Annotated in this window: 79 protein-coding genes, 1 tRNA gene and 4 pseudogenes (1 of these 84 cut by a window edge); 25 read left to right on the top strand and 59 right to left on the bottom strand. The window is 39.6% G+C overall.

All coding sequences use genetic code 11. From position 1 onward, the window contains the following. Positions 1-23: 23 nt before the first annotated feature. From babA to AYS37_RS01910, 4 genes and pseudogenes are all read left to right on the top strand, one after another. A pseudogene (gene babA / locus AYS37_RS08470) lies at positions 24-2,206 on the top strand (Hop family adhesin BabA). Positions 2,207-2,888: 682 nt separating this feature from the next. Next, positions 2,889-3,255, top strand: a pseudogene (locus AYS37_RS01920) (type II toxin-antitoxin system HP0895 family antitoxin). Next, positions 3,242-3,394 (top strand): annotated as a pseudogene (locus AYS37_RS08715) (HP0894 family type II toxin-antitoxin system mRNA interferase toxin); the annotation flags it as partial. The pseudogenes AYS37_RS01920 and AYS37_RS08715, both read left to right, overlap by 14 nt. Before the next feature lie 431 nt (positions 3,395-3,825). Beyond that, positions 3,826-4,971, top strand: coding sequence for a YbfB/YjiJ family MFS transporter (locus tag AYS37_RS01910; protein WP_001263561.1), 1,146 nt, complete (start codon positions 3,826-3,828; stop codon positions 4,969-4,971). Positions 4,972-4,976: 5 nt separating this feature from the next. Here AYS37_RS01910 and AYS37_RS01905 read toward each other — a convergent pair whose 3' ends face one another. Both AYS37_RS01905 and AYS37_RS01900 read right to left on the bottom strand, forming a co-directional pair. After that, positions 4,977-5,942, bottom strand: a complete 966-nt coding sequence (locus AYS37_RS01905; protein ID WP_001124322.1) for a CobW family GTP-binding protein — start codon at positions 5,940-5,942, stop codon at positions 4,977-4,979. Continuing rightward, positions 5,942-6,328: a hypothetical protein gene (locus AYS37_RS01900; RefSeq protein WP_000337898.1), complete on the bottom strand. Its 387-nt coding sequence runs from the start codon at positions 6,326-6,328 to the stop codon at positions 5,942-5,944. The genes AYS37_RS01905 and AYS37_RS01900 overlap by 1 nt, the downstream gene beginning before the upstream one ends. A gap of 94 nt (positions 6,329-6,422) precedes the next feature. Between AYS37_RS01900 and AYS37_RS01895 the strand changes: the two genes are divergently transcribed. Further along, positions 6,423-7,541 (top strand): DNA-methyltransferase, encoded by a 1,119-nt coding sequence (locus tag AYS37_RS01895; protein ID WP_001154487.1) that lies wholly within the window; start codon positions 6,423-6,425, stop codon positions 7,539-7,541. Position 7,542: 1 nt separating this feature from the next. Further along, positions 7,543-8,235 (top strand): hypothetical protein, encoded by a 693-nt coding sequence (locus AYS37_RS01890; RefSeq protein WP_000534807.1) that lies wholly within the window; start codon positions 7,543-7,545, stop codon positions 8,233-8,235. Positions 8,236-8,288: 53 nt separating this feature from the next. Here AYS37_RS01890 and AYS37_RS01885 read toward each other — a convergent pair whose 3' ends face one another. The 15 genes from AYS37_RS01885 to rplU form a co-directional block, all read right to left on the bottom strand. Continuing rightward, complete coding sequence (locus tag AYS37_RS01885) at positions 8,289-9,170, bottom strand: polysaccharide deacetylase family protein (RefSeq protein WP_001040401.1); 882 nt, start codon at positions 9,168-9,170, stop codon at positions 8,289-8,291. Between the two features lie 12 nt (positions 9,171-9,182). Next, complete coding sequence (locus AYS37_RS01880) at positions 9,183-10,061, bottom strand: carbon-nitrogen hydrolase family protein (RefSeq protein WP_000850720.1); 879 nt, start codon at positions 10,059-10,061, stop codon at positions 9,183-9,185. Between the two features lie 83 nt (positions 10,062-10,144). After that, a complete protein-coding gene (locus AYS37_RS01875; RefSeq protein WP_000336463.1) occupies positions 10,145-10,546 on the bottom strand; it encodes a hypothetical protein in 402 nt (133 codons plus the stop codon). Positions 10,547-10,561: 15 nt separating this feature from the next. Beyond that, positions 10,562-10,825: an AtpZ/AtpI family protein gene (locus AYS37_RS01870; RefSeq protein WP_000743087.1), complete on the bottom strand. Its 264-nt coding sequence runs from the start codon at positions 10,823-10,825 to the stop codon at positions 10,562-10,564. A gap of 4 nt (positions 10,826-10,829) precedes the next feature. Further along, positions 10,830-12,122 (bottom strand): glutamate-1-semialdehyde 2,1-aminomutase, encoded by a 1,293-nt coding sequence (gene hemL / locus AYS37_RS01865; RefSeq protein ID WP_000421506.1) that lies wholly within the window; start codon positions 12,120-12,122, stop codon positions 10,830-10,832. Positions 12,123-12,131: 9 nt separating this feature from the next. Next, positions 12,132-12,686, bottom strand: coding sequence for a YceI family protein (locus AYS37_RS01860; RefSeq protein WP_000738933.1), 555 nt, complete (start codon positions 12,684-12,686; stop codon positions 12,132-12,134). A 239-nt stretch (positions 12,687-12,925) separates the two neighbouring features. Continuing rightward, the gene (locus tag AYS37_RS01855; RefSeq protein WP_000819999.1) at positions 12,926-13,921 is read right to left on the bottom strand and encodes an alginate lyase family protein; all 996 of its coding nucleotides are present in this window, start codon (positions 13,919-13,921) and stop codon (positions 12,926-12,928) included. Positions 13,922-13,957: 36 nt separating this feature from the next. Next, entirely contained in the window at positions 13,958-15,040 is a 1,083-nt protein-coding gene (obgE, locus tag AYS37_RS01850; RefSeq protein WP_000497171.1) for a GTPase ObgE, read from the bottom strand. A gap of 18 nt (positions 15,041-15,058) precedes the next feature. After that, positions 15,059-15,865 carry an ABC transporter ATP-binding protein gene (locus AYS37_RS01845; protein ID WP_000770466.1) on the bottom strand — a complete coding sequence of 269 codons (807 nt, stop codon included), beginning with the start codon at positions 15,863-15,865 and terminating at the stop codon, positions 15,059-15,061. After that, entirely contained in the window at positions 15,862-16,725 is an 864-nt protein-coding gene (locus tag AYS37_RS01840) for an ABC transporter ATP-binding protein (RefSeq protein WP_000599847.1), read from the bottom strand. The genes AYS37_RS01845 and AYS37_RS01840 overlap by 4 nt, the downstream gene beginning before the upstream one ends. Positions 16,726-16,736: 11 nt before the next feature. Continuing rightward, complete coding sequence (locus AYS37_RS01835) at positions 16,737-17,594, bottom strand: ABC transporter permease (RefSeq protein WP_000443357.1); 858 nt, start codon at positions 17,592-17,594, stop codon at positions 16,737-16,739. After that, the gene (locus tag AYS37_RS01830) at positions 17,594-18,598 is read right to left on the bottom strand and encodes an ABC transporter permease (protein WP_000947969.1); all 1,005 of its coding nucleotides are present in this window, start codon (positions 18,596-18,598) and stop codon (positions 17,594-17,596) included. Before AYS37_RS01830 ends, AYS37_RS01835 begins: the two co-directional genes overlap by 1 nt. Positions 18,599-18,608: 10 nt before the next feature. Further along, positions 18,609-20,258: an ABC transporter substrate-binding protein gene (locus AYS37_RS01825; RefSeq protein WP_001066807.1), complete on the bottom strand. Its 1,650-nt coding sequence runs from the start codon at positions 20,256-20,258 to the stop codon at positions 18,609-18,611. Between the two features lie 116 nt (positions 20,259-20,374). Continuing rightward, positions 20,375-20,641 (bottom strand): 50S ribosomal protein L27, encoded by a 267-nt coding sequence (rpmA, locus tag AYS37_RS01820; RefSeq protein WP_000940618.1) that lies wholly within the window; start codon positions 20,639-20,641, stop codon positions 20,375-20,377. Between the two features lie 13 nt (positions 20,642-20,654). After that, a complete protein-coding gene (rplU, locus tag AYS37_RS01815; RefSeq protein ID WP_000119313.1) occupies positions 20,655-20,969 on the bottom strand; it encodes a 50S ribosomal protein L21 in 315 nt (104 codons plus the stop codon). A gap of 232 nt (positions 20,970-21,201) precedes the next feature. Here rplU and flgL point away from each other — a divergent pair, with 232 nt between their 5' ends. After that, positions 21,202-23,688 carry a flagellar hook-associated protein FlgL gene (gene flgL, locus AYS37_RS01810; RefSeq protein WP_001266635.1) on the top strand — a complete coding sequence of 829 codons (2,487 nt, stop codon included), beginning with the start codon at positions 21,202-21,204 and terminating at the stop codon, positions 23,686-23,688. 80 nt (positions 23,689-23,768) lie between these two features. On the opposite strand, the gene AYS37_RS01805 is transcribed toward flgL, so the two are convergent. The 13 genes from AYS37_RS01805 to AYS37_RS01745 form a co-directional block, all read right to left on the bottom strand. After that, on the bottom strand, positions 23,769-24,788 hold the full coding sequence (locus AYS37_RS01805) for an aliphatic amidase (RefSeq protein WP_001215706.1): 1,020 nt from the start codon (positions 24,786-24,788) through the stop codon (positions 23,769-23,771). A gap of 125 nt (positions 24,789-24,913) precedes the next feature. Continuing rightward, positions 24,914-26,617: a bifunctional chorismate-binding protein/class IV aminotransferase gene (locus AYS37_RS01800; RefSeq protein WP_000576033.1), complete on the bottom strand. Its 1,704-nt coding sequence runs from the start codon at positions 26,615-26,617 to the stop codon at positions 24,914-24,916. Next, on the bottom strand, positions 26,618-27,490 hold the full coding sequence (locus AYS37_RS01795) for a DUF2156 domain-containing protein (protein ID WP_000461313.1): 873 nt from the start codon (positions 27,488-27,490) through the stop codon (positions 26,618-26,620). It lies immediately after the preceding gene. Between the two features lie 12 nt (positions 27,491-27,502). Continuing rightward, a complete protein-coding gene (locus AYS37_RS01790) occupies positions 27,503-27,793 on the bottom strand; it encodes a chorismate mutase (protein WP_001171384.1) in 291 nt (96 codons plus the stop codon). Positions 27,794-27,797: 4 nt separating this feature from the next. Next, positions 27,798-29,015: a diaminopimelate decarboxylase gene (lysA, locus tag AYS37_RS01785; protein ID WP_000483601.1), complete on the bottom strand. Its 1,218-nt coding sequence runs from the start codon at positions 29,013-29,015 to the stop codon at positions 27,798-27,800. Positions 29,016-29,062: 47 nt separating this feature from the next. Beyond that, positions 29,063-37,756: an immunomodulatory autotransporter protein ImaA gene (gene imaA, locus AYS37_RS01780; protein WP_000808585.1), complete on the bottom strand. Its 8,694-nt coding sequence runs from the start codon at positions 37,754-37,756 to the stop codon at positions 29,063-29,065. A 67-nt stretch (positions 37,757-37,823) separates the two neighbouring features. Beyond that, on the bottom strand, positions 37,824-38,297 hold the full coding sequence (locus AYS37_RS01775; RefSeq protein WP_000713388.1) for a DUF4149 domain-containing protein: 474 nt from the start codon (positions 38,295-38,297) through the stop codon (positions 37,824-37,826). A 12-nt stretch (positions 38,298-38,309) separates the two neighbouring features. Further along, positions 38,310-38,828, bottom strand: coding sequence for a pimelyl-ACP methyl ester esterase BioV (bioV, locus tag AYS37_RS01770; protein ID WP_001210516.1), 519 nt, complete (start codon positions 38,826-38,828; stop codon positions 38,310-38,312). Between the two features lie 2 nt (positions 38,829-38,830). After that, entirely contained in the window at positions 38,831-40,483 is a 1,653-nt protein-coding gene (locus AYS37_RS01765) for an AAA family ATPase (RefSeq protein ID WP_001116670.1), read from the bottom strand. Further along, positions 40,470-41,726: a tRNA (N(6)-L-threonylcarbamoyladenosine(37)-C(2))-methylthiotransferase MtaB gene (mtaB, locus tag AYS37_RS01760; RefSeq protein WP_000758505.1), complete on the bottom strand. Its 1,257-nt coding sequence runs from the start codon at positions 41,724-41,726 to the stop codon at positions 40,470-40,472. The genes AYS37_RS01765 and mtaB overlap by 14 nt, the downstream gene beginning before the upstream one ends. Continuing rightward, on the bottom strand, positions 41,723-43,294 hold the full coding sequence (locus AYS37_RS01755) for a mechanosensitive ion channel family protein (protein WP_001218228.1): 1,572 nt from the start codon (positions 43,292-43,294) through the stop codon (positions 41,723-41,725). The genes mtaB and AYS37_RS01755 overlap by 4 nt, the downstream gene beginning before the upstream one ends. Beyond that, the gene (gene aroB / locus AYS37_RS01750) at positions 43,285-44,316 is read right to left on the bottom strand and encodes a 3-dehydroquinate synthase (RefSeq protein WP_001156365.1); all 1,032 of its coding nucleotides are present in this window, start codon (positions 44,314-44,316) and stop codon (positions 43,285-43,287) included. The genes AYS37_RS01755 and aroB overlap by 10 nt, the downstream gene beginning before the upstream one ends. 4 nt (positions 44,317-44,320) lie before the next feature. Continuing rightward, positions 44,321-45,757 carry a COG3400 family protein gene (locus AYS37_RS01745; protein WP_000717194.1) on the bottom strand — a complete coding sequence of 479 codons (1,437 nt, stop codon included), beginning with the start codon at positions 45,755-45,757 and terminating at the stop codon, positions 44,321-44,323. Positions 45,758-45,813: 56 nt separating this feature from the next. On the opposite strand from AYS37_RS01745, the gene tgt reads away from it, so the two are divergent. Next, positions 45,814-46,929, top strand: coding sequence for a tRNA guanosine(34) transglycosylase Tgt (gene tgt, locus AYS37_RS01740; protein WP_000347378.1), 1,116 nt, complete (start codon positions 45,814-45,816; stop codon positions 46,927-46,929). Positions 46,930-47,171: 242 nt separating this feature from the next. Here the strand turns inward: tgt and AYS37_RS01735 are convergent, their stop codons facing one another. From AYS37_RS01735 to AYS37_RS01645, 19 genes and pseudogenes are all read right to left on the bottom strand, one after another. Next, positions 47,172-48,158 carry a lipid A biosynthesis lauroyl acyltransferase gene (locus tag AYS37_RS01735; protein ID WP_000221225.1) on the bottom strand — a complete coding sequence of 329 codons (987 nt, stop codon included), beginning with the start codon at positions 48,156-48,158 and terminating at the stop codon, positions 47,172-47,174. Beyond that, entirely contained in the window at positions 48,155-49,177 is a 1,023-nt protein-coding gene (gene waaC / locus AYS37_RS01730; RefSeq protein WP_000684646.1) for a lipopolysaccharide heptosyltransferase I, read from the bottom strand. The genes AYS37_RS01735 and waaC overlap by 4 nt, the downstream gene beginning before the upstream one ends. Beyond that, on the bottom strand, positions 49,174-50,628 hold the full coding sequence (locus AYS37_RS01725; RefSeq protein WP_001074255.1) for a Ppx/GppA family phosphatase: 1,455 nt from the start codon (positions 50,626-50,628) through the stop codon (positions 49,174-49,176). Before AYS37_RS01725 ends, waaC begins: the two co-directional genes overlap by 4 nt. Before the next feature lie 9 nt (positions 50,629-50,637). Continuing rightward, positions 50,638-50,892, bottom strand: coding sequence for a YfhL family 4Fe-4S dicluster ferredoxin (locus AYS37_RS01720; protein WP_000055462.1), 255 nt, complete (start codon positions 50,890-50,892; stop codon positions 50,638-50,640). Between the two features lie 56 nt (positions 50,893-50,948). After that, positions 50,949-51,506: a beta/alpha barrel domain-containing protein gene (locus AYS37_RS01715; RefSeq protein ID WP_001155780.1), complete on the bottom strand. Its 558-nt coding sequence runs from the start codon at positions 51,504-51,506 to the stop codon at positions 50,949-50,951. Beyond that, on the bottom strand, positions 51,494-52,789 hold the full coding sequence (locus AYS37_RS01710; RefSeq protein ID WP_001025821.1) for a tetratricopeptide repeat protein: 1,296 nt from the start codon (positions 52,787-52,789) through the stop codon (positions 51,494-51,496). Before AYS37_RS01710 ends, AYS37_RS01715 begins: the two co-directional genes overlap by 13 nt. A gap of 36 nt (positions 52,790-52,825) precedes the next feature. Next, complete coding sequence (locus AYS37_RS01705; RefSeq protein ID WP_001150524.1) at positions 52,826-53,224, bottom strand: YkgJ family cysteine cluster protein; 399 nt, start codon at positions 53,222-53,224, stop codon at positions 52,826-52,828. Between the two features lie 15 nt (positions 53,225-53,239). Next, positions 53,240-53,777: pseudogene (locus AYS37_RS01700) on the bottom strand (hypothetical protein). Beyond that, a complete protein-coding gene (locus tag AYS37_RS01695) occupies positions 53,774-54,307 on the bottom strand; it encodes a hypothetical protein (protein ID WP_001874499.1) in 534 nt (177 codons plus the stop codon). Before AYS37_RS01695 ends, AYS37_RS01700 begins: the two are co-directional and overlap by 4 nt. Continuing rightward, the gene (locus AYS37_RS01690; RefSeq protein WP_000911863.1) at positions 54,297-55,280 is read right to left on the bottom strand and encodes a DUF8569 domain-containing protein; all 984 of its coding nucleotides are present in this window, start codon (positions 55,278-55,280) and stop codon (positions 54,297-54,299) included. Before AYS37_RS01690 ends, AYS37_RS01695 begins: the two co-directional genes overlap by 11 nt. Continuing rightward, positions 55,273-55,926, bottom strand: a complete 654-nt coding sequence (locus AYS37_RS01685) for a lysophospholipid acyltransferase family protein (protein WP_000053505.1) — start codon at positions 55,924-55,926, stop codon at positions 55,273-55,275. The genes AYS37_RS01690 and AYS37_RS01685 overlap by 8 nt, the downstream gene beginning before the upstream one ends. A 39-nt stretch (positions 55,927-55,965) precedes the next feature. Then, positions 55,966-57,279: a tRNA (N6-isopentenyl adenosine(37)-C2)-methylthiotransferase MiaB gene (gene miaB / locus AYS37_RS01680; RefSeq protein WP_000870152.1), complete on the bottom strand. Its 1,314-nt coding sequence runs from the start codon at positions 57,277-57,279 to the stop codon at positions 55,966-55,968. Between the two features lie 9 nt (positions 57,280-57,288). Then, positions 57,289-57,531: a nuclease gene (locus AYS37_RS01675; protein ID WP_000780061.1), complete on the bottom strand. Its 243-nt coding sequence runs from the start codon at positions 57,529-57,531 to the stop codon at positions 57,289-57,291. A gap of 60 nt (positions 57,532-57,591) precedes the next feature. Beyond that, positions 57,592-58,818 (bottom strand): adenosine deaminase, encoded by a 1,227-nt coding sequence (locus AYS37_RS01670; protein ID WP_001165703.1) that lies wholly within the window; start codon positions 58,816-58,818, stop codon positions 57,592-57,594. Beyond that, on the bottom strand, positions 58,806-59,939 hold the full coding sequence (locus tag AYS37_RS01665) for an amidohydrolase family protein (protein WP_000924875.1): 1,134 nt from the start codon (positions 59,937-59,939) through the stop codon (positions 58,806-58,808). The genes AYS37_RS01670 and AYS37_RS01665 overlap by 13 nt, the downstream gene beginning before the upstream one ends. 9 nt (positions 59,940-59,948) lie before the next feature. Further along, positions 59,949-60,668 (bottom strand): cytochrome c biogenesis protein CcdA, encoded by a 720-nt coding sequence (locus AYS37_RS01660; RefSeq protein WP_001874496.1) that lies wholly within the window; start codon positions 60,666-60,668, stop codon positions 59,949-59,951. Positions 60,669-60,723: 55 nt separating this feature from the next. Then, entirely contained in the window at positions 60,724-63,294 is a 2,571-nt protein-coding gene (locus AYS37_RS01655) for an ATP-dependent Clp protease ATP-binding subunit (RefSeq protein WP_001047993.1), read from the bottom strand. 72 nt (positions 63,295-63,366) lie between these two features. Further along, the gene (locus AYS37_RS01650) at positions 63,367-64,125 is read right to left on the bottom strand and encodes a DNA-methyltransferase (protein WP_000806046.1); all 759 of its coding nucleotides are present in this window, start codon (positions 64,123-64,125) and stop codon (positions 63,367-63,369) included. Further along, positions 64,122-64,811: a BsaWI family type II restriction enzyme gene (locus AYS37_RS01645; protein WP_000049996.1), complete on the bottom strand. Its 690-nt coding sequence runs from the start codon at positions 64,809-64,811 to the stop codon at positions 64,122-64,124. The genes AYS37_RS01650 and AYS37_RS01645 overlap by 4 nt, the downstream gene beginning before the upstream one ends. 189 nt (positions 64,812-65,000) lie before the next feature. Between AYS37_RS01645 and AYS37_RS01640 the strand changes: the two genes are divergently transcribed. Together AYS37_RS01640 and AYS37_RS01635 are read left to right on the top strand one after the other, a co-directional pair. Beyond that, entirely contained in the window at positions 65,001-65,615 is a 615-nt protein-coding gene (locus tag AYS37_RS01640) for a hypothetical protein (protein WP_001874495.1), read from the top strand. Then, positions 65,608-66,780 (top strand): DNA methyltransferase, encoded by a 1,173-nt coding sequence (locus AYS37_RS01635; RefSeq protein WP_080023632.1) that lies wholly within the window; start codon positions 65,608-65,610, stop codon positions 66,778-66,780. The genes AYS37_RS01640 and AYS37_RS01635 overlap by 8 nt, the downstream gene beginning before the upstream one ends. A gap of 18 nt (positions 66,781-66,798) precedes the next feature. On the opposite strand, the gene xseA is transcribed toward AYS37_RS01635, so the two are convergent. The 7 genes from xseA to hopF form a co-directional block, all read right to left on the bottom strand. Next, the gene (xseA, locus tag AYS37_RS01630; protein WP_000558321.1) at positions 66,799-68,061 is read right to left on the bottom strand and encodes an exodeoxyribonuclease VII large subunit; all 1,263 of its coding nucleotides are present in this window, start codon (positions 68,059-68,061) and stop codon (positions 66,799-66,801) included. A 12-nt stretch (positions 68,062-68,073) separates the two neighbouring features. Beyond that, positions 68,074-69,129 (bottom strand): RIP metalloprotease RseP, encoded by a 1,056-nt coding sequence (rseP, locus tag AYS37_RS01625; protein ID WP_000971221.1) that lies wholly within the window; start codon positions 69,127-69,129, stop codon positions 68,074-68,076. Continuing rightward, complete coding sequence (locus AYS37_RS01620; protein ID WP_001226710.1) at positions 69,126-69,794, bottom strand: magnesium transporter MgtE N-terminal domain-containing protein; 669 nt, start codon at positions 69,792-69,794, stop codon at positions 69,126-69,128. Before AYS37_RS01620 ends, rseP begins: the two co-directional genes overlap by 4 nt. Further along, positions 69,787-70,215 (bottom strand): flagellar export protein FliJ, encoded by a 429-nt coding sequence (locus AYS37_RS01615; protein WP_000712854.1) that lies wholly within the window; start codon positions 70,213-70,215, stop codon positions 69,787-69,789. The genes AYS37_RS01620 and AYS37_RS01615 overlap by 8 nt, the downstream gene beginning before the upstream one ends. Then, complete coding sequence (purA, locus tag AYS37_RS01610) at positions 70,212-71,447, bottom strand: adenylosuccinate synthase (RefSeq protein WP_000796142.1); 1,236 nt, start codon at positions 71,445-71,447, stop codon at positions 70,212-70,214. Before purA ends, AYS37_RS01615 begins: the two co-directional genes overlap by 4 nt. A 98-nt stretch (positions 71,448-71,545) precedes the next feature. Further along, the gene (hopG, locus tag AYS37_RS01605) at positions 71,546-72,955 is read right to left on the bottom strand and encodes a Hop family outer membrane protein HopG (RefSeq protein WP_001874493.1); all 1,410 of its coding nucleotides are present in this window, start codon (positions 72,953-72,955) and stop codon (positions 71,546-71,548) included. 12 nt (positions 72,956-72,967) lie between these two features. Then, the gene (gene hopF, locus AYS37_RS01600; protein WP_000788600.1) at positions 72,968-74,410 is read right to left on the bottom strand and encodes a Hop family outer membrane protein HopF; all 1,443 of its coding nucleotides are present in this window, start codon (positions 74,408-74,410) and stop codon (positions 72,968-72,970) included. A 158-nt stretch (positions 74,411-74,568) separates the two neighbouring features. Between hopF and AYS37_RS01595 the strand changes: the two genes are divergently transcribed. The 3 genes from AYS37_RS01595 to AYS37_RS01585 all read left to right on the top strand — a co-directional run bounded on the left by AYS37_RS01595 (position 74,569) and on the right by AYS37_RS01585 (position 77,329). Further along, positions 74,569-74,644 (top strand) — tRNA-Ala (locus AYS37_RS01595). A gap of 102 nt (positions 74,645-74,746) precedes the next feature. Beyond that, positions 74,747-75,769 carry an ABC transporter permease gene (locus AYS37_RS01590; protein WP_000116880.1) on the top strand — a complete coding sequence of 341 codons (1,023 nt, stop codon included), beginning with the start codon at positions 74,747-74,749 and terminating at the stop codon, positions 75,767-75,769. Positions 75,770-75,778: 9 nt separating this feature from the next. Next, the gene (locus AYS37_RS01585; protein ID WP_000889859.1) at positions 75,779-77,329 is read left to right on the top strand and encodes a dipeptide ABC transporter ATP-binding protein; all 1,551 of its coding nucleotides are present in this window, start codon (positions 75,779-75,781) and stop codon (positions 77,327-77,329) included. A gap of 65 nt (positions 77,330-77,394) precedes the next feature. On the opposite strand, the gene AYS37_RS01580 is transcribed toward AYS37_RS01585, so the two are convergent. Genes AYS37_RS01580 through AYS37_RS01570 form a run of 3 tightly spaced genes read right to left on the bottom strand, consistent with a single transcriptional unit; the run spans position 77,395 to position 80,528 of the window. Continuing rightward, the gene (locus AYS37_RS01580) at positions 77,395-77,934 is read right to left on the bottom strand and encodes a DUF2393 domain-containing protein (RefSeq protein ID WP_000157434.1); all 540 of its coding nucleotides are present in this window, start codon (positions 77,932-77,934) and stop codon (positions 77,395-77,397) included. Positions 77,935-77,940: 6 nt separating this feature from the next. Then, the gene (locus tag AYS37_RS01575; RefSeq protein WP_001121052.1) at positions 77,941-79,029 is read right to left on the bottom strand and encodes a prohibitin family protein; all 1,089 of its coding nucleotides are present in this window, start codon (positions 79,027-79,029) and stop codon (positions 77,941-77,943) included. Positions 79,030-79,049: 20 nt separating this feature from the next. Then, positions 79,050-80,528, bottom strand: a complete 1,479-nt coding sequence (locus AYS37_RS01570) for a DEAD/DEAH box helicase (RefSeq protein ID WP_000422526.1) — start codon at positions 80,526-80,528, stop codon at positions 79,050-79,052. A 190-nt stretch (positions 80,529-80,718) separates the two neighbouring features. On the opposite strand from AYS37_RS01570, the gene AYS37_RS01565 reads away from it, so the two are divergent. From AYS37_RS01565 to hcpE, 12 genes are all read left to right on the top strand, one after another. Continuing rightward, positions 80,719-81,747 carry a flagellar basal body P-ring protein FlgI gene (locus tag AYS37_RS01565; RefSeq protein ID WP_000832022.1) on the top strand — a complete coding sequence of 343 codons (1,029 nt, stop codon included), beginning with the start codon at positions 80,719-80,721 and terminating at the stop codon, positions 81,745-81,747. Then, positions 81,744-82,061 carry a hypothetical protein gene (locus tag AYS37_RS01560; RefSeq protein ID WP_000609435.1) on the top strand — a complete coding sequence of 106 codons (318 nt, stop codon included), beginning with the start codon at positions 81,744-81,746 and terminating at the stop codon, positions 82,059-82,061. Before AYS37_RS01565 ends, AYS37_RS01560 begins: the two co-directional genes overlap by 4 nt. Then, a complete protein-coding gene (gene flgS, locus AYS37_RS01555) occupies positions 82,058-83,203 on the top strand; it encodes an acid survival sensor histidine kinase (protein WP_000748575.1) in 1,146 nt (381 codons plus the stop codon). The genes AYS37_RS01560 and flgS overlap by 4 nt, the downstream gene beginning before the upstream one ends. A gap of 208 nt (positions 83,204-83,411) precedes the next feature. Then, positions 83,412-83,846 (top strand): DNA starvation/stationary phase protection protein, encoded by a 435-nt coding sequence (gene dps, locus AYS37_RS01550; RefSeq protein WP_000846455.1) that lies wholly within the window; start codon positions 83,412-83,414, stop codon positions 83,844-83,846. A gap of 20 nt (positions 83,847-83,866) precedes the next feature. Then, the gene (locus AYS37_RS01545; protein ID WP_001206063.1) at positions 83,867-84,151 is read left to right on the top strand and encodes a DUF2018 family protein; all 285 of its coding nucleotides are present in this window, start codon (positions 83,867-83,869) and stop codon (positions 84,149-84,151) included. Then, on the top strand, positions 84,144-84,539 hold the full coding sequence (locus AYS37_RS01540; RefSeq protein ID WP_001004135.1) for a hypothetical protein: 396 nt from the start codon (positions 84,144-84,146) through the stop codon (positions 84,537-84,539). The genes AYS37_RS01545 and AYS37_RS01540 overlap by 8 nt, the downstream gene beginning before the upstream one ends. A gap of 9 nt (positions 84,540-84,548) precedes the next feature. Further along, positions 84,549-85,472 carry a polyprenyl synthetase family protein gene (locus AYS37_RS01535; protein WP_001156735.1) on the top strand — a complete coding sequence of 308 codons (924 nt, stop codon included), beginning with the start codon at positions 84,549-84,551 and terminating at the stop codon, positions 85,470-85,472. Further along, positions 85,472-86,821, top strand: a complete 1,350-nt coding sequence (hemA, locus tag AYS37_RS01530; protein ID WP_000418352.1) for a glutamyl-tRNA reductase — start codon at positions 85,472-85,474, stop codon at positions 86,819-86,821. The genes AYS37_RS01535 and hemA overlap by 1 nt, the downstream gene beginning before the upstream one ends. 3 nt (positions 86,822-86,824) lie before the next feature. After that, a complete protein-coding gene (gene proS / locus AYS37_RS01525) occupies positions 86,825-88,558 on the top strand; it encodes a proline--tRNA ligase (RefSeq protein ID WP_000899248.1) in 1,734 nt (577 codons plus the stop codon). Positions 88,559-88,568: 10 nt separating this feature from the next. Beyond that, complete coding sequence (hemC, locus tag AYS37_RS01520) at positions 88,569-89,489, top strand: hydroxymethylbilane synthase (protein WP_000517505.1); 921 nt, start codon at positions 88,569-88,571, stop codon at positions 89,487-89,489. Then, complete coding sequence (locus AYS37_RS01515; protein ID WP_001237815.1) at positions 89,489-89,854, top strand: c-type cytochrome; 366 nt, start codon at positions 89,489-89,491, stop codon at positions 89,852-89,854. The genes hemC and AYS37_RS01515 overlap by 1 nt, the downstream gene beginning before the upstream one ends. Positions 89,855-89,946: 92 nt before the next feature. Further along, positions 89,947-90,675, top strand: partial view of a Sel1-like repeat protein HcpE gene (hcpE, locus tag AYS37_RS01510; protein WP_000111688.1) — the 5' portion only. The gene runs 333 nt beyond the window's last position; the window shows 729 of its 1,062 coding nt (coding positions 1-729); the start codon lies at positions 89,947-89,949; its stop codon lies beyond the right edge, outside the window.

The raw sequence follows: 90,675 nt of genomic DNA, 5'->3' as shown, positions 1-90,675 counted from the left end.
TTTTCTCTCTCTCTCTCTCGTTTTTGCTCCACGCTGAAGACGACGGCTTTTACATGAGCGCAGGCTATCAAATCGGTGAAGCCGCTCAAATGGTGTCAAACACCAAAGGCATCCAACAGCTTTCAGACAACTATGAAAACTTGAGCAAGCTTTTAACCAGATACAGCAAATTAAACACCTTCATCCAATTGGCCTCTGATCCGAGCGCGATCAATGCGGCGCGTGAAAATCTGGGCGCGAGCGCGAAGAATTTGATCGGCGATAAAACCAACTCCCCGGCGTATCAAGCCGTGCTTTTAGCGATCAATGCGGCGGTAGGGTTTTGGAATGTCTTAGGCTATGTGACGCAATGCGGGGGTAACGCCAATGGTCAAAAAGCACCTCTTCAACCACCATCTTCAACAACGAGCCAGGGTATCGATCCACTTCCATCACCTGTTCTTTGAACGGGTATACGCCTGGATACTACGGTCCTATGAGCATTGAGAATTTCAAAAAACTTAACGAAGCCTACCAAATCCTCCAAACGGCTTTAAAAAAAGGCTTGCCAGCGCTCAAAGAAACAACGGAAAGGTTGATGTAACCTATACTTACACATGCTCAGGGGAGGGGAATAACAACTGCAGTCCCGAAGCAACAGGAGCGAACCAACAAAATAACAGAACCGCGACTAAAACCCAAACCATAGACGGCAAAAGCGTAACCACCACGATCAGTTCAAAAGTGGTTGATAGCACAGCGAGTGGTAACACATCACATGTCTCCTACACCGAAATCACTAACAAATTAGAGGGTGTGCCTGATAGCGCTCAAGCGCTCTTAGCGCAAGCGAGCACGCTCATCAACACCATCAACGAAGCATGCCCGTATTTCCATGCTAATAATAGTAATGAGGCTAATGCCCCAAAATTCTCTACTACTACTGGGAAAATATGCGGTGCTTTTTCACAAGAGATCAGCGCGATCCAAAAGATGATCACGGACGCGCAAGAGCTTGTCAATCAAACGAGCGTTATTAACAGCAATGAACAATCCGCTCAAGTGGGTGGTAATAATGGCAAGCCTTTCAACCCTTTCACAGACGCTAGCTTTGCGCAAGGCATGCTCGCTAACGCTAGCGCGCAAGCCAAAATGCTTGATTTATCCCATCAAGTGGGGCAAGCCATTAACCCAGAAAATCTTAGCGGGAATTTTAAAAATTTTGTTACAGGCTTTTTAGCCACATGCAACAACCCCTCAACAGCTGGCACTAGTGGCACACAAGGTTCAGCTCCTGGCACAGTTACCACTCAAACTTTCGCTTCCGGTTGCGCCTATGTGGAACAAACCATAACGAATTTAACCAACAGCATCGCTCATTTTGGCACTCAAGAACAGCAGATACAGCAAGCCGAAAACATCGCTGACACTTTGGTGAATTTCAAATCCAGATACAGCGAATTGGGCAACACCTATAACAGCATCACTACTGCGCTCTCTAGCATCCCTAACGCGCAAAGCTTGCAAAATGCGGTGAGCAAAAAGAATAACCCCTATAGCCCGCAAGGCATAGAAACCAACTACTACTTGAATCAAAATTCTTACAACCAAATCCAAACCATCAACCAAGAGTTAGGGCGTAACCCCTTTAGGAAAGTGGGCATCGTCAGCTCTCAAACCAACAACGGCGCGATGAATGGGATCGGTATTCAAGTGGGCTACAAACAATTTTTTGGCCAAAAAAGAAAGTGGGGCGCAAGATACTACGGCTTTTTGATTACAACCATGCGTTTATTAAATCCAGCTTTTCAACTCAGCTTCTGATGTGTGGACTTATGGCTTTGGAGCGGACGCCCTCTATAACTTCATCAACGATAAAGCCACCAATTTCTTAGGCAAAAACAACAAGCTTTCTGTGGGGCTTTTTGGAGGCATTGCGTTAGCCGGCACTTCATGGCTTAATTCTGAGTATGTGAATTTAGCCACCGTGAATAATGTCTATAACGCTAAACTGAATGTGGCGAATTTCCAAATCTTATTCAACATGGGAGTGAGGATGAATTTAGCCAGATCTAAGAAAAAAGGCAGCGATCATGTGGCTCAGCATGGGATTGAGTTAGGGCTTAAAATCCCCACCATTAACACGAACTACTATTCCTTCATGGGGGCCGAACTCAAATACCGCAGACTCTATAGCGTGTATTTGAATTACGTGTTCGCTTACTAAAAGCTCGCATTAAACCCCTTTGTGAAACTCCCTTTTTTAAGGGGTTTCTTTTTTAAACCCTTTGTTTTGGAGGGGTTTAATTTTTTTGAAGCCTTTGTTTTTGAATTCTCTTTTTAATGGGTTTCTTTTTTAAATTCTCTTTTTTAAGGGATTTCTTTTTTTAAACTTTCTTTTTTTTGGGGGGGTTTGTATCTTTTTCTTTTTGCTGATCCCCACTGCTTTCGCTTTTTAATCTTTGAGTTTTTTTGGGGATTTTGATGAAAAATCCTTTTTAGCGTTTTTAGTGATTATTTAGTAGAAAACTTGACGCTAAGTTAAGGTTTTTAAAAAAGCGTTCTTTAGGGGGATTTAGTAGGGTTAAAAGGGGGAGAATGATTTCAAATGCTTCCTATCTCTTTAATAAAATAAAACTCAATAAAATGAGTTTATTATAAAATCAAATCTAAAACGATTATTTTTCACTCACAGAACTTTTATTCTTTTAAACTTTTTAAAATTTTTACTAAAAGATCTTTTAATCTTTTCACTGATTTTTCAATCCGCTTCTTTTTAATCTTTTGATCTTTAATTTTTTCATTAACTTCCCAATCCGCTTTTCAATCTTTAAGTTTTGATTTCTAGTTTATCCCACTCTATCGCTTGTGCTATAATGAACTGATCTTATATTTTAAAAGGAATAAATATGCCAAACACCACCAACAAAGATTACACCCAATACAGCGAAAAACAGCTTTTTAATTTAATCCATCAATTAGAGCAAAAATCAAAAAGATGCAAAATGATAGAGTTTCTTTTAAAGAAAAATGGCTAAAGAATTGGAAAAAAGGGATCAAAACTTTAAGGATAAAATAGACGCATTAAATGAACTCTTGCAAAAAATCAGCCAAGCTTTTGATGATAAAAGAGATTGTTGTTTGGGGCGCAAGATCCCAAACATTCAAACGCAACAAGCCATGAGAGATGTATATAACAAAGAGACAGATTTGATTGTTGAGGATTTTTCTAGTTACAGCGATGAAAGAAAAAGGGCTTTAGGTGTTGAAGCTTAATCTTAAAAAATCTTTTCAAAAAGATTTTGATAAATTACTTTTGAATGGGTTTGATGATAGCGTTTTGAACAAAGTCATTCTAACCTTAAGAAAAAAAGAACCGCTACCCCCACCATTTAAAGATCACGCTTTAAAAGGTTAGGCAGTCATAACGAGCTGTTTTATAAACTACCCATAACGCTTAAAAAGAACGCAACAATCGCATGCTAACTCTAAACCGCTATAAAAAATAACTTAAGCGTTCAACTCTACTTTTTCTCAGTGATGCCCTTCTCAAGCCTAGCCCATAGTTATTAATCTCTGTTTCAGCAATGAAAACCACCGCAAAGAAGCCTTATTCTAGTAGAAGCCTTATTTTTATGAAGTGCTTTTGAAACAAGCTCTATAACGCTAATAACCAACTCTTTTTCATTCAATCGTGGGGTCTCTTTAATAATACGGGTATTGATAAAAAGGACGCTCCTTAAAAATTTATTCCCATCTCGATCCCATTATGCACTATCAATTAACAAGTTTCAATATAATATAAGATCTTGTTTTTTTATAATTTGTCGTTTGTTAAGGATTAAAATGCGCGTGTTTGTTTGCTTTTTAGGGGTTTTTGTGTCTAACGGCTTGGCTCGTTTTGGCTATGTGGTTTTAATCCCCCTACTCATTTTATCAGGGAGTTTAACCCCACACCAAAGCTTCCAACTGGGTATTGCGGTGTTGATGGGCTATGTTTTTGGGAGTTTTTTAATCCAATTTTTAAGCCCGTTAATGTCATTAGAAAGCATCGCTAAAATCAGTTTTTTCTTGATCGCTTTGAGTTTTTTAGTCTGTTATTTTGATAGTATCCCTTTCTTTTGGCTTTGGATCTGGCGTTTTATCGCCGGTGTGGCTAGTAGCGCGTTAATGATTTTAGTCGCTCCTCTCTCTTTGCCCTATGTCAAAGAACATAAAAAAGCCTTAGTGGGAGGGCTTATTTTTAGCGCTGTAGGCATTGGATCTGTCTTTAGCGGGTTTGTTCTGCCTTGGATCAGCTCTTATAATATCAAATGGGCATGGATTTTTTTAGGGGGTAGTTGTTTGATAGCCTTTATCCTTTCCTTAGTGGGGTTAAAAACCCGTTCTTTAAGGAAAAGATCCGTTAAAAAAGAAGAAAGTGCGTTTAAAATCCCCTTTCATTTGTGGTTATTGCTCATTTCTTGCGCGCTCAATGCGATTGGTTTTTTACCGCACACGCTTTTTTGGGTGGATTATTTGATCCGTCATTTAAATATCTCCCCCACTATCGCTGGAACTTCATGGGCGTTTTTTGGTTTTGGTGCTACGCTTGGCTCTTTGATCAGTGGCCCCATGGCTCAAAAGCTAGGGGCTAAAAACGCCAATATCTTTATCCTCATTTTAAAATCTATCGCATGCTTTTTGCCCATTTTTTTCCACCAAATCTCTTTACTCAATTTGAGCATCTTTATAATGGGAGCGGCCACAACCGCCAATATCAATTTATTCAGCATGATGGCTTTAAAAATTGCAGGCGCAAAGCATTTCGCTAAAGCGTCTTCGTGGGTGGTGTTTTCTTTTGGCATTTTCCAAGCACTTTTCTCGTATCTTTTTACGATCTTTTTAGGGGATTTGGGCTATGTTTTGATTTTTGTCATTTGTGGGGTGTGTTTGGTTTTAAGCTTTATCGTTCTTTTCCCTATCAAAATGCAAACGGCTACCAATAAATAGAAAAATTATGGGGTTTCAAAACCCTTGATGCCGAGAAAATCCTTAAAACCCTTTAAGGAATTTAAGATTTTTTCACGCTCTAAATGGCGCATGATAAAAACAAGGTTAGAGCCGTTTTGATCCTTTAAAATATGTTTAGGCGGGTAAATGACATGCATCACGCCGTTAATACTCACCAAAAGATCGCTTCCAATGTCAATAATCCCCTTGATGCGTAAAATCTGTGTGCCGTATTGATGCAACAACAAACTCAGCCAAATCCCAAACGCGCTCCACTCCATCGCCCCTTCAAAACTAACGCTTAAAGTCTCAAAGCCTTGCGAGTGCGAATCTTTTGGTATTCTTGGCATAAAATTTCGCGCCCTATTGTTGCGTAAAAAAAAGCTTTCGTAATCTATATTTTTCTTGTCAAAAATTTCTGCGCTAGGGTTAAGGGATTGTATTCGCTCTTTTAGTTTTGTTAAAGCCGTGCTGTCGTTTTGCAAATCCGTTTTGGTCAATAAAACGCTATCAGCAAAAACGATTTGCTCTTTAGCTTCGTTGTTTGTTAAATGCGTTTTAGCGTTCAAAACATCCACGCAAGCCACCACGCTTTGAATTTCAAAATGCGCCCCTAAAAAAACATCGCTCAAAATCGTCCATAAAATCGGAGCCGGGTTGGCTAAACCGGTGGTTTCAATGATGATGCGCTTTAGAATTTCGCTGCGCCATTCATAGTTGTTGAGCGTGGCTTTTAGAGACTCCACTAAATCTAAGCGTTTGTTGCAACACACGCACCCTGCGTTAAGATAGAGCATTTTTTCACCGCAATATTGAACGCTTAAGATACGCTGATCCAAAGCGGCTTGACCGATTTCATTGATGATAAGAGCGACGCCTTGGTGATCTATTTGATTTAAATATTCGCTTAAAAAACTCGTTTTACCGCTGCCTAAAAAACCGGTGATGAGCGTGATAGGGATTTTGGGCATCAGTGAATGGCGTTTGCATTTTGATTTAAAAACGCTAACAGATGAGAATCTAGCGCGTCCATCTCTTTTTTGGCTAAGTTTTGCGCCTTATCCCACAAATCGCCTAAATTATTCACGATCACGCTCTGCCCTTTTTTATCGTGCAACACAAATTTCGCGCCTTGCCAATCATCAATTTTTAGCCCATAAAACGCCAGGATTTGATTGAGTAATCTTACTCGTTTGAGCCGTGCTCTTTTGCGTTCTCTGGCGTTTTCATTGGTGCTAATAAGTGCATTTGGCTTTCTCAAATTTTCATCAATCTCATAACTATCGCTCCCATTGGTCCCATAATTTTCATCACTCCAGTGAAAAGAACTGATAAGCTCCCCGCATAAAACGCACATCTTTCAACCTTTTAAACCTAAATCATGCTACAATTTTACTGAAAAAAACAAGAATAAATCTAGTGCTATTTAATTGTTTATTGTAGGAAATTTAATGCAGGATTATAGAACTCTTACGCTAGAAAATATTTATGCATCAGATGAGATAACAGATGCGCTTTCATTGTTACAATCTTGCGGTATTGAATCAATTGTTAATCCTTCAAATATCACGCTTAATTTTGACATTGTGGATTTAAAAACGCTTGAATCTACTACACAAAATACGCTGGTTCAAAAGACATTAGAGGAGTTGTATAAAATTCGCTCATTTTCTAGTCAAAATGGCAAAATCGTGTTTAAGAGCTTCAACAAAGCCAAAAAAGTCGCCAACAAAAAGCAAAACGCAAAGACAAGATTGGCTTACGAATCTTACAAAAAAGAGTTTAGCAAGGAGACAAATGAGATTCAAAGCTGTCTTAATCAAATTTACTGCGAAGATAGCTTGGAGTTTTTAAAAAAGCTCCCAAATAATTGCATAGATATAGTGCTAACTTCGCCACCTTACAACTTTGGCATCAATTACAACGCAACGCAGGATACAAATCTTTGGCAAGAGTATTTCAACACGCTTTTTGCCATTTTTAAAGAGTGTATTCGTGTATTAAAAAGCGGAGGACGAATCATTGTCAATATCCAACCTATGTTTAGCGATTATATCCCTACACACCATTTTATCAGCAAATTTTTCATTGATGAAGGGCTTATTTGGAAAGGCGAGATTTTATGGGAAAAGAATAACTACAACTGCAAATACTGCACTTGGGGAAGCTGGAAAAGCCCTGCTGCACCCTATTTAAAATATTCGTGGGAGTTTATTGAAATTTTTTGCAAAAATAACCTTAAAAAAGAGGGCGATAAAAACAGCATTGACATAACCGATGATGAGTTTAAAAAGTGGGTTTATGGAAAGTGGAACTTTGCTCCAGAACGCAACATGAAACAATACGGGCATGATGCAATGTTCCCAGAAGAATTAGTAAAGCGGTGTTTAAAGCTATTTTCCTATCAAAATGATATTGTGTTAGACCCATTTAATGGTGCAGGGACAACGACAAAAGTCGCCAAACAACTAGGACGCAGATTCATAGGCATAGACATTAGCGAAAAGTATTGTGAAGTGGCAAAAGAGAGATTAAAAGAGACAACAAATCTCTTTAACGCAGGGGTTTAATGTGGGTTCTATAAAAGATATTATACAAGCTTATAATAGCGTGGTTAAAGTGATTGATGAAGATGCTTCAAATCAAGATGACAGGGCATATGGCGGAGTTATAAGAAGCGCTAAAGGCAAATTACTAGAAAATATCAGCGAAGAGATTGTAAAAATAGCATGGCAAAATATTGGCGCTAAAGCTAATAGGCTTGAAATAAATTCTAATAAAATAAAAATTCCTATCAAAGATAGCTATATAGAAAGTATAGTTAACAAACAAGTAAGGGCATATATATTAGAGCGTAAGAAAGATTATTATTACGGATTGAGCGTTGATAAACATATATTTGTGGACAATCAATTGGTTATGGGGATAGAGTGTAAAGCCTATACGGAAAATGCTATGCTAAAGCGAATACTAGTAGATTTTCATCTCCTTAAAACTTTATATCCAAATATATCTTGTTATTTATTTCAGCTAGAAAGTCAATTAGGAGGGGATTATTCAGCTTTGCCAGAAACCCTATTGGGATCAAAACCCACGCATTCTATAATGAGCTACTTTGAAAGCGTGAATCTAAATATAGTAACCTTACTCAAAGGCGAAAGAGACATAAACCAACCCATACACAAAAATTTCAAACCTTTAGATGAACAAATTCTCAATAAAACAATCAAACTAATGGAGAATGAATTGAAAGTTTATTTGTAGCAGTTAGTGTGAATCCCACTAAATCCACACCAACTTAGATGCGATCTCAACCGCTATTTTTTTCTGGGGTTTCGTTTTAAGAAATCGTCAGCGATTTCATTGAATGTTACCCAACGCACGCCCTCGTGCTTGTTGATATGCTCAATGATTTTTTCATGCATGAGCAACACTTGCGGGCGGGCGCTCACATCAGGGTGGATTGTCATGCTAAACACCGCATAATCCATCTCACGATAAACCCAATCAAATTGATCGATCCACATTTGCCCTATATCGCGTGGGCTTACAAAACCAAAACTATTGGGGGATTTTTTGATAAACATCATCGGCGGTAAATCGTCCAAATACCAGTTCGCAGGGATTTCCACCAGATCGGTTTCCACCCCACGGATTAAAGGCTTCATCCAATCCTTGGCTTCCAAACTATAATCAATCTTGCTCCAACTATCCCCCACGCGCACATAATAGGGCGTGAAATCATTGTGCATGAGCGAGTGGTCGTATTTGAAGCCGTGTTTTAAAAGCAATTCATTAGTGATATTAGAAAACTCCCACCACGGTGCCACATAGCCTGTGGGGGCTTTGCCGGTGAGATCTTTAATCAACTCAACGCTTTTTAACAAAACATCTTCTTCTTGCTTGGCCGTCATAGCGATAGGGTTTTCATGCGAATACCCATGTGCACCCACTTCATGCCCTGCATCCACGATCATTTTCATTTGCTCTGGAAAAGTTTCAATAGAATGCCCCGGCGCAAACCAAGTCGCCGGGAGATGGTATTTTTTAAACAATTTCAAAAGCCGTGGGATCCCCACTTCCCCAGCAAAAAGCCCGCGCGAAATATCATCAGGCGAATCCTCCCCACCATAGCTCCCCAGCCAACCAGCCACCGCATCAATATCCACGCCATAAGCCACTAAAATTTCTTTTGCCATAATCGCTCCTTTTTAAGTGAGTTTTCCAAACCCCTTTTTGGTGAGTTTGGTGTCAAAATCTTGTAAATAGGGGATTTTTTGGCGTTGCAGTGCCACTTCGTTCAAATCCATTTCAGCGATAATGACTTCATTAAGCTTGGTGGCTTGCGCGATGATTTTCCCATTGGGCGCAATGATTCTTGAATCACCGGCAAATTCTAGCGTTTGTTTTAATTGGGCGTTAGTTTCTTCCCCACTATGATTGCACGCGCACACAAAACAGCCATTTTCTAACGCTCTAGCTTTGCTCAATAAATCCCAATTATAAGCCCTAGCTTTACCAAACGCGCTAGGATAGATTAAAACCTCTGCCCCTTGTAACGCTAACAGATTCGCGCCCACGCCAAAGCCGATTTCATAGCAAATTTGCAAACCCACTTTCGCGCTAAAATCCCCAAAATCCAGCGTAAAAACCTCGTATTTTTTACCCCTTTTGAAGCGCGATTTTTCATCGCCCCACAAATAGATTTTACGATGCTTGCCAACGATCCCGCCTTTTGGTGGAATGATATAAGCGCTGTCGTAAAGTTTTTTATTTGTTTTTTCAATGCTACACGCTACTAGATACACTTTATTAGACTTTGCAAAATCGCTTAACGCTCTCAAAGTCTCGCTTTTTAGCTCGCCATGCTCTATCGCTTTAAGATTTATCCCAAAATCCGCATCCTTATCATTCACGCAATAACCGCTATCAAACAATTCCGGTAAAACAATGAGATTCGCACCTTTATTGTGGGCTTCTTTGGCTAGGTTGAGCGCTAATTGCAGGTTTTCATTTAAGGCGTAGGGTTTGGATTGCATTTGAATCACAGCGGTTTTTAGGATTCTTTTGGCGGGATTTTTTGTTTTCAAGATCCACTCCCATTTTTGTTTTTATTGTATAGGATTAAAAATTAAAAGAGGATTAAATGGGTTAAAATCCATGTGAGTTTGTGTCAAAACTTACCATTATTATTCAAAAATCGTAATAACGCGCTAGAGAGCGAGCTCACAAACACGCCAATAAGAAAGATTAACCCGTTAAAAAGATGCAAGAATAAAAGCACTCCTAAAATGCCTAATAAAACCCCATACCCCCCTAAACGCCACACATTGAAAGACATTTCCAAACCCAGAGCAAATTTTTGGAATTTTTGCTTTTCTTCTTTTTCTCCATTTTGTTTCCTTAAATCCAAACGCTTTTTAACGCCATGATACGAAGACAACGCCACGATAAAAAACCCTAAAAACCCCCCTTCAAAATTCAAAACCCCTTGAAACGCTTGGAAAAAATAAACGATAATCGCGCTAACTATATTGATAAAAAGTAAAATAAGCAAGCATTGGATTTGGCACATGGGATTTGATTGGATTTATTTTGTTTTATTTTGTGTGTATTTGGGATCTTTGGCTAGTTCTTCATAGTCTTTTTGCATGTTTTTATAAGCCTTATAGACATTGAGAAAGCTCGCTAACACGCCCCAAATAACCCCAAGCCAAAAAAGCCACGAAATGTGAGTGAGCTTTTTAAGCCCATAGCCTATAGCCACGCCCATAAGGATCGCTACCACCATAGACAGCCCTAAGCTCAAATAATTCGCCCCCTCTATGAATTTATAATACTTTGGCTTTTTCAAAAATTCACACGCCCTTTATGATTTCATCAAAACTTTCATCGGCTTTTGCGATCGTAAAATCAATCATCTCTTCAGTCATAGGCTCACAAATAAAGCCGGTTTCAAAGCTTGAACATGCCAAATACACGCCCTTAAAAAGCATTTTTTGATGGAATTTTGCAAACATTTCTATATCGCTTTTTAAAGCGTCATCAAAATCACGCACCGCATTTTCGTTAAAGAAAAAGCCAAACATGCTCCCTCTGTTGAGCGTCTCTAAAGCGATATTATAGCTTTGAGCGCTCTTTTTTAAACCTTGAGTCAAACGAACGGCTAAAGCGTTCAAGCGGGTATAAAGGGTTTTGTCTCTTTTGATTTTATAAAGCGCACTCAACCCTGCGCACACCGCTAGGGGGTTACCGCTCAAAGTGCCTGCTTGATACACGCTTCCAATGGGCGAAAGCAAGTCCATAATTTCTGCACGCCCTCCAAAACACGCCAAAGGAAGCCCCGCACCTATCACCTTACCAAAGGTTACCAAATCCGGCACAACGCCATAAAATTCTTGCGAACCGCTCAAACTCGCTCTAAACCCGCTCATCACTTCATCTAAAATCAGCACCGCTTGGTATTTTTCACACAAAGCCTTTAAGCCCAATAAAAACTCTTTTTGAGCCGGCACTAACCCCATATTCCCGGCAATGGGTTCAATGATGACGCAACCCACATCGCCTTTTTTAAAACATTCTTCTGTGGAGTTTAAATCGTTATAACGGGCCACTAGAGTGTGTTTGCTAAAATCGTTCGGCACGCCTAAAGAAGAAGGAGATCCAAAAGTAGCGCACCCGCTACCCGCTTTCACCAATAAGGAGTCGCTATGCCCATGATAACACCCTTCAAACTTGATCAAATCGTCTTTTTGGCTATAAGCTCTAGCGAGTCGTATCGCGCTCATGGTCGCTTCTGTGCCGCTATTCACTAAACGCACCTTATCTAAGCCTTCATAACAAGAAATGATTTCCTTAGCTAAAGTGGTTTCTAATTCTGTGGGAGCGCCAAAAGAAGTGCCTTTTTTTAATGCATTAATAATATTTTTTTCAATCTCTTCATCAGCATGCCCAAAAATCAAAGGCCCCCAACTTTGCACAAAATCTATATAATGGTTGTTATCCACATCATAAAGATACGCCCCCTTACCCTTTAAAATAAAGGGGGGAGTGCCTTTAACGCTCTTAAACGCCCTCACAGGTGAATTGACCCCCCCAGCGATCACCTGCTTGGCTTCATTAAAATCATTAATGCTGTGCAACAACTCCATGATTTTACATTATCCCTTAATCATGCTTTCAAATTGGATTTCCACTTGCGACCAAGTCAAGCCCTCATGAAAACTTTCGCATCGTTTAGCCAAGCTCGCTAATTCGTTTTTCAAGCCAAAATTCAATAAATCCAAAACCCCTTTAACCACGAGCTTATCATCAGCAATCGTGTATTGCATAGGCACTTTCACCAGCTTTTCATTCATCCTCACATAAGCCGTAAGAGAACCTGCATGATCGCCTTCTATCACATTTCTAAAAGTTACTTTGATGTTAGTGTTTTTAAAAAGAGCGAAAAAAGCTTCTTTGACATTTTTATTTTTCAATTCATCGCCTAAATTGACTTTCAAGCTATCCATGCTCGCACTCGCTCCCTCTAAAAGGGTTTTTAAACTATCTTGAGATTTACCCAATTTATAGGTGATGCTTTCAAAACTCCCATTTACTGGTGTTTTAGCCTTAGATTTAAAGGCTGTCCATGTTAGCTTAGCCGAAGATAAATCCAAATTCACCGCTTGCAAAAACCCTGCTAGTAAAACCGATACCAAAACCATTTTTTTCATTCATTATCCTTTAATGTGGTCTTATCAATAACGCCTATTATTTTAGTGTAAACAAGCACGCTTACAACTAAAACGATTCATTTTGATAATCATTTGCACTCTAAATACGACTTAAAGATACAATTGCGTTTATTTTAAACTCTTTTTGTAAATAATGCTGACTGAAACAAACTTTCTGAACCATTCATAAAAAAGATTAAAGCGCATGGCTATCGCTATCATCTTGAATACAAAACAATTCATGGCGATCGGAGTTTCAGCCTGAAGCCATCTTCATGCAAATCGCCTTGCTCTAAAAGCTCATCCGCGCTAGGGCTGGAATAATGTTTGGCTAAAATAATGAAATAGGCGTTATTATGCACCCCAATGAGATTAGGCTGGAAATAGGGGAAAGTTTCAGGGTTTAGAATCCATGTTGCGGCTTTGTTATACGCCACAGAGAGCCTTTGCCCGGCTCCACTACCCCACAAATCATACCCGTTCTCAAAAAGCAATTCGCCTGATATGGTTAGCGCAAGAAGCGCGAAATTGGTATAAGCTATCCCCTTAATGCCCTTTGTAGGGCCGCCATGATAATCGCTCGTATCGCTCCTAGTGATCGCGCTAGCAATAACCCCATTCTCATCTATGGCTTTAAACACCCACTCCTGCCACCGATTAGCGCTATTTTGCAAAAGGGTATGATCGTCTAACGCTAGCGCAGAGCTCACATCAAAAAGAATGCCCCACGCCCCATGGTTAGTGTTAAGAGCCGATTGAGAATACTGACGCATCCGCTTAACGAAGTCTTCGTATTCTGGGCTAGGAAACGCCTTTTTGACAAACCAATAAGCCATGTTCATATAAGGCATGTAAAAATTGATATTGTCCTCGCTTTGATAAGTATCCACGCTTTGAAGCTCTTTAGCCCAAGCGTTTAAAATTTCTATAGCTTTTAAGCCGTATGGTTTGTTTTGGCTCACTAAATAGCCTAGCGCTAAGTCATAAGACATGAGAGCGGATTTTTTAAAACTCTTTGTGCAAGAATCAGGCTCTCTAACCCCGGTAGAAGTGTAGTGTTTTGATGCGTTAAGTTGCGCGCATGGCTGTATTGTTTGGGAGAGCTTTTTATCAAGATGGAGTTTTTGGGGCAAATCTCTAGATTTAAAATCCCTAAAAAAGTAATCTTGATCGGCGTAAGCTTGAACGCAAACACAAACACCCATGAGTGATAAAAACAAAACAAATCTTTTCATTCCACGCCTTTATTTTAATGGTTTAAAAATAGCGTTTTAGGGTAACGCTTTTAACAACACAAATTTAAGCGCATGCGTATTAAGAGCACTAATTGCTGAAAGGGGCAAGACAAAGAGCGCTGATTTTTCATTAGGGTTATTTTCAAAATCGCTGGTTAAATTGGGGTGCAAAAACCCTAAATACGGCTCTAAATCAAACGCCTCTAATTTTTGCGCTTCTAAGTTTAAAAAGGCGCAAAAATCCTTAGCCATCTTATCAATGTTTTCTACAACATCGCATTTATTGAGCAACACCCCAAAAGGCTTATTAGCCAAAGCGGGTGAAAATTTTTCCAACTCCAACCTCAAGCGTTGGTATTGCTCTTTAATACCCAAATCCAGCCTGGAAGCGTCTAAAACAAAGGCTAGAACTTTGGTGCGTTCAATATGCTTTAAAAAGCTAATCCCTAAGCCTTTTCCCTGACTAGCCCCTTCAATAATGCCAGGAATATCAGCCATTAGAAATCCGCTTTTCTCATCTACGCTCACAACCCCTAAATTAGGCACTAGAGTCGTAAATTCATAATTAGCGATTTTAGGCTTAGCGTTAGAGATGGTGGAAATGAGCGTGGATTTACCCGCATTAGGGAAGCCCACCAACCCTATATCAGCGATGAGCTTTAATTCCAAACGCACGCATTTTTCAACCCCCTCTAAGCCTTTTTGCGCATAAGTGGGTTGTTGTTTAGTCGCGCTTTTAAAATGTGCATTCCCTAACCCCCCCTTGCCTCCTTTTAAGGCTAACACCCTTTCTTTAGGCGTGATCAAATCAAGCCACAACTTGTCATCTGCAAAAACCTGCGTTCCTGGCGGCACGACAATAATTTTGTCTTCGCCCTTTTTGCCTGCACAATTCCGTGTGCCTCCTGGAGCCCCGTTTTTAGCCTTATGGTGTTTGGTGCCTCTAAAACCCGCTAAAGTATCGGTATTGTTATCCACTTCAAAATACACATCGCCTCCATCGCCTCCATCGCCTCCATCAGGGCCTCCCTTGATAACAAATTTTTCTCGCCTAAAACTCACCATTCCAGGCCCCCCCTTACCCGAAGCGATGATAATTTCCACGCTATCTACAAACACAGCTTAATACCCTTTCTTTTATTCAGCAAATCTTTGCATGGATTTTTCCAAATGCGGCACCGCATTGAGTAATTTCTGCGTATAAGGGTGCTTTGGAGCGCTTATCACGCTATCCACATCCCCCGTTTCTACGATTTGCCCCTGATTCATCACGATGATTTTATCGCTAATATGCTCCACCACCCCTAAATCATGGCTGATAAAAATATAAGTCAGCCCCATTTCTTTTTGCAAATCCAAGAGCAAATTCAACACTTGCGCTTGAATGGACACGTCTAGCGCAGACACAGGCTCATCGCAAATCACCACGCTAGGATGCAAAATGAGCGCCCTAGCAATGCCGATTCGCTGCCTTTGACCGCCTGAAAATTGGTGGGGGTAACGATCGATCCATTCTAATTTCAAGCCCACTTTTTGCATGATCTCTAGCACTTTGGCTTTGATTTCTTTTTTTGAAAAATGAGAATTTAACAGCAAGGGTTCAGCGATAATCTCGCCCACTTTCCACCTTGGATTCAGGCTAGAATAAGGGTCTTGAAAAATCATTTGCACCTTTTTGCGGTAATCAAACCAATCCTGTTTGCTAAAATGCAAATGGCGCTTACCATTGAAATAAATCGCCCCGCTATCTTGCCTTTCAATCCCGGCTAAAATTTTGGCTGTCGTGCTTTTCCCGCAACCGCTCTCCCCCACAATGCTTAAAACTTCATTTTGTTCCACTTCAAAACTGATCCCGTTGAGTGCATGAATCACTCTTTTAGGCTTGAATAACCCCCTGTCTATCGCATAGGATTTTTTCAATTCTTTAATTTCTAAGAGCTTCATCGTAACTCCTTTGGAAAACTCAAATAATCTATATTTTCATCCACGGTTTCTAAGCGTTTTTTGCGGTATTCTTTGCCCGGTTTAGGAATCGCGCTCAAAAGAGCTTTGGTATAAGGGTGTCTTGGATCAGCGAAAAGCTCTTTCGCGCTCGCTTGCTCCACCACATGCCCTTTATACATCACCACCACTTCATCAGCGATTTGCGCCACCACGCCTAAATCGTGGGTGATAAACAAAATAGAAGTGCCTTTTTTTTGTTGCAATTCCTTCATCAATTCTAAAATCTGCGCTTGAATGGTTACATCTAACGCTGTCGTCGGCTCATCAGCGATCAAGATTTCAGGCTCACACACCATAGCCATAGCGATCATCACCCTTTGGCGCTGCCCCCCGCTGAGATTGAAAGGGTATTCGTGGTATTTATCCCCAGCATGGGGAATGCCTACGCGCTCTAACTCATAGACCACCCTTTCTAAGCGTTCTTTTTTATTAAGGCTTGGGTGGTGGATTTTCAACACTTCATTGATTTGAAACCCCACCGTGTAGGAAGGGTTTAGGCTTGTCATAGGCTCTTGAAAGATCATGCCAATTTTTTTACCTCTGATTTCTTTTTGTATTTGCTTTTCTTTGAGCTGCAACAAATCCTGCCCTAAAAATTGAATGCTTCCCCCTACAATTTTCCCGGGCTTTTCAATCAACCCCAAAATAGAAAGCGAAGTGATGCTTTTCCCGCTCCCGCTCTCCCCTACAATACAGAGCGTTTGAGACTTTTTCAGGCCAAAACTCACGCCATCCACCGCTTTATTCACGCCCTTATCGGTGAAAAAATAAGTTTTTAAATCTTTAACTTCTAAAATCATGCAAGCTCCTTTTAAGAGGCGCGTTTAGGATCTAAAGCGTCCATGATGCCATCGCCTACCAGATTAAAACTCATAACCGTTAAAAAAATCATCACCCCAGGGAAAACAAGCATCCAAGGAGCGGTAGCGATGTATTGCATGGAGTTCATCAGCATCGCTCCCCATTCAGGTTTGGGAGGTTGGGCCCCAAGACCTAAGAAGCTCAGCGCGGCCGCTTCTAAAACCGTGGAAGCAAAACCCATTGTCGTTTGCACGATCAAAGGGATAATGCAATTAGGGAAGATCACCTTACACATTAAACGAAGATGCGAAGAGCCATTGATTTTAGAAGCGATCACGTATTCTTTTTCTTTTTCGCCTAGCACAGAACTGCGCACCAATCTTGCAAACCCAGGAATCCCCACAAACCCAATAGCAAGCATGGCGTTAGTGAGTGAAGGCCCTAACACAGCGACCACAATCACGATCAATAAAATAGAGGGCAAAGCGAACATGATGTCCATGATACGCATGATAATTGCATCTGTTTTCCCCCCAAAATACCCCGCTATCAGCCCTAGTATCGTGCCAAAAAAGACCGCAATCCCCATAGAAACAATCCCTATGGTTAAAGAAATCCTAGCCCCATAGATCAAGCGGCTCAAAATATCGCGCCCCAAATCATCGGTGCCTAAAAGGTATTTAGCATTCCCCCCATGCTCCCATATAGGCTTTAAAAGGCGATCTTGCGCGTTTTGGACATAAGGATCATGCGGGGCTAAAAGGGGTGCAAAAATCGCGCAAATTACCAATAAAAGCACAATCCATGCCCCAACGACCGCCGCCTTATTTTTTTTGAATTGTTGGATAAATTCTCTAAAAGACTCCATTATGACAACCTTATTCTAGGATCAATAAAAGCGTATAAAATATCCACTAAGAGATTAGCCCCAATATACATCATGGCAATAATCAAAGACATGGACTGGATAATCGGGAAATCGCGCTGGTTGAGCGCATTAACGATCCACTTACCAATCCCAGGCCATGAGAAAACCGTTTCAGTTATCATGCTTCCCCCTAAAAGCCCAGCCAGCATCAAGCCTGCGATAGTCGTTACAGGGATTAAAGCGTTACGCAAAGTGTGCACAAAAATCACCCTAAAGGAGCTGCACCCCTTAGCTTTAGCGGTGCGCACATAATCTTCTTTAGACACTTCTGCCATGCTCGCGCGAGTCATCCTGGCAATAACAGCGGTAGAAACCGTGGCTAACACAATGCTAGGCAAAATCAAGTGCTTGATCGTATCCACAAACGCCCCATAATCCCTTGCGATCAGGCTGTCTATCAAATAAAGACCTGTGGGGCCATCTAAATAATACACATCGCTCAAACGCCCAAAAACAGGCAACCACCCCAATTGCACGCTAAAAATATAAATCAGCATAAGCCCTAGCCAAAACACGGGCATAGAAATCCCGGCTAAAGCGAAAGTCATGCTAGAATAATCAAACACGCTATAGCGTTTGATTGCAGCTAACACGCCAACGCTAATACCCAAAACAAGAGCCATAAACAGAGCGATCAAAGCCAATTCCACCGTAGCCGGGAAGCGTTGCCAAAACTCATGCATCACAGGCTCACCAGTCATGATAGAAGTGCCAAAATTGCCATGCAACACATTATTGATAAAGAAAAAATACTGCTCTATCAAAGGCTTATTCAAACCAAATTGTTCCCTTAAAGCGTCAATAGCGGCTTGATTGGCCTTTTCGCCTAAAATCACTAACGCCGGATCTCCTGGCATTAAATGCACCATCATAAACACGATAATGCTCACTCCAAACAGCGTGGGGATCGCCCACAAAATACGCTTAATGATAAAACTCAGCATGCAACCCCTTTCATTTTTCTAAATACACCTTAAAGAAGCGATTCACGCTCACTCCGGTCGTCTTATAGCCTTTGACTTTAGACAAGTGCGGCACCACTGAATAAGGATAGGCTAAAGGCACATAGGGCGCATCTTTATGGATAATTTCTTGAGCCTTTAAATAAAGGGCTTCTCTCTCCTTTTGATCCGAAACCCGTTTAGCCTTTATGAGCAGATCGGAAAAGGCGTCGCTCTTATAAAAAGAACCATTTTGAGTGGGTATGGCTGAGGCGGCTTGCTTGCTCCATAAGGTGTATAAGAAATTATCCGGATCCGCAATGTCTGCCATCCAGCCTGCAAACGCCATTTCATGTTCGCCTAATCCCGTTCTTTTCAAATAAGCCCCCCACTCATACACTTCAATTTTCACATCAATTCCAATTTTAGCCAGGCTTGCTTGTATGAACACCGCTCCTTTTGGGTTACGAGTGGCAGTGGTAAAAATGGTGGTTTTAAAGCCGTTAGGATACCCCGCTTGTTTCAACAACTCCTTAGCCTTTTTCAAATCGTATTCATAGGGTTTGATGTTGTAGTTATAACCCCATATGGTGGGCGGGAAAGGATTGACCATTTTTTGGGCAAAGCCTTCATAAATCACCTTAATGTAATCATCCACATTAATCGCATGATTGATAGCCAAACGCACCAAAGGGTTGTTAAAATACTTTTTTTGCGTGTTCAATGAAAGCCAATTAGCGATCAACCCAGGGCTTTTATCCACCACGACATTAGGAAGTTTTTCTAACTGCTCCACTTCATTGAGATTAGGCCCGGTCATTAGCATGATTTCACCGGTTCTTAACGCTAAAGCACGAGTGGAAGAATTAGGAATGGTGCGCACCACCACCTTATCCAAATAAGCTTTAGGCCCCCAATAATCCTGATTTTTTAAAAGAATGATTTTCTCATCTTTATTCCATAAAAAGAATTTGAAAGGCCCTGTCCCAACAGGTTTTTTAGCCAACTCGTCTTTTTTATTATTTTGTTCTAAATAATCAGCATAATCCTTACTCAAAATGCTCAAAAAGTCCATGCCTAAATTCGCTAAGAAAGGGGCTTCTGGCCCATTAAGCGTGAATTTAATCGTGTAATCATCTAAAGCTTCAATGCTCTTGATAATATGAGACATGCCCATGCCTTCCCAATACTTATAGCTTTTAGCCCCCGGGCTATAGTATCGTTTAGCCTTATCCATTTGGCGCTCAAACGAAAACAGCACGTCTTTAGCGCTAAACTCCACTTTTTTATTCCAATACTTCGTCTGGTGGAAATAAACCCCTTTGCGTAAATGAAAGGTATATACAAGACCATCTGGGGATATGTCCCAGCTTGTCGCTAAGGCGGGTTCAATTTCTGTGGTGCCGTATTTGAATTGCACGAGTGTGTCATAAATATTGCCTGTTGCCACATAGCTTTCGCCATCAGTCACTAAGGCCGGATCCATGCTCGAGCCATCAGCACCTCTTGCAAAAACCAAAACGCCTCCAAAACGCTTTTGCTCTTCAACAGAAATATTTTCTTTAGATGGATTAAGAGTAGCGTTTGGGCTTTCTGAAGCTTTCAAAAAAGACCCAAACAATAAAAGAAAAAAAAACAAACCCTTAACAAAAACATTATTCATAAGCCAATCTCCACAACAAATTCTATAAAGGATAGAGATCTAAATTATAAATATTTTATTGCGTTTATAGGCGTTTAACGAACACCTAAAGGTTTAATTGACCTTTAAAGGTTACCCTACTCCCCAAAATTTTGACTAACCACAGAAACTTTTTTGCGGTTTCTGTCTTTATGCTCAAACTTCACAACGCCATCTATGAGCGCGTATAAGGTATGGTCTTTCCCCATGCCTACATTATTACCGGGGTGCATTTTAGTGCCTCTTTGGCGCACGATAATATTCCCTGCTCTCACAAATTCTGAGCCAAATTTTTTCACGCCTAAGCGTCTTCCTGCAGAATCTCTGTTATTCTGCGTGCTCCCTTGACCTTTCTTGTGTGCCATTGTTTAATACTCCTTATGCTACAATTTTAGTGATTCTCACACGAGTGAAATCTCTTCTAAAACCACGCTTGGTTTTGCTGTCTTTTCGGCGGCGTTTTTTGAAAGTGATGACTTTTTTGCCGCGCCCTTCATTGATCACTTCCGCTTCAATTTTAGCCCCATTCACAAAGGGTTTCCCGCAAGAGAGTTTGCCCTCTTTGGATACGGCTAACACTTCCACTAATTCCACTAAAGCCTTAGGCTCTTTATTTATTTTATCTAGTAAAACAATATCGCCTTCAACGACTTTATATTGCTTACCGCCATGCTTGAATATTGCGTATGACATTTCTATTCCTTAAAAATTGAACGCTCTTTTTAAAATAAACGCTTATTATAGTGAGTATTTGCTAAAATTTAACTTTAAATTTAGATTAAATTCACATTAAAAGAATTTTTTTACTCAAAAACACCCCATTTAACCCGCCATTATTACCCCGCATTGCCCCACTCACAATTGTTATTAACTTGTTTTGGAATACTTTTAGCTTGTTTGTTAAAAAACCAATAAGGATTTGATCATGCGCGTTACCTTTGGCTCAAAATACAACCAAATGAATAACTATCAAAACGCTTTACAAAATAAAATCAACGACGCTAACACGCAGATCGCTTCAGGGCTAAAAATCCGTTATGGTTATCAAAACAGCGACATTAACAACCAGAATTTAAAATTCCAATACGAAGAAAACACCTTGGATCAAGGCATTGATGTGGCTCAAAACGCTTACACTTCAACGCTCAATACCGACAAAGCCTTGCAAGAATTTTCTAAAACGATGGAGGCGTTTAAAACCAAACTCATCCAATCCGCTAACGATGTGCATTCAGAAACTTCTTGCGCCGCTATCGCTAACGATTTAGAACGCTTGAGGGAGCATATGATAAATGTTGCTAACACTTCTATAGGGGGGGAATTTTTATTTGGGGGCAGTAAGGTGGATAGACCTCCCATTGATAGCGAGGGGAAATACCATGGCAATGGCGAAGATTTAAACGCGCTTATTAGCTCTGATAACCTTGTGCCTTATAATATCAGCGGGCAAGATTTGTTTTTGGGCACCGATAAAGACAAACACAAACTCATTACCACCAACATTAAATTATTCAATCAAAACAAGCTCCACCCTGATGTGATGGACGCTTTAGAGCATTCTTCATTGCCTGAGGAAGTTTTTATTAAACCTAGCGATACCTTGCGAGAACTCATCGGCGATAACGACAAAGACCCCACTAATGACCCTAAAGAGTTTTTTTATTTGCAAGGCGTTAGGCCTGATGGCTCTAGTTTTAAAGAAAAATTCGCGCTCTCTAAAGCCTACCAAAACAAAGAGAGTGCCTCTAAAGTGAGCGATTTGTTGGATAAAATCGGTCATGCTTACGGGAACACTTCACAAAATAAAGTCGTGGATGTGAGTTTGAACAATTGGGGGCAAATTGAGATCAAAAACCTAACCCCCGGCAGTGAAAATTTGGATTTTCATTTGATTTCTAGCGATGGGGATTTTGATGATTTAGACGCCTTGCGTTCGAGCGGCAAAAGGGTTACTGAATACGTCAAAAGCGCGTTTGTAACGGATAGGAGTTTGAGCCAAGTTAAAGCGGTGCCTAACATGTATAATCCCAAGGTGCTTGAAATCCCTAGCGTGTTTGTCACTAAAGATAATGTTTTAGCCAACAAAAACACCAAATTGAGCGAGATTTTTGGCGATAAGGTGGAAACTTTAAAAATCAACGCCAGCCGTTTGGGCGATGAAAGCGCTCTTCAAATCCCAAACCTCCCTATTGATTTGGATATTCCCATTCTTTTAGATGTGAAAAACTCTACGATTAAAGATTTGAAAGACGCGATTAAAGAACGCTTCAATAATGAAGTGGATGTGGAAATTGAAACGAACGGGCGTTTGAGGATTATTGACAATTCTTCTAAAGAATCGCCTATTTCTTTGGCTTTAAGCACCCTGGATCAAAAAGGGCTAGAAGTGGCCGGTATCCCTACTAATAATGCGAGCGAATACCAAAAAACCTATTTCAATAAAGAAGGGGCGAAATTAGAAAGCAATGTCGCTCAAATCGCTCAAAATGGCGCAGCTAATGGCTCTACTAAACTGAGTGAAGTCTCTAAGGGGAGTTTGGAAAATAGCGTTTTTAACATGAAATTAAACGATGTGAATGGCTTATTTTTGGAAGCGCAAATAAATTTGGATAATAATGGGGCTTTTTTGAGTTTGCCTAATGGCGTTAAAATCCCGCTTTATGACCCCACAACCGCTAACATTCAAGCGTCTAAACCCAATGAAGTCACTTACAGGCAGCTCATGGATGCGATGAGTATCGCGCTCAATTACAGCAATACTGACCCTGCAATCTACCAACAAATCAGCGATAACCCCACTTCAAAAGAAAGCAAGGAGCGATTTATTGGATTGTTAAAACAAGCTAAAGACAACCTTTCTGTTAATTTGAATGAAGAGGGAAAAGTCATTATCCAAGACAACATGCATTCAAACACCAAAATGCAGTTCATGCTTTTTGATAAAGACGCGAATGATTTTTCTCAAAACGCCTTGCACAGCGACAAACCAAGCCTTAAATTAAACGCTAATAACGCTCTGATTATTGACAAGCCCAGCGTGAATTTTTTTGATCAATTAGAAAGTACCATCACTTCTGTGAGAAAAGGGATTTATCGCCCGGACGCTTTAGGGGATACTTATTCTAGCGACATGCGTAATTTAGGCATTCAAAACGGCATCACCCTTATAGATCACTTGAGCGATCACATAGAAAAAATGATCGCTAAAAACGGCTCTCATGGTAAGGCGTTTGAGAACATTATCAGGCGTAATGAAGTTTTAAAAACGCAAGTTCAAAGCATTCGTGGGGAAACGACCGGCACGGATATGGCAGAAACTTACAATAAATTTTCCAATCTCACTAACAACTATAACGCCGTTCTGGCTTCCACGAACAAAATCAATAATTTGTCTTTAACGAAATATTTGTAGTCTTTTGGTGGTTTTTAAGCGTTCTAAAAAGAGATATTAAAATGCTTTAAGCTTCTATGAAGCCCCCCTCCTTTCGCCCCTTATTTCGTGGGCAAATCGCCCACAGGACAAGCGGCCACACCCACGCTTGGGCGAGTGATTTTTTCTACATTTTCTTGAGCTTTTTTGGGGTCATTAACCCAAGTTTTATAGAACTCAAAAGGGCATTCCGCCACACCCTTATCCCCATCGCCACTAGCAAAAACCCCACTATAACCTCTGTGCAAGAGTTTGAAGAGTTGGTTTTGGCTTTGGTCGTATTTCCTCGCATCACGGATTTGTTGCACAGAAAGTTGAGCGTATTGAAGGCCATTTTCTTCTTCCCCGCATTCGCCCAAAGTATGCCCATCAAAACCAATAATGCTAGAATGCCCAAAATAGGAATACACCCCATCAAAGCCGGTCGCATTCGCTACCGCTACATAACATTGATTAGCCCACGCCATAGCTTTCACTATCGCAATTTGTTGCTCCTTAGCCGGATACATGTAACCTTGACAGCGTACAATGAGTTCTGCCCCACGCATCGCGCAATCGCGCCAAATTTCAGGGTAGTTCCCATCATCGCAAATGATCAAAGAAACTTTCAAGCCCTTAGGTCCATCAACCACATAGGTTTTATCCCCAGGATACCAACATTCAATAGGGCACCAAGGCAAGATTTTGCGGTATTTTTGCACGATCTCACCCTTATCATTGACAAGAATCAAAGTGTTATAGGGATTCTTTTTAGCTTGCTCGTGTTTTTCCCCAGTTAAAGAGAACACTCCCCAAACCTTGTTTTTCTTACAAGCCTCAGCAAGGATTGCGGTTTCTTCCCCAGGAATACTCGCAGCGGTGTCAAACATTTCTTGTCTATCATACATGATCCCATGCGTGCTGTATTCGGGGAAAATAATCAGATCCAATCCGGGCAGACCTTGTTTGACCCCACCAATCACCTTAGCGATATTGCGACAATTTTCCAACACCTGTTCTTTAGTGTGGAGTCTAGGCATCTTATAATTAACTACCGCTACACCCACAGTATCTGGGCTGCTACTAATATCTCCATGTCTCATGTTATGTTCCTTATTTTTTGATGAGAGTTCCTACAAACCCTCTATTTGGATTTATAAAATAATTGTGTAAATGGATCTATAATAAATATAAAAACTTTAATCATTATGATTATTGTGAGCGAGTTTTAACTTTTTTGCTCCATTGGGTAACCTATTATTCCCACTTCCACTAAGCCATATAGCGCATTAATGCAATAGATTTTAGCCGCTCTTTGCAAGTCTTGCAATTTTAAAGGGGCATGCTCAACAAGACCCTTTTTTAACAACCCCACAACACCCGTCCCGTTTAACGCGCCCGTGCTGAAATAAGGGGTTAAAAGCCTGTTGTGGATTTCTAAAATAAGATTACTCCTAGCGCCCTCAGTGAGTTCCAAATCCTGGTTATAAAAGATTTCATCAAAAATAACGCCTTTTTTAATGAGCGCTCGAGCCTTTTGATAAAAAGGGGCGTAAGTGGTCTTATGGTATAAAAAATCATTGTGTTTGTCAATGGGGGCTTCACTCAAACGGATTTCTAGGCTTTTTAAAGGCTCTAAAGTTTTGTATTCTTTAATGAGCTTGCCCTTTTTATTGAGTAAAACCCTTAAAACCCCTTCTTTTTCCAATTCAAAGTCCAAAAGATTTTCATCGTATTTGAAATTAAAGTATTGAGCGCTATTCATTAAGCGTTCTTTATGGGCGTTTTTATTGTTAATCTCTAATTTTTGATCCCTTTTGATAACTTTCATCGTCTCTATAATCTCAAATTCTATTTTAGGCATCACAAAAAAGGATTTTAAAAAGCTCTCTTCATATTCCTTTGAAGCTTTACTTTTATAAGTTACCCCACTCCCTACCCCCAAATGCAAAAAATCTTCGCGCGTTCTTTTTTCTAAAGTGCGGATAGGCACGCTAAAAAGGGCTTTTTTTTCTTCAACCATGCCTATCGCCCCGCAATACACCCCCCTAGGGCGTTTTTCTAAATATTCAATGATTTGCATGGTTTTTATTTTAGGGCACCCGGTCACAGAGCCGCAAGGGAACAACGCCTTAAAAATCTCAAACAAGCTGGTTTTTAGGGGCAATTGAGCTTCAATCTCGCTTATCATTTGATACACGCTCGGCAAACTGATGATTTCAAACAATTGATTGACTTTCACGCTATTTTTTAAGGCCAAGCGGCTCAAATCGTTACGCAGTAAATCCACAATCATCACATTTTCACTTCTGTTTTTGTCATCATTTTGCAAAAACAATCGGTTTTTTTCATCTATCAAGGGGTTATTTGAGCGAGCGATCGTGCCTTTCATGGGTTTTGTGATAATCTTAATCGCTGTGTCCAAAAACTCTAATTCAAAAAACAATTCCGGCGAAAAGCTTAAAACGCTCCCAAACTCATTTTCTATCAAAGCCTTAAAAGGCGTGTTTTGGTTGTGTACCACTTCCTTAAAAACGCACTTTGGTTTGGCTTTGGTGTTTAACAATAAATCCATTGTCAAATTCACCTGATAGGTATCGCCGTTTTTGAGATGTTCTTTAACGGCTTTAAACTGCTTGAAATAAGTTTCTTGATCTAAAGAGCTGTGGATTTTAGGGTAAAACGCATGCTCTTTTAAAGGCTCTAAAGAGTATTTTTTTCTTTCTAAGAATTGTTCAAAATACAAAAAAGGGGTTTGGCTTTGAAAAGTTTCATCTAAAAACGCTAAACGCGCTTCGTATAAAAGATACCCCACAAAATACCCATTACCCCTATTTTGAGAGATGAAATCCAGGGCGTTTTTAAGCTCATTAAGATTAGTAGCGGTGAGTTTTTTAACGCTTTTTTGATATTTAAAATCCCCAAAAATCATTTAATTTCTAGCAATCGCTTCGTATTTGTCTATCAAAAACACCGGGTTATAGCTCATTTTAGACCTTCTTAAGCCCTCTAATCCCAGATCTTCTTCTCTGTTAGCGTAAGTTAGATGGCTAAATTCATTCAAAAGCAATTGCTGGTTGATGATTTGATACGCGCCTGCAATATCTGCGCGGGCTTTTTCAATGTGAATGAGCGCGGTCTCTTCGTTTAAAACTTCCCCAAAACTAAACGAGGCTATTTCCCCATTAACCCTAATAAGCCCCCCTTTCACATCCAAGCTTTCATAATTTTCCAAAACGCTTTGAATGCCCTTATTTTCATTGATTAGCCCTATATCATCAGTCTGGCTTTCTAAAAACCACTCTTTGGAGGCTTCTAAAACTTCCTTTTTATTTTGAGGAGAAATTTTTTCATAAACAAAATTCGCGCAATTGGTTAAAAACTGGTTTAGGTGGTTTTTTTTCTTATGGTATTTTTTCCCTTTTAAAGCGATCAATTCTTCAATAGAATAAACATAATCGCTCCTGTCTCGGTTGTAAGTGAAATCAAACACCCCTACAAAATTGTCTTTTAAATCGTCTCTTTGCTCTAAAGTCAAAGAGTGGAATCTTAAATTTTTTTCTAATTTCAAAAGCTCTTTTACGCATTCATGCGGCCTCTTACCGATAGGATAGAAATAAAAGGGTTTTTGATTTTCATAAGTGGTTTGAATCACCAAGCAATCCCTAATCACCGCCACTTGAATGAGCCTTGCGTGCTGCCATAAGAAACAATTGGTAAAACTCACATCCGATAAAACGATTTTTTGAGTTTGTAAAAACCTTGAAAACAAGTCCTTATGCGCTAGGGTAATTTCTTCAAACATAACAACTCTCTTTTATTTTTTTAACTCTTTTAGGGCGTTTTCTTGAAATTTTCTAGAAATCTTAAAAACCTCTGCATAAAAACCCGTAAGAATTTCTTCATTCAAATGCTTGAAATCCCTTTGGCTGAGTCGTTTTAAAATTTCTCGCTCTCTTTTAGGGCAATAAATGGGGCTTTCTTGTTTGATGAGAGCGATTTTTAAAGCGATTTCTAAGCGTTTGTCTAAAAGATCGCTCAATTCATTATCCAACGCATCAATTTCAGCCCTTAAATTTTCTAAAAGACTATCCAAATTCTTTTGCATCTGATCAAACCCCTTTTAAGCTTTCTTCTTCTAACCGCCATAAATCTTCTAAAGCCTCTCTTTTTCTTATCACTCTGATTTTATGATCTTCTAGGGCTAATTCTAAGAGTTTGGGGCGCGAATTGTATTGACTGGCCATGCTAGAGCCATAAGCCCCAACCTTTTCTATGACTAATTTATCGCCTGGCTCTAATTCTGGCAAATGGGCGTCTTTTAAAAAAGTGTCGCTGCTCTCACACACAGGCCCTACCACATCGCAAGGCGAAATCTCACGCCCCTTAGAGGGCGTTATAACCCTTATGGCATGCTTAGCATGATACAAACTCGGGCGTAAAAAATCATTCATGCCCGCATCTACAATCACAAAGCGCTTGTTTTGAGCCTTTTTTTCATACAAAACCTGCGTGATCAATTCCCCACTCTCAGCCACGATGGATCGGCCCGGCTCACAAATAATCGTCAAATCCAAGCCTTGAAGCGTGTTTAAAATCCCTTGCGCGTAATCATAAAGCTTAATCGTTTCTTCATTTTCATAGCTCACGCCAATGCCTCCGCCCACATCAAAAAAACGCAAATCTATCCCTAGCGCGATCAAAGATTTAGCGATTTTGGCCACCTTTTGGCTCGCTTCTATAATCGGCTCTAAATCTAAGAGCTGTGAGCCGATATGAAAATGCACGCTAACAGGCTCTAAAAACGCGCTTTTTTTAGCCCAAAGAAACATTTCTAAAGCTTCTTTTTCTCCCACGCCAAACTTATTTTCTTTCAAACCGGTAGAAATATAGGGGTGCGTTTTAGCGTCAATGTTGGGGTTGATTCGAATGGAAATCCTAGCCTTTATCCCTAAAGATTGAGCGATTGTTTCAATCGTTTTTAATTCCATAAAACTTTCTACATTTAAAAATAAAATGTTGAGTTTTAGGGCTTGTTCTATTTCAAACGCGCTCTTACCCACCCCGCTAAACACGATCCTATAAGGCTTGATCCCAGCTTTTAAAGCCCTATATATCTCGCCTATGGAAACGCAATCCGCCCCACTCCCTAAATGCGCCAATAAAGAGAGAATACTCAAATTGGAATTCGCCTTTAAAGCGTAGCAAATCAAAGATTTACGCCCCTTAAACGCTTCTTTATAATTCAAAAAAGCCTGTTTGATTTTGTCAAAATCATAGAGGTAAAAAGGGGTTTTGTGAGTTTGAAACAGCTCTTCATAATTAAACATAGAAAAACCTAACCATAAAATTTGAACGAAGCATTATAGCAAAAAAGCTAAAACGCCACTCGCATGCCCACATTCCCAGTGATATTAAGATCTTGGTATTGCAAGCCCATCTTAAGCCCCACCCCCGCATTCACATACACCAAACGCCACAAATGCATTTCGCCTCCTGTGATCACGCTCGCAAAAGTGTTGAAAACTTCCCCCTTGCGATACAATAAAGTGTTTTCACCCACAAAACGCACCGTATTGTCGCCTTTAGATTTGATCAAAAGATCCCTACCCAGTCTCGCCGTTACAAAATAATAGGAATTTTGACCAAAATATTTACGGCTCTCTAGCCCCATGTTGAGCGTTAGAACCGATTCGTTAGAGGGGTTTGAATGCATGAGAAATTGTTTGTAAGCGGCATCATTTATTTTGCCTTCCATCCCGCTCAAGCCTATGAAATAATAGCTCACGCCCACTTGAGGTTTTAGCACCACGCTTTTTTGTTTGAACATGAAATCATAGCCGTAATTCCCATTCACGCTCGTTGTCCAGGTGTTGTAGTTGTAGCGTTGGTTCAACACAGAGAGCAAAGAATTAGAAGAATTGATATTATTTGCATTGCCTCCATAAGTTTCATTCGCGCTCAAAGTGAATTCGTTTCTTTTTAAAAAAGCCCTCGCATACATCCCCACATCCACATTATTGGCCAAAGAACGCATGATGTTCCCGTTAAAACCGCTATACCCATAAGCCACATAACCTCCGAGGATCACATTTTTAACCAACCGATCATAGCCCACATTCAAGCCATAAAGCGTGCCATTGCCCCCAGAAATAAAGCTCGCTCCCCCAATCCCTTGAACCCAAAGGTTATTGGGGTGTTTGCTAAGTTGTGAATATTTGACAAAAACCTCTCCAGGGTTAGGATCGCTAAAACGCTTGTTTTTAAGCTCTAACAAAGAAAAATCAGACTCTCCCTCTCTAGTCCTAAAATCAGAGAGTTTTGTCAAACGGCTGGTTTGTTGGGTGTAACTCGCCAATTCTAAAAGGTTGGTAGCGTTATCCCTAAAATTAGGGTTAGAAATCAAACTTGCGGTGTTTTGAAGATCTTTTGTTACGTCTAAGATTTCATTCAAAGAGTGGCTTTCTAAATAAATCGGCGCAAAAAGCGGGTTTTCTTTCGTTTCTATCATCAATGTTGAAAGCCACTTGATAGCGTTATTCCCCCCTATCGCTTCAATTTGATTGAGCGCGCTTTGCCCTTGAATGCCCGCAATGTAATCTTGTAAGGTAGGGGGGGTAAAATCCATCGCTTTATTGCCGTAAGACATTTTAACTTGGTTGTAGAGGACAGAAAGGCTTAAAATGTTGTTTTGATGGGCGTTGTTTGAGTTAGGCAACGCTACGCTTAATAATAACCCCTTATCTTGTAATAAAACCCGTTGGCCCAAATAAGTCAATACGCCGTTTTTTTCCTCTATGTGGTTTCCGTTGATATTGATTAAGGTATAGAGCTTCAAATACGATTGCAAGCTATTGGGGTTGATATTGTAATCAATGTAACGGCTGCTTTTCAATAAGGTGTAAGTCGTGTTATTGGCCATGCTGTTATTGACATTGATAAAAGGCGTTTGGGTGGTGTTGAGATTGATGATCCCCTCTGCTTGAATGAGTGGCGTTGGCGTTTGGATATTTTCTAAGTTAAAATGGATCGTTCCCAAATTATTCAAAGCCCCCCCTACTTCTAACCCATAAATCCCGGTGCTTAAAGAAGCGTTTGAAGCGATCACTAAATTTTGAAGCACCTCTATTTTTTGCGTGGCGTTGTTGTTAAACGCCCCTTGAATGTTTAAATTATTCGTTACAAAGCTGGCGTTTTTTTCTAACACCGCTTGGTTGGAAATCGTGAGGTTGTTGGCTTGGAATTGAGCGTTATTGTAAAGATACAGGTTTTTAACGTTTGCAGAGCCTTTAATCTTTGAAAAATCAACCACCCCGTTAGCGTAAATATTGCCTGAAAAATTGAAATCATTCGCCATAACCATCAAGCTTTCATCGTTATTGTTCAAGGCGATTGGCGCGTTATTTGACGCATTACTAGAAGAAGTGCCATTCGTGCTTTGGGCGCTAAGCGCACAAGGGTTTGCAGCGTTAGCTGCAGTTGGATCGCTTTGTTGTGTGCAACTGGCGTTGATAAACAGATTGCCTTGAGACACAGAAACATTGTTATTAGTGGCGTTAATCTTAAGGCCGTTGCTAGCGTTAAGCGTGGTGATGTTAATGTTAGAAACTTGATCGGACAATAATTGAAGCGTTCCAAAATGGTTAGTGAAAGCGATATGATTGTTTCCGGCAAAAATGAGCGAATTTCCTGCGTTAAAACTAAGCGTGCCTCCATTGGCGTTAGAGAAAGTGGAATTTTGCACAAAAACATTGCCTTGCGCGTTGAAACTAAAATCCCCTTTTTGCCACACTTGACTCAAGCCATAGGGAGCGAAAAGCCCCTTTTTACCAAGATTAGGGATCAAATCCCCCAAACCTTGTTCATAAACAGGCCCTAAACCTTTAGCCGCTAGGACTTTGTCTAAAACGCTTTTAATCTGTTGGTTTTGCAACAGGCTTTCTAAAGAATTGAGCGCATCTTGGCCTAAAAATTCGCCAATCATTTGCTTGCCTAAAGCCATTACATCGTTTTTTAAAGCGTTGCTCGGTTTGACAATATCTTGCAACATCACGCTTATCACTTGCCCTATATCGTTAGCGGAAATAAAGCCGGTGATCTGATTGAGCAGCCCTTTTTTACTCAATAAATCATTGATGGACATGCTGCCTATAAGCTTTTCAGGGTTTTGCAAATCAATGCCCCCCAACCCGGCTAATCCCCCCACTAGCCCGGTCCAAAAGCCTAATTTTTGTCTGATCAAATCCTTAATCGCCGTGTTCAAACCGCTATCGTTCATGAGATTATCAAAATTATTCTGTCCTAAAAGCTGGCTTAGGGTTTGATTTTTTTGTTCAGGCGTTAAATACCCCCCAATCACGCTACCACTCCCTAGCGTATTTACTATCAAATTCCCTAATCCCCCGGCTTTATTAATGGATTGCACCGCCACTTCGCCCAAAATATTAGCGAGCCCGGCTTGATTGAAAACCTTATTGATGCCCTCTTGGCCTAGCATGCTAAAAATCCCATCGGTTTGCGAGCTTACGATATTCGATTGGTTGAGAATGAGCGAAGTTTGGCTGTTAAAAGTTACGCTAGCGCTCCCCCCAGTCCCCCATGCGTTCCCACTCCCTAAAGTGCCGGTAAGATAAATTTCTTTAGCGTTAAAAGTCGTGTCAATATAGCCCAAATCAGCCGAGCTAGACTCCAAAAGCTGCCCTAAATAAGTGCCTCTAAATTTTTGGCACACAATATCAGTATAATCGCAAGGTGTTTGATAGCCCAAGCCCCCAAAAACCACCGCGCTATTGGTGTCTGTTTGCCCTATTTTAGTCGCTCCTATAATCAAAGCGCCGTTATTGAAATTTTGCACGACTGAATTGTTTGCGTTATCAATCAACTCGTTAATGTTTTTCCAATCGCTAGGCGTGATGAGTTTGGTAAGCTGGTTTAGCGCATCGCCTTTTAAATCGCTCAAACTTGAAAGCGAAAAATCATTCCCTAATATCTTTTTGATTTCAGGGTAGAGTTTGAGCACCATTTGCCCTAACGCTTTGATATTACTGAAATTATAGCCCTTGTTATAGATGTGCAACGCGCTAATAGGGTTGCCTTGCGCGTTATAGGTTTGCGAGATGACAGAAGATTCAGAGGTTAGATTGTTATTTTTCGTGGTGTTATTGCTGCCGTTAGCTTGATAGGATTGGTTGGGGTTGTAATAGCCTTTCACGCTGCTCGTGAGGTAAAACACGCCTTGTGCATCATCGCTATAAGAATACACGCCATTAGCGTTGTTATAAACTTTTTGGTAGTTAAAGATTTCAGAGCCAATGTTATAGAGCGTGTTTTTAATACCCGGGATTTGAGAGAGCGTAACGCTTAATTGGTTGTCTTTAAAGCTCTCGGTGATTTTTAGGGCGTTATTAAGGGGGTTAGTGAAACTATAAGTTTGGTTAGTAGCATCATAAATCCCGTCATTGATGCGCATGCCAAAGAAGCTGATACGCTCATACCAATTACTATTCATGTCCGCTTGAATGATGTTATACACACGATTTTTATTATCGTTTAGATCGCTTAGTAAATCAATGTTAGCGATATTCAAACTCCCTTGATCGCTAAAAACAAGCTGGCTGTTTTTCAAATTCAACACGCTACTGCTGTTAGGGTTTAAGAGGTTGCCTCCCAAACTCAAGGGCGCTTTAATGTCAAGAGTTTGATGGAAAGTGATGGGGCTTTGAGAAAAAGCGTTATCATAGAAATTAAACGCCGTGTTAGAGGTGATAGTGCTAGAGCCTTGAAAATCTAAAGAAGAGTTATTGCTTAAATTAAACTGCCCTCCTAAAGAGCTCGCTCCCTTAAACACGATAGAGGAATTATTCAAACTCGTAGTAATATTCGCTGAATTGAAATTAACCGCCCCGTTAAAATTAAGGTGAGAGCCATTACTTGCAATCAAGCTCGCATAATCGTTGATCGTGGCGTTATTGGAAACATTAATGGTACTTTGGTTGAGGTTGAGCGAGCTGGTGTCGTTTAAATTCAAACCGCCTTGAAGCTCCAAGGTTGAATGGTTGCTCGCATTGATAGAGGCGTTTTGAGAAAGATTGATCGCATTGGCTTTAATACTGCTTGTCCCCACTGAAACGCTTAAATTGGAATTGTCAAACGACACGCTATTAGCTGAAATTTGATACAAACCAGAGCTTAAATTCGTGCTGTTGGTGAAACTGATCGCATTCTTGGCGTTGAATTTAAAAACAGATTGCGTTTGCCCCACATAGCCCCTAAAAGAGCTGTTAGAAAAATCCAGATTCAAAGCGTTGAAACTAAAATTAGGGTTACCGCCATTTTGTGCGGTATCGTCTATAAAATAGGAGTTTTGAGCCTGAATGTTCGCGCTGTTAGAGACAAAATTCATAGAAGAGCTTTGCGTCCCAGCGGCGCGGTTATACAAAGTCGCGTTCGTTAAAAGAATGCCTTGAAGCCCATTAAAATTAAGGCTTGCGCCCCCACCGCTAGAAATGCGATTCCCGCTTTCAATGCTGCCGGTAATGTAAATCTTTTGCGCTTCATAATGCCCTGTAATAAAGCCTATGCATTGCAAATTCCAACAATGCCCGCTCGCATCATTACTCCCTGCTCCCTTATTGTCCCCAAAGCGAATGATTACATTAGACTGCGGCGCATCGCTTAAGCTCGTCCATATATTTTTAGCCCCAAAAACGATCGCGCTGTTTTGCCCGGTGAATGTTTGAGAAAATTCCGCCTTAGTGAATAGAGTTTTCCCGCTCGCATAAAAATCAATGCTGTTGTCGTAATAATAAATGGTGTTGTTTGCATTCCCTAAATTATTGTTATAGCTATTAGGCATGTAGGTCATAAAACCGAGAGCGTTTTGATAATACAAATGATCCGATTTTTCCATATCCACATAATCAAACACCATGCCAACGCCCAAGCGCCGGATAGAAATGCTGTTTTGTGAAAAAACCTCTTGGAAATTGTAGGTTTGGTTATTGAAAGAATACACCACATCATAGACGCCATTACCCGCGCTAGAAACGAGCTTTTCACTGCTAGCCCCATGCCCTTGGTAGTTGATGAGCTGCCATAGATTTTTACTGAAAGCGTTGTTGTAATCAATTTCTTTAGAAGAGCTTACAAGGGTGATAGGGTTGCCATTAGTGATAGCTTCACCAATATTAATCACCGAATGAGCGTTAAAAGTAATCGTCCCATCGCCAAAAGACAAAGGGGCGTTCAAGTTTTTTAAAGTGATGTTATTTAAAGTAACTTGCCCTTTCACGCTCGTGTTTGTTGGGCCATTAAAAGCCACGTTATCAAAAGTTGCATTCCCTGCAATATTAACAGAGCCGGTATTATTAAAATTAGCGGTATTTTGAGAGTCATTAGTAGAGTTCCCAAAAACAGCGTTCCCGGCGATTTGCAAATTTGAATTAGCGTTAGTGAAATCCCCTATAAACGAAGTGGTCGCGCTAGAATTATTGAAATTAAAAGAAGCACTATTGTTAAAGTTAGCGTTATTGAACGAAGCGTTTTTTGCGCTAATCTCAAACGAACCGCTGTTGAACTGGTTGTTATTTGAAAAATTCAAGCTATCGCCGCTGAATTGGTAACTCCCTCCATTAAAGTTGGTGTTTTCAAAAGTCGCTTGCCCTGCATTGAAAGTGAATTTCCCGTCTTTGGCTTGGTTAGTGAAAGTTGTGCCATACACTGAAAGTTTGCCGTTAGCGTTTAGACCATTCAAATTCTGCGAACTATCCATGTTTTGCGTGGAAAAAGTCATGGAGCTTGAATAAGCCCCGGCGTTATGCTGCGTGATAGTAGCGTTAGCGATATTGATACTATCTACCCCATTAAAAACCAGATTGGCTGCCCCACCCGTGCCTACACGATTGCCAGAACGCAGATTCGCTGTGATATAGACATGATAAGCGCTATAAGTGCCGTTAGTCGTGCCTGTGCATTGGTAATAGGGCCAAGGCCCACAATGCCCATTAAGAACGCTCCCTGAAGTGTCCCCAAAAGACACCGTGTCGCTAGAAGAAACGCTATTTCCAGTCCATGTTGAGTTATACCCAATCACCAGATTGCTATTACTCGCGCTAAAGGTCTGTTTAAACGAGTTAGTGTAGCTCCCCCATATTTGAACGCTCGGCAAGTAATAAGTCCCGTTCTCTGTAAAATTTTGAGATTTGGGGATGTAATATTTATGATCATACCAAGGCATGTCAGAATTGATATAATTTGAAGCGGATAAGTCAAATTGTGATCCGCTGATTGTAGGGGGTGGCGTGTAAGTCCCGCTCTCTAAAGCCTGGATAATGATGGAATTATGGCTGAAAGTTTCTTGCAGTTTGTAGATAGTATCCCCTATTTTATAGCCCACTTGATAGACTTGTGGGGAGTCTTTAGTGGGTGCAGAGGGCGAAGCATTAGCGAGTTTAGGTGTTGCAGCGTTTTCATTCAAAAGCTGTCCGGTAACCCCATTGTAAGTGATCATATCCCACAAACCTTGAGCGAAACTTTGCGGCTTTGAAGGGCTTTCGTTCGTTTTTAAAGCGTTTGTCAGGCTATTGAGTGCATGGTTTAAAAGATGATTATAAGTGATCCCACCGCTAGAATTTAAAATCGTTACGCTCTTCTCACTGCCTAAACTTGTAAGGTTAAAAGTCGTCCCTTGAGCGAGAGTGATTTTAGAACTCCCAAAATCAAGGGTTGAGCCATTTTCCAAATCATTCTTACCGCTTAAAGTAACGCTACCGGTAATAGTCATGTTGTTTGCATCAACAGAAGTACTGAATGTTGTGTTGTTAAAACTCGCATCTTTTTCTATAGTGATTTTACCGGTATTGTTGAAAGTAGCGTTATTAAAGGAAGCGTTTTGGATCGTTAGTTGGTGGTTTGAATTGTTAAAGGCTTGCTGGAAATTCACAAAGCCCTTAAGAGTGGTAGCGTTACCACTAAAAGAGCTGTTTTGAATTTGGGGGTGCTGAGCGCTGTTAGCTGGATTACTTTGGTTGTTAAAAGTAAAAGCCCCCCCATTAAAGAAGCTGTTTTGAAAAGTGGCTTGATTGTTAAAAGTGTATGTGGCGTTACTAAAAGTTGCACCATTAAAAGAACTTGTATCTTTGAAAGTGAAACTACCGCTATTAAAAGCGGTATTATTGGTAGCACTAAATCCCTTATTGAAAGTGAATGCCCCCCCATTCCATTTCGCCCCGCTAAAAGTGGCGTTCTCTTCAAAAGTGAAACTGCCGCTTGCGTTGCTAAAGGTCGTATTAGTAGCGTTAGTCGTGCCTTTAAAAGAATAGCTAGGCCCTGAAGTGGAGCAATTAGCCCCACTGCCAATTTTAGCTAAAGAACTGCAAGTATCCCCACTTAAAGAAACCGAACCAATGGTAATGGCGCTGTTAGCGTTGCCTATATTCACTTGCGAAGTTTTATACGCACTGATATTAGAATTGATAGTAACCTTATTAGCGTTCAAGTTTAAAGTGGCTGTGCCGGTGTGCGTGCCAGCTCCCGATCCCACACGATTGCCCACTTCTAAAGCGCCGTTTAAATTGATTGTGCCAACCGTAAATGTTACATCATCTTTACCTTGATTATAACCTTGATACGAAGTGAAACTATTAGAACCGCTTAAATCTAAAACAACGCTATTGCCTAGATTGATCGTGAGATTGCCCCCAACATAATTGGTAAAACCGCTTAAACTATAAGTCCCCGTTTCATTCCCACTACCCACAGAAATGGCTTGATAGTTTTGAGAAGACAAATAATTAGCGGCATTTCCAGCATCATAGCCTTTATGATTTGCCCCCCATACATTCTTTAAACACCCTGCAAATTCCCACCATGCGCAATACTGACTGCCCTTAACCCAATGCACATACTCACCCCCCACTTTTGGGTTTAACAAATCCCACAGATTATTCGCATACGCCCCACTAGCAAACCCGCTGATCAGTAAAGGTGCGAGCCATAAAGGACGCTTTAAGATTGTTTTTTGATTTTGATGCGATCGTTTTATCTTTTTTGGTTTCTTTTTAAATTGTTTCATTTAAACGCTACCTTCTCATTTTCTAGATGGTAGCCAAAAACTCTCTCATTTGATTAAATCAAAGGGACTAAAGTGCATTTTTCCCAAACAAACGCAAGAAAAACAAAGCGCACACCAGCACAAGCAATTCCTTAAACAGCCATTCGCTTTGAGCGTGCGAGCGGGCAAATTCAGCGCTTTGAATTGCGGCTTCGCCCACTTTTTGAGCGTTTAAAATATAAGGCGTGTAATAAAAAACAAAGAGCAAACACAACGCCCCTATCGCCACGCCAAGAATCAAATACACTAACGATCTTTTAGAGTAGATAAACGAAATGATTTCATAAAGTAACACCACAAAACCGATCGCGCCTAAAAGGAAATTGAAACGCACAATGATTTGCGACATGAGTTTCCCGCTCTCAAACAAAGTCAAATTAAATTCAGGCAAAATGCTTGGGGCTTTGAAAACAATGGGTGCGACCATCATCCCTAAAGTGATCAAAGAGCCGCCCAAAATGCCTAAAAGAAGCAAATACACCCCTAAACCAAATTTTTTCATCTTCCACCTTTTTTAAGATTTTTGCAACAAATGGTTACAATCCTTAAACTGCCACACTTGAACTAAGGGCATAAAAAATTCTAAAAGGGCTTGAATGTCAGTGATTCTATCTTTTAAACCGATAAACACTTCAATCTTCACGCCCTTTTCCAATAAAAATCTAATTATAGAATCACTATACTTGTAATCCAATAAAGATTCCAATTCTTCTAAAGAACCCATTTTTTTAAAACGCTCCAATTGGGCGTTCAAGCCCACGGCTTGATAAAAGTTATCCATGTAGCTTTGCGGATCTTTTTGAAACGAAGAAAGTTGCAAGCGTTTGAACGCCAAACTCTTATGCGCTAGCATGCACGGCGAAAACAATAACAAGGAATGGATGCGCCGCTGTTGTAAGACTTCATCATAGGCGTATTCTATCGCCTTAATCGCCCCCATAGAAAAGCCTGACACATCATAAGCCCCTTTTAAAAGCCACTCTTCAAACAAAACGCTTTCATTAATGAACCCAAAACCACTAAAAAAACGCATTTTCATCCGTTCAACAAATCATACAAATTAGAATGTTCTAAATATTCTTGCTCTAATAGTAGAGCGCTTAATCGCTTGCAAGCTGCAATTTGCGGCTTTAAAAACTCCAGTTGCTCTTCATAAAGAACGCTTAAAGACTCTTTTGTAGGGGTTAAAAGAAGCTCGCTAGCCATAAATTCATTCAAAAATTTCGCTTTTTGCAAGTCCTGTTTAGACAGACTATAACGCTCTTTATAGAGCAACTCTAAAATAATCGTCCCACTCAAATACACTTTAATGTAATTTTTAATCTCGCTCTCGCTATGGATTTTATTTTCATTAAAAGCGATAAATTCCCCCAATAAAGGCACTTTATCAAATTCAATTTCTAGCCAATACGCACTCAAGGCTTTCGCGCTTTGATACAAAGCGACTAATTCTTTTTGGTTTTCGTCTAAGGTTTGGGGTTTTTTCTTGCCGTAAGCGATCTTGTCTTTCACTTCTAAAATGTCGCTCTCAGCGATTTCGGTTCGTTGATGTTTGAGGGCGTTTAAAGCGCTTTCATTGATTAAAGTTGCCAACATCGCCCCGCTAAAACCCACGCAAATTTTAGCGATCTTAAGATAATCTAGCGCGTGTTTTTTGTTTTCTAAAAGCTTTTCTAAAATGCTTTGTCTTTCTAGTAAATCCGGTAAAGAAATGAAAATACGCCGATCAAATCGTTTGCTCCTTAATAGCGCTTCATCCATCACTTCCATTTGGTTAGTCGCTCCTATCACCACCACCTCATCGTTTTGTAAAAACCCATCCATTTCGGTTAAAAGCTGATTGAGCGTGGCCTCTCTCTCATCGCTCCTATGCCCTCCCCTAGCCTTACCCAAAGCATCAATTTCATCAATGAAAATAATAGAGGGGGCATGCCTTTTAGCATGCATGAAAAGTTCATGCACTTTTTTAGCCCCAGCCCCCACATAAATTTGAGAAAACGCGCTCCCGCTTTCATAAAAAAACGGCACTTTAGCTTCACTCGCTAAGGCTTTAGCGATCATGGTTTTGCCCACTCCAGGAGGCCCGATTAAAAGCACGCCTTTAGGGAGAAAAATCCCTAAATCCTGGTATTTTTTAGGGTTTTTTAAATAGTCTATCACTTCTAATAATTCTTCTTTAACTTCATCCACCCCTGCAATGTCTTCAAAACGCACCCCTAGCGCGTCGTATCGCTGGAATGCATTTTCTAATTCGTTTTTGTGTGCACTTTCTAAACTCATTTTAGTGTCCAATCGTTTGGGCAAGCGCCAAAAGATCCCAAAAAGCATGCTAGAAATGAAAAAAAGCAACGCTAAATTCATTTTAGAACCCTTGCTTAAATTTTCTCGTCTTTCTATGGGCATGCTTTCTGGGATTTTATAGGCTCTTAAAAAGGCTTCTTTGTTGGTTTTATAAAGTCCTTTATTGGCATAAAAATAATTTTCATCTTCAATTAGAGTTTGCTTAGGGTGGGATTGGATCACATAAAAAAAGTCCTTACCCGATATGAGCCTAGAAACATCGCTCAAAACTAAAAAAAGGAGCAAACAAAAAGTAAGGATCAAAAACCCTAACGCCAAAACAAGCGAGCGGTTTTTAATGCGTTTAAAGGGAGCGGTGAGATTTTCTAAAAATTTAGAAAACGGCATGATTTTCCCTCTCCTTAATTTCATACTCTTTGATTTCTAAAAAACTAGCCCTTAAAGGCTTATCGCTTTTGATTTTAATGGGGTTAAAGAATTGATCTAAGGCTTTAAATTCGCCGTCTTTTTGCGCTTCCACTAAGGCTTTTAGGGGCGTGTTGAGCTTGAGTTGCAATTGCCTAAACGCCTTATTTTTATGCAAAATCAAATCTTTAATCGCATTCAAACGCTTTTTAGAATCTTCCAAGCTCACGCTATCATGCATCAAGCTAGAGGGGGTGTCTTTTCGTTTGCTGTAAATAAAAGGGTGGATGTGCGTTAAAGGCAAGCTTTCTAAATTTTTAAACGCTTTTTCAAAAACGCTTCCGCTCTCGCCCGGATGCCCTACAATAAAATCCGTGCCAATAGCAAAATTTTTAGAAGCGATTACCTCTAATAATTCCCTATCGCTTTTAGTGCGGTTTCTTCTATTCATCCTCTCTAGCATGAAATCATGGCTGTGCTGTAAAGCGATATGCAAATGTTTTTCTAAAAAATCCTCTTCTAAAAGCTCTAAAAATTCATCGTTGATTTGATTAGGCTCTAAACTCCCAATCCTTATGCGTTTTAATCCAGCAATCTGGCTTAATTTTTTAATCAACCTTGCGATATTGCTTTCTTTATCTTTCCCATAGCTCCCCACATTGGTGCCGGTTAAAACCACTTCTTGAACGCCTTTAGAGCATAAAAGACCCACTTGCTCTAAAATTTTCCTTTCTTCAAAACTCCTAGCCCTCCCTCTCACGCTTGGGATAATGCAATAATTGCAATCAAAATCACAGCCTTCTTGGATCTTGATAAACGCCCTAGTTTTTCCCACAAACTCGCTCACCATCGTGGTGTCTAAGTGCTTGTTTTCTAAATTATCATCTATAAAAAAACGCTTTTTTTCTTGTAAAAGCGCATTAATCTTTTCTTTATTGTCATGCCCAAAAACGCCCTTTAAAAACCCTTTTTCAAAAAGCTCTTTGCCTTGGGTTTTCACCCCACAACCAGTAAATAACACTTCCTTATCCAATCGTGCCATTTTTTTAGCGTAACTCCTTACTGCGCTATCGGCCCCATTAGTCACGGTGCAAGAATTGATCACAATAATATCGGCTTCTTGTTCTTCTAAAGTCGCGCTAAAGTCTTTCAAATTCTCGCCCATCACTTGCGTGTCAAAAAGATTCGTCCTGCACCCAAAAGTTTTGAAATAGACTTTTTTCATTTTTGTTCCCTTTTATTCCCAAAACCATCGCCTAGAGCATCAGCATCCACTTTAAGCAGCTTGCTGGTCGTATAAGCGATATGAATATTTTCTTCTTTCAAAAAAGCTTCAACAATTTCAGCCACAATCTTGCTCCTCAAAGACATGGTGGCATACGAATTGGTTTGATACCACACCGAGATTTTTATCCCGTTACTTTCAGGCATCAAAAAGCATCGAGGCTTGACGCTCAAACTCCTTAAAGAATACCGGTCGCGCATTTTATTGAGCTGTTTATAGGTAATATCCGTGTATTCTTTAGACAATTCTGTAGCGATGTTGAGCGCAATTTTAGAAGCTTTTTTAAAATCAGAATCAAATGTAACGCAAAAATCCACCCCATCCCAAACCGTTTTCATCCCAAAATGGCTGTAATTAGCGAACATGGTGGTGAAAATATAATTATTAGGCACAAAGATAATTCGGCCCGCTCTCCTGTTGTTCGTGTAGGTGGTAAAGGTTACATCTTCTAAAATCGTAATGTGCAACATAGAAATATCCAACACATCGCCAATAAAAATATCCGTCCCCTTAGCGATACGCACCCTATCGCCCACATGCACGCTCCCCCCAATCAAAATGATAAACCACCCGAGCAAGCTCATGAACAAATCTTTCATCGCAATCGCTAAGCCCGCGCTCGCAAAGCCTAAAACCGTTACCAAGTAAGTAACGTTTTCTAAATAAGAAAAAAGAAAGATTAAAATGATCACGCTCACATTCACGAAGTTAATGGCTTTATTCACGGTATAGACGCGCTCATTATTTTCAATGTATTTACTGGAAATGATTTTTAAAATCCACGCAAACACCACGCTCAAAAGGGCCGCTAAAAACACATAAACCAATTTAAAAAGCTGGTTTTTAACTTGAGATTTGACAATGCTTATAGCTTCATCGCTGTCTTTTTGGAAAATCCCGATCGTGGTTTTTAGAATGTTTTGAGCCCCTTGCAATTCTAAGCGTTTGGCTTGAGTTTGATAAATCTCATCGCTCAATTTCGCGCTTTTATCCAAAGCATGCCACTGATTTAAAAGCTGGTGTTTTTGATCTAGAAGCTTTAAAACTTCTTCTAAAGCAGTTTGGTTATTTTTAAGACTTTCATGCTTTAAACGCATGCTTTTAATGAAAGAGATGCCATCAATGATTGCAATAGGGTTAGCGATATTAGGGATATTGGGGATATTGGGGCGCTCTATCAAGTCCTTAAAAGGATTGACCCCATAGCTTTCAAACATTTTTTGTTGAGACTCTAAAGCCTTTAAGGTATGCTCTAATGTGCTAATCTTTAATAAATCCTTGCTTTTTTTATTTTTTAAACGCCTTAATTCCTGCCTCACGCTCTCTTTTTCGGTATAAATTTGGTTGTAAATCTTGTAGTTTTCAAATTTTTTCAACCACACGTTATCGTCTTTGGCGAGTTTTTTATCCACCAAAGCCATTTGTTTTTGTATAGAGGATAATTCTTGGCTCTTATCTTCTGCTTGCAAAAACAAAAAACAAAAGAATAATAATACCCTTAATGCCATTTTTCTAACACCTTTAAAATCGTTCCTTTAGGGATATGAGAGGCAATCTCAAACGCTCCAATGCCTTTGGGCAGAATGAATTTGATTGTCTTATTCTCGCTTTTTTTGTCTAAAAACAAGCGTTCGTAAAATTTTTGAAGATCAATAATTTTGTAATTGAATATCAAATCAAATTTTTTCAATAAATTTTCTATGCGTTCGTATTCTTTTAAAGTGAGCATGCCTAAAGAAAGGGCTAAATCATTCGCCATGCACATGCCAATAGCGATCGCTTCGCCATGCAAAAATCGCTCATAATCAGTCTCGTTTTCTATCGCATGCCCAAAGGTATGCCCATAGTTCAACCCAGCCCTAATATTTCGCTCTTTTTCATCTTGAACAACGACTTGAGCTTTGATACTGACGCTTTGAAAGATTACTTCTTCTAAACAATCTTTTAAATCCTTTGTTTCCAATCTTTCTACCAAGCTTTTATCAAAACACACCGCCATTTTAATGATTTCAGCCACCCCTGCTTGAAATTCCCTTTTTTCAAGGGTTTTTAAAAAAGCTAAATCAATATAAACCGCTCTAGGCTGGTGGAACGATCCGATTAAGTTCTTGCCATAAGGCGTGTTAATCCCTGTTTTCCCTCCCACGCTCGCATCCACTTGAGAAAGTAAAGTCGTAGGGATATTAATAAAATCAATCCCCCTAAAATAAATACTGCTCGCAAACCCCACCATATCGCTTATCACTCCCCCACCAAGGGCTATCATTAAAGAATGGCGGTTTAATTGCATTTCAAAGGCGTTGTTTAAAATGCGCTCTAATGAATGAAAATTCTTGTATTTTTCTCCGGACTCTATCACGCACACTCTGACTTCTAAGGCTTTCAAGCGCTCCAATAAATACGATAAATGCAACCCAGATACGATGCTATCGCTAATGATGAGGGCTTTTTGTTTCAATTTTATTTCAGGCAATTCCCCCAAAAACACTTTATAGCTTTTTTCTTTTAAAGGGATTACAATTTCTTGCATTCTTTCACTCCGCTACAGGGATAAAAATTTGAGGGTTGTCATCGTTTAAAAACGCTAATTTTTCCACTTTAGTGGATAAAAACCACCAAAAGCGCGTGTGCGTGATGCACTCTTCAAAAGGCATGAAATGCAAAATGGGATTTCTTAAAGAATTGAGATACATGATAGGATTTCTAATATCGGTTTGGAAAATCTCAATCTTGCGGTTGAGCGTGTTGGCTAAATTTTCATAATGATTGACAATCTCGTTTTTATAGCGCTTGTTAGGGTCAAAATCATAGAGCAACAAGCCCAAATCCATTTGCATAGACACATCAAAAATCACTGAAGACATGTCCTCATTAATATCCAAGCTTTCATTCAATACCACCACGCTTTGAGAGGTTTTAAACAAGCCGGAAGTGTTGGTTTTATAAACCGGGGTGGCTGTTTTATACAAGGCTTTTCGGTGTTTTTTGAAGAAAAAAAGCTCTCTGCCTACCACGATTAGGCCCATTTTTTTCTGGTGGTCTTCATGGAGTTTTTGGATAAAACTTTTCCCGTAAAAATCAAAATTCACTTCAATGCTTTCGGTTTCTAGCGCTAAAAATTTATGGTAAAACTTAGGGCTAGTGGGGTGTAAAACCTGGATATAGAGCTTGTAGCTCTTTAAATGTTTGTGCAAAAACAAGGCCTGATACACATCGCGCATCATCGCTTTTCGGCTTTGTAAGCGCATATCAATGTATAAATAAATGCTCTTACCAAAGGGGGCTGGGAACTGCCCCACGTTGCTTTTGACTTGATGATACACCGCGTTTAAAATTTCCGGATTACCCGCCACTAAAAGAATGTCTCGTGGCTGGATAACCAAAGATTTAGTGGAGAGCAACAAAACATCGTTGCGATAAAGCCCTACAATCCTGTATTCTTTTTGCCTGATAGAGCCAATATGTCTGTAAGCAAAAATACTCCCAAAAGGCACATCAATCTCCATGATCTCGCCCTTGCCTAACCCAAATTCTCTAGGGGTGCTAGGGATATTAGGCAAACGAGAAATGAATTTATTGGCTAAAACTTCAAATTCATCAATCAAAATAAGCTTTTCATCTTTATTTTCTTCATTATTTTCTAAAGTTTTTTCACCATCTTTTTTCACGCTCAAAACCACGCGCATGCGTTTGAAATGGGTTTGAATGATTTTATGAATGATGTGCTGTTCTTTAAAATCTTGTATGATTAAAAACGCATCGCTCACCTCATCGTTTAACACCTGCAAAAGCCTAAAACTGGAAGTCGCATCAAAACAATGAAAAGCGAAAGTGCTCGGGTAGTTTTTAGGGATAAGGCTCTCATCTTTGACAACCACTATATAAAAATTATGATTAGAATAATGCCTTAGCACCAAGTCTAAAAAATTTTTTGCTACAATGCCATCTAAAATAAGGGCGATTTTTTTCAATTCCAAACTTCCTAAAAAATGATTACGCCATTATATCCAAGATTAAGGTTTAAACGATGGATTTTCAACTCCAAGCGACTGACAAACACGCGCGAGCTGGTCTTTTAAATTTAGCCCATTCTCAAGTAGAGACACCCATTTTCATGCCCGTAGGCACGCAAGGCTGCATCAAATCTTTAGACGCTATGGATATGCAAGAAATTTTAGGCGCTAAACTCATTTTAGCCAACACTTATCACATGTATTTACGACCGGGCGAGAAAGTGGTTGAACAATTAGGAGGCTTGCATCGTTTCGCTCAATTTCATGGGAGTTTTTTAACCGATAGCGGAGGGTTTCAAGCCTTTAGTTTGAGCGATAACGTCAAATTGCAAGAAGACGGGATTATTTTTAAATCCCACATTGATGGGAGCAAGCATTTATTCACGCCCGCTAAAGTTTTAGACATTCAATATTCTTTGAATAGCGATATTATGATGGTTTTAGACGATTTGGTGGGCTTGCCCGCTCCACTAAAGCGCCTTGAAGAATCCATCAAAAGAAGCGCTAAATGGGCGAATCTCAGCCTAGAATACCACAAAGAAAATAACCGCCCCAACAACAACCTTTTTGCCATTATCCAGGGCGGCACGCATTTGAAAATGCGCAGTCTTAGCGTGGAATTGACGCATGGGGGTTTTGATGGTTATGCTATAGGCGGTTTAGCGGTGGGGGAAAGCACAGATGAAATGCTAGAAACGATCGCGCACACCGCCCCCTTGCTCCCCAAAGACAAGCCTCGCTACTTAATGGGCGTAGGCACGCCTGAAAATATCCTAGACGCTATCAGTTTGGGGGTGGATATGTTTGATTGCGTGATGCCCACCAGAAACGCCAGAAACGCCACCCTTTTCACGCATTCTGGCAAAATTTCTATCAAAAACGCGCCCTATAAATTGGATAATACCCCTATTGAAGAAAATTGTGCATGTTATGCTTGCAAGCGTTATTCTAAAGCCTATTTGCACCATCTCTTTAGGGCTAAAGAACTCATCTACGCTCGTTTAGCCAGCTTGCACAATTTGCATTTTTATTTAGAGCTGGTTAAAAACGCCAGAAATGCCATTTTAGAAAAGCGGTTTTTGAATTTTAAAAAAGAATTTTTAGAAAAATACCACTCTTGTTCGCATTGAGTGGTATAACTAAAACTTTTTAACTTTTTAAAAAATGGGATTTTTAACTTTATTTTTATAGTAAAACTCATTTTCTTAAGGGGATAGGGGGGTATTTTGAAATAATTCTCCCCCTTAAAATCCCCCTAACCCAAGAATACCGCCTTAAGAAATTATCGTTTGATTAAAATCAAGCTCTTTACTATTTATTTTTAAAAAATGCATTTTAGCATTTTTTAATTTTTATCATTCCACTCAAAACCCTATCTTTGATAAATTTCAGGGTGGGTGCTTTTAAAACGCCTGTGGAACCAAAAATAACTTTCCGGGTGGTTTCTAATCACCTCTTCGCACAAACTCGCTTGGGCTTGCGTGCATTCTAAAATATCGTTTTGCGCGTTGTCAGTGATTTTAGAGCGGATACTTTCGTAATAAGTCGCTGTGTAATGCGAATAATCGTCATTAAAATCAATGAATACCGGCTGGATGTCTATATTGTAGCGGCGCGATAAAATAGAGGCGATCGTGGTGTGCGTAGCGTCTTTATTAAAGAATTTCACCACCACCCCATCTTTAGGCACGACATTTTGATCCACTAAAATCCCCACAAGGCCATTGCCTTGATTATACATTTTAATGAGTTCTTTCATCGCTCCCACTTTATTGACAAAACGCACCCCAAACGCTTCTCGCCTACTCATGATCATGTGATTGATGGGAGCGAATTTAGTCAAACGCCCCAAGCACCCCCTACCATAATCCTTATAATATTGTGCTAAAGTCGTGCCTACCGCTTCCCAATAGCCAAAATGCATGCATAAAGTGATCGCTTGGCCTTCCTTGTTTAAAGACTTCCACACATTTTCTTCATTGATGAGCGTGAAACGAGCGTCGTATTCATCTTTAGGGATAAAGATCACTCTAATGGTTTCTAAAATAATGAAAGCAAAATTTTCATAACCCTTTTTAATGATCCTTTTTTTCTCTTCTTCGCTTTTAGAATCCCCAAACACAAAATCCAAATTGGCTTTAGCGTCAAAATAACGGCGTTTATCAAAGGTTCTCATCAGCCACGCCACAGCTTTAATGCACCTTAAAAACCAAAAATGGGGCATTTTAGCCAAAATAAACCCCAAAATATTCACTAAAGATTCCACGATAAAAATGCTCAAAATGCGCAGTTCTGTTTTAAAACCCTTGTCGTCTTTGTTTAATATTTTTTCGTGTATGAGTCGTTCTTTATAAGTCATTCTTTTTCCTTTAAAATGTTTAAAACGCATTCTTTAATTTTTTTAGGATCTATGTTTTGGATAGAAAAATCCTTTTTATGGTAGTTGGCGTTTGAATTACCGGTGAGCGAAACATTGATCGGGCTTTCTAATTTAAAACGCTCCATAGGCGTGTTGCCATAAAGGGTGATGCTGGGTTTTTGCAACGCCCATGCTAAATGCGTGATACCCGTATCGCCCCCAATAATCACATCCATTTTAAAGAGCAACGCCTTAACTTCGTTTAAAGTGAGTTTAGGGAGCAATAATGTATCGCACTGGTTTTTTAAAGAATGATAAAGCGTAGTGGCCTTCTTTTCATCAGCATGCCATAACAAGCAAATTTGAAAATTTTCTAACGCTAACGCCAGCTCTTTAAAACGCTCTGTGGGGTAAGTTTTATTGATTTTAGAAGTTTCTAAAACAAAAAGGATTTTTGGTTTATTTTGATTCCAATTTAACGCATTGATTTTTGGAGAATCTTGGTAAGAAAACACTTTAAATCTAGAGCTTAAACTCTCTGAAATTTCTTTTAAAATTTCTTTTTGGGGCAAGTTTAGGGCATGGGATAGGAGCGTGAAATTGCGCTTTAAAATAGGCTCATCATAAGCGATGGAAACTTTTTGCGAGTAAAAAAACGCGCTTAAACCCTCCCTAGCCGAAGCGTAATCAAAGCCGACTTTTTTAGGGGCTTTTAACATTTGAGTGATGAGAGCGGATTTGACTAGGCCTTGCATGTCAATGATTATATCGTATTCATAAGCCCTTAAAGATTTAAAAAGTTTGAAAATCTTCAAAGGGTTAAAGGTTGTAAGCGTGCTTTTTAAAGCGATGGGGTGTAATTTATCAATATAGGGGGAATGCTCTAAAATCGCGCTGAATCTTTCATCCACGAACCATTCTATTTGGGCATCAGGAAGACGCTCTTTGATAGCCGCTAAAAACACCGCGCTCACGATAATATCCCCAAGCGCTGAAAGCCTGACAATCGCTATTTTCAAGCAAACTCTATCGTCAAAGGAATGGGCTTAATGAGTTTTGGGAGCATTTCTTTAGCCAAATAAAGCACATCATTAGAATGGATCACAAGCTTGTTTTTTTCTAGCGTGTATTTTAAATGGTGGCTGTCTGTTAGGCACAAATTTTCGGCTAAAGAAAGGATAAAACTCAGCCATTGCAAGGTCAAAAGGCTTGGCATCATCGCGCTCATGTGGGCGATAGCGTTGTCTTTAGGGATTTTTTTATGGCTGAATTGCGCTAATAAGCAAATGATCGCCCTATCTTGGTGGCTAAAGCCATAACTCAAAGCGTTTAAAATGAAATACGCGCTGTGCTTGTGGGCTAAATAGACGCTTAAAATCTTACCCATGCTCGCCAATTCCCCCGCAATCTTTAAATGGAAAAGGTATTTTTCATCTATTTTATGCAAAGGCGATAAAACTTCAAACAATTTCACGCATTCTTTTTTGACCTTTTGGCTGTGCTTTTCATGGGGTAAAAAGCGATCTTTTAGAGAGATGAGAGAGGGGTTGATATTGGGGGGGAATTTATGGTAATGGTGGCGCAATAAATCGCTCAAAAACACGCCCTCTCTCACCCCTACCCCGCTAGTAATCATCAAGGAAGTTTTTAAATGCTCTAACACGACTGATAAAATCAATGCCCCACTCCTAATGCTATCCAAACGCTCTTCATTCACCCCTAAAAGCCGTAATTGATCTTCTTTAAGCATGACGATTTTTTCAATGAACGCTAAATTTTTATGTGCATCTATTTCATAGCCATGCAAAGAATCAATAGGGTAACAAAAGCGTTTCATCAGCACCTTACTCAAGGCTCTGATTGTCCCCCCCACCCCAAAGGCGTTTTTGTGCTTAAAGGGCAGTTTAGAAACCTCTTTTTGGATAAAGGCTTTAGCCAATTTGACATCTAAGTCTTTGTCCAAAAACATTTCTTTAATGCGAATCGTCCCAACATCAAGCGAGATTAAGTCCTTAATCTTGCCTTTTTCAATCAACGCGCACTCGGTGCTACCCCCTCCAATGTCTATCGTGATCCCTGAATTTTTATGCAACAAATTCGCGCATGCGATCCCGCCATAGAACGCTTCTTTTTGCCCGTCAATGATTTTGATTTGCAAACCGCAAGCCTTTTTCACCCTCGCTACAAACTCTAACCGATTAGGGGCATCGCGCACCGCTGAGGTCGCTACGCACAAGATTTTTTTGCTTTTGTATTTGAGAGCGATTTCTTTAAATTCGCTCAAGGCTTTAACGGCTCTTTGCATGGGGATTTCTTGTAAGATTCCATTAAACGCATAACAGCCCTCTGAAATCCTAACCTTAGACTTGGTCTCAAAAAGCAAGTAAAACCCAAACTGGCTCGTCTTTTTAAAGACAGCCAAACGCACTGAATTAGAGCCTATGTCAATCACGGTTGTGATTTTAGCCATTGCTAGCCTTTAGTCTTGCTCTTTTAAGATTTCGTATTTGTATTTCAATTCCTCTTTGCTCTCTGCATTGTTAGGATCCGGTAAAATCGCATCTACAGGGCATACGCTCACGCAACGAGGCTCATCATCATCATACCCATAACACTCTGTGCATCGATCTGGATCAATATTATAAATGGGATCGCCCTCTTCAATCGCCTCACTAGGGCATTCTTCTCTGCAAGCATCGCATGCAATGCATTCATCATTCACTAATAATGACATGACTAACTCCTTTTAAAAAGTTTGAATACGATTTTTACTCTAAATTAGCTTAAAATTCAATCTAAAAAGACTATTTTTTTTTGATTATAAGAATGGGGGCTATTTTCTAGCACGCCTAAAACCCCTAAATCTTTTAAATGGGTGTAGTCTGGCTTGTGGGTTTCTACAAACACGCTCAAGCCCAAACGCCAAGAAAATTCTACCATGCCCTTTAAATCCTCTTTTAAAAGCTCTTCATCTAAAATGACCCCATCAGAGCCTTGAACAAGCGATTCTAAAAGCTGGTAGTGGCTGATAAAAAGATCCTGATGGACAATCAAAGAACTCGCATGACGGCGCAACAACCCTAAAACTTCTAAATCAAACACGCTTGGCGCGCCTATTTCGTATAATCCTTTGAAATTGACAATGACGCAATCGGTGTGGGTGTTTTCTTTCAAAAGCTTTTCTAAAACCTCATCAGGGGTTACAAAAACACAATCTTTAGTTTGAGAAATGACTCTAGGCAAGTAAGGGTTATACGACAGGCTTTTACCTAACATTTCATAAGAAAGCATGCCCTCTTTTAAGGCTAAGCTTTTTTGTAAATTTTCTAAAATCCCTATTTCTTGCATTCTTGAATGATCTTATTGTGCTCTTTTAATTCGGGTTCGGCTTGGATAGACTCTTTAGCGATGCTAGAAAAAATTTTTTTAGCCTCCAAACAATTCCCTAATTTGTAATAACCCCATGCTAAAGAATCCAAATAAAGCACTGATCCAGAATCCAACGCTAAGGCTTTCCTCACAAAATCCATGCCCCTTTTAATATCCATGTCATAATCTATTAAGGAATACCCTAAGAAATTATAAAAGAAAGCGTCTTGCACATCTTCTTTATCTTTAGTTTTAGCAAGCCATGCTTGGCGCTCTTTGGTGGCTTGCTCTAATTTTTGAATGATAGGCAACATCTCTTCTTTGGTGAGCTTTTTTTTGTTTGCGCTCAAGCTTTCATAATGATAAATCGCCTCTAAGCCTAAGAATTTAGGGTCTTTTCTTTCTTGATAGATTAAAGAAGCCTGTTTGGAAGCTTGATCAAATTTTTTTTGCGCGGTGTATAAGTCTAGCAACAAACGCCTGTCAAAGGGGAATAATTCTGCGATTTGCTGAGCCTTATCAAACTCTTTTAACAAGATTAATACCCCTATGTAAAATTGGGCGTTTTGAACAATAGGGTTTTTTTCATACAAACGAGCGAAAGTCGTTTTAGCCAAATCAAGCTCGTTAAATTGCGTGAAGGTGTTGAGCGCTTTTTGACACAATTGCTCTGAGCAACCATACCTGTCTATATGGGATTGCAACAAGTCTAAGCCTTCTTTTTTGCGGTTTTGCAAAAAATAAATCGTAATGAGTTTTTCTAGGCTGTCTTCATCATGCACTTGGTTATAAAACTTATTCAACAACGGGAAAGCCTTATCCAAACGCTTTTGAGTCAAATACAAAGTCCCTAACACATTGTCTGTGGCTATGGTCTTTTCTTCTTTGCGGATTTTGTGTAATAGTTCAATCGCCTTATCAATCTGCCCCATTTGCGCATAGCCATCCACTAAAATCTTATTGATAGAAACATCGTTACGATTATTGGTGATTTTTTGATAGAGCATGGCTAAATGCATAGCGGTTTTAATATCCCCTAAGCTCGCCGCTGAAATGGCCGCTTCTTTAGCATACACCACTTTATTAGTTTGCTTGTAAAGATTCATATAGCCTTTTTGAGCAGCAGCAAAATCCCCTCTATGGAAAGCGTCTGAACTCAATAAGATTTGATGATCTTCTGAAAGGGTTTCAGCCTTAAGGCAAGAAAACAGACTAAAAAGCAATATATTTGCTAAAAATCTTTTCTTTGTTTGAATATTCATTATTTTATTTCCTTTTTTGTATCACTATAGTGAATTTTAGCGCACTTTAGTTTCTTTGGTTTTTTGTGTAATGCCCGGACAGCTTTGGCAAAAAGCCTTTTTTTGCTCTTTAGAGAAAGTTTTCACGCTCTCCCAAAAAGGAAAAGTTTGGCATTGTTTAGGGCGCACGCTATAAATCTGGCATTTTTTCGTCTCCAAATCCAAAAACACGCACGCCAAACCCAACTCTTTAGCGTCTTTTTCTAATAAAGAAAACTTATACCCCACCTTTTTAACATATTTTTGACTGAATTCTTCTAGTTCTAATTTTAAAAAAGCGCTAATTTTTTGCATTTCTTGGATATTTAAAAAAATATACCCGCTTTCCCCCACGCAACACTTTGCCCCACAACCCTCGCATGCCTTAGGATTAAAACTGAAATCAAAATCTTGCATTAAACTACCTCTATCCTATTGGAGATCAATACTCACGCTAAATTGCACCAACAGCCCTTCATCATCTTTAGAAATTTTTAAGGGCAATTGGCTTTGAGCGCTCGGTAAATATTTGTTGATTAGGGTGAAAAAAAGATAGGTTTTTTCTAATTCGCTCGCTCTGGCCATGATAAAAAATTGGGTTTTTTGAAGGGGGTTTTGAGAGAGCAAGGGTTTGATTTTATAGGCATCAAAACATTTTTTTAAAATCTTTTCTAAGATCCGTCTGGACTCTTCATCATTAAAAATCTTTAATAAGGATTCGCTGGTTTCTTTTTGATTACGATAGTTTGTTAAAGCTGTTTCAAAATGCCTTTGCGCGTATTCTAAAACGCTTTTTTTACGATTTTCTTCTAAAAGGATTTTTTTTAATTCCAGCATGCTAGGCCATAGAAAATACTCGGTATTCAACCAACCCAATAAGGAAAAACCCCTAAAAAATAAGGTTTTTGATGATAAACCCTACATCGCCTGATTGTTCTCTGTCCAGGTGTGAAAAATGCAATGGCTTCATTTAATAGACTCCGGATTTTTTATCAGTAAGGAATTAGAAAAGTTGGTGGAGACAAAATTAAACCACCCATCGCTTAAGGGGAAAAATTCCGCCCTAGAATAATCAAACATGGGGTTTAGTTTGTTTTGAAACAAAAAATAAAAGGCTTCTTTAGAAGGGGTTTTACCACTAACCACCACGCTTTGCTGGTCTATTTCAATGCTATTAATAGTGATGGAATCCGGCACAATATTTAAAAGCCCTTGCAAAACATCTCGTATATCATCGTTATAATTCAAACGCTTTTTGGCTTCTTTAATGAGTTTTAAGGTTTCATCAGTCTTAACCTGCAAGCGGCTGATTTCATGGCGGTAAAGCTTTTCTTGGATCGTCAAACTGGATGCGTTGTCTTGAGTGCTTTTAATAGCGTTGTGCATAAACCCCACTAACCCCCCTATCACCACAAAAGATAAAAAAATGTAAAAAACCCAAATTTTAGAAAGCTTGCTGATAAGGTATTTCGCTCTTGGCTCAATATAGCTAAAACGCATGCTTTTCATTCTCCATGCGCGCTAAAATATTCAAGCGCTCCACTAAAGAAAAATCAAGCCTATCCACTTCTATCATCAAAGTTTCTTGCAAATGCATTAACGCTTTGTGGTGGATTTGACAACTGTCTAAAACAACCACCTTTTCTACAAAGTCTATCTCTCTAGAATGATAGACGCTGCGCAATCCCTCTTGCAAAACATCTGCAATTAAGGGGATATTCGTCATGCCTTCAATCAAACTATAAGCGTCCTCTGTTATTTTTTCGCTATTATCCTTACTGCTGTCTAGGCCTATCGCTTCTTCAAGGCTGTCAATATCTTCTTGGATTTCACTCAAAAACAAATTCACAGCTTCATTACTCATTCCCATAGAATCTTCTTCTTTGCTCTCTATAAACTCTTCAGGTTGCTCTTCTAAAAACACGGATTTGGCTAAAAAAATCTCTTTTTTATCCGCAATCAAAAAATAAAATCTTGAACGCTCCAAAAGCAAATACAACAACGGCTTTTCTTCTAAGCTATCGCGCACAAAATCATAAATAAGGCTAAAAGGCGAAAACAAAAAATCCACATCCTGGATTTTAAAACGCTTGAAATCCTTTAAAAAATCCTTAGATTCCACATAAACGCAATACTTTTGATTGATTGCACAAGCCTGATAATCTTGATTTTCTTGTTTGATTTGTTCAAACGCCTGCTTTTCGCATAAAACCTCTTTAGCCTTACTCATCGCGCTAAAATAAGTGTAGGGGTATTTTTGGCTATAAGTTCTGGCGATTTTTAAGGCTTGAATAGGGACTTCACCATTTTTAGTCTCCACTTTAGTCTCAAAAGTTTTAAAAAATTTCTCTTTAATGCGGTGGTTTTTAACCCTTAAAATTTGAGCGGATAAAAGATTGTGATCCACATTAAAAGAGATATACACTTGAGAGCAAAACCTCTCTTTGAACGCTTTTTTTAACCCTTTAAGCACCTAAACCCCTTTGAGATTCTTCAAATCCAACAGAATCCATGCGCGTCTTTAAATATTCTTTAGCCTTTGAAAGCTCCCATTCTTTAGGGATAATTACCGATTCTAGCATGTAATAATGCACTTCGCTAAAAGGCTTAGGGATTTCAAATTGATCCCAAGTGTTCAACCGCCATGCGTTTTTACAAACCACCCGACAAGCGCTAATCCCCACGCCTGATTTTTGAGCTAAAGCGATCACCCCATCCGCTATGCTGTGTCGTGGGCCTTTAGGGCCATCAGGAGTGATAGCGACATCGCAACCTTCTTTCAATCGTTTAAGCCCCTCTATCAAAACCTTAACCCCCCCTTTTTTGCTAGAGCCTCTAATGTTTTTAAAACCAAAGCTTTCAAACAAACCCGCCGCAATAGAGCCGTCAAAATGCTGGCTTGCGATCACATAAACAGAAGGTTTTTCAAGCCTTAAATACGCAAACCCGATCATGCCAAGCTCCCCATGCCAACAGCTTACAATAAAGGGTTTTTCTTTTAAATTTTGAGCTAAAAAATAGCGGTTTTTACAAGTTTTATGCAACAACCAAAGGACTCCAAACGCCAAGCGTGGGACAACCTTTAAAACGATATTTTTCCTGAAAAATTTTAAGCTCAATTCTCGCCTTTAAACCCGCTTTTTCATTGGTTATTTTGATTAGTCGCCTTTAATGGCCGCTATCAAGCGCCCTTTGGAATGAGAAACAATCTCCACTTTTACAAGCTCGCCCGGATTTCTTTTTTCCTTACAAGTTACTTCAATGAATTTCCCCGTATCGCTGCGCCCTTCAAAACCCACGATTTGATTATCCATTTCACGCCTATTTTCCACCAACACCACATGCGTTTTACCCACTTCTAGCTTGGCTTTTTCCTCTAAAATTTCTTTGTGCCTGTTTTGCAACCTCTCTAACCTTGAAGATGAAACCTCTAATGGCACTCTTTCTTTCCAAGCTCCCGCTTCAGTGAAAGGGCGTGGGGAATAAATGAAACTATAGAGCGTGTCAAAGCGCACTTTTTCTAGCACCTCCATCGTGTCTTCAAAATCCTTATCGCTCTCATTAGGAAAGCCCACGATAATATCCGTGCTAATGCCCACTTCAGGCACTAAAGCTTTTAACCTCTCCACCCGATTTAAAAACCACTCTTTACTATAACCTCTTCGCATCATCTTTAACACCGCACTAGATCCACTCTGTAAGGGCATGTGGATACTCTTACACACTTTAGGGTTTTTGGCAAAGCGTTCTAAAAATACATCATTCATGTGCAAGGGGTGAGGCGAAGTGAATCGTATCCTTTCAATGCCTGGAATTTCGCTCAATTTATCCAACAAATCGCTAAAATTAACTTTCGCATGCTCGCTGCTAAAACGCACGCCATAATTATTCACATTCTGCCCTAAAAGCATGAGCTCTTTAGTGCCGTTATTCGCCAATTTCTCAGCTTCTTTTAAAATCAAATCCATAGGGATAGAAATTTCTTTCCCCCTAGTGTGCGGGACAATGCAATAAGCGCATTTCTTATCGCAACCTATAGAGATGTTTAATAGCGATCGGATTTGAGCCTTTTTTTCAAAAAATTCAAACGCATACGCGCTTTCATCATAATCAATCGCCACTTCAACCGCTTTTTCTCTATGGATCACTTGAGAGATTTTAGACACATTCCTAGCCCCTAACACAAAGCTCACGCTCGGGGCTTTTTTCAAAATATCCGCTCCCATGTGGCTTGCAGTGCACCCGCAAACCCCAATTTTGGCGTTGGGTTTTTTGATTTTAGCGAATTGACCGATTTCTGAAAACAATTTCCTTTCAGGTTTTTCGCGCACGCTGCAAGTGTTGATTAAAATCAAATCCGCTATTTTAGGGTCATTGGTCTCTTTATAGTCTAGTTTGGATAGTTCGCTTAGTAGATGCTCGCTATCCCTAGAATTCATGGCACAACCCATGGTTTCAATATAAACTTTCAATACAAGCCTTTAAATAATGTGCAATTCATAAAGAAAATCTTTTTCATCAGTGCTGACCCTCACCTCATCTAAATAAGCCGTATGGCCTTTTTCTTTGAAAAAATCCACCGCCTTGAGCATGTCTTTATGGGCGTTTGTGGGGGCAAAATAGAAAATAGAACGCTTGTCTTCACTGAATTTGCGATACAAATCCTCTAATTCCACGCTCTTGGCGTCTGATTTTCTTGTATTCTTGGCTAAAACTAATTTCATTGACTCTTTCCTTAATTGATTTGGATTTCCCATTTTAACGCATTCTGTCTTTAAAACAAATTAGATCACCCTTTTCCCCCCTAAAAACAAGCGTTCCACTTCTTTAGCATGCAATAAAAATTGCAAAACCGCCTGCTCTTTAGTGAATTTTTCATTAAAACCAAACACGCTCAAATCCGCCCTCTTGTTGGCTTCTATCTCGCCATTATTCAAAGCTAAAGCTTTAGCCCCATGCCTAGTCGCTCCTAAAAGAGCGATCTTAGCTAATTCCAATAACGGCATGTTATGGGTGAGCAAGAACGCCCTTAATTCGTCTAAAAGGCTCAGCGAAATGTTAGAACTCAAGCCATCAGTGGCGACGCTCACGCTCAAACCGGCTTCTCTAACTCTCTCTAAATCCAACGCTTTCCCGCTCAACAAGCGGTTAGAAAAGGGGCATGTGATTAAAAAAGCGTTTTTGACTTGAGATTTAATCCTTTTTAACGCTTCCAAAGAAGCGAACTGGTTATGCACGAATAAAGTGTGCGTGTCTTTAAACATGTCAATGTAATCGTTCGCGCCCTTATAGAGCGATTTGAAATTAGACTCTTTTAAAAAACGCTGATAAAAATTTTCAAACCACCCTTTAGAATTTTCTACCCATTCTAGTTCTTCAAGCGATTCTAAAAAATGCGTAGAAAGCAGGCTTTGTGAATCTTTAGCTAATTGGATGACGCTCAAAGCCATGTCTTTTTGGACCGAATAAGGGGCATGCACAGCCAGAGCCGCTTTAAGCTTTGCATCTTCCAAATCTTTTAACTCTTTAAATTTGGCCTCAAACGCTTTTAATTTTTCTAAAGAATAGCTGCTCCCTAAAAACTCTAAAAACACGACAGCATTCAAGGGGCTTTCTTTCAATAAATTAACTTCTATCAGGTGGTTAGAAATCGCCCCCACGCTCCCCACCCCGCTTTTTAATTGCGTGCTGATGGCGTTTTGAATAGCCCCTTGGCAATTTTGTAAAATCGCCCCCCCATTGTTCAACACGCTCCCTAACCAGCCAGAAAAACTCCCGTAATCAAAACTCGCCTTGTTGTTGGAAAATTCAAAATGGGTGTGCGCGTTGATAAAAGCGGGCAACAGAACGGAATTTTCAAAAAACTGCGTCTTTAAGTGAGGGTATTTAAGCGTTAAACTTTGATAATCGCCTATTTCAACAATCTTTTCATCAAAGACCACGCCATAATCTTCTAACACTTCGCATTTTTCATTACACAAAAAAACTAAAGACGCTCCTATGATTTGCATGCATTCTCCTTAATAAATGTGGTTTGCCCTTTTAAGATCATTCTTTGCACTTCACCATACAATTCCAAACCATAAAAGGGCGAATTTTGATTACTCACTCTTGTTTGAGCGTTTAAATCCACGATCATCAAATTGGCTAATTGGTTTTCTTTAACCTCGCCTGCATTGAGTTTTAAAAACTTCGCTTGGTTAATCGCCATGACTTTAATGAGCTGTTGGAAACTGATAACCTTTTTTTGGACTAAAAAAGTATAAGCCACGCTAAAAGCGTCCTCTATGCTCTCGCACCCAAACGCGCTTTCTTCAAAAAGCTCTGCGTTAGAATTTTTAAAAGCATGGAGGCTTGTGAGCATGGCGATTTCGTTATTTTTTAGGGCTTCTTTTAGGGCGTTTTGACCTTCCTTATCCCTTAAAGGAGGGGCGATTTTAAATCGGGGTTCATAATCTTCATACACGCTCTCATCTAAGATCAAATGGCTTAAGGGCGTTTGGGCTTGTAATTTCGCTCCTAAATCGTTAAAGGCTTTGATGAGTTTGAGCGTGGCAATGCTATTCACTTTATCTAAAAGCATGGGGATTTGTAACGCTCTAGAAACTTCCATGAAACGCACCAAGCGCGTGTTTTCAAACGCATTGTCTACAAAATTCTGCCCCAATTCATAGGCTAATGCCCCGCTATTTAGGGCTTCAAAAGAATTTTCCAAAGAAATTAAAAGGGGCAAGTTGTAGGATTTGGCGTAGTGGCTGATGAGTTCTAAAAAAGCGTCAGATGACGCGATTAAAATTTCCCCCCCTTTATTTTTAAGCGTAGCGATGTCGGCTAGTTGGTTGTTTTTGATTGCCATGATATTTTTAATGCCGCTTTGATCGCCATTGAAAACGTTGAGTAACCCCACCCCCCCTTTAAAAGCCTTTTGTTTTAAATTTTCATAACCCTCTAAATCAGTAACGCTCAAATCAATGAAGCTTGGCAGCACGAACAAATTCCCACACTCAACCACTTCTTCATTATTAGTAGGGCTTAAGTTTTCTTCAATCTCTATAATGAGAGAATCTTTTAAGCGAATATCCGCTCTTTTTAAAACCTCATCATCATAAAACGAAGCGTTTTTTAACAGCATCAAACCCTCCTAATTTTGTAAAAAGTTAGTCAGGCTTTCTAAAGAATTTGTCATGATCAATATTCCCATTAAAATAAGCACCAACCCTGAAACAATTTCAATCGCGCGGTTGTATTTCTTTAAGGATTTTAAAAACAAAAGCGCTCTTTCTAGCATTAAAGCCACCAATAAAAAAGGGATCGCCAAGCCCATTACAAACACCACCATAAGGATTAAGCCATAAGTATCCTTACTCGCGCTCATGATCACTATGGAAGTGAATATCGGTCCGATGCATGGCGTCCAGCCCAAAGCGAAACTCATGCCCAAAAGAAAGGGGTAAAAGCGTTGCATGCTATTAGATTTGCTCGCTAAACGAACGCTTTGAGTTTTATACAAAAATGAAAAACGGAACACGCCCAAAAAATGCAAACCAAAAAGGATCACAATCCCCCCAGCGATATAATTCACCCAGGCAAACGAAAAGCTATGGATAAGCTTGGCCATAGACATGCCCACGCCCAAAAACACGAGCGAAAACCCTACCACAAACATCAAAGATTTTAAAAAAACCGAAACCCTTTTAGCCTTACCATCTTTAATATCCTCTAAAGAAATTTGAGAAATATAAGACATATACGCCGGGATCAAAGGCAACACGCAAGGGCTTAAGAAAGTTAAAATCCCGGCTAAAAGCGAAGTTAAAAGAGGCGCTGTCTCAAAGAGATTGACAAGCGTGTTATCAAACATCATCCAATCCTTTTTTCAAAATAACCATTTCTTATTTTTTTAGGATAACCAAATCTCACTTAATCTTAGGCACAATCTCGTTATTTTCTACCACAAACGCCACGCTGTCATTCTCTTTAATTTTATCCTCTAAAATGAGTTCAGCGAGCTTGTCTTCTACCATTTCATAGAGCGCGCGTTTTAGGGGTCTAGCACCATAGAATCTGTCAAACCCTGCTTCGGCGATCAATGCTTTTGCTTTTTCGTCTAGGGTTATATTAATGCCCCTTTCAAGCGCTTTTTTTTGAACGTTTTCAAAGAGTATCCCCACGATATTAATGATAGCATGACTATCTAGAGCGTTAAAGGAGATGATTTCATCTAAGCGGTTTAAAAATTCCGGCTTGAAGAATTGTCTCAGGCTCTCTTTAATCGCTTTTTGTTTATCGGCCTCACTCAAATCCTCTTCTAAAAGCGCACCGCTAGCCACATTGCTGGTTAAAATCAAAATCGTGTTTTTGAAATCCACCCTCACGCCCTTACTATCAGTTAAATGCCCCTCATCTAAAACCTGCAACAAGAGGTTAAACACATCCGGATGGGCTTTTTCCACTTCATCTAATAACACCACGCTATAAGGTTTTCTGCGCACCGCTTCGGTCAATTGCCCGCCTTCTTCATAGCCCACATACCCAGGAGCGGCCCCAATAAGACGGCTTATAGAGTGCTTTTCTAGGTATTCGCTCATGTCAATTCGTATAAGATTTTTATCGCTATCAAACAAGAATTGCGCCAAGGCTTTAGCGCTCTCGGTTTTACCCACGCCTGTTGGCCCTAAAAAGAGGAAACTCCCTATGGGCTTGTTGCTATCGCTAAGGCCGGCCTTATTCCTTTTAATCGCTTTAGCGATCGCTTTGAGCGCTTTTTCTTGCCCCACCACTCTTTTTTGCAATTCGCTTTCAATGTTTAAAACCCTATTTTTTTCGCTTTGGAGCATTTTTTGGACCGGGATGTGCGTCCATTGGCTCACGATCTCAGCGATGTTGTTTTCGGTTAAAGCGTTTTGCAACAACGCCCCGTTTTGTTGCATCGCTTCCCATTTATGCTGCAATTCTTTTTCTTTCTTTTCCTTTTCAGGGATTTTAGAGTATTCAATTTCAGCCGCTTGCTGGTAATCCCCATTGCGTTTAAACCTTTCAGCCTCTTTTTTCAAGCCCTCCATTTCCATTTTCAAGCGTGAAATTTCTTTAAACACTTCTTTTTCGTTTTCAAATTGTGCTTCTAATTGGATTTTTTCTTCTTTCAAATCGCTCAATTCTTTAAGGATTTCTTGCATGCGTTTGTGGTTGCTCTCTTTGTTTTCCATTTCAAGGGCTTGTTTTTCCATTTCTAGTCTTTGAATGGAGCGTTTAACGCTAGAAAGTTTTGCCGGTTCTGATTCCATTTGCATTTTTAATTGAGCCGCCCCCTCATCAATCAAATCAATCGCTTTATCGGGTAAAAACCTATCGGTGATATAACGGCTGGAGAGTTTAGCGCTCGCTATGAGCGCAGAGTCATTGATGGTGATATTATGGTGCGTTTCTAAAGTTTCTTTCAACCCCCTTAAAATCTGTAAAGCTTCATTGATGCTAGGCTCATTGAGTAAAATGGGTTGGAAACGCCTTTGTAGCGCCATGTCTTTTTCAAAATACTTGCGGTATTCTTTCAGAGTGGTCGCTCCAATCGTGTGCAATTCTCCCCTAGCGAGCGCGGGTTTTAAAATATTAGCCGCATCCATGCCCCCCTCACTAGCCCCAGCCCCTACAATCGTGTGGATTTCATCAATGAATAAAATCACATTCGCGCTTTTTTTAACTTCTTCAATCACCTTTTTCAGGCGCTCTTCAAACTCGCCTCTGTATTTCGCCCCAGCCACCAATAAGCTCAAATCTAAAGCGACGACCCGTTTGTTTAAAAGCGTTTTAGGCACTTCCTTATTCACAATGCGTTGGGCTAACCCTTCCACAACAGCCGTTTTCCCCACTCCAGGCTCGCCCAGTAAAATAGGGTTATTTTTTGTTTTTCTAATCAAAATTTGCATCATGCGAATGATTTCTTCATCCCTCCCGATCACGGGATCCAGCTTATTTTCTAGAGCTTTTTGCGTCAAATCAATGCCAAATTTTTCTAAACTTTCCAAATTGGAATCGTCGTTTTTATTTTGGATAGTCGCGCCTTTTCTTAAAGATTCTAAAGTTTTTTGCAATTCCTTAGTGTCTAAATAAGGCTTTAGAACGCTTTCAAAAAGGCTCATATTCGCCAAAAGATACACATCGGTAGCGATGAAAGAATCGCCCCTTTTAGCCATCAAACCTTGAGCGTTTTCTAAACTTTGGATTAGAGTTTGGTTTAATTGGATATTTTGCTTGCTGATTTGTGAAACTTTAGCAAACTTATTCAGCTCGCTTTGAACGCTAAGCCTTAAAGCTTGAATATCCACAGGCATTTTTTGTAAGGCTTGAATGAGGATGCCTTGGGAGTTATTGAGCATGACAAAAAGCATGTGCAAGGGCGTTACTTCAGCGTTTTTATGGTGTAAGGCTAAAGCGAGCGCGCTGTCTAAAGTCTCATGCAATTGGTCAGTCATTTTTTCAAATAAATTCATTATCAATCCTTTTTGAGTTTTAAAATTTTTACTATTTTACACTATTTTAACCCTCAAAGGTTTTTAAAACGCTCACACTAACGACAAACTCTCCAAAATACGCTTTTTAGACAATTCGCAATATTCTTTTTCAATCTCTAAACCCACGCTAAAACGCCCTAAAGCGTTGGCCTCTAAAATAGTCGTGCCAGAGCCGCTAAAAGGATCAAAAATCGTGTCTTCCAAAAAAGAAAACAATTGGATGCAACGCTTGGGTAATTCCCTTGGGAATGGGGCTGGGTGTTTTAGGCGTTTTTTGGATTCACCGCTAAAATTCCAAAGCCCGTTCGTGTAGAGTAAAAATTCCTCTTTACTGATTGTAGAAGTTTGTTTTTTTCGTTTGTATTCGTTTTTATAAAAAACAACAATCAACTCCACAGGAGCGATAGCATAAGGCGCGCTAGCTTGCAGCCAACTCCCCCAAGCGGTGCGTCTTGAAATATTGCTTTCATTCCAAATGATCGTATTTTGGTATTTCCAACCGCATTCTTTAGCCACTATAGTAATATCAGCCCCTAAACTTTGCTTGCCATGTTTATTCGTGTCTAAAGGGACATTCAAGCACAATCTCGCCTGTTCCTTACCCCAAAAATAACAATTTTTAAGCCAATTTTTGCACCAATTCAAATAATCATCATAAGCCCTAAAATCATTACTCCCTTGATATTCAATACTCAAATTATAGGGCGGTGAGGTAACGCACAAATCATAAAAACCTTTTTCAAAAGTCTCTAAAACGCTCGCATCGCCATGGTATAAATCCAATTTCTCCAAACTGAAATAAGGTTTCATAAAAGCCTTTTTAAATCTTCTAACAAATTTTCTATGCCCTTGATTTTAGGGCTTTGATCAAAATGGCTTTTGGCTAAATAAAGACCATCTAATTCATGCTCCATGACGATCCTAGCCTTTTTAGGCTTGTCTTTAAAGCTGATTTCATCATCGTTATCCGGTGTTATCATGAAAACTTTAATGTGAGAAGTTATAGGCGATTGTAAGAGTTTTAATTTCCAATAAGGCGTTTCTGTGAAACGCTCTCTAAACGAATTTTTTACCGATAAAATCGCTAGAATTTTGACATTATCCTTGTTGGTTTGATAAAGAATAATATCTGGCAAAACGCTATAGCCTCCAAAATGCACCAATAAAGCCCGTTTGACTCTATCCAACTCGCCATTAATGCGCTTAGCCGTTAAGATTTTATCGTTCGTCATTTTGACATTGTTTTTAATACAAAAATCTTTTAATAAAAGTTCTATGATTTTTTCTAACACCCTTCCTATGGTGCTGACAAAGCCTTGTCTGGCCAAAATACTGGCTTCTTCCTTGCTTTTATTTTGCTTGATATAATCGTTCATTTTATGGTTTAAAAAGCGTTCTTTTTCTTGCGCATAAAAAACCTGTAAAAACTTGTAAGGCTCAGGGTGCTCTCTCATAAAATCTTTAAAACACTCTAAAATAATATCCGCCAAACTCAATCCAAACACCTTAATCAATAGAAATCCATCAAATTATAATACAAAACTTTTTTATAATGGCTCGCATTTAAAACAAACTTATGATAAATAATGAAGTGCAAATTTTAGATATTCTGCTTAAAAGTATTGCTAATGAATCATATATTTTCACTAAAATAATATTGAAAGAATTTAATCAAAGGGCTAGATATGCAATTTTTAAATCAATCTTTGGGATTTTTTAATAAAGGGCACTTTGAACCCATTGATAGAAACTTCATTACAGAAAGCTATCAAGCACTAAAGCCAATTGAAGAAATTCAAAATAAATACAATAAACATGACAACGATTCATTTTTGAATGAATTGAGAGATAGCATGGTGGCTTTATATTTAGATTATGATCTCATCAATACCCAAAAGCATGGCCTTGATGCTAAAAGAAGTTCAAGCGATGAATTTTTAGAAATCAAACAAGTATCTTTTCAAAGTAAAACTTGGAGTGCGACTTTTAATGACACCACTTTAGAAAAAGCCAAAGTTTTTTGCGATATTAAAACGACTTTAGCCGTGGGTGTTTGGAATAATATTTCTAATCTTTTATTCATTGTTTATGGAAAGCACCCTGAAATGGGATTGTATTTAGAACAAAAAGTGAAAGAGTGTCATAACGAAAGCAGGCGTTCAACTCAAACGATAGGAATTAGTAAATTAATCAAAGAATTTGATTTTAAAATAAAACCCATTGATTCAAAAGAACAAGAGCTTATCAATCTTTTTAATCTTAAGTTTGGTCATTTTTCTTGGGAAAATTATCTTGCATAAAGTTTTTATCATGGAAGCTTTGGAGTGTTTGAAAAGAATAGAAAAAGAAAGCATCCAAACCATCTATATAGACCCCCCTTATAACACCAAAAGTTCTAACTTTGAATATGAAGACGATCATGCTGACTATGAAAAATGGATTAAAGAACATTTGATTTTAGCAAAGGCTGCGTTAAAGCAAAGTGGTTGTATTTTTATTTCCATAGATGATAATAAAATGGCTGAAGTTAAAATCATTGCCAATGAAATTTTTGGAACGTGCAATTTTTTAGGCACTTTTATCACTAAACAAGCCACAAGATCTAACGCTAAACACATCAACATTACCCATGAGTATGTTTTAAGCTATGCTAAAAATAAAGCGCTCGCTCCTGGTTTTAAAATCTTACGAACGCTTTTGCCCATTTATGCTAAACCCTTGAAAGATTTAATGCGAACGATTAAGAATGTTTTTAAACAAAAAGGACAAGCTCAAGCCCAACTTGTCTTAAAAGAACAAATCAAAGAATTATCTCAAAAAGAACATTTTAATTTTTTAAAAAATTATAATTTGGTGGATGAAAAAGGTGAGATTTATTTCGCTAAAGATTTATCCACGCCTTCAAACCCACGCAGTGTAGCGATAGAAGAAATCAATCTTTTTTTAGAACCCCTAAAAAGCAGAGGGTGGAGCAGCGATGAAAAGCTTAAGGAGTTATATTATCAAAACAGGCTTATTTTTAAGAACAATCGTCCTTATGAAAAACACTACCTAAAAGAATCGCAAGATAATTGTTTGAGCGTGTTGGATTTTTATAGCCGACAAGGCACAAAAGATTTAGAAAAATTAGGCTTAAAGGGGCTTTTTAAGACACCAAAACCTGTAGGATTGATTAAATATTTATTGTTATGCTCCACCCCTAAAGATTCTATTATTTTAGATTTTTTTGCAGGCAGCGGGACAACAGCGCAAGCGGTTATAGAAGCTAATAGGGATCATTATTTGAACTGGTCTTTTTATTTGTGCCAAAAAGAAGAAAAAATTAAAAATAACCCGCAAGCTATTAGCATTTTAAAAAATAAGGGGTATCAAAACACGATTTCAAACATCATGCTATTGCGTTTAGAAAAGATCATTAAAAGAAGTGAATACGAAATTTTAAAAACAAAATCTATTGTATCTTAAATCTTATTTTTCAAACCCCTACACCCTATCCACGCCCAAAATTTCAGCGCTCGCTCTGGCTTTTTCATTGTTTAATTCAATTTTATCGCCCCTTTTTAATGCCTCTAATTCTATCGCTTGATCATTTTTACTCACAAACGCCCCGAATTGGGGCAGTTTCAAATTTGCGTAAGCGAGTTTGAGGGCGTTTTCTAGCCTGTTTAAGCGCTCTGTTTTGGTTTGTAAAAAAGGGCTTGTGGATAGTTGGGTAGAGATTTTTTCTAAAAGCGTTTTTTTAAGGCGTAAAAATTCTAAGGTTTTATTGTCTAAAGCGATTGTTAATTTCTCTAATTTTAAAGCGTTTAAATGGTGCTTGTTTTCAAAACTCAATCGTTTTAAAGAAGCCGCTAAATGCTCTAAATGCGCCTTTTTTTGATGGAGCAAAGTTTTAAAAGAGCGGCGCAATTTTACATTAAACCCATCAAGTCTTTGCAACCATTCATCGCTATTAGGGAGCAAGATCTCCATCGCGTTTGAAGGCGTAGAAGCCCTTAAATCCGCCACTAAGTCGCTCAATAAAAAATCGCTCTCATGCCCGATAGCTGACATGCTGAAAGTTTTAGCCAAATACAAAGCATCAGCGATTTTCTCATCATTGAAAGAATACAAATCCTCCATGCTCCCCCCACCCCTAGCCACTACAATCGCATCAAAAGCGTTTTTTGTGTCATGAAAACTATCCGCATAAGCGATGCTCTCCACCACGCTTTGAACGCACCCTTCCCCTTGCATTAAGGTATTGATGCAGACTAATTCACACATCGGCCATCGTTTGGAAGCGATCTTTTGCATGTCCGCCCAAGCGGCTGAATTTTGAGAAGTGATGACTGCCACTCGTTTAGGAAAATGCGGTTTGGGTAATTTATTCGCTTCATCAAAATAGCCTTTAAGGCGTAATTTTTCTTTCAATTGCTCTAAAGCTAAAGTTAATGAACCTATATCTTTAGGCTCTATTTCAAAGCAATTGATTTGATAATCCCCCCTTGGAACATACACGCTAACACCCCCAAAAACAACCACTTCCTGCCCTTCTTTTAAAGCGAATTTAAGCCTGTTAGCGTTCCCTTTAAACAGCACGCATTTAATAACCGACTGGCTGTCTTTGAGCGAAAAATACGCATGGCCGCTCACCTTGTGGATAGTCAAATTACTCACTTCCCCTTGAACCCTAACTTGCAAAAAAGTCGTTTCTAAAAGGGCTTTGATCTGCGCATTGATTTCGCTCACGCTCAATACATGCATCAATTCCCCCTTTTATAGCAAACGAGTGATGTCATTGAAAAGCCCTAAAAACATGATAAAAACCAAAAACCCCACCCCCGCTAGCCACAACGCATTTTGTATGGGTGTTGGCAAAGTGATATGAAAAATATTTTTAAAAACAACCCCTAGCATTTGCGCCCCATCTAAGGCGGGGATGGGTAATAAATTTAAAATCCCTAAATTGATGGACAAAAACGCCCCAAACAACAAAAGCATGCTCACGCTATTGGCATGGCTTAACGCTCCCACAATGCCTATTACCCCGCTCAATTCCTTAACTGAAGCGCTCCCCATAATCAAACGCCTTAAAGAATCCACGATCAAAACAACGCCCTCTTTAAACCGACTCAAGGCCTGCTTGAACGCTTGAATTAAGGAATAAGAGACAACGCCCATTTTTTGCATGTCCGGTTTAATGCCTATTACTTTATATTTGATGATTTCATTAGGATCGTTAGAATCGCTTATTACCGCCACGATTTTGGGGGTCAGTCGTTTTTCTAAAATCTGATTATTTCGCTCTATTTCTAAAATTAACTCGCCTTGAGAACGCGCCACTATGCCTCTAATCTCTCTAAAACTCGCTATTTTTTGATGGTTGATAGAAAGGATTTTATCCCCCTTTAACAGCCCGGCCTCTAGCGCGTTTTTTTCTAAGTCGCCAATGATTGGCAGTAAGACTTTTTCCCCGCTCAATGCCAGAAAAAAATACACTAAAACCGCAAAAAGAAAATTAAAAAACGCCCCCCCAAATAATATCCATAGCTTTTGGAAAGGGCTTTTTTGCGCGTAGCTATCATTCGCTTGATTAATTTCATTTTCTTCATTTTCTTCTTTATCCATGCCCTTTAATTTCACATAGCCCCCAAGCGGGATCAAAGACAAAGCGAATTGCGTGCCAAAAAGCTTGAAAAACCAGAGTTTTTTACCAAAACCAATGCTAAACACTTCCACTTTCACCCCACAAATCCTAGCAATAACAAAATGCCCTAACTCATGGACAAAGATCAAAAACGCCAGCATTAAAATTGCTACAATAAACATCATACCCCTGTTGGCTCTTTTACATTAGGATCTTTTAGGGTTGGCTCTTTGGGAGGCGTGGGTGGTGTGGGGGGCGTTGGATCTGTGGTTTTTTGGCTTTCTTTATTTTCTTTATTTTCTTTTGGGGGTTTTTGCCACAATTCTGTCAAAGCCGCCGCTTTTTTAGGATCCATTTTGGCTAAAATTTTACCGAGTTCTTGGGGTTTTAGCGCCATTAAAATTTCTAAGGCGTTTTGAGTGGGTAGATTTTCTAAAATCAGAGCCGATTTAGAATCTTTCATTTTAGAATAAGTCTCGCCAATCTTACTGTCTTTAGCCTGCTTGATTTCTCTTAAAATTTCTTCATTTTCTTCTATCAAATTTTTAAGGCGTTTTTTTTCTTCCGTTTGTAAGGTTTTAAAGGCTTCTTCTTTAGCGGCTAAATTTTTCAGTTTTTCTTCCACTTCTTTTTCTTTTTGGTTCAACAGATCGGTTTTTTCATCTAAAAGGCGGGCGTTTTCGGTTTGCAAGATCCTTAAAGACTGCTCTTTTTCACTCAATCGGCGCAAATCGTCTTTCAATTCGGCTTTTTTAGATTCAAAAATCGCAGAGCATTGCAACAATTCTTGCGCGGCTTCTTCGCTAAAGAGTGCTTGTAAAATCAAGCCCATTAACAAGATTTTACGCATGCAAGCCCTCTTTTTGCCAGTGTAAAATCATGGCGTTTTCGTCTAAAAGAGCCTGCTCTTTTTTTTCCAAAAATTCCTTTTCTTTTTGCTTTTCGTTTTCTAAAATGATTTTAGCTTTTTCTAACTCTTGGTTAGCTAAAAGGTAATCTTTTTCTAAAATCTTTAAATCCTTGTTTAAATTCTCGCCCTCTTGTTGGCAATGTTCTATCTCCAATCTTAAAGCGCTTTTTAATTGCTGGGTTTGTAAAAAAAGGCTCATTCCCCCCAACTCAGGGTTTTTAAACGCGCTCAATTGGGCTTGTTTGTCCAAAATTTCTCGCTCATTTTGTCGCAATTCTAAACGCTTGCTTTCAAGCTTTCGCTCTATTTTTTCTAACGCAAGGGTTTTTAATTGCACCAACACAGAAGCGAATTTTTTCATAGAAAAATCGTGTCTTCTCTTTCAGGGCTTGTAGAAATAAGGCCAATTTTTACCCCCACTTCTTTTTCAATAAAACGGATATACTCTCTAGCGTTTGGCTCTAAATCGTCTAATTTTCTCACGCCCACGCTTTTTTCCCAGCCTTTAAAAGTTTGATAAACAGGCATGCAATCTTTCAAATCGCTAGGGAAAGCCTCTAATCTTTCGCCCTTTCTTTCATAAGCCACGCACACCTTAATCGCATCAATCCCATCCAAAACATCTAATTTCATTAAAGCTAATTGCGTGCAACCATTCAAAGCGCAAGCGTATTTTAAAGCCACCAAATCCAGCCATCCGCAACGCCTTGGGCGCTTGGTTGTCGTTCCAAACTCCGCGCCCTTAGTCCTTAAATGATCGCCCATGGGTGTAGTGTCTTCGCTAGGGAAAGGCCCATTTCCCACACGAGTAGAATACGCTTTCGTGATGCCTATCACTTCATTGATCGCTTTAGGGTTTAAGCCGGTGCTCACGCAAGCACTAGCGCTCGTGGTGTTAGAGCTTGTTACAAAAGGGTAAGTCCCTAAATCAATGTCTAAAAGCGTGCCTTGCGCCCCTTCTAATAGGATTTTTTCACCCTTTTGGTTCGCTTCTATCAGCATGCTTGTCGTGTCTTTGATAAAGGGGCAAATTTTTGGAGCGTAAGTTTTAAAATACTCCCTCAAATCCTTTTCGTAATTCTCACCTAAATCATACGCTTCCTTAAAAGGCTCAATGGCTTTGAAATGCGCTTTTAGTTTCTCTTCTAATATGGTATCGTCTAATAAATCCCCCATTCTTATCCCGCTCCTGGCCATTTTATCCTCATAGCAAGGGCCTATGCCTTTTTTAGTCGTGCCGATGTTTTGAGATTTTTCTTTAAAAGCGTCTTTTTTGGCATGATAAGGCAAGATCACATGGGCTCTGTCGCTGACAAACAAACGATTTTCTAAATCCTCAAACGCGCTGATTTCTTCGCACAAATCCTTAATACTCACAACCACCGCGCTAGAAATGATATTCTTGCATTTGGGGTATAAAACCCCTGAGGGCATTAAATGCAAAGAATGCTTAACCCCCTTATGCACAATGGTATGCCCGGCATTATGCCCGCCTTGATAGCGTACTACAAAGTCATAATCTTTAGCGATCCTATCAACAATTTTTCCCTTCCCCTCATCTCCCCACTGGATCCCCACAACGACATCTGCCATAAAATATTATCCTTAAAACAAAGTAGATTGGATTGTTTAAAAGCTTGTTAGAATACCAAAAAAAAGTAAAAAGCCTCTTTATAAGCCCTAAAAAGAGCCTAAAAACCTATCGTGTAATTGATATAGAATGCATACAAACGCCTGTAATCCACATCAGCCCCATTCGCTTTCAAATACCTTTGATTGATAGCCGGGATTTTCACGCCAAATTCCATCCCATGCTGAATGCTTTGAGACGCGCTCAAAAACCGGCGGTGCATGGTGCTGGCAAAATGAGCCCTTAAACCCAAATTAAATAAAAATTGGAAATTCGTGGGAGTGGGGTATTCTTTAAACGAGTTTTCAATTTGACCTCTTAAAGAGCTATCCCAAGTGTTACCCGCTATTTGAATGCCCCCAAACACCCCCACATTCAAGGACTGATCGCTAAAAACCCTTCTAAAGATATTCCATAAAAAGTCTGTGCCAGCGCCATAAGTAAAGATATTCGCCTTAACAGCGCTGCTAAGACTGCCCAATTGCGTAAAGCCATAATCAAAGAAAGCGTAATACCGTAAGCCTATATTCCTCTTGCTCCCAAAAAATTGCTTATAGCCCACTTGAATGCCAAAGCCATTAATAACCCCATGCTGAGAGCTTGTACCTGGCCCAAATTGGGGCAAGTAAGGCTCATCGTAATTCTTTAGCATTCCTCCTAGCTGTTTTAGATTCTCTTGATAAGTAGCGATTCGATCTGAGATGGTTTTCACATCCTTTTGGAGCATTGATCCTGCACCACTATTCTTCAAGTTTTCTGCGATCTGGCCTAGCTTTGCTGAAGAAGTGTCATTAAAAAGCTGCATTTGGGCTAAAAGCCCTTTTAAAAACACCGAATTGCTATCCAGATTCACCCTTGTAAGCGCGTTTAGAAGCGCCACACTCTCCGTGGCTAAGAGGCTAAATTCATTTTGAGAACCATAGAGAACTTTTATAATCCCCACATATTCAGGAACGACTCCATTATTGCTGCCATTATTACTATTATTAACCAAGTTATACAGCACATTACTCAAATACACTTGCAAGGCTTGAACGCTATAAGCGTTTTTATTCGCCTCAAAGCGTTGCTCAATTTGGGGGAGTATTTTTTTAAACTGGGTTAACTCTGCGTTGCTGTTGTCAACAGTTGTATTAGTGTTAATAATTTGATTGCCTATCCCTAAAAGAGCGTCCATGGTCGTGTTTGTCGCTAAGGCTAAAAGCCCGTTACCCCCTGCCATACCCACGCCCACTTGGCGGAAATCATTAATGACATTATTCCTTAGGGTGCTGCCTTTGTTATTGATGTTTTGTTGCGCGCCACCGATTTGATAGCCCACTCCCATATAAAAGCCATCGTCTTCAGCTAACGCCACGCTTAAAGGAAGGCTAAAAAGCAGAGCGGTTTTCAAAAGCCCCTTTTTGAGCGCGTGGTATTGACCTTTTTCCATTCTTGTATTCTTTATCTCTTTTGTATTGGTATTTTTCATCAAGAGCCTTCCTTAAAAACCGACTGAATAGCCCACATAGAAGCTAAAATTCCTCATATAGCTCGCACTTGAGCCTTGGGTTGCAAAATATTTATGAGCGATAACAGGGATTTTCACCCCAAATTCTATCCCTTGGTCTAGCCTGTGCTTATTGAAATTGGTTTTTGCAAAGTTGGTGCGCACGCCCAAATCAAACAAAAATTGGAACGAACTGGACTTGACATCAGGCCTTTGCCCGCTCAATAAATTCGTTACATTAGTGCTCCAAGTTTGCCCTGCAATTTGAGCGCCAAAGAAAAGACCGATCGTAGTCCTTTCCCTCCTTCTGGAGCGTTCATACACGTTGTATAAAAAATCCGTTCCTACCCCATAAGTAACAAGATTCGCCCCCACTTTTAAATTCGTATCGCCAAAATTCGCATAGCCATAATCCAAAAACCCGTAATACCTTAAGCCAATATTCTTCTTATGGGTGAAAAATTGCTTATAGCCCATCTTAGCCCCAAAGCCGTTCATGCTCGCTGACTGATAATCTTTGAGCGAAAAGAGGTTAGGGATATAAGAAATCTTATAAAGAGAACTAGCCGAAGATTCAAACTGACCCAAACTCGCGTTAATAATGTTTATGACTCTATCTAGCCCTTTCTTATAGATAAGCTGATTCCCACTAAAACAAGACGATACACTGCTACAAATATTTTTTTCAATAAAACTCCCTAACCTCAAAGTCTCACGATCCAAAGAAATCCCGCTCTTAATCAAAGCGTTGATCTCGCTAACCGTAGAATTAGCCCCTATCAAGCCCGTTTGCGAAGAAAAATTTTGCATGCCCGTGGCGATATCGCCCACACTCACGCCGTTATACGCTCCATTAGTCCCGCCCGTGCCTAAAAGCATGACTTTCATGATGTTTTCGTATAGCTGTTCGTTATTGTTTTTTTGGATTTTACTCAAATCCACTTGCCCTAAAGCTAAAACGATGTTTTGAGCCACTAAGAGCATGCTATCCGTGATACCAATTTGTTTGTTCCCCACATCCACCACCAAAGGCTTAATGACACCCTGACTAGCGTATTGTTGGGACAGATCTAATAGTTTTCCTAAAATCCCTAGAGATTGCTCTAAATTGACTAAGGCTGGGTTTGATTGTCCGTTTGGCTGTGATGGTTGCGCATTATTTTTCAGGCTTTCACGCAAAAGAGTTGCTGTTTTATTCCCTAAAATATCCAAGTAGTAGGATAAGGGAATGGCAGAAGTTTGCAACCTCACAGCCCCATCTCTGATTAACTGCTTTAATTCTTGCGCTTGAGTGAAGCCTGGATTTTTCAATTCCTGTCTGGCCAAACTCGTTTGATAATCTATGATAAAAAACGCCCCATCTTCTTCAGCGTTACACAAAGACATGCCCGCTAGTAAGGAAAGAGCAATCGTTTTTTTAAAGGAGTGGTTTTTCAAAAATATCCTTTTTGCTTTGATAAGTGATTTTACTTAATCCATAAAAGAAACTCTCTAATTTTAAGATAATCATTCTTAATTTGCTATTAAGTGTTTCAAAAAAGCATCAAATTGACATCTTTTAAGCAAAATGTTATAATGCTCGCTTAATTTTATTTGGGGTGTTAGCTCAGTTGGGAGAGCGCAACGCTGGCAGCGTTGAGGTCAGGGGTTCGAACCCCCTACACTCCACCATCATTACGCTTATCCTTATTTCTTTATGGATCAAACCCATTTTCTTGCTAGTATTACCCATAATTAATTATAATCTTAGGAATTGTTTTTCATCAAGGGAGTTTGAGCGTGAGCAGTTTGTTTAAAATGCGTATTCTGAGTTTTAAAAAGAATAAGCGGGCGGTGTTTTCGCTCTATCTTTTTATCGCTTTATTAGCGCTTTCTCTTTTAGCCCCCTTGTGGGTCAATGATCGCCCCTTATTCATCTATAAAGACAATAAAGCGTATTTCCCCATGTTTAAAAATTATGCGGAAGTGGAGTTTGGAGGCGATTTTTTCACCCCTACGGACTATAACGATCCTTATGTGCAAAACACGCTTTTAAAAGACGCTTTCATTATCCATGCGCTCATCCCTTATAGCTACGATACGATCATTATGGATTTAGACTCGCCTGCCCCCACCCCCCCAAGCTTCAAACACCTTTTAGGCACAGACGATCAAGCCAGAGATGTGTTAGCTAGGCTGGTTTATGGCTATCGGGTTTCGTTAGTGTTTGGGATTTTACTCACCCTTTTTAGCGTTCTTATTGGCGTGAGTTTGGGAGCGTTTCAGGGGTATTATGGAGGGTTAATAGATTTAGTGGGGCAAAGGTTGAGCGAGATTTGGAGCGCGATCCCCATGCTTTTTTTACTCATTGTGATTTCTAGCGCGTTTAATTCTAATTTCTGGATCATCTTGTTTTTAGTCTTGCTCTTTAGCTGGATGGGGCTTTCTCAAGTCGTGCGTACGGAGTTTTTAAAAGCAAGGAATATGGACTACACCAAAGCCGCTAGAGCGCTTGGGGTGAATGATTTAAAAATCATTTTCTACCATGTTTTACCCAACGCTTTAGTGGCAACGATCACTTATGTGCCGTTTTTAATGGCGGCTAGCATTTCTACTTTAGTGTCTTTGGATTTCTTGGGTTTTGGCATGCCTATAGGGAGCGCGAGTTTGGGCGAATTAGTCAATCAAGGCAAGGATAATCTCACTACGCCCCATTTAGCCATCGTTGCGTTTGTAGCCATTAGCTTGTTGCTTTCTGTTTTGGTGTTCATTGGCGAAGGGGTGCGCGATGCTTTCAACGCTAACATGCTCAAATAAGGGGGTTACATGCTAGAAATCAAAAACTTGAACTGCGTTTTAAACGCGCATTTTTCGCTCCAAAACATCAATATTTCGTTAAATCCTAGCGAAAGGGTGGCGATCGTGGGCGAAAGCGGGAGCGGGAAAAGCTCTATCGCTAATCTCATCATGCGTTTAAACCCCAGATTCAAACCCCATAATGGCGAAGTGTTGTTTGAAACAACCAACCTTTTAAAAGAAAGCGAAGAATTTATGCAGCATTTAAGGGGGAATATTATCGCTTACATCGCTCAAGACCCCCTATCCAGTCTAAACCCCTTGCATAAAATCGGCAAGCAAATGAGTGAAGCCTATTTTTTACACCATAAAAACGCTTCTAAAACGCTCCTTAAAGAAAAAGTTTTAAACGCCATGAAACAAGTCCAATTAGACGAAAAATTTTTGGATCGTTACCCTTATGAGTTGAGCGGAGGGCAGCGCCAAAGGGTGTGTATCGCTATGGGCATTATTAATGCACCCAAACTGCTCATTTGCGATGAGCCTACCACCGCGCTAGATGCACAAATCCAAAACCAGATTTTAGACTTGCTCAAGCAATTGAGCGTGGAAAAAAACATCGCCCTTTTATTCATTAGCCATGATTTAAAAGCTGTCAAACGCTTGGCTGATAGGGTTTATGTGTTAAAAAAAGGCGAGATAGTAGAAACCAATTCCACTAAAGAGCTTTTTAATGACCCTAATCACGAATATTCAAAACTCTTGATTCAAGCTTCAAACTTGCCCGCTAAAAATTTAAAAGCGCTAGATGAAACGCTTTTAGAGGTGGAAGATTTTAGCGTTTATTACTTGCAAAAACGCTTCTTTAGGCCTTCTTTAAAAAAACCCCTTATCGCATCAGTCAATTTTTCCCTCAAAGCCAAAGAAAACATCGGCATCATTGGCGAAAGCGGGAGCGGGAAAAGCTCTTTAGCGTTAGGGCTTTTAAAACTCGCTTTAAATAGCGGAGAAGAAAAGATTTTAGGCCAAAGCGTGGGGCCTTTAAATTCTAAGGCGTTCAAACCCTACCGCAAGATCTTGCAAATGGTGTTTCAAGACCCTTACGCATCATTAAACCCTCGCTTAAGCATTCAAAGCATTTTAACAGAAGCTCTGCGCTTTGCTTACCCTAAAGCTTCCAAAGAAGAATGGCATCATTTAGCTGAACTTTGTTTAGAAGAAGTGTGTTTAAACCATGAATTGCTTAACTTTTACGCTTATGAGCTCAGCGGTGGGGAGCGCCAAAGAGTGGCGATCGCTAGAGCGATTGCCTTAAAACCTAAAATCATTCTTTTAGATGAGCCCACTTCTGCTTTAGATAAAAGCATTCAAAAAAGCGTGTTGGAATTATTGTTGGATTTACAAGAAAAGCAGGATTTGAGCTATTTGTTTATCAGCCATGATTTAGATGTGATCAAAGCGTTTTGCGATAAGGTGTTAGTGATAAGTGAGGGGAAAATCGTGGAAACAGGCACTATTGAAGAAGTGTTTGACAACCCTAAGCATGCTTATACCAAGCGTTTGTTGGAATCCAGGCTTTAAAGCTTTATTTTAAAATTCATGCCTTTAAGCGTTTTTAATCGCTTTTTTAATGAATGTTATCTTTTTTATAAACAAAACAAAGAAACTTGATAAGGGGCTGTTTTTAAATAAGGGTAGTTGTCAATAAAGAATGAAAAGACCTTGGATTCTTCAGGCAAAATCTTTTCTTTAAAGGTTTTTTCATAGCTTTTTTTGACAAACCATTTAAACGCATGCTCTTCTACAAAATTGTGAGGGTTTTTAAGCACTTCTAGGCGTAAAACGCATTTGTTTAGACTGAATTTGGAATGGTTTTTGACTCCCACTTGCAAAGAAAAGGCGTTGCTATAACTTAAAGGGTTAGCGTGTAAGATGCGTGTTTCTATGGGGTAAATCGCTTGAGTGAGTAAAATATTCAAAACAAAAGGCATGCTCAAAAACGCGCCCAAAAAAGCTGTTGTTGCCATATAGCTAGCTATGCGGTTTCTTAAAAGCAAAGCCAAAAGGAGCAAAACTGCGCAAAAAAGGATTAAAACGCTCGCTATTAAAACGCTGATTAAAGTCGCTTGGCTTAAAAATCCCTTAAAAGACTCCAAAAAAGCTTGGATAAAGGCAAGAGATGCCATGCGTTTTTAAGGCTCTTTAGTCTCGGCAATACTAGATTTAACCTTACTTTTAGTGTCAATCCAAATATTAGGCACAGCCCCACCTGGAGTGAGCATGATTTGAGCGTTGTTGTTCGTTTTTAACGCTTCATTAAACTGGCCTTGAACTTCAATTTGGCGCAGTCTTAAAAGCTTGTCGCTCAAACTTTGCGAAATGCTTAAATTGGCTTGAGATTTTGCCTTAGCCTCAATCACTATCGCATCCGCCACGCCCTGAGCCTTAATCCTGTTAGCGTCCGCTTCCCCTTTAGCCAAAGCGGCTTGTTTTTGAGCTTCTTGTTTGGAGCGCTCCACCTCATATTTCACCCTTTCTGATTCTTGGCGCGCGATTTGGACTTTTTCAATTTGCTCTTTGATCTTAGCGGGCAAGACGATTTCTCTCAATTGGATAGAGCTTAATTCCACAGGGGTGTTAGGGAGCTTAGAAACTTCTTTATTGATACCGCTATTGATAAGAGCAGCGATTTCATTGCGCTTAATGGGTAAATCTTCAGCCGGATAGCGCCCCACCACAGAGCGCACCACATCGCGCACCACAGGGTTGATGATTTTTTGCTCCCAAGACAAGCCATAAGTAGCGATCGTTTGGGGGGTGGTTTGGGGGTTTAAGCGGTATTGCACGGTGAGTTCAATAGAAACGGTCAAACCCCTGCTATCCATCACATTAATAGCGTCGTTTCTAAAAATCCCTTGGTTTTTACCCGCCACGCCCATGTCTTCGGTGCGTGAAAAATTGATATTTCTGATCCTTGTATCCACAATGAGAATGTCTTGAATGATAGGCACAAAAAAGTGGATTCCTGGCTGTAAGGGGGTGGGTTCGTATTTCCCGGCGGTGATTTTAATACCAATTTCTCCTGAGCTAATCACTTCAAAAGGCTTGGCTAAAAAAGCGATAACGCCTAAAAGGACAATGACAATTAAAACCGATAGTTTTTTAGAATTAAAAGAATTAGACGGCGGAATGAAACGCCCCCCATTATTAGGCGTATTAGGCGTGGGGGTTTCTCTTTGAGGATTTTTCTTTTTTAAATGTTCGTTCAAATCAATGGGCATGAATTTCCTTTTTAAATATTTTAACGGCGTTTGGGTTTTTTAGAATGGTGGTTCGTTTTAGAGCCTTTTTCTCTGTAATGGCTCTTTTTGAAAGAACGCGCTGGCTCATGCGGGTGCGTTTTTTTGTTAGAGAGTTTTGGCGTTTTCTCTTTAGGGTTTTGAATCGCATCAATTTCTTGCTGGTTCAAGCCGATTTTGCTGGTTTCAAACTGCAAACTCAAAAGTTTTAAAACCAATTGAGACGGCTCAAAAATTTCGGTAAGCTGTTCATAAAGGCTGATGATCCCTTCAGACACTTTAGCGTCATGCAAGGTTTTGATGATCTGATTTTCGTTAATGGTGGGGATTTCAAAAAGTTCAATCTCTGAATCAATTTCTTTTTGCATGCGTAAAAGCTCTTTGTATTCTAAGGGGGTTACTAAAGTGATCGCCATGCCTTTTTTGCCCGCTCGCCCGGTTCTGCCAATGCGATGGATATAGCTCTCAGTGTTTAGGGGCAAGTGGTAATTAAACACATGACTTACACCGCTAATATCAAGCCCTCGGCTCGCCACATCTGTAGCTACCAACACATCAGCGTCATTTTTTTTAAACGCCATGATAGAAGCGCGCCGATCCCTTTGATCCATATCCCCATGCAAGGCGGTGCTTTTGTAATTTTTAGAAGCAAGGAATTGGTGCAATTCATCGGCCTCTTTTTTGGTGCGCGTGAAAACAATGCTTTTTTTGGGCGCTTGGGTGTCTAAAAGGCGCATGATCGCTTCGGCCCTCTCATGCTCATTGATCACATAAAAGCGTTGGGTGATGTCGGTGTTAGTGATATTAGACGGGGCGATATGGATTTTAATAGGGTTTTCTAAAATCTTATCTGCTAGCCTTTTAATCGGCTCTGGCATCGTGGCTGAAAAAAGCAAAATCTGCGCTTCGCTAGGGAGATAGTCAAAAATCTCTTCAATATCATCTAAAAACCCCATATCTAGCATTTCATCGCTTTCATCTAAAACGACCACTTTAGGCACAAATTTATGGATGCGCTCGTTCTTTAAGTGATCGAGCAATCTTCCTGGTGTAGCGATCATCACTTGGGGGTTTTTCTTAATAAATTCGCATTGTTTTTTAACGCTCTGGCCTCCATACACGCACACGGTTTTAGTCCTGGTGTGTTTGCCCAATTTAAAAATCTCATCGCTAATTTGCATGGCTAATTCTCTAGTGGGCGTGATCACTAAGGCCTCTATGGTGTGGTTGTTTTTAAGGTTGTTGATAATGGGCAGAGCGAAAGCGGCGGTTTTTCCTGTGCCTGTTTGGGCTTGTGCGATGACATCTCGGCCTTGCAAAACAGCCGGAATGGCCTTTTCTTGAATGGGGCTTGGGGAAGTGAAACCGGCTTCATAGACGGATTTTAAAACCGATTCTTTTAAGCCCAAATCATTAAAACTCGGCTTATGATAAGCGTCATCATCAATTTCTGTAGGGAGTGGTGGTTGATTCAATTCCATGGGAGATTCATACCTCAATTTAATTTTAATTTGAAACTTTAAGCTGATAAAAGGCTAAAATTAAAATCTTTGATTTAAAGTTTATAAGATTTTTGAGTATAGCATAAAAATGCGCTCAATTAGGTTTAAAGTTTTTATAAAAGGCTTATGCTAAAATAATTAGAATTTAGGGAATAAAGAAAGGGTTTGATTGAAACGGGTGTTTTTGTGTCTTATTTTTGTATTAGCTTTCCACGAGCTTTTGGCCGAAAAAATAGGCGATATAGCGAGCGTGGTGGGCGTAAGGGATAACCAACTGATTGGTTATGGGCTTGTGATTGGCTTAAATGGCACAGGGGATAAATCCGGCTCAAAATTCACCATGCAATCCATTTCTAACATGCTAGAGAGCGTGAATGTCAAAATCTCTGCAGATGATATTAAATCTAAAAATGTCGCTGCCGTGATGATTACAGCCTCCTTGCCCCCCTTTGCAAGACAGGGCGATAAAATTGATATTCACATTTCTTCTATTGGCGATGCGAAATCCATTCAGGGAGGGACTTTGGTGATGACTCCTTTAAATGCGGTAGATGGGAATATTTACGCCCTCGCTCAAGGGGCTATCGTTTCGGGTAATTCTAATAACTTGCTCTCAGCCAATATCATCAACGGAGCGACTATTGAAAGGGAAGTTTCGTATGATTTGTTCCATAAAAACGCTATGGTTTTAAGCCTGAAAAACCCCAATTTTAAAAACGCTATCCAAGTGCAAAACACTTTAAATAAGGTATTTGGCAATAAAGTAGCGATAGCGTTAGATCCAAAAACCATTCAAATCACCCGCCCAGAGCGTCTTTCTATGGTAGAGTTTTTAGCCTTAGTGCAAGAAATCCCTATTAATTACAGCGCGAAAAATAAGATCATTGTAGATGAAAAATCAGGCACGATCGTTTCAGGAGTGGATATAATAGTGCATCCTATAGTGGTTACAAGCCAAGACATCACGCTTAAAATCACTAAAGAGCCTTTAAATGACTCTAAAAACACGCAGGATTTAGACAATAACATGTCCTTAGACACCGCTCACAACACGCTGAGCTCTAACGGGAAAAGCATCACCATTGCCGGGGTGGTAAAAGCCTTACAAAAAATTGGCGTGAGCGCTAAGGGGATGGTTTCAATCTTGCAAGCCCTAAAAAAAAGCGGTGCGATTAGCGCTGAAATGGAGATACTATGATAAACAACAATAAAGCCATGTTAGAGCAATACAACGTTTCTAAATTAGCGAGTGAAGAGAGATTAAAAGCGTTGGCTCAAAATAAAAACGACAAGCTCCTCAAAGAGCAAACCGATTCTTTTGAAGCGCTGCTTTTAAAATTCATGCTAGATAGCGCTATGAAAATGGATAACCCCTTGTATCCTAAAGCCCCAGGCGATGAAATTTATGCGTCCATGTATAAGGACACGCTTTCTAAAGAATTGAGCGGGAATTTTGGTTATAGCGAAATGCTGTTTAATTTCTTAAAAGAGCAAGAAAAACAAAAACCATGAAAAAATCCAAGCACTTGAAAAACTCCCCTTTGAAACGCCCCCATTTAAAACGCTCTGATAAGGCTTCTTCTTTCAAGGGGTTGTTAGAAAACGAAAATAATGTGATTTCATTAGAAAATTTTAAACCCAAAGAGAGCGAAGATTTATTAGAAAATTTTTCCAACAAAAAAGACATGCAAGAGTTATTAGAGCTTTTAAACCAATTCATTTTACAAAGCTACAAGGTGGAAAAGGAGTTTAAGGATTATAAAGCCCTTTATGAATGGGTCATAGAGATTTTACCGCAAGCGATTTGGGTGATGAATGAAAACGGGAGCTTTTTTTATAAAAATTCTTTAGCCAATCAAAGCCATGAGGTGTTCAATAAGGCTAAATTAGGAAATTTTAACACCGAAATTGAACATGAAAATAAAAGCTATTTAGTCCAGCAAAACAGCATTCAGGGCAAGCAAATCATCACCGCAACCGATATTAGCGCTCAAAAACGCCAAGAGCGGCTCGCTTCTATGGGGAAAATCTCAGCGCATTTGGCCCATGAGATCAGAAACCCCGTAGGCTCTATCTCTCTTTTAGCTTCGGTGTTATTAAAGCATGCGAACGAAAAGACTAAGCCCATTGTTGTAGAATTGCAAAAAGCTTTATGGCGCGTAGAAAGGATTATTAAAGCCACCTTGCTTTTTTCTAAAGGCATTCAAGCCAACCGCACCAAGCAAAGTTTGAAAACGCTAGAGAGCGATCTCAAAGAAGCCCTAAATTGCTACACTTACTCTAAAGACATTGATTTTCTTTTTAATTTTAGCGATGAAGAAGGGTTTTTTGACTTTGATTTAATGGGGATTGTGTTGCAAAATTTCTTGTATAACGCTATTGATGCGATTGAAGCCTTAGAAGAGAGCGAACAGGGTCAAGTCAAAATTGAAGCGTTCATTCAAAATGAATTTATTGTCTTCACCATTATTGATAATGGCAAGGAAGTGGAAAACAAAAGCGCTTTATTTGAGCCTTTTGAAACCACTAAATTAAAGGGTAATGGCCTAGGGTTAGCCCTGTCTTTACAAGTCGTTAAGGCCCATGAAGGGAGCATTGCGCTATTAGAAAATCAAGAAAAAACCTTTGAAATTAGGATTCTTAACGCTTCTTAATTTGGATAATTATCCCCCCTTAAAAAATGAGTTTTACGATAAAACAAAATTTTAAAAAGATTAAAGAATATTAAATTGAATAGGGTTTATCAGTTTTTGACAAAAATAAGATCAAAAAAATTTTTTATTAACTCTTTTGGTGTAGGATAGCGATCAAGGTTTTTATGAAAATAAAAGCCTAAAACATTTTATAAAAAAAGGACTTTTGATGAAAACATTTGAAATTTTAAAACATTTGCAAGCGGATGCGATCGTGTTGTTTATGAAAGTGCATAACTTCCATTGGAATGTGAAAGGCACTGATTTTTTCAATGTGCATAAAGCCACTGAAGAAATTTATGAAGAATTTGCGGACATGTTTGATGATCTCGCTGAAAGGATCGCTCAATTAGGACACCACCCCTTAGTCACTTTATCCGAAGCGCTCAAACTCACTCGTGTTAAAGAAGAAACTAAAACGAGCTTCCACTCTAAAGACATCTTTAAAGAAATTCTAGGTGATTACAAACACCTAGAAAAAGAATTTAAAGAGCTTTCTAACACCGCTGAAAAAGAAGGCGATAAAGTCACCGTAACTTATGCGGACGATCAATTAGCCAAGTTGCAAAAATCCATTTGGATGCTAGAAGCCCATTTAGCTTAAGCCAACAAAAAGAAGCCAGCATGAGAGATTATAGCGAACTTGAAATTTTTGAGGGAAACCCCTTAGACAAGTGGAATGACATTATTTTTCATGCGAGCAAAAAGCTTTCTAAAAAAGAGCTAGAAAGGCTTTTAGAGCTTCTGGCTCTTTTGGAAACTTTTATAGAAAAAGAAGGCTTGGAAGAAAAGTTTGAATCTTTTGCTAAAGCTTTAAGAATGGATGAAGAGTTGCAGCAAAAAATAGAGAGCAGAAAAACAGACATTGTGATCCAATCCATGGCGAATATTCTCAGCGGGAATGAATGAGCTTATCCGCTATGGCTTGATATTCCTCGTTTTTTTAAAGGCGTTTGGACTTGATTATGGGATCGATAAAACGCTAGAATTAAAAAAAGATGAAGCGTTTAGAGCCGTTATCAAAGACACTTCTAACGAACAAACCAAAGAAATCACGCTCTATTGGACTTTATACGCTAATAAAGGTTTAGTCATCAACATGCGTTTTAACCATTTCCCTTACCAGTTTATTTTATACACCGATCATGCGAGAAGCACCTACAACCTCAAAGTTTTTGAAGAAAAATTTTCTTCTAACAGCGTTCTGTCGCTTGTGTTTAAAGATTTTAAAGAAGATAAAGCCACTTTAAGATTTTTAGCCCTTATGCCCCTTGTTTTTTCCCCTAAAGAGCCTTAAGGAATTTGCATGCAAGAAAAACGACTTAAAGCCATTCAAAACAAAATCGCTTCTTGGATCAAGGAAATTGAAAGCGGCTTTATAGATGAATTGTTTTCTAAGATTGGCCCTTCAAAGATGCTGCGTTCCAAACTCATGCTCGCTTTGTTAGACGAAAAAACAGACGCTATTTTATTAGATAAAGCCTTCAATTTGTGCGCGATTGTGGAAATGATACAGACCGCTTCTTTATTGCATGATGATGTGATTGACAAGGCGACCATGCGCCGAAAACTTCCCAGCATTAACGCTCTTTTTGGGAATTTTAACGCCGTGATGCTTGGGGATGTGTTTTATTCTAAAGCCTTTTTTGAATTATCTAAAATGGGCAAATCCATCGCTCAAATCCTCTCTAATGCGGTTTTAAGGCTCTCTAGGGGCGAGATTGAAGATGTGTTTGTGGGGGAATGTTTTAATAGCGACAAACAAAAATACTGGCGTATTTTAGAAGACAAGACCGCCCATTTCATAGAAGCGAGCTTAAAAAGCATGGCAATTCTTTTAAATAAAGACGCCAAAATGTATGCGGATTTTGGGTTGCATTTTGGCATGGCGTTCCAAATCATTGATGATTTATTAGACATCACTCAAGACGCCAACACTCTAGGTAAGCCCAATTTTAGCGATTTTAAAGAAGGCAAGACCACTCTACCCTACTTGCTTTTATATGAAAAATTGAATCCGCATGAACAAGGGCTTTTAATTTCCTATTTCAAACAAGATAGCCATGAAATCATAGAATGGACTAAGGAAAAATTCAAGCAACATGGTATCATAGAAGAAACCCTTAAAATCGCTCAAGTTTATTCTAAAAAGGCCCTTGAAGCCATTAAAGGGGAAAACAATTTGATTTTAGAAAAACTAGCGCAAGACGTCATTTATAGGACTTTTTAATGGAGTTAGAAACTCATTTGTCAAAATATTTCACCCTAGCCTTTACGCATAAAAGCATGAGCTTAGAAATGCGCGAAAAACTCGCTATCAATTCGCCCATAACGCTTAAAGAATTTTTACAAACGATTAAAAACCATTGCCCCAATATCAAAGAGTGCATGGTGCTATCCACATGCAATCGCTTTGAAATCTATGCGAGCCTGAAACACGGCACTAATACTCATGAGCAAAAAAGCGCGTTATTAAAAATCCTGGCTCAAAATAAAAAAATGAGCGTGTCTGATTTAGAAAAATGCGTTTTAATCAATACTGATGAAAGTGCGGTCCATCATGTCTTTAGCGTGTGCAGCAGTTTGGATAGCCTGGTGGTTGGGGAAACTCAAATCACAGGGCAGATGAAAAACGCCTATAAATTCGCCTTTGAAGAGAAATTTTGCTCCAAAGATTTAACCCGATTGCTCCATTTTGCTTTCAAATGCGCCGCTAAAGTGCGCAATCTAACCGGCATTTCCAAGCAAGGGGTTTCCATCTCTTCAGTAGCCGTTAAAGAAGCGCTTAGTATTTTTGAAAAAGAAAAGATTAAGGATAAAAAAGCTCTTGTGATAGGGCTTGGCGAGATGGCTCAATTAGTCATCAAGCACCTTTTAAACAAGCAATTTGAAGCGCTTATTTTAGGGCGTAATGCGGCTAAATTTGAAGATTTTGTCAAGGAATTAGAAGAGCCTAAAAAAGTGAGCTTTCAAAATATAGAAAATTTAAGCGCTTATATCAATGAATACGAACTGCTTTTTTGCGCCACTTCTTCGCCGAATTTTATCGTGCGAAATTCCCTGTTAAAAGAAACGATTTTCAGGCGTTTTTGGTTTGATTTAGCCGTGCCACGAAATATTGAAAAGCCGGTATGCAATAATATTTTCTTATACAGCGTGGATGATTTAGAGCCTATGGTGAAAGAAAATGTGGGAAACAGGCAAGAAAGCAGAACGAAAGCTTATGAGATTGTAGGGCTTGCCACAATGGAATTTTACCAATGGATCCAAAGTTTAGAAGTAGAGCCTTTGATTAAGGATTTAAGGGAATTGGCTAGGATTTCAGCCCAAAAGGAATTGCAAAAGGCGCTCAAAAAACGCTACGTGCCTAAAGAATACGAAGGCAATATTGAAAAGATCTTGCACAACGCTTTCAACACCTTTTTGCACCACCCGACCATCGCTTTAAAAAAGAACGCCCAAAAAGAAGAATCCGATGTGCTTGTGGGCGCGATTAAAAACTTGTTTAATTTAGACAAATCTACCACTTGTCATGCCCAAAATTTGAATCTCTATAAATGCGAATATTACGAGGAATAATGCATGCTATTTTCAAAACTTTTTGCCCCAACGCTCAAAGAACCCCCAAAAGATGCCGTGTTAAAAAGCCATAAGCACTTAGCTCAAGCAGGATACATCTATCAAGTAGGCAGCGGGATTTATAATTTTTTGCCTTTAGCTAAAAAAGTGCTAGACAAAATAGAAAACATCACGCACAAACGCATGCAAGAGCATGGGGCGCAAAATATTTTAATGAGTTTTGTGGTTTTGGCGAGTTTGTGGGAAAAATCAGGCCGTTTGGATAAATACGGCAAGGAATTACTGGTTTTTAAAGACCGAAAAGACAATGATTTTGTTTTAAGCCCCACTTTAGAAGAAAATATCACCGAAATTGCCGCTAATTTCATTAAAAGCTACAAGCAATTGCCCGTCCATCTCTACCAAATCCACACGAAATTCCGTGATGAAATCCGCCCACGATTCGGGTTGGTGAGAGCGAGGGAATTTATCATGAAAGATGGTTACAGCTTTCATGAAGACGCTGAAAGCTTGGATAAGGAATTTTTAAACACGCAGAGCGCTTATAAAGAAATTTTAAGCGATTTGGGTTTGGATTTTCGCATCGTGGAAGCGGATAGCGGGGCGATTGGAGGGAGTAAAAGTAGGGAATTTGTCGTTTTAACAGAATGCGGGGAAGACACGATCGTGGTGTGTCAAAATTGCGATTATGCCGCCAACATTGAAATCGCTAAACGCTCTAAAAGGCCTGAGCCTTTAAATGTCCCCAAAGCGCAATTAGCGAAATTCCCTACCCCTAATACCACCAGTGCACAAAGCGTGGCGGAGTTTTTTAAAACAGAGCCTTATTTTGTTTTAAAAGCGCTTGTTAAAAAAGTGATCCATAAAGATAAAGAAACCCTAGCGTGCTTTTTTGTTAGAGGTGATGACAATTTAGAGGAAGTTAAAGCTCTAAATGCTTTGAACATTATAGGGGCGAACGCTCTAGAATTAAGAGAGGCCAATGAAGAAGATTTAAATAAAGCAGGGTTAATAGCGGGCTTTATAGGGCCTTATGGCTTGAAAAAGCATGTTTCTTATATCATTTTTGATGAAGATTTAAAAGAGAGCGATTGCTTGATCGTTGGGGCTAATGAAAAGGATTTTCATGCGGTGGGCGTGGATTTAAAAGGGTTTGAAAACCTTGTTCATGCAGATATTGTCCAGGTTAAAGAGAGCGATTGTTGCCCTAATTGTCAAGGAGCGTTGAAATACCATAAGAGTTTGGAAGTGGGGCATATTTTCAAACTCGGGCAAGGCTATGCTAAAAGCTTGAAGGCGAGTTTCTTGGATAAGAATGGCAAGGAGCAATTTTTTGAAATGGGGTGCTATGGGATAGGCATTAGCCGGTTGCTCAGTGCGATTTTAGAGCAAAAAAGCGATGATCTAGGCTGCGTGTGGACGAAAAATACCGCTCCTTTTGATGTGGTGATCGTGGTTTCTAATTGGAAAGATGAAGCGCAAAAAAAACTCGCTTTTGAAGTGTATGAAAGGCTGCTCCAAAAGGGCGTTGATGCGCTGTTAGATGACAGAGACGCGCGTTTTGGGGCGAAGATGAGAGATTTTGAATTGATTGGGGAACGATTGGCGCTCATTATTGGGAAGCAAACTTTAGAGAATAAAGAATTTGAATGCATCAAACGCGCTAATTTAGAAAAACAAACGCTTAAAGACATTGAATTAGAAGAAAAAATTTTAGAAATGTTAGCGAGCGAATAAGAGGGATTGAGTGGGAAAATTAGTGATTGGCTCTAGGGGGAGCGAACTAGCCTTATGGCAAGCGAATCACATTAAAGAACGCCTGAAAAAAGAATGCTTGATAGAAAGCGAGATTCAAATCGTTAAGACTAAAGGCGATAAAATCTTAGACACCCCTTTAAATAAGATCGGCGGTAAGGGGCTATTCACTAAGGAATTGGAAGAATTGCTTTTAAAAGGCGAAATTGATTTGGCGGTGCATTCTTTAAAAGATGTGCCGGTCGTGTTTGAAAAGGGGTTAGACTTGGCTTGCATCACTAAAAGGGCTGATGTGAGGGACACTTTTTTGAGCGTGAAATTCCCTGATTTGATGAGCTTGCCTAAAGGAGCCAAGGTTGGCACGACTTCTTTAAGGCGTTCTATGCAGATCAAACTGAAACGCCAGGATCTAGACACAGAAAGCTTAAGGGGGAATGTCCAAACCCGTTTGAAAAAGCTTGAATGCGGTGAATTTGACGCTATCATTTTAGCTGAAGCCGGATTGTGCCGCTTAAACATTCAAGGGGCGAAATACCGCAAGGCTTTTAGCGTAAAAGAAATGATTCCTAGCATGGGTCAGGGGGCTTTAGGGGTAGAAATGCTCAAAAACCACAAGCATTTTATTACGCTTCAAAAACTCAACGATGAAGAAAGTGCGTTTTGCTGCCGTTTAGAAAGGGAGTTTATCAAAGGGCTTAATGGGGGGTGTCAGATCCCTATTGGCGTGCATGCGAGTTTAATGGGCGATAAGGTTAAAATCCAGGCGGTTTTAGGCTTGCCTAACGGGAAAGAAGTCATCACTAAAGAAAAGCAAGGGGATAAAACTAAAGCGTTTGATTTAGTTCAAGAGCTTTTAGAAGAATTTTTACAAAGCGGGGCGAAAGAGATTTTAGAAAAGGCGCAGTTGTTTTAATGCGTTTATTGATTGCGTTAGGTTTGAGCTTGTTAAGTTTGAACGCTAAAGAAGCGGATTTCATCTCTGATTTAGAATACGGGCTGGCTCTTTATAAAAACCCTAGGGGTGTTGCGTGCGCGAAATGCCATGGCATTAAAGGCGAAAAACAAGAAATCACCTTTTATTATGAAAAAGGCGAAAAAAAAATCCTCTACGCCCCTAAAATCAACCATTTAGATTTTAAAACCTTTAAAGACGCCTTGAGTTTGGGCAAAGGCATGATGCCTAAATACAACCTGAATTTAGAAGAAATCCAAGCGATTTACCTTTATATCACCTCTTTAGGGCATAAAGAAGAACGTAAGGATTCTTCCAAGCCTTAATCAAAGCGCTTGATTTATGTTAAAATGGAGCGTTGCATTTTTTGTTTTGATTAAAGAGGGTTCTAAAAATCAGAATTTAAAAGAAGGTAAAAATGAGTGTCAAAATTTTAAAAATATTAGTTTGTGGGTTATTTTTTTTGAATGCCCATTTATGGGGGAAACAAGACAATAGTTTTTTGGGGGTTGCTGAAAGAGCCTATAAAAGCGGGAATTATTCTAAAGCGGCATCTTATTTTAAAAAAGCATGCAACGATGGGGTGAGTGAAGGTTGCACGCAATTAGGAATCATTTATGAAAACGGGCAAGGCACTAGAATAGATTATAAAAAAGCCCTAGAATATTATAAAACCGCATGCCAGGCTGATGATAGGGAAGGGTGTTTTGGTTTAGGGGGGCTTTATGATGAGGGGTTAGGCACGGCTCAAAATTATCAAGAGGCCATTGACGCTTATGCTAAGGCGTGCGTTTTAAAACACCCTGAGAGTTGCTACAATTTAGGCATTATTTATGATAGAAAAATCAAAGGCAATGCCGATCAAGCGGTTACCTACTATCAAAAAAGCTGTAATTTTGATATGGCTAAGGGGTGTTATGTTTTGGGCGTGACTTATGAAAAAGGCTTTTTAGAAGTCAAACAAAGCAACCATAAAGCCGTCATCTATTATTTGAAAGCATGCCGATTGGACGATGGGCAGGCTTGCCGCGCGTTAGGGAGTTTGTTTGAAAATGGCGATGCAGGGCTTGATGAAGATTTTGAAGTGGCGTTTGATTATTTGCAAAAAGCTTGTGCTTTAAACAATTCTGGTGGTTGCGCGAGTTTA

It is taken from the genome of Helicobacter pylori NQ4053 (assembly GCF_000274605.1).
GTDB lineage: Bacteria > Campylobacterota > Campylobacteria > Campylobacterales > Helicobacteraceae > Helicobacter > Helicobacter pylori_CV.
Note: the sequence above shows the minus strand (reverse complement) of the source record. Positions and strands in the feature narration are given on the sequence as shown.

What these genes read in the sequence shown, in the direction of transcription:
- AYS37_RS01910 (WP_001263561.1), top strand. Translation starts at nt 3,826, where the DNA reads ATGCGCGTGTTTGTTTGCTTTTTAGGGGTTTTTGTGTCTAACGGCTTG.
- AYS37_RS01905 (WP_001124322.1), bottom strand. Translation starts at nt 5,942, where the DNA reads ATGCCCAAAATCCCTATCACGCTCATCACCGGTTTTTTAGGCAGCGGT.
- AYS37_RS01900 (WP_000337898.1), bottom strand. Translation starts at nt 6,328, where the DNA reads ATGTGCGTTTTATGCGGGGAGCTTATCAGTTCTTTTCACTGGAGTGAT.
- AYS37_RS01895 (WP_001154487.1), top strand. Translation starts at nt 6,423, where the DNA reads ATGCAGGATTATAGAACTCTTACGCTAGAAAATATTTATGCATCAGAT.
- AYS37_RS01885 (WP_001040401.1), bottom strand. Translation starts at nt 9,170, where the DNA reads ATGGCAAAAGAAATTTTAGTGGCTTATGGCGTGGATATTGATGCGGTG.
- AYS37_RS01875 (WP_000336463.1), bottom strand. Translation starts at nt 10,546, where the DNA reads ATGTGCCAAATCCAATGCTTGCTTATTTTACTTTTTATCAATATAGTT.
- hemL (WP_000421506.1), bottom strand. Translation starts at nt 12,122, where the DNA reads ATGGAGTTGTTGCACAGCATTAATGATTTTAATGAAGCCAAGCAGGTG.
- AYS37_RS01860 (WP_000738933.1), bottom strand. Translation starts at nt 12,686, where the DNA reads ATGAAAAAAATGGTTTTGGTATCGGTTTTACTAGCAGGGTTTTTGCAA.
- AYS37_RS01855 (WP_000819999.1), bottom strand. Translation starts at nt 13,921, where the DNA reads ATGAAAAGATTTGTTTTGTTTTTATCACTCATGGGTGTTTGTGTTTGC.
- AYS37_RS01845 (WP_000770466.1), bottom strand. Translation starts at nt 15,865, where the DNA reads ATGAAGCTCTTAGAAATTAAAGAATTGAAAAAATCCTATGCGATAGAC.
- AYS37_RS01840 (WP_000599847.1), bottom strand. Translation starts at nt 16,725, where the DNA reads ATGATTTTAGAAGTTAAAGATTTAAAAACTTATTTTTTCACCGATAAG.
- AYS37_RS01835 (WP_000443357.1), bottom strand. Translation starts at nt 17,594, where the DNA reads ATGGAGTCTTTTAGAGAATTTATCCAACAATTCAAAAAAAATAAGGCG.
- AYS37_RS01830 (WP_000947969.1), bottom strand. Translation starts at nt 18,598, where the DNA reads ATGCTGAGTTTTATCATTAAGCGTATTTTGTGGGCGATCCCCACGCTG.
- AYS37_RS01825 (WP_001066807.1), bottom strand. Translation starts at nt 20,258, where the DNA reads ATGAATAATGTTTTTGTTAAGGGTTTGTTTTTTTTTCTTTTATTGTTT.
- rpmA (WP_000940618.1), bottom strand. Translation starts at nt 20,641, where the DNA reads ATGGCACACAAGAAAGGTCAAGGGAGCACGCAGAATAACAGAGATTCT.
- rplU (WP_000119313.1), bottom strand. Translation starts at nt 20,969, where the DNA reads ATGTCATACGCAATATTCAAGCATGGCGGTAAGCAATATAAAGTCGTT.
- flgL (WP_001266635.1), top strand. Translation starts at nt 21,202, where the DNA reads ATGCGCGTTACCTTTGGCTCAAAATACAACCAAATGAATAACTATCAA.
- AYS37_RS01805 (WP_001215706.1), bottom strand. Translation starts at nt 24,788, where the DNA reads ATGAGACATGGAGATATTAGTAGCAGCCCAGATACTGTGGGTGTAGCG.
- AYS37_RS01800 (WP_000576033.1), bottom strand. Translation starts at nt 26,617, where the DNA reads ATGATTTTTGGGGATTTTAAATATCAAAAAAGCGTTAAAAAACTCACC.
- AYS37_RS01795 (WP_000461313.1), bottom strand. Translation starts at nt 27,490, where the DNA reads ATGTTTGAAGAAATTACCCTAGCGCATAAGGACTTGTTTTCAAGGTTT.
- AYS37_RS01790 (WP_001171384.1), bottom strand. Translation starts at nt 27,793, where the DNA reads ATGCAAAAGAATTTGGATAGTCTTTTAGAAAATTTAAGGGCTGAAATT.
- lysA (WP_000483601.1), bottom strand. Translation starts at nt 29,015, where the DNA reads ATGTTTAATTATGAAGAGCTGTTTCAAACTCACAAAACCCCTTTTTAC.
- imaA (WP_000808585.1), bottom strand. Translation starts at nt 37,756, where the DNA reads ATGAAACAATTTAAAAAGAAACCAAAAAAGATAAAACGATCGCATCAA.
- AYS37_RS01775 (WP_000713388.1), bottom strand. Translation starts at nt 38,297, where the DNA reads ATGAAAAAATTTGGTTTAGGGGTGTATTTGCTTCTTTTAGGCATTTTG.
- bioV (WP_001210516.1), bottom strand. Translation starts at nt 38,828, where the DNA reads ATGCGTTTTTTTAGTGGTTTTGGGTTCATTAATGAAAGCGTTTTGTTT.
- AYS37_RS01765 (WP_001116670.1), bottom strand. Translation starts at nt 40,483, where the DNA reads ATGCCGTTTTCTAAATTTTTAGAAAATCTCACCGCTCCCTTTAAACGC.
- mtaB (WP_000758505.1), bottom strand. Translation starts at nt 41,726, where the DNA reads ATGAAAAAAGTCTATTTCAAAACTTTTGGGTGCAGGACGAATCTTTTT.
- AYS37_RS01755 (WP_001218228.1), bottom strand. Translation starts at nt 43,294, where the DNA reads ATGGCATTAAGGGTATTATTATTCTTTTGTTTTTTGTTTTTGCAAGCA.
- aroB (WP_001156365.1), bottom strand. Translation starts at nt 44,316, where the DNA reads ATGCAAGAAATTGTAATCCCTTTAAAAGAAAAAAGCTATAAAGTGTTT.
- tgt (WP_000347378.1), top strand. Translation starts at nt 45,814, where the DNA reads ATGGATTTTCAACTCCAAGCGACTGACAAACACGCGCGAGCTGGTCTT.
- AYS37_RS01735 (WP_000221225.1), bottom strand. Translation starts at nt 48,158, where the DNA reads ATGACTTATAAAGAACGACTCATACACGAAAAAATATTAAACAAAGAC.
- AYS37_RS01725 (WP_001074255.1), bottom strand. Translation starts at nt 50,628, where the DNA reads ATGGCTAAAATCACAACCGTGATTGACATAGGCTCTAATTCAGTGCGT.
- AYS37_RS01720 (WP_000055462.1), bottom strand. Translation starts at nt 50,892, where the DNA reads ATGTCATTATTAGTGAATGATGAATGCATTGCATGCGATGCTTGCAGA.
- AYS37_RS01715 (WP_001155780.1), bottom strand. Translation starts at nt 51,506, where the DNA reads ATGCAAGAAATAGGGATTTTAGAAAATTTACAAAAAAGCTTAGCCTTA.
- AYS37_RS01710 (WP_001025821.1), bottom strand. Translation starts at nt 52,789, where the DNA reads ATGAATATTCAAACAAAGAAAAGATTTTTAGCAAATATATTGCTTTTT.
- AYS37_RS01705 (WP_001150524.1), bottom strand. Translation starts at nt 53,224, where the DNA reads ATGCAAGATTTTGATTTCAGTTTTAATCCTAAGGCATGCGAGGGTTGT.
- AYS37_RS01695 (WP_001874499.1), bottom strand. Translation starts at nt 54,307, where the DNA reads ATGCGTTTTAGCTATATTGAGCCAAGAGCGAAATACCTTATCAGCAAG.
- AYS37_RS01675 (WP_000780061.1), bottom strand. Translation starts at nt 57,531, where the DNA reads ATGAAATTAGTTTTAGCCAAGAATACAAGAAAATCAGACGCCAAGAGC.
- AYS37_RS01670 (WP_001165703.1), bottom strand. Translation starts at nt 58,818, where the DNA reads ATGCAAATCATAGGAGCGTCTTTAGTTTTTTTGTGTAATGAAAAATGC.
- AYS37_RS01665 (WP_000924875.1), bottom strand. Translation starts at nt 59,939, where the DNA reads ATGCTGTTAAAAAACGCTTCGTTTTATGATGATGAGGTTTTAAAAAGA.
- AYS37_RS01660 (WP_001874496.1), bottom strand. Translation starts at nt 60,668, where the DNA reads ATGTTTGATAACACGCTTGTCAATCTCTTTGAGACAGCGCCTCTTTTA.
- AYS37_RS01655 (WP_001047993.1), bottom strand. Translation starts at nt 63,294, where the DNA reads ATGAATTTATTTGAAAAAATGACTGACCAATTGCATGAGACTTTAGAC.
- AYS37_RS01650 (WP_000806046.1), bottom strand. Translation starts at nt 64,125, where the DNA reads ATGAAACCTTATTTCAGTTTGGAGAAATTGGATTTATACCATGGCGAT.
- AYS37_RS01640 (WP_001874495.1), top strand. Translation starts at nt 65,001, where the DNA reads ATGCAATTTTTAAATCAATCTTTGGGATTTTTTAATAAAGGGCACTTT.
- xseA (WP_000558321.1), bottom strand. Translation starts at nt 68,061, where the DNA reads ATGCATGTATTGAGCGTGAGCGAAATCAATGCGCAGATCAAAGCCCTT.
- rseP (WP_000971221.1), bottom strand. Translation starts at nt 69,129, where the DNA reads ATGATGTTTATTGTAGCAATTTTAATGCTGGCGTTTTTGATCTTTGTC.
- AYS37_RS01620 (WP_001226710.1), bottom strand. Translation starts at nt 69,794, where the DNA reads ATGCGTAAAATCTTGTTAATGGGCTTGATTTTACAAGCACTCTTTAGC.
- AYS37_RS01615 (WP_000712854.1), bottom strand. Translation starts at nt 70,215, where the DNA reads ATGAAAAAATTCGCTTCTGTGTTGGTGCAATTAAAAACCCTTGCGTTA.
- purA (WP_000796142.1), bottom strand. Translation starts at nt 71,447, where the DNA reads ATGGCAGATGTCGTTGTGGGGATCCAGTGGGGAGATGAGGGGAAGGGA.
- hopG (WP_001874493.1), bottom strand. Translation starts at nt 72,955, where the DNA reads ATGAAAAATACCAATACAAAAGAGATAAAGAATACAAGAATGGAAAAA.
- AYS37_RS01585 (WP_000889859.1), top strand. Translation starts at nt 75,779, where the DNA reads ATGCTAGAAATCAAAAACTTGAACTGCGTTTTAAACGCGCATTTTTCG.
- AYS37_RS01580 (WP_000157434.1), bottom strand. Translation starts at nt 77,934, where the DNA reads ATGGCATCTCTTGCCTTTATCCAAGCTTTTTTGGAGTCTTTTAAGGGA.
- AYS37_RS01575 (WP_001121052.1), bottom strand. Translation starts at nt 79,029, where the DNA reads ATGCCCATTGATTTGAACGAACATTTAAAAAAGAAAAATCCTCAAAGA.
- AYS37_RS01570 (WP_000422526.1), bottom strand. Translation starts at nt 80,528, where the DNA reads ATGGAATTGAATCAACCACCACTCCCTACAGAAATTGATGATGACGCT.
- AYS37_RS01560 (WP_000609435.1), top strand. Translation starts at nt 81,744, where the DNA reads ATGATAAACAACAATAAAGCCATGTTAGAGCAATACAACGTTTCTAAA.
- flgS (WP_000748575.1), top strand. Translation starts at nt 82,058, where the DNA reads ATGAAAAAATCCAAGCACTTGAAAAACTCCCCTTTGAAACGCCCCCAT.
- dps (WP_000846455.1), top strand. Translation starts at nt 83,412, where the DNA reads ATGAAAACATTTGAAATTTTAAAACATTTGCAAGCGGATGCGATCGTG.
- AYS37_RS01545 (WP_001206063.1), top strand. Translation starts at nt 83,867, where the DNA reads ATGAGAGATTATAGCGAACTTGAAATTTTTGAGGGAAACCCCTTAGAC.
- AYS37_RS01540 (WP_001004135.1), top strand. Translation starts at nt 84,144, where the DNA reads ATGAATGAGCTTATCCGCTATGGCTTGATATTCCTCGTTTTTTTAAAG.
- AYS37_RS01535 (WP_001156735.1), top strand. Translation starts at nt 84,549, where the DNA reads ATGCAAGAAAAACGACTTAAAGCCATTCAAAACAAAATCGCTTCTTGG.
- hemA (WP_000418352.1), top strand. Translation starts at nt 85,472, where the DNA reads ATGGAGTTAGAAACTCATTTGTCAAAATATTTCACCCTAGCCTTTACG.
- proS (WP_000899248.1), top strand. Translation starts at nt 86,825, where the DNA reads ATGCTATTTTCAAAACTTTTTGCCCCAACGCTCAAAGAACCCCCAAAA.
- AYS37_RS01515 (WP_001237815.1), top strand. Translation starts at nt 89,489, where the DNA reads ATGCGTTTATTGATTGCGTTAGGTTTGAGCTTGTTAAGTTTGAACGCT.